Source organism: Thalassospira sp., assembly GCF_040218635.1.
Classification (GTDB): Bacteria; Pseudomonadota; Alphaproteobacteria; order Rhodospirillales; family Thalassospiraceae; genus Thalassospira.
On the sequence record NZ_JAVJRB010000009.1, the window covers coordinates 55,883 to 171,225 of the forward strand.

88 protein-coding genes and 1 riboswitch (1 of these 89 cut by a window edge) are annotated in these 115,343 nt (G+C 53.9%); of the genes, 62 read left to right on the top strand and 26 right to left on the bottom strand.

What is annotated here, in order from left to right; genetic code table 11:
• Nucleotides 1-19 precede the first annotated feature (19 nt).
• From pspB to RIC05_RS08220, 12 genes are all read left to right on the top strand, one after another.
• Complete coding sequence (gene pspB, locus RIC05_RS08165) at nucleotides 20-268, top strand: envelope stress response membrane protein PspB (RefSeq protein WP_350041374.1); 249 nt, start codon at nucleotides 20-22, stop codon at nucleotides 266-268.
• On the top strand, nucleotides 265-867 hold the full coding sequence (locus RIC05_RS08170; RefSeq protein WP_350046678.1) for a hypothetical protein: 603 nt from the start codon (nucleotides 265-267) through the stop codon (nucleotides 865-867). Before pspB ends, RIC05_RS08170 begins: the two co-directional genes overlap by 4 nt.
• A gap of 265 nt (nucleotides 868-1,132) precedes the next feature.
• Nucleotides 1,133-2,509, top strand: coding sequence for an ATP-binding protein (locus tag RIC05_RS08175; protein ID WP_350046679.1), 1,377 nt, complete (start codon nucleotides 1,133-1,135; stop codon nucleotides 2,507-2,509).
• A 124-nt stretch (nucleotides 2,510-2,633) separates the two neighbouring features.
• Entirely contained in the window at nucleotides 2,634-3,200 is a 567-nt protein-coding gene (locus RIC05_RS08180; protein ID WP_350046680.1) for an EndoU domain-containing protein, read from the top strand.
• Between the two features lie 38 nt (nucleotides 3,201-3,238).
• Entirely contained in the window at nucleotides 3,239-3,556 is a 318-nt protein-coding gene (locus tag RIC05_RS08185; protein WP_350046681.1) for a hypothetical protein, read from the top strand.
• Between the two features lie 111 nt (nucleotides 3,557-3,667).
• Nucleotides 3,668-4,762, top strand: a complete 1,095-nt coding sequence (locus RIC05_RS08190; RefSeq protein WP_350046682.1) for a serine hydrolase domain-containing protein — start codon at nucleotides 3,668-3,670, stop codon at nucleotides 4,760-4,762.
• 178 nt (nucleotides 4,763-4,940) lie between these two features.
• The gene (locus RIC05_RS08195) at nucleotides 4,941-5,819 is read left to right on the top strand and encodes an HpcH/HpaI aldolase/citrate lyase family protein (protein WP_350046683.1); all 879 of its coding nucleotides are present in this window, start codon (nucleotides 4,941-4,943) and stop codon (nucleotides 5,817-5,819) included.
• Nucleotides 5,820-5,942: 123 nt separating this feature from the next.
• Nucleotides 5,943-6,992 (top strand): MaoC family dehydratase, encoded by a 1,050-nt coding sequence (locus tag RIC05_RS08200; RefSeq protein WP_350046684.1) that lies wholly within the window; start codon nucleotides 5,943-5,945, stop codon nucleotides 6,990-6,992.
• A 437-nt stretch (nucleotides 6,993-7,429) separates the two neighbouring features.
• Complete coding sequence (gene sdhC / locus RIC05_RS08205) at nucleotides 7,430-7,810, top strand: succinate dehydrogenase, cytochrome b556 subunit (RefSeq protein WP_350046685.1); 381 nt, start codon at nucleotides 7,430-7,432, stop codon at nucleotides 7,808-7,810.
• 27 nt (nucleotides 7,811-7,837) lie between these two features.
• On the top strand, nucleotides 7,838-8,221 hold the full coding sequence (sdhD, locus tag RIC05_RS08210) for a succinate dehydrogenase, hydrophobic membrane anchor protein (protein ID WP_350046686.1): 384 nt from the start codon (nucleotides 7,838-7,840) through the stop codon (nucleotides 8,219-8,221).
• Between the two features lie 4 nt (nucleotides 8,222-8,225).
• Nucleotides 8,226-10,022 carry a succinate dehydrogenase flavoprotein subunit gene (sdhA, locus tag RIC05_RS08215; protein ID WP_350042837.1) on the top strand — a complete coding sequence of 599 codons (1,797 nt, stop codon included), beginning with the start codon at nucleotides 8,226-8,228 and terminating at the stop codon, nucleotides 10,020-10,022.
• Nucleotides 10,023-10,047: 25 nt separating this feature from the next.
• Nucleotides 10,048-10,830: a succinate dehydrogenase iron-sulfur subunit gene (locus RIC05_RS08220; RefSeq protein WP_350042836.1), complete on the top strand. Its 783-nt coding sequence runs from the start codon at nucleotides 10,048-10,050 to the stop codon at nucleotides 10,828-10,830.
• A 111-nt stretch (nucleotides 10,831-10,941) separates the two neighbouring features.
• Here RIC05_RS08220 and RIC05_RS08225 read toward each other — a convergent pair whose 3' ends face one another.
• Complete coding sequence (locus RIC05_RS08225) at nucleotides 10,942-11,286, bottom strand: type II toxin-antitoxin system RelE/ParE family toxin (protein ID WP_350046687.1); 345 nt, start codon at nucleotides 11,284-11,286, stop codon at nucleotides 10,942-10,944.
• Nucleotides 11,276-11,545 carry a ribbon-helix-helix domain-containing protein gene (locus tag RIC05_RS08230; protein WP_350042834.1) on the bottom strand — a complete coding sequence of 90 codons (270 nt, stop codon included), beginning with the start codon at nucleotides 11,543-11,545 and terminating at the stop codon, nucleotides 11,276-11,278. The genes RIC05_RS08225 and RIC05_RS08230 overlap by 11 nt, the downstream gene beginning before the upstream one ends.
• 140 nt (nucleotides 11,546-11,685) lie before the next feature.
• On the opposite strand from RIC05_RS08230, the gene RIC05_RS08235 reads away from it, so the two are divergent.
• Genes RIC05_RS08235 through RIC05_RS08245 form a run of 3 tightly spaced genes read left to right on the top strand, consistent with a single transcriptional unit; the run spans nucleotide 11,686 to nucleotide 14,090 of the window.
• Nucleotides 11,686-12,501 (top strand): tetratricopeptide repeat protein, encoded by an 816-nt coding sequence (locus RIC05_RS08235; RefSeq protein WP_502989544.1) that lies wholly within the window; start codon nucleotides 11,686-11,688, stop codon nucleotides 12,499-12,501.
• A complete protein-coding gene (locus RIC05_RS08240; protein WP_350046689.1) occupies nucleotides 12,498-13,181 on the top strand; it encodes an HAD family hydrolase in 684 nt (227 codons plus the stop codon). The genes RIC05_RS08235 and RIC05_RS08240 overlap by 4 nt, the downstream gene beginning before the upstream one ends.
• 57 nt (nucleotides 13,182-13,238) lie before the next feature.
• Nucleotides 13,239-14,090, top strand: a complete 852-nt coding sequence (locus RIC05_RS08245) for a delta-class carbonic anhydrase (protein ID WP_350046690.1) — start codon at nucleotides 13,239-13,241, stop codon at nucleotides 14,088-14,090.
• A gap of 85 nt (nucleotides 14,091-14,175) precedes the next feature.
• Here RIC05_RS08245 and RIC05_RS08250 read toward each other — a convergent pair whose 3' ends face one another.
• The 4 genes from RIC05_RS08250 to puuE form a co-directional block, all read right to left on the bottom strand.
• Nucleotides 14,176-14,682 (bottom strand): ureidoglycolate lyase, encoded by a 507-nt coding sequence (locus tag RIC05_RS08250; RefSeq protein WP_350046691.1) that lies wholly within the window; start codon nucleotides 14,680-14,682, stop codon nucleotides 14,176-14,178.
• A gap of 14 nt (nucleotides 14,683-14,696) precedes the next feature.
• The gene (alc, locus tag RIC05_RS08255) at nucleotides 14,697-15,716 is read right to left on the bottom strand and encodes an allantoicase (RefSeq protein ID WP_350046692.1); all 1,020 of its coding nucleotides are present in this window, start codon (nucleotides 15,714-15,716) and stop codon (nucleotides 14,697-14,699) included.
• Nucleotides 15,717-15,781: 65 nt separating this feature from the next.
• Nucleotides 15,782-16,309, bottom strand: coding sequence for a 2-oxo-4-hydroxy-4-carboxy-5-ureidoimidazoline decarboxylase (gene uraD, locus RIC05_RS08260; RefSeq protein WP_350046693.1), 528 nt, complete (start codon nucleotides 16,307-16,309; stop codon nucleotides 15,782-15,784).
• A gap of 27 nt (nucleotides 16,310-16,336) precedes the next feature.
• A complete protein-coding gene (gene puuE / locus RIC05_RS08265) occupies nucleotides 16,337-17,251 on the bottom strand; it encodes an allantoinase PuuE (RefSeq protein ID WP_350046694.1) in 915 nt (304 codons plus the stop codon).
• A gap of 498 nt (nucleotides 17,252-17,749) precedes the next feature.
• Between puuE and uraH the strand changes: the two genes are divergently transcribed.
• From uraH to RIC05_RS08310, 9 genes are all read left to right on the top strand, one after another.
• On the top strand, nucleotides 17,750-18,103 hold the full coding sequence (gene uraH / locus RIC05_RS08270; protein WP_350042826.1) for a hydroxyisourate hydrolase: 354 nt from the start codon (nucleotides 17,750-17,752) through the stop codon (nucleotides 18,101-18,103).
• 7 nt (nucleotides 18,104-18,110) lie between these two features.
• Entirely contained in the window at nucleotides 18,111-19,604 is a 1,494-nt protein-coding gene (xdhA, locus tag RIC05_RS08275) for a xanthine dehydrogenase small subunit (protein ID WP_350046695.1), read from the top strand.
• On the top strand, nucleotides 19,597-21,993 hold the full coding sequence (gene xdhB / locus RIC05_RS08280; RefSeq protein ID WP_350042824.1) for a xanthine dehydrogenase molybdopterin binding subunit: 2,397 nt from the start codon (nucleotides 19,597-19,599) through the stop codon (nucleotides 21,991-21,993). The genes xdhA and xdhB overlap by 8 nt, the downstream gene beginning before the upstream one ends.
• Nucleotides 21,994-21,997: 4 nt before the next feature.
• On the top strand, nucleotides 21,998-23,062 hold the full coding sequence (xdhC, locus tag RIC05_RS08285; protein ID WP_350046696.1) for a xanthine dehydrogenase accessory protein XdhC: 1,065 nt from the start codon (nucleotides 21,998-22,000) through the stop codon (nucleotides 23,060-23,062).
• A 108-nt stretch (nucleotides 23,063-23,170) separates the two neighbouring features.
• Complete coding sequence (locus tag RIC05_RS08290; protein WP_350042822.1) at nucleotides 23,171-23,644, top strand: nucleoside deaminase; 474 nt, start codon at nucleotides 23,171-23,173, stop codon at nucleotides 23,642-23,644.
• Nucleotides 23,645-23,732: 88 nt separating this feature from the next.
• Nucleotides 23,733-25,340, top strand: a complete 1,608-nt coding sequence (locus RIC05_RS08295) for an ABC transporter ATP-binding protein (RefSeq protein ID WP_350047031.1) — start codon at nucleotides 23,733-23,735, stop codon at nucleotides 25,338-25,340.
• Nucleotides 25,327-26,406: an ABC transporter permease gene (locus tag RIC05_RS08300; RefSeq protein ID WP_350046697.1), complete on the top strand. Its 1,080-nt coding sequence runs from the start codon at nucleotides 25,327-25,329 to the stop codon at nucleotides 26,404-26,406. Before RIC05_RS08295 ends, RIC05_RS08300 begins: the two co-directional genes overlap by 14 nt.
• Complete coding sequence (locus tag RIC05_RS08305) at nucleotides 26,406-27,326, top strand: ABC transporter permease (RefSeq protein ID WP_350042820.1); 921 nt, start codon at nucleotides 26,406-26,408, stop codon at nucleotides 27,324-27,326. The genes RIC05_RS08300 and RIC05_RS08305 overlap by 1 nt, the downstream gene beginning before the upstream one ends.
• A gap of 223 nt (nucleotides 27,327-27,549) precedes the next feature.
• Entirely contained in the window at nucleotides 27,550-28,617 is a 1,068-nt protein-coding gene (locus RIC05_RS08310) for a BMP family ABC transporter substrate-binding protein (RefSeq protein ID WP_350042841.1), read from the top strand.
• 75 nt (nucleotides 28,618-28,692) lie between these two features.
• Here RIC05_RS08310 and RIC05_RS08315 read toward each other — a convergent pair whose 3' ends face one another.
• Complete coding sequence (locus tag RIC05_RS08315) at nucleotides 28,693-29,055, bottom strand: hypothetical protein (RefSeq protein WP_350046698.1); 363 nt, start codon at nucleotides 29,053-29,055, stop codon at nucleotides 28,693-28,695.
• 134 nt (nucleotides 29,056-29,189) lie between these two features.
• On the opposite strand from RIC05_RS08315, the gene RIC05_RS08320 reads away from it, so the two are divergent.
• The gene (locus RIC05_RS08320) at nucleotides 29,190-30,386 is read left to right on the top strand and encodes a helix-turn-helix transcriptional regulator (RefSeq protein ID WP_350046699.1); all 1,197 of its coding nucleotides are present in this window, start codon (nucleotides 29,190-29,192) and stop codon (nucleotides 30,384-30,386) included.
• Between the two features lie 107 nt (nucleotides 30,387-30,493).
• Here RIC05_RS08320 and RIC05_RS08325 read toward each other — a convergent pair whose 3' ends face one another.
• Nucleotides 30,494-31,105, bottom strand: coding sequence for a YajG family lipoprotein (locus RIC05_RS08325; protein WP_350046700.1), 612 nt, complete (start codon nucleotides 31,103-31,105; stop codon nucleotides 30,494-30,496).
• A 357-nt stretch (nucleotides 31,106-31,462) separates the two neighbouring features.
• Here RIC05_RS08325 and RIC05_RS08330 point away from each other — a divergent pair, with 357 nt between their 5' ends.
• From RIC05_RS08330 to RIC05_RS08340, 3 genes are all read left to right on the top strand, one after another.
• Nucleotides 31,463-31,996: a PAS domain-containing protein gene (locus RIC05_RS08330; protein WP_350046701.1), complete on the top strand. Its 534-nt coding sequence runs from the start codon at nucleotides 31,463-31,465 to the stop codon at nucleotides 31,994-31,996.
• Between the two features lie 37 nt (nucleotides 31,997-32,033).
• Entirely contained in the window at nucleotides 32,034-33,203 is a 1,170-nt protein-coding gene (locus RIC05_RS08335; protein WP_350046702.1) for a methyl-accepting chemotaxis protein, read from the top strand.
• Nucleotides 33,204-33,280: 77 nt separating this feature from the next.
• The gene (locus RIC05_RS08340; RefSeq protein ID WP_350046703.1) at nucleotides 33,281-34,318 is read left to right on the top strand and encodes a histone deacetylase family protein; all 1,038 of its coding nucleotides are present in this window, start codon (nucleotides 33,281-33,283) and stop codon (nucleotides 34,316-34,318) included.
• An 86-nt stretch (nucleotides 34,319-34,404) separates the two neighbouring features.
• On the opposite strand, the gene RIC05_RS08345 is transcribed toward RIC05_RS08340, so the two are convergent.
• Nucleotides 34,405-35,316 (bottom strand): LysR family transcriptional regulator, encoded by a 912-nt coding sequence (locus RIC05_RS08345; RefSeq protein ID WP_350042810.1) that lies wholly within the window; start codon nucleotides 35,314-35,316, stop codon nucleotides 34,405-34,407.
• Between the two features lie 282 nt (nucleotides 35,317-35,598).
• Between RIC05_RS08345 and RIC05_RS08350 the strand changes: the two genes are divergently transcribed.
• Nucleotides 35,599-36,795 carry a urate hydroxylase PuuD gene (locus RIC05_RS08350; RefSeq protein ID WP_350046704.1) on the top strand — a complete coding sequence of 399 codons (1,197 nt, stop codon included), beginning with the start codon at nucleotides 35,599-35,601 and terminating at the stop codon, nucleotides 36,793-36,795.
• A 108-nt stretch (nucleotides 36,796-36,903) separates the two neighbouring features.
• On the opposite strand, the gene RIC05_RS08355 is transcribed toward RIC05_RS08350, so the two are convergent.
• Nucleotides 36,904-37,887 carry an MBL fold metallo-hydrolase gene (locus tag RIC05_RS08355; RefSeq protein WP_350046705.1) on the bottom strand — a complete coding sequence of 328 codons (984 nt, stop codon included), beginning with the start codon at nucleotides 37,885-37,887 and terminating at the stop codon, nucleotides 36,904-36,906.
• 146 nt (nucleotides 37,888-38,033) lie between these two features.
• Here RIC05_RS08355 and RIC05_RS08360 point away from each other — a divergent pair, with 146 nt between their 5' ends.
• The 15 genes from RIC05_RS08360 to RIC05_RS08430 all read left to right on the top strand — a co-directional run bounded on the left by RIC05_RS08360 (nucleotide 38,034) and on the right by RIC05_RS08430 (nucleotide 51,443).
• A complete protein-coding gene (locus tag RIC05_RS08360; protein ID WP_350047032.1) occupies nucleotides 38,034-38,939 on the top strand; it encodes a LysR family transcriptional regulator in 906 nt (301 codons plus the stop codon).
• 353 nt (nucleotides 38,940-39,292) lie between these two features.
• Nucleotides 39,293-40,567: an urea ABC transporter substrate-binding protein gene (gene urtA / locus RIC05_RS08365; RefSeq protein ID WP_502989545.1), complete on the top strand. Its 1,275-nt coding sequence runs from the start codon at nucleotides 39,293-39,295 to the stop codon at nucleotides 40,565-40,567.
• Nucleotides 40,568-40,693: 126 nt separating this feature from the next.
• Entirely contained in the window at nucleotides 40,694-42,397 is a 1,704-nt protein-coding gene (gene urtB / locus RIC05_RS08370) for an urea ABC transporter permease subunit UrtB (RefSeq protein ID WP_350046706.1), read from the top strand.
• Between the two features lie 3 nt (nucleotides 42,398-42,400).
• Nucleotides 42,401-43,588 (top strand): urea ABC transporter permease subunit UrtC, encoded by a 1,188-nt coding sequence (urtC, locus tag RIC05_RS08375; RefSeq protein WP_350046707.1) that lies wholly within the window; start codon nucleotides 42,401-42,403, stop codon nucleotides 43,586-43,588.
• Entirely contained in the window at nucleotides 43,585-44,385 is an 801-nt protein-coding gene (gene urtD / locus RIC05_RS08380) for an urea ABC transporter ATP-binding protein UrtD (RefSeq protein ID WP_350042804.1), read from the top strand. Before urtC ends, urtD begins: the two co-directional genes overlap by 4 nt.
• A gap of 14 nt (nucleotides 44,386-44,399) precedes the next feature.
• Nucleotides 44,400-45,095, top strand: a complete 696-nt coding sequence (urtE, locus tag RIC05_RS08385) for an urea ABC transporter ATP-binding subunit UrtE (protein ID WP_350046708.1) — start codon at nucleotides 44,400-44,402, stop codon at nucleotides 45,093-45,095.
• A gap of 75 nt (nucleotides 45,096-45,170) precedes the next feature.
• Nucleotides 45,171-46,175 carry an urease accessory protein UreD gene (locus RIC05_RS08390; RefSeq protein WP_350046709.1) on the top strand — a complete coding sequence of 335 codons (1,005 nt, stop codon included), beginning with the start codon at nucleotides 45,171-45,173 and terminating at the stop codon, nucleotides 46,173-46,175.
• A gap of 27 nt (nucleotides 46,176-46,202) precedes the next feature.
• Nucleotides 46,203-46,505: an urease subunit gamma gene (locus tag RIC05_RS08395; RefSeq protein ID WP_350046710.1), complete on the top strand. Its 303-nt coding sequence runs from the start codon at nucleotides 46,203-46,205 to the stop codon at nucleotides 46,503-46,505.
• Nucleotides 46,506-46,518: 13 nt separating this feature from the next.
• Entirely contained in the window at nucleotides 46,519-46,824 is a 306-nt protein-coding gene (locus RIC05_RS08400) for an urease subunit beta (protein ID WP_350042800.1), read from the top strand.
• Between the two features lie 16 nt (nucleotides 46,825-46,840).
• Nucleotides 46,841-48,553: an urease subunit alpha gene (gene ureC, locus RIC05_RS08405; RefSeq protein WP_350046711.1), complete on the top strand. Its 1,713-nt coding sequence runs from the start codon at nucleotides 46,841-46,843 to the stop codon at nucleotides 48,551-48,553.
• A gap of 18 nt (nucleotides 48,554-48,571) precedes the next feature.
• Nucleotides 48,572-49,150 (top strand): urease accessory protein UreE, encoded by a 579-nt coding sequence (locus RIC05_RS08410; protein ID WP_350046712.1) that lies wholly within the window; start codon nucleotides 48,572-48,574, stop codon nucleotides 49,148-49,150.
• Nucleotides 49,140-49,856 carry an urease accessory protein UreF gene (locus RIC05_RS08415; protein ID WP_350046713.1) on the top strand — a complete coding sequence of 239 codons (717 nt, stop codon included), beginning with the start codon at nucleotides 49,140-49,142 and terminating at the stop codon, nucleotides 49,854-49,856. Before RIC05_RS08410 ends, RIC05_RS08415 begins: the two co-directional genes overlap by 11 nt.
• Nucleotides 49,853-50,473, top strand: a complete 621-nt coding sequence (gene ureG / locus RIC05_RS08420; protein WP_350046714.1) for an urease accessory protein UreG — start codon at nucleotides 49,853-49,855, stop codon at nucleotides 50,471-50,473. The genes RIC05_RS08415 and ureG overlap by 4 nt, the downstream gene beginning before the upstream one ends.
• A 165-nt stretch (nucleotides 50,474-50,638) precedes the next feature.
• Entirely contained in the window at nucleotides 50,639-51,085 is a 447-nt protein-coding gene (locus RIC05_RS08425; protein ID WP_350046715.1) for an SRPBCC family protein, read from the top strand.
• On the top strand, nucleotides 51,072-51,443 hold the full coding sequence (locus RIC05_RS08430) for an ArsR/SmtB family transcription factor (RefSeq protein ID WP_350046716.1): 372 nt from the start codon (nucleotides 51,072-51,074) through the stop codon (nucleotides 51,441-51,443). The genes RIC05_RS08425 and RIC05_RS08430 overlap by 14 nt, the downstream gene beginning before the upstream one ends.
• Here RIC05_RS08430 and RIC05_RS08435 read toward each other — a convergent pair.
• Complete coding sequence (locus RIC05_RS08435; RefSeq protein ID WP_350046717.1) at nucleotides 51,435-52,718, bottom strand: ImmA/IrrE family metallo-endopeptidase; 1,284 nt, start codon at nucleotides 52,716-52,718, stop codon at nucleotides 51,435-51,437. The genes RIC05_RS08430 and RIC05_RS08435 overlap by 9 nt on opposite strands.
• A gap of 335 nt (nucleotides 52,719-53,053) precedes the next feature.
• Between RIC05_RS08435 and RIC05_RS08440 the strand changes: the two genes are divergently transcribed.
• From RIC05_RS08440 to RIC05_RS08450, 3 genes are all read left to right on the top strand, one after another.
• Complete coding sequence (locus tag RIC05_RS08440) at nucleotides 53,054-53,602, top strand: biotin transporter BioY (RefSeq protein WP_350042794.1); 549 nt, start codon at nucleotides 53,054-53,056, stop codon at nucleotides 53,600-53,602.
• Between the two features lie 117 nt (nucleotides 53,603-53,719).
• The gene (locus RIC05_RS08445) at nucleotides 53,720-54,394 is read left to right on the top strand and encodes an energy-coupling factor ABC transporter ATP-binding protein (RefSeq protein WP_350046718.1); all 675 of its coding nucleotides are present in this window, start codon (nucleotides 53,720-53,722) and stop codon (nucleotides 54,392-54,394) included.
• Nucleotides 54,391-54,987 (top strand): energy-coupling factor transporter transmembrane component T family protein, encoded by a 597-nt coding sequence (locus RIC05_RS08450; RefSeq protein ID WP_350046719.1) that lies wholly within the window; start codon nucleotides 54,391-54,393, stop codon nucleotides 54,985-54,987. The genes RIC05_RS08445 and RIC05_RS08450 overlap by 4 nt, the downstream gene beginning before the upstream one ends.
• Before the next feature lie 83 nt (nucleotides 54,988-55,070).
• On the opposite strand, the gene fghA is transcribed toward RIC05_RS08450, so the two are convergent.
• Nucleotides 55,071-55,925 (bottom strand): S-formylglutathione hydrolase, encoded by an 855-nt coding sequence (gene fghA / locus RIC05_RS08455; RefSeq protein ID WP_350046720.1) that lies wholly within the window; start codon nucleotides 55,923-55,925, stop codon nucleotides 55,071-55,073.
• A 98-nt stretch (nucleotides 55,926-56,023) separates the two neighbouring features.
• Nucleotides 56,024-57,148 carry an S-(hydroxymethyl)glutathione dehydrogenase/class III alcohol dehydrogenase gene (locus tag RIC05_RS08460; RefSeq protein WP_350046721.1) on the bottom strand — a complete coding sequence of 375 codons (1,125 nt, stop codon included), beginning with the start codon at nucleotides 57,146-57,148 and terminating at the stop codon, nucleotides 56,024-56,026.
• Between the two features lie 120 nt (nucleotides 57,149-57,268).
• Here RIC05_RS08460 and RIC05_RS08465 point away from each other — a divergent pair, with 120 nt between their 5' ends.
• Together RIC05_RS08465 and RIC05_RS08470 are read left to right on the top strand one after the other, a co-directional pair.
• Complete coding sequence (locus tag RIC05_RS08465; protein WP_350046722.1) at nucleotides 57,269-58,144, top strand: LysR substrate-binding domain-containing protein; 876 nt, start codon at nucleotides 57,269-57,271, stop codon at nucleotides 58,142-58,144.
• An 81-nt stretch (nucleotides 58,145-58,225) separates the two neighbouring features.
• The gene (locus tag RIC05_RS08470; RefSeq protein WP_350046723.1) at nucleotides 58,226-58,408 is read left to right on the top strand and encodes a YegP family protein; all 183 of its coding nucleotides are present in this window, start codon (nucleotides 58,226-58,228) and stop codon (nucleotides 58,406-58,408) included.
• 77 nt (nucleotides 58,409-58,485) lie between these two features.
• Here the strand turns inward: RIC05_RS08470 and RIC05_RS08475 are convergent, their stop codons facing one another.
• On the bottom strand, nucleotides 58,486-59,268 hold the full coding sequence (locus tag RIC05_RS08475) for a 3-hydroxybutyrate dehydrogenase (protein ID WP_350046724.1): 783 nt from the start codon (nucleotides 59,266-59,268) through the stop codon (nucleotides 58,486-58,488).
• 125 nt (nucleotides 59,269-59,393) lie between these two features.
• Nucleotides 59,394-61,013 carry a sigma 54-interacting transcriptional regulator gene (locus RIC05_RS08480; RefSeq protein WP_350046725.1) on the bottom strand — a complete coding sequence of 540 codons (1,620 nt, stop codon included), beginning with the start codon at nucleotides 61,011-61,013 and terminating at the stop codon, nucleotides 59,394-59,396.
• Nucleotides 61,014-61,239: 226 nt separating this feature from the next.
• Between RIC05_RS08480 and RIC05_RS08485 the strand changes: the two genes are divergently transcribed.
• The 4 genes from RIC05_RS08485 (at nucleotide 61,240) to RIC05_RS08500 (ending at nucleotide 67,778) form a co-directional block, all read left to right on the top strand.
• Entirely contained in the window at nucleotides 61,240-62,478 is a 1,239-nt protein-coding gene (locus tag RIC05_RS08485) for a methionine gamma-lyase (RefSeq protein ID WP_350046726.1), read from the top strand.
• Nucleotides 62,479-62,946: 468 nt separating this feature from the next.
• Entirely contained in the window at nucleotides 62,947-65,331 is a 2,385-nt protein-coding gene (locus RIC05_RS08490; protein WP_350046727.1) for a thiamine pyrophosphate-binding protein, read from the top strand.
• A 189-nt stretch (nucleotides 65,332-65,520) separates the two neighbouring features.
• Nucleotides 65,521-66,687 carry an HPP family protein gene (locus RIC05_RS08495; RefSeq protein WP_350046728.1) on the top strand — a complete coding sequence of 389 codons (1,167 nt, stop codon included), beginning with the start codon at nucleotides 65,521-65,523 and terminating at the stop codon, nucleotides 66,685-66,687.
• A 71-nt stretch (nucleotides 66,688-66,758) separates the two neighbouring features.
• Nucleotides 66,759-67,778 (top strand): Ldh family oxidoreductase, encoded by a 1,020-nt coding sequence (locus tag RIC05_RS08500; protein ID WP_350046729.1) that lies wholly within the window; start codon nucleotides 66,759-66,761, stop codon nucleotides 67,776-67,778.
• A 48-nt stretch (nucleotides 67,779-67,826) separates the two neighbouring features.
• Here RIC05_RS08500 and RIC05_RS08505 read toward each other — a convergent pair whose 3' ends face one another.
• The gene (locus tag RIC05_RS08505) at nucleotides 67,827-68,546 is read right to left on the bottom strand and encodes a MarC family protein (RefSeq protein ID WP_350046730.1); all 720 of its coding nucleotides are present in this window, start codon (nucleotides 68,544-68,546) and stop codon (nucleotides 67,827-67,829) included.
• A 421-nt stretch (nucleotides 68,547-68,967) separates the two neighbouring features.
• Here RIC05_RS08505 and RIC05_RS08510 point away from each other — a divergent pair, with 421 nt between their 5' ends.
• The 3 genes from RIC05_RS08510 (at nucleotide 68,968) to RIC05_RS08520 (ending at nucleotide 98,502) form a co-directional block, all read left to right on the top strand.
• Nucleotides 68,968-71,502, top strand: a complete 2,535-nt coding sequence (locus RIC05_RS08510) for a type I secretion system permease/ATPase (RefSeq protein WP_350046731.1) — start codon at nucleotides 68,968-68,970, stop codon at nucleotides 71,500-71,502.
• Entirely contained in the window at nucleotides 71,502-72,806 is a 1,305-nt protein-coding gene (locus tag RIC05_RS08515) for an HlyD family type I secretion periplasmic adaptor subunit (RefSeq protein ID WP_350046732.1), read from the top strand. Before RIC05_RS08510 ends, RIC05_RS08515 begins: the two co-directional genes overlap by 1 nt.
• 244 nt (nucleotides 72,807-73,050) lie before the next feature.
• Nucleotides 73,051-98,502 (top strand): hypothetical protein, encoded by a 25,452-nt coding sequence (locus RIC05_RS08520; protein WP_350046733.1) that lies wholly within the window; start codon nucleotides 73,051-73,053, stop codon nucleotides 98,500-98,502.
• Nucleotides 98,503-98,592: 90 nt separating this feature from the next.
• Here RIC05_RS08520 and RIC05_RS08525 read toward each other — a convergent pair whose 3' ends face one another.
• Nucleotides 98,593-99,591 carry a tRNA dihydrouridine synthase gene (locus RIC05_RS08525; protein WP_350046734.1) on the bottom strand — a complete coding sequence of 333 codons (999 nt, stop codon included), beginning with the start codon at nucleotides 99,589-99,591 and terminating at the stop codon, nucleotides 98,593-98,595.
• A gap of 231 nt (nucleotides 99,592-99,822) precedes the next feature.
• Between RIC05_RS08525 and RIC05_RS08530 the strand changes: the two genes are divergently transcribed.
• Both RIC05_RS08530 and RIC05_RS08535 read left to right on the top strand, forming a co-directional pair.
• On the top strand, nucleotides 99,823-99,972 hold the full coding sequence (locus RIC05_RS08530) for a hypothetical protein (protein WP_350041731.1): 150 nt from the start codon (nucleotides 99,823-99,825) through the stop codon (nucleotides 99,970-99,972).
• 177 nt (nucleotides 99,973-100,149) lie between these two features.
• Complete coding sequence (locus RIC05_RS08535; RefSeq protein WP_350046735.1) at nucleotides 100,150-100,305, top strand: hypothetical protein; 156 nt, start codon at nucleotides 100,150-100,152, stop codon at nucleotides 100,303-100,305.
• A gap of 51 nt (nucleotides 100,306-100,356) precedes the next feature.
• Here the strand turns inward: RIC05_RS08535 and meaB are convergent, their stop codons facing one another.
• The 4 genes from meaB to RIC05_RS08555 are packed head-to-tail and all read right to left on the bottom strand — an operon-like array spanning nucleotide 100,357 to nucleotide 106,243.
• Nucleotides 100,357-101,424, bottom strand: a complete 1,068-nt coding sequence (gene meaB / locus RIC05_RS08540) for a methylmalonyl Co-A mutase-associated GTPase MeaB (RefSeq protein WP_350046736.1) — start codon at nucleotides 101,422-101,424, stop codon at nucleotides 100,357-100,359.
• A 30-nt stretch (nucleotides 101,425-101,454) separates the two neighbouring features.
• The gene (locus RIC05_RS08545) at nucleotides 101,455-101,994 is read right to left on the bottom strand and encodes a hypothetical protein (RefSeq protein ID WP_350046737.1); all 540 of its coding nucleotides are present in this window, start codon (nucleotides 101,992-101,994) and stop codon (nucleotides 101,455-101,457) included.
• A 44-nt stretch (nucleotides 101,995-102,038) separates the two neighbouring features.
• Nucleotides 102,039-104,192, bottom strand: coding sequence for a methylmalonyl-CoA mutase (scpA, locus tag RIC05_RS08550; protein WP_350046738.1), 2,154 nt, complete (start codon nucleotides 104,190-104,192; stop codon nucleotides 102,039-102,041).
• A gap of 2 nt (nucleotides 104,193-104,194) precedes the next feature.
• Nucleotides 104,195-106,243: a methylmalonyl-CoA mutase family protein gene (locus RIC05_RS08555; protein ID WP_350046739.1), complete on the bottom strand. Its 2,049-nt coding sequence runs from the start codon at nucleotides 106,241-106,243 to the stop codon at nucleotides 104,195-104,197.
• A gap of 139 nt (nucleotides 106,244-106,382) precedes the next feature.
• A riboswitch (cobalamin riboswitch) is annotated at nucleotides 106,383-106,534 on the bottom strand.
• Between the two features lie 295 nt (nucleotides 106,535-106,829).
• Between RIC05_RS08555 and RIC05_RS08560 the strand changes: the two genes are divergently transcribed.
• Entirely contained in the window at nucleotides 106,830-107,252 is a 423-nt protein-coding gene (locus RIC05_RS08560) for a response regulator (protein ID WP_350041738.1), read from the top strand.
• Between the two features lie 42 nt (nucleotides 107,253-107,294).
• Here the strand turns inward: RIC05_RS08560 and phhA are convergent, their stop codons facing one another.
• A complete protein-coding gene (phhA, locus tag RIC05_RS08565) occupies nucleotides 107,295-108,200 on the bottom strand; it encodes a phenylalanine 4-monooxygenase (RefSeq protein WP_350046740.1) in 906 nt (301 codons plus the stop codon).
• Nucleotides 108,201-108,340: 140 nt separating this feature from the next.
• Here phhA and RIC05_RS08570 point away from each other — a divergent pair, with 140 nt between their 5' ends.
• From RIC05_RS08570 to RIC05_RS08580, 3 genes are all read left to right on the top strand, one after another.
• Nucleotides 108,341-108,820 carry an Lrp/AsnC family transcriptional regulator gene (locus RIC05_RS08570; protein ID WP_350046741.1) on the top strand — a complete coding sequence of 160 codons (480 nt, stop codon included), beginning with the start codon at nucleotides 108,341-108,343 and terminating at the stop codon, nucleotides 108,818-108,820.
• A gap of 141 nt (nucleotides 108,821-108,961) precedes the next feature.
• The gene (locus RIC05_RS08575; protein ID WP_350046742.1) at nucleotides 108,962-109,972 is read left to right on the top strand and encodes an asparaginase; all 1,011 of its coding nucleotides are present in this window, start codon (nucleotides 108,962-108,964) and stop codon (nucleotides 109,970-109,972) included.
• Between the two features lie 30 nt (nucleotides 109,973-110,002).
• Nucleotides 110,003-110,323 (top strand): YnfA family protein, encoded by a 321-nt coding sequence (locus RIC05_RS08580; RefSeq protein WP_350046743.1) that lies wholly within the window; start codon nucleotides 110,003-110,005, stop codon nucleotides 110,321-110,323.
• Between the two features lie 18 nt (nucleotides 110,324-110,341).
• On the opposite strand, the gene RIC05_RS08585 is transcribed toward RIC05_RS08580, so the two are convergent.
• From RIC05_RS08585 to RIC05_RS08600, 4 genes are all read right to left on the bottom strand, one after another.
• Nucleotides 110,342-111,757: a two-component system sensor histidine kinase NtrB gene (locus RIC05_RS08585; RefSeq protein ID WP_350046744.1), complete on the bottom strand. Its 1,416-nt coding sequence runs from the start codon at nucleotides 111,755-111,757 to the stop codon at nucleotides 110,342-110,344.
• Between the two features lie 37 nt (nucleotides 111,758-111,794).
• Nucleotides 111,795-112,976, bottom strand: a complete 1,182-nt coding sequence (locus tag RIC05_RS08590) for an HD domain-containing phosphohydrolase (RefSeq protein ID WP_350046745.1) — start codon at nucleotides 112,974-112,976, stop codon at nucleotides 111,795-111,797.
• A 15-nt stretch (nucleotides 112,977-112,991) separates the two neighbouring features.
• Nucleotides 112,992-114,215, bottom strand: a complete 1,224-nt coding sequence (locus RIC05_RS08595; RefSeq protein WP_350046746.1) for a response regulator — start codon at nucleotides 114,213-114,215, stop codon at nucleotides 112,992-112,994.
• 175 nt (nucleotides 114,216-114,390) lie between these two features.
• A protein-coding gene (locus RIC05_RS08600; protein ID WP_350046747.1) for an HDOD domain-containing protein crosses the window boundary here: on the bottom strand, nucleotides 114,391-115,343 show its 3' portion. It continues 271 nt past the right edge of the window; the window shows 953 of its 1,224 coding nt (coding positions 272-1,224); its start codon lies off the right edge, out of view; it ends in the stop codon at nucleotides 114,391-114,393.

Below are 115,343 nucleotides of genomic sequence, written 5' to 3' on the forward strand. Positions count from 1 at the left end.
AGGGAAGAAGTTGTCAGCCATGTGGGCGATTGCCATACCGCTTATTGTGTTTGTTGCCGTTGTCGGTCCGGTCTGGGTGGTGTTTTATTACATCACCGTCTGGAAACGGATGAAGGCAGAAGAACGCGCACAAAACCCCGCGCAGGCTGCCCGCGAACAAGAAGCGGTGGCCGGTTTGAAAAAACGGGCCGCGCGACTTGAATCCCGTGTTGAAACACTTGAACGCCTGTTAGATGCCGAGGTTGCCGAATGGAGGAACAGGATATGACTGCTCAGCAAGCAGCTGCCGGAGACGGTTTTGGCCGCAGTCACAAGAAACGCGCCCGTGGCGGATGCGGATTTTCAAAACGCGACCGTGACGGACAGAAATGTGATGGCGTGATCAGGCGCACCACGCAGGGAATCTCAGATGCATTTGGTATCCCGCGCAAAGGTGTTCTGGTTGCCTTCATTCTGATCCTGATCTTCAGCTTCCCGGTCGGGGTTATGCTGTTCGGGTTGGCATGGGCCTATGTCCATCATCCGCACTGGTTTGATGGGCTGCGCGGTAAAATCCGTGGTGGTTCGGCCCGACGGTCAGCACCAAACAGCGCATCTGGCAGCAAAACCAAATCCGATGCGAATGATGAACGCCCGACAGTGGGTGTTGATTACGAAGAATCCTGGATGGAAGACCTGCGCGATCAGTTCGACGATCTTGAACGCCGGACCGGTTCGATGGAGGGGTTTGTTGCCTCTGGCGATTACGGCGTCGCATCTGAATTGGCCAAGATGAAACAGGATGATGTTTCTGATGCCAAGAACGCAAAAGACGCCAAAAACGATCCCGATCAGACCGGCAACAACCCGGATGGTCCAAAGGCGTAACAGCCCGGTTTTAAAGATGTTTCAAAGATTGACGGTGGTTTTTGCTTTCCCCAATCCCCCCTCGCGTTAGCAACGTAAAGCCGCCGTCATGTTCATAGCCGACGAAAAGCCGGATCGCATTTGTGGTCCGGTTTTTCTTTTGTTTGCAGTTCACTGCAGAAAAATTCCCAAATAGCGTTTATCAGTATACCTAATTTAAAGGTTTTCTCGGCAAAGTCGGGAGAAATGCCCATCTATATGGGCGGGGCGTTTGGGGAAGACATCTATGGCTGCCATGATCGAACATCCGGGTGAAAGGGATTTTCTGCATCGATTGATGCTTGATAATCCATGGTGGGACGGGATCACGGATGATGTGGTGCAAGGATTGCCGCAGCGCGCGTTTTTCAAGCGTTTCTGGAGTGCCCTTGAAAAGCATGACGGGCAGAAGGCGGTTGTTCTGACCGGGCCGCGCGGGGTTGGTAAAACCGTGATGATGCGCCAAGCCGTGGCGGAACTGTTGAACGCCGACACGCCGCGCCGCCATGTTTGCTATATCTCGCTTGAACATCCGCTGTTTCTGGAAATTGATCTGCCGCGATTGCCAAAATTGCTGCGCTCCATGCGCGGTATTTCGGCGGACCATCCGTTATGGCTGTTTATTGACGAAGTTTCCTATCAGCGCGACTGGGAAGATCATTTGGCAAGATTGCTGGTGGCCGATCCGATGTTGCGTGTGGTGGCGGTCAGTGCGTTGGCACCAAGTGCGGATAGTGCGGGCCATATCCAAAGCCTGTTTTTACCGCCGTTTAGCTTTGCCGAATATCTTGAGCAAAAAGGCATTGCACCCACGGATGTCTTGCCGGAAACCCCCAATGTCGGGCGCTATACCGCCGAGGTGCCAGATGGCTTGATCGAGTTGAATGATCTGTTTGAAGATTACATCAATGAAGGTGGTTTTCACGACCGTAACGGCGAAGCCGGGGCCATTCACCGATCGCTTCATTCGGACCTGCCGGGATTACATGGCATATCGAGCCCGTCTGACCTGCATCGTTTGTTCGCGCTTCTTGCCTATAATACCGGGTCGGAATTTTCGATCGAGACATTAGCGCGTGAGCTTGATATCGCCAAAAACACCCTGCGTCGGTATCTGGAATATCTTGAAAGTGCTTGGCTGGTCCGTCGGCTTGAACGGGTCGATCAGGATGCCAAACCGTTTCAGCGCGCGGTTGCCTTCAAGGTCCATTTGATCCATCCCGGTCTTCGCACCGGGCTGATTGGCGGGCGGGCATCGGACAGTGCCACCATCACACGATTGGCCGAAACCGCCATCCAGACACAGTTTCTGACATCAAGTGTCGGGATGGAAAGCCTGTATTATGCGCGGTGGGGGCATTATGAGGTGCCATTTGTCTTCCTCGATCGCCGGTCGGGAACGCCTTTGTTTGCCTATCACTGTCTGTGGCGCGATGAAGCCATTCGCAAGCCCAAGGAAATTCGCGCATTGGTCAATTTCCGTGGCAGTCATGCGCTGCCATTGGGGGCGTTCGTTCTGACCAAGGCGCAATGGCATGGCGGGAAAGTTGGCGGGGTGCCGACACGGTTTGAACCGGCAAGTGTGCTTGCCCTGCGCATTGGGCTTGAATTTTCGCAGCTTTGACTGCCGTTGAATTCAGGGCGGATTGCCTTCACATGAATTGCAACGCTGCGTCTGATCTTGGCAGTATGATCGCACCGCCCGGTGCGGTCAGGAACTGTATCGGACAAAGCATAGGAGGTCGTTTATGACGACACTTTCAAAGCTTTCTCAAATGTTTGCCGCTGCGGCGCTGATGATGGGGGCAGTATTTTTGCTGTCGCTTAATCCGGCATCTGCACAGGTGGCATGTCCTGTTGGCGCCATCGTGAATGCTGGTTTGCCGACCATCAATGGTGACCACATTTTCTGTGGTGAAATTGATGGTAACGTCAAAGGGTTCCATTCCCGGCCAGGTGGGGTGAATCCTGCCAATGCGGGCATTGCGAATGTTGTAATCACTGCGGCCGCGAATGCCATGGGGGTTTACAACATCTCTTTTGACAAGAACGGCCAGCACAAGACGATTTCGACGATGTTCCCCGATAGCTGCTCGCGGCAAGAAGTGGTGAATTCCATCCTATATGCAGAAACGAATCACGACGCTTGTCCTGCGGGAGCGCAACATTGGGCGACATGTGGTTGGAATCGACCCGATCCGGTCTTGGCGACACAAGGCCCATACTGCGAAGGGGACGATCCGGACAATCGTTTCCACGTTCAGTTCGGTCTTTTGGGTAACGGTACGATCAACACCGCGTTCCCAGTTCGCTAACGACCAGACATGAGACTTTAAGAAAGGCAGGCGGTACTATGTTGAAACCTGATTGGCCAAGCAGGATAGCAGGCGACGAAGGTCATGAGCGTATCGCCGCCTGCCTTGTTTCCGACATTCAAAGCGTTCCTGAGGCGGCGAAGATGGTCTTGGGACATATTGATGAGGTGAGCGCGGGGCTTGCCAGTCATCAGAAACTGGTAATGAATGCATATGTTCTTACGATTCAGTCATCGGTTTGCGAGATTGCACCGCTTTATAAAGAGCAAGGCGAGAAGGTTGTGAATGTGCCAACAGCCGAATTTCGGGCTGCGCTTGTGGCGTGGATCAGTCAGATTAACCGTGCATCTGATTAACCAGACGGCAAACTCTTTGCCGGACTATCGTGTGCGTAAGGTGTGAAAACGGGGATAGCCTTGGTTTTGGGTATAAAGCGTCTTTCGGTACTGGCAGTGATAGTGGTTGCGATGAGCGTCGCATTCATTGCTGTACCTGTGTCTGCGCAGCAAAGCACGGCACAGAAAAAAGCGCCGTCTGATCCGCTTGAAACCTTTTTGCATCAATATGTCCAGCATGCGGGGTTGCCCGGTGGGGTGGTCGGGATTGGCTATGGTTCGGGGGATGTCCGGTTCGCGGCCAGTGGCTATGCCAGTGTAAGACCCGATACCGGCATGAGTGTTGATCGGCAGTTTTATATCGGGTCGCTTAGCAAGATGATGACGGCGGTTGTGACCTTGCAGCTGGCATCGGAAAAGCGGATTGATCTTTCCGATCCGATTGGAAAATGGCTGCCCAAGGAATTTCAGGGCCGCATTGCCAATGCCGATAAGGCAACCATTCGCGATCTTTTGCGCAACAGTTCCGGCATCCCCGATTACCTTGATGGCGAGTTCTTTTTCCAGCTGGTCGGGCGTGATCCGCAACATGGGTGGCGCAATGTTGAATTGCTGCCGCTGATTGCCGATCGGGATGCCTATTTCGAACCAGGGACAAGTTACGCCGCCTCGAACAGTAATTTCATTTTGCTTGGCATCATGATCGAGGCGGTGGAAGGCGACCATATCGAAGCGGTATTTAACCGCCGGATTTTTGAACCTGCGGAAATGGCCGATACATCCTTTGGCCGCTATCCCCGTCCGGATCTTTTGGCGCGGGGATTTGATGATGCCAATGGCGATGGGCAGCTTGAAGATGTCACCGATTATGACGTTGGCGATCAGCTTGCCGATGGTGGCATCATTTCAACCGCGCAGGACATGGTGAAATTCGCCCGCGCCCTGTTTGTGAATGGTGTGTTACTCGGGCCAAACGCCCTAAAACGCGCAACGACCGATACCGCCTTTACTGGCGAAGGATCGTATGGCTACGGGCTTATGATCGGCACAAGCGATTGGGGCCCGGTCTGGGGCCATGACGGGATTTACTTTGGCTATTCCGCCGAATTTTCGTGGTTCCCCGATCAGGATGCCGTGGTGGTGTTTTTGTCAAACGGGCGGGCATTGAATGAGGTGCCCAGTGTGACCAGCATGCTGATGACCGGATTGTTTGGCACGCCGGAATAAGCTTCATCGGTCCAACCTGCCAAAAACAAACATCAAATCGGATCAGAAGATAGAATGCCGGGGCGCATTTTTGATGCCGCAGTGCAAAAAGTGGCTTGCAGTGCATGGCAAGTTTGGGTAATTTTCGTAAAAATTAAAGATAAATATTGTACGAATATTATCAAACGGGAGAATCCTGATGGCTGCTGCCCCGCGTCCGCGCCGTTCTGTTTTGTATATGCCGGGATCGAACGCCCGTGCGCTGGAAAAGGGCAGGAGCCTTCCGGCGGATGGACTTATTCTTGATCTGGAAGATGCTGTTGCACCCGATGCCAAGGATAGTGCGCGGGGGCAGATTGTCAGTGCCCTTGCCGAAGGTGGGTATGGCAAACGCGAAATTCAGATCAGAACCAATGGGCTGAATACGCCGTGGGGATATGCCGACATTGTGGCTGCGGCCAAAACGTCTGCCGATGCCATCTTGCTGCCCAAGGTCGAAAGTGCCGATACCGTCCGCCAAGTGGCCGCGATCATGGAGGCCGAAGGGGCCCATGATGGCATGACCATCTGGTGCATGATGGAAACCCCTCTTGCGATGTTGAATGCCAAGGAAATTGCCGGTGCCCATCCGCGATTGGGCGGGTTCGTCATGGGGACGTCTGATCTGGCCAAGGATTTGAATTGCGCCCATACGCCGGACCGTTTGCCCATGATCACCAGTCTTGGTTTGTGCCTGTTGGCGGCACGGGCGTATGGCTTGGCGATCCTTGACGGGGTTCATCTTGATCTGTCGGACGATGCCGGGTTTGACGCATCCTGCAAACAGGGGCGTGAATTGGGATTTGATGGCAAGACGCTTATTCATCCCAAAACCATTGCCGCAGCCAATGCGGCCTTTGCCCCGGCCCAAGCCGAGATCGACTGGGCGCGTAAAATCACTGCCGCCCACGCTGACGCTTCTGCAGAGGGCAAAGGCGTTGTCGTGGTCGATGGCAAATTGATTGAAAATCTGCATGTGGTTTCGGCCAAAAAGCTGGTCGCGATGGCCGATCTGATTACGGAAATGGACGCTGCCTGACAGGCCTGCCTGCACTCAGATAAAACGGTTCGCGCCGGGTCATAAATGGCTGCATTCAAGACAGCCAGAACGGCGCGCATCGGCATTACATAGAAATTCCGGCCTTTCAGGGGAGGCAATCGAATGTCAAAGACCAATCCGGGCAATTATTTTGAAGATTTCCAGATCGGACAGGAAATCCGCCACGCCACACCGCGGACAATCACAAGCGGCGATGTAGCGCTTTACACCGGGCTTTATGGTCCGCGCTTTGCCGTGCAGTCATCTGACGAGTTTGCCCAGTCAATCGGTTTTCGGTCTGCGCCGGTAGATGATCTTTTGGCGTTCCACATGGTGTTTGGCAAAACCGTTCCCGATGTGTCGCTAAACGCGGTGGCCAATCTTGGCTATGCTGGTGGCGTGTTTGGTGTTCCGGTCTATCCCGGTGATACGGTCAGTTCGGTTTCAACCGTGACCGGGATCAAGGAAAATTCCAACGGCAAGACCGGGGTTGTTTACGTTAATTCCGTCGGGCGCAATCAGCGCGGCGAGATGGTGCTCGATTACAATCGCTGGGTCATGGTGCGCAAACGCGATGAAAGTGCCCCGGCCCCGGAACCCGTTTTGCCCGAATTGCCCGGTGTTGTCGCACCCGAAGCATTTCAAATTCCCGTCGGGCTGGATGTGTCGGCCTATGATACCGAATTGTCCGGATCGCCACATCGCTGGGATGACTATTTTGTTGGCGAGAAAATCGATCATATCGATGGCATGACGCTGGAAGAATCCGAACATCAGATTGCCACGCGACTCTATCAAAACACCGCCAAGGTCCACTTCGATCAGATCGCGGCCAATGGTGGGCGGTTTGGCAAACGCCTGATTTATGGCGGCCATATCATTTCACTGGTCCGGGCATTGTCGTTTAACGGGCTTGGCAATGCATTCCGGATTGCCGCAATCAATGCCGGAACCCACGTCAATCCGGCCTTTGCCGGGGATACGATTTTTGCCTGGTCGGAAATTCTCGGGAAGTTTGACGTGCCGGGGCGGCGTGATCTTGGCGCGCTGCGTCTGCGGCTTGTTGCAGTGCGTGATCGTCAGGCCAGCGATTTTCCGCTGCGGACCGAGGATGGAAAATACCATTCTGATGTATTGCTTGATTTTGATTATACGGTTTTGATTCCACGCTAATTGAAGGGGAAACCGCGAAATACCGGGATATTAAGTGCCTTGCGTTTAACGGTTCCTTTGGATGCTTGGCGCTAATTTCACGCAGCATGGCCTGATGATCTTGATCAGTTGGTCGTGCATCCATATGTGTTTGCAATAAAATAGACCTGATCAATGGGCAGTTTTCTTGCGTATGAAGGTCTAATTGTGCAATTGCTAAATCCACGTTACGTCGTATGCGCATTCAAAGAACGCTCGCATGTGTCTTTGAATAAGCCCTTCCCGCAGGGTGTTTACGGTGTCTGAGAGGTCAACCTACGTAGTTAAACGGAGGCAAAAACGGAGTTTTGTCACTGATTTCTTTGGTTTTCAAAGGGGTTCAGATTGACTCAAACCCGCTGCATGGGTAAATAAACCCTGCTTTCCCGCCAGCTACTTTGAGAAGAGGCAATTCCGCTATGAGCAAAGCCAATCGGCCGCTGTCTCCGCACTTGCAGGTGTACCGGCTTCCGATGACGGCAATGATGTCCATCACTTTCCGCGCGATGGGTGTCGGCCTTGCCATTGGTTTCGTATTTCTGGCGTCCTGGCTTATTGGAGCCGGCGCTGGTCGTGAAGCCTTTAATGGTTATCACGCATTTTTCACCTCGTGGTTTGGTCTGTTGTTGCTGTTCGGTTGGACAGCGGCATTTTATTACCACGCTTGCAACGGTATCCGGCACCTTGTCTGGGATACTGGTCGCGGCCTGTCGAATGAGGGTGCTGCCAAAGGCAACCCAATCGTCCTTGGCGCGGCAGTTGTGCTGACCATCATCACCTGGATCATCGGTCTGGCTTAAGGCCGGGCAAGAGGGGACAAACTTGTCATGAAGATGCAATCCGATCTGGGCCGTGTCCGTGGCCTCGGTTCTGCCAAAAGTGGCTCGTCGCACTGGTGGACCCAGCGCGTTACCGCGATGGCCAACCTTCCGCTCGGCATCTGGTTCATAATTTCGATTCTTGCTGGGCATACGGCTGATTATGACGCCGTGCAGGCCTGGTTGAGCTCGTACTTCCATTCGACCATGATGATCCTGATGATCGTCAGCGTTGCCGTGCATGTCACGCATGGTCTGCAAGTCGTGATCGAAGATTATGTGCATAACCGTAAAGCAGAAGTGATCTCGCTGATGCTGATCAAGGCCGTTGCGGCATTCCTGTCCGTAGCAGCCATCGTATCAGTCCTGCGTATCGTTTTTGCCGGAGCCTGAGCCAATGAGTGAATCATATAAAATTATCGACCATAACTACGACGTTGTTGTTATGGGTGCAGGTGGTGCCGGTCTTCGCGCGACACTTGGGACGGTTGAAGCCGGCCTGAAAACAGCCTGTATCACCAAGGTCTTCCCGACCCGTTCGCACACCGTTGCTGCCCAGGGCGGTATCGGTGCATCGCTTGGCAATATGTCCGAGGATCACTGGCAGTGGCATATGTATGACACCGTCAAAGGGTCTGACTGGCTTGGCGATCAGGACGCGATTGAATATATGTGCCGTAACGCCGTTCCGGCGGTTCATGAACTTGAACATTACGGCATGCCGTTCTCGCGCACCGAAGATGGCAAAATCTATCAGCGTCCGTTCGGTGGTCACACCCGTGATCACGGTAAAGCACCGGTAGAACGTGCCTGTGCCGCGGCTGACCGTACCGGTCACGCAATGCTGCACACCCTGTATCAGCAGTGCCTGAAGCACAAAGCGGAATTCTTTGTCGAATATATCGCCCTTGATCTGATCATGGACGAAGACGGTTCGTGCAAAGGTCTGGTTGCCTGGGATCTTGATACCGGCGAGCTGCACCGTTTCAATGCGAAGATGGTCATTCTGGCATCTGGCGGTTATGGCCGTGCATTCTTTAGCTGCACCTCGGCTCATACCTGTACCGGTGACGGTCATGGCATGGTTGCCCGTGCGGGTCTTGGTCTGCAGGATATGGAATTTGTGCAGTTCCACCCGACCGGCATTTACGGTTCAGGTTGCCTGATCACCGAGGGAGCACGCGGTGAAGGTGGCTATCTGACCAACTCCGAAGGCGAACGTTTCATGGAACGTTACGCACCGACTGTTAAGGACCTTGCATCGCGTGACGTTGTGTCGCGTGGTATGGCACAGGAAATCCGTGACGGTCGTGGTGTTGGCGAACACGGCGAATATATCCATTTGCATCTTGAACATCTTGGTTCGGAAGTGTTGTGGGAACGTCTGCCGGGTATTACCGAAACCGCAAAAATCTTTGCCGGTGTTGATGCGACCAAAGAACCGATCCCGGTTCTGCCAACGGTCCATTACAACATGGGCGGCATTCCGACCAACTATAAGGGCGAAGTTCTGCGCCCGACCGCCAAAGACCCGAACGCAATTGTTAAGGGCCTGATGGCGGCTGGTGAAGCAGCCTGTGTGTCGGTCCATGGTGCAAACCGCCTTGGCACCAACTCGTTGCTTGATCTGGTTGTGTTTGGTCGTGCATGTGGCATGCATGCAGCCGAAGTGGTTGATCCGAAATCATCCTTTAAGGAACTCAAAGGCACGGATGGCGAAGAAGCGATTGCACGCTTTGATCGTCTGCGCTGGGCCAAGGGTTCGCGTCCGACGGCCGATATCCGTCTGGAAATGCAGCGCGTTATGCAGGGTAACTGCGGCGTGTTCCGTACCGCGGAGATCCTTAAAGAAGGCAAAGACAAGCTTTCCGAAACCGCCAAGACCCTTCCGGACGTCGGTGTTTCGGATCGCTCGCTGATCTGGAACTCGGATCTGGTCGAGACTCTCGAACTTGAGAACCTTATGACCTGTGCCGCAGCGACGATGAATTCGGCAGAAGCGCGTCAGGAATCCCGTGGTGCACATGCCCACGAAGATTACCCGAAACGTGATGACGAAGTCTGGATGAAGCACACCATTGCCAAAGTGGATGACACCAAGGGTTATGCTGTTGATCTGACATACCGTCCGGTTAACAACTTCACCCTTACCGATGAAGTGTCATACATCGAGCCGAAAGAGCGCGTCTATTAAGGCGCGGCAAGAGAGGATTTGAGAGATGGTAGAATTCAATCTTCCCGCCAATTCGGTCGTAAAAGAGGGCAAGTCGTTCTCTGCTCCGGCTGACGCGAAGAACACACGTAGCTTCAAGATCTATCGTTTTGATCCTGATAGCGGTGATAACCCGCGTACCGACACTTATGATATCGATCTAGATAAGTGTGGTCCGATGGTGCTTGACGCGCTGATCAAGATTAAAAACGAGATCGATGCGACTTTGACGTTCCGCCGTTCATGCCGTGAAGGCATTTGCGGGTCGTGCGCGATGAATATTGATGGCCGTAACACGCTTGCGTGTCTTAAGCCGATTGATGACATCAAGGGCGAGGTCAAAATCTATCCGCTGCCGCATATGCCGGTGGTCAAGGATCTGGTGCCGGACCTGTCGCAACCTTATGCCCAGCTTGCTTCGATCGAGCCATGGCTTAAAGCCGATAGCCCGGCTCCGCCCGATAGCGAACGTCTGCAGTCGCGTGAAGAACGTGCGCAGCTTGACGGTTTGTGGGAATGCATTTTGTGCTTCTCCTGCTCGACCGCGTGCCCGTCTTATTGGTGGAACTCGGACCGTTATCTTGGCCCGGCTGTTTTGCTGCAGGCTTATCGTTGGTTGGCGGATTCGCGTGACGAATATACCGGTGAACGTCTTGACGCACTTGAAGATCCGTTCCGTCTGTATCGTTGCCACACGATCATGAACTGCACCAACACCTGCCCGAAAGGCCTGAACCCGGCCTTGGCGATTACTGAAATCAAAAAGATGATTGCAGAACGCCGCGCGTAAAGTGCGGGCTGTGTTGCCCTGATATTGGCGTTTTGCGCCAGCATGTTAAAGCCGTCGGTGATCATTTGATCCCGGCGGCTTTTTCGTTCTTGGGTCGGGAGTTTTTGGAGATTAGGACAAAAGCCGTGTCAGCATGTGCCGGAAATGGTCCTGCCCACCGAAGAAGACAGCAAGTATTCTGACATTTTTCGGCTCCTCGATCACGTCGAACCAAATGATCGCCTGACCCAGGGTGACATGGCGCAAGTTTGGCAAAATGTCGTTATGCAGCGTCCCGCAATACGGGGTATTGCCAAGCTTTTCGATGTCTTTCTGGATGGAGAAAAGGCGTTCTTGGGCGTGGGATATGGCGCTGTCAATATCTTCGCCAAACCCGATATAGCTTTCAACGAGAAAATCGAAAATCAGGTTAAAGTCACGCTCTGCATCTGCTGCATAGGTAATCTCATAGGCCATGGGTGCGGCGCTTTTTTTCTGCGATGGCAGAAATGCGGTCTTTCATTGCCGACCCTGTAATGAATTGACCATTGCGGCGGGCTGTTATGATGTCGCGCAAAGCTTCGGTTTCAAGATTTTCGAGTTCGGACTTGTGGCGAAGCAATTCCAAACCCTGCTGCAGGACGGCACTGACGCTGGGGTACTTTCCCTGTTCCACCAGTTCGCGGGCAAAGGCGTTCTGGTTGTCAGTTAAAGAGATGGATGACTTGACGGTCATGATCGTTCTCCTTTCCTGTCTAAAGTGCTACTCAGTAGCACTGCTGTCAAGGCATGGGTGTGCGATTGTGGTTGTTTGTTAATGTCTGTCTTACCGTAAGCGGTTAAGATGGTTGTCGGTTCTCTTCACCAAAATCGGGAATGATCGCCTTGTCGTCACCTCGCTCTTTTTCGACCTCTTCCTTACGCTTATTGCTGGGCTTGGGCCTGATCCTTGGTCTTAACGCCTGTGGCGACACCAGTTCGAACTGGGAACCACAAGATATGTTTGCCGCCCCGACCGAGGCGAAACTTGATGATCGCTATCGGGCGATGATTGATTTCAAGGCACTTGCCCGTGATGATGCCGGCAAGGAATATGCCGCCGGGCCATCGGCAACCGTTCTTGGCGCGGTGGAAGAAGCCGTTACCATGTGCCAGCAAAGCAATGCCCAAGGCTGTAAAGCCGTTCGGGTTGGTCTGACATGGGTGGACGGGTTGGATCAGGCGGCGATTGAAGCGGTCATTTCATCGTACCGCGATACCCTAACGGCAGAGGCCTATCAGGCGGCCGGGCAGGGGAATATGGGGGCGGCCAATTGGCTGGCCTATCATTATGCGGTGCGCGGTGAAAATCTGGGAGAAGCCGAACGTTTGTCCAAGCAAGCCCTTCAAGTGGCCCCGGATGACGGTGGTGCGCTTGATACCTATGGCTTGATACTGTACCGACAAGGCCGATATCAGGAAGCAGAAGACGTGTTTGTCCGCGCCAACAAGGTGATGCCAACGGCCGAGCATATCGCGCATTTTGCCGATAATGCCTTGGCAATGGGCAAAACCGATATGGCGCGCGCGGCCTATCAACGTGCCCTTCAGGCGGGGGCCGGTCCGGTGCTTTCCCAGACCATTCAGAAACGGCTTCTGGCCCTTGATCTGAATGCCGGGGCGGGGACGGGACAACAAGCCCCTGCGCAATGATCTCAAACATCATATTTGACTGCGACGGCGTTCTGATCGACAGCGAAATTCTGTCCTTTGCAGTTGATGAGAAGATGTTGCCAGAGAATGGCGTGACGATAACGGCAGGTGATCTTGCGCGGGAATTTGGTGGTGTCACCTATGGCGAGATGGTGGCGGCCCTGAATGAACGGTTTGGGACAGAGATTGATCCAAAACGCTATCAGGAACGGTGCGAAGCGGAACTGAGCAGAACCTTTGAAACCGAACTGCGCGCCATTCCGGGAATGCGTGATCTTCTAACGCGGCTGACCGTTCCGATTGCTTTGGCATCGGGAAGTGATCTTGCCCGGCTTGATCAATGTCTTGCCCTGACGGGGTTGGCGGATTTCTTTGACGGGCGGATCTTTTCGGCGGAACAGGTTGCACGTGGCAAACCGGCACCGGATGTTTTCCTGTTTGCGGCGGCGCAATCAGGTTGGCAAGCAGCGCAATGCCTTGTGATCGAAGATAGCCCATCGGGGATCATTGCAGCCCGGGCCGCGGGCATGCGATCCGTCGGGTTTTTGGGTGGGGCGCATCGAAGTTTAGAGGATTATGGTATCCTGCGGGATGCTGGTGCAGAATATGTCGCGGGTAACAGCGATGATTTGCATAATTGCCTACGTGATTTCGGGTTGGTTGGTCCATCAAGACACTAGGCCGCTCAAGCCAGACTGAAGACCTTGCCTGTTTCCGTTATTTTCTGGAGAAAGAAGATGCTTAAGACGTTCTTGTGGGCAAGCGTTACGGTTGCGCTTGTTTCTTCTGCTGCTTTTGCCGCATCTGAGACCCATGCGGTTTCCGACGAGATCATTGCCCAGCAGCGCGCGGCCTTAGCGGTTGCCACGGATGGCATGGGGTATGGTCCGCAGTCGCCGCGTGACATCAATGCGCTTGGTGGTGCCAACCATCGTTCGTTTAGTATGGCGCCAGCCGCAAGCAACATGGCGCTTTGTGACATTCATTTTCATGAGAATGCCGAACATAAAGGCGGTCAGTTCACAACCTTTGCCGGGAACGGTGATGGTCACGGATATGGCACCGGTTTTAAGTATGATGGTGAACTGACGGACGCTGAACGTGCGCCGGTTGGCATGGCGATTGGCGCGGGCGAACATGGCGATCTTGAGCCGGGCGATACCATCGAAATTCATTTCGTGCATTCAAGCGCGCAAGCGACCCTTGGCAATGGTCTTGGGACGTGCCTTAGCGATGCGACCGGCAATCCGCAGCTTCGCGTTGAAGCGGTTGTCGCGGTGCTTGTATCTGAGGGCGGGGCTGATTTCACCGACATGGCAGAAATCAAACAGATCAATGGCCTTAATCAGGTTCCCAACCTGCCAGCCAATCTGGGCGATCCGGTGATGTATGCCGGCTCGACCACGGGACCGGGATATAACGAAAAAGGATCGCCGTTTCAGGTGACCTGGAGCGTGCGGCCGGAGGTCGTTAAGCTCAACATCCTGTCGGTCGATGCATGGCTAAAAGACAATCCGTTCGACGAAGATCATGCCCACGGGGTGCGAAACCTTGTGACGAACCCCGATCTGCTGTCGCAAATCAACTGATCGCCTGTACGAAAAAAGAGCGGGCATTTTGCCCGCTCCTTTTGCTTTTCAAGGACGTGTCGCCGTCGAAAGACGGTGATCCGGCTCAGGCCCAATCAAGGGTGATGACTTCACCATCGACCAGTGGCAGGTCGATTTCATTGAGATTCTCACCGGGGCCGGATCGATCCACGATCAGAAAATCGCTGTCTTCTTCCAAAACCAGAAGCGGATGGTGCCAGACGTTTTTGGCATAGGTCACACCTTGGGTGCCATCAGACAGAAAGGCGCGGAGGTCTTCGGGTTTGGGCGTATCGGTGCCCGCAGCGACCACGATCAGGAACCTTTGGGCCGAGAGCGGCATAAACGCCTGTGATCCCAAGGGATGGCGTTCCATCATTTTGATTTCAATCGGCTTTGGCCGGGGTGTGCCGCGAAAGATGCTGATGATCGGCGCACCATCACCATCGGCAACATCGACACGTGAAATGTCGTGGAACCGGGTGGTGGTGCCCAGATTGATCGGATAGCTGTCACGCGCCGTGGCAATCGAAATCACTTCGCCAAACGGGGCGAAGGCATCCGGGGTCAGGTGTTCGACCGAAAGCTTCATACCAGTCCGTTCCTTTATTTGGTGGCTGGTTTGCCAAGAATGCGCAGACGGCTGATGCCGCCATCCGGGATCGAATTCAGACGCAGATGCGTGACCGGACCATTAATGGAAAGGGAAGCGGCATCAAATTCATGGATGTGATCTGCCTGCATTTTGCTTTCGGGCAAGATGGTTGACCAGAACATCGACCGTGCGGTCAGGGACTTGTCCTTTTCGCCGTCAACATAGGCCCCCTGAATGGAAACGCGGTCGGGATAGTTGCCCTTGAAATGGCAGGTATCAACGATGATTTTTTCGATCTCGCCCGGATTGCCAAGTTCAATGATCAGCCATTCATTACCCGGTTCACGACGGCGCCGCGTTTCCCAGCCATCGCCCATATTAACCCCGCGACCCGGTGCCAGAATGGCATTCGGGTTGCCGTAATGGGAATCAGACCAGCCGACAACAACCCCGCCATTCATCATCGATGCCAGATCAACCTGTTCGCCGCGGGTGGCCATGTCGGTCCAGTCGCGGTTCGGACGACCATAGACACGCAACCGTGCAACGCCGCCATCGGGATAGATGTGCAGGCGGACATGGGTATAAATGGCATCCGAGGTGACATCGGCATAATGATGTGCGCTTGCGCCCAGACCCATCGGGGCGACGATTTCATCCCATTTGGCATTATCAAGCGGATCACCATCCGGGCAATAGCAGCCTTCGAGCGACCCTGCAGGCGGGAAATTGCCGGTAAAGTGGCTGGTGTCGATATCAACGCCAAAAATGCGGCACGATGTCGCAAGGCGGACAACACAGTAGTCATGGCCTTCAACACGTTTGCGTCGGCTTTCCCAGCCATCCATCCATTTGCCGTTATCGTCATAGCGATCAGGATAAAACACCGCATCTGCTGTCTGGAGCATGCGTTGTTTATCGGCAAAGAAATCATCGGTCGCAAAAATGGCTACTGCGCCCAGACGTTCGTCGGCCAGATTGACAAAACGCCGTGTAAATTCCGGCGCGTCGTGATTTTCCTGATGGCTCATGGTCATGTAATCCTGAAATGATCGTTTTTTATTCGGTTATAAGGCGTGGTTTGCGCAATCGCGTGTTAAAGGGCCTCAAGCCGCAATTTGGCGATGCGGTGAACCTGATGGATGGCTTCGTTAAATTCGGCTTCGGGATCGTTTTTTACCCGACGCTCGAACGCTTCGAGAATATCAGCCCGATTAAACCCTTTGACGGCAAAGATAAACGGAAAGCCGAATTTCTGTTTATAGAGGTCATTAAGCTCGGTAAAGCGGGCGAGTTCTTCCGGGCTGCATTGGTCAAGACCTGCACCCTTTTGTTCGTCCTGCGAAGATGCCGTCAGATCGGCAAGGGCAAGCTTGCCCGCCAGATCCGGGTGCGCGCGGAGCAGAGAGAGTTTGTCATCATCCACTGCGCCATTGACCACGGCGGCCATGGCATCGGCAAGGGCAGCCGGGCTGTGCAGTGATTTGGTGATGCCGCGCGCGTAAAGCTTATGGGCGACCCACGGCGAATGCTCATACACCCAGCCATAAAGCGAGACAAAGGCGCTTTCGGCCAAGGTGTTTGGCGGGCGGGTGATAAAAAGGGATTCTGTGGTTTCTGTCATGGTTACCTTGGTTTCTGGTGTCGGTTCTCAACCGCCAAAGGGATGATGTTCGCGCCAGTGGCGTGCGATATCGATCCGGCGGGCGAACCAGACATTGTCGTGGCTTTGTACATAATCGACAAAGCGTTTAAGGGCGGCGAAACGGCCCGGACGGCCAACCAGTCGGCAATGAAGCCCCAAAGACATCATGCGCGGAGTTTGGGCACCTTCTTCGTACAATGTGTCGAAGCTGTCTTTGAGATACTGGAAATACTGTTCGCCGGAATTGAAGCCCTGAATGGCGGCAAAGCGCATGTCATTGGCATCAAGGGTATAAGGCACGATCAGGTGCGGTTTTTCGGTCTGGGTGCTCCAGAACGGTAATTCGTCGCTGTAATCATCGGCATCATACAAGAACCCGCCTTCTTCGGCGACAAGGCGCCTTGTGTTGGGGCTTGTCCGGCCGGTGTACCAGCCCAGCGGGCGTTCACCGGTGACATTTTTGATGATGTCGATGGCCTTGTGAAGATGTTCGCGTTCCTGATCTTCGGGCATGTATTGATAGTCGATCCAGCGATATCCGTGCGAACAAATTTCGTGACCGTCCTTCATCGCGACTTCGCCAACTTTGGGATGGCGGGCCAGCGCCATGGCAACGGCAAAAATCGTGATCGGGATCTGGCGTTCGCGGAACAGGTTCAGGATACGCCACACGCCAACGCGCGAGCCATATTCGTAAATCGACTCCATGCTCATATGGCGGACACCTTCGCGCATATCCGCACCGACGATTTCCGAGAGAAATGCTTCGGATGCCTTATCCCCGTGCAGAACGCAGTTTTCACCGCCTTCCTCGTAATTCAGGACGAACTGAACCGCCACGCGGGCCTTGTTGGGCCAGTTGGCCTGTGGCGGCGTATCGCCATAGCCGATCAAATCACGCGCATAAGTCTGGTCGTTCATCAGTGCCTTCTCCTGAATTCTTTAGGGTCAGAACCCGTTCCATTTAAAATAATGAGTTCTGATCGTCATGCCCGGCTTTGTCGTCCGGAACGTTTGGTGTAGCATCCTATCAGGTTACAATTAACCATAGGTCACAGCGCAGCAAGGACGAAACCAAGCATGCTGGACCCGATAAGTGCCGCACTATCAAGACTGTTTTGATAATGTTCCTGGACGGAAATTGATTTGGGCCACGTTTTACGCGGTCTTTCAAGGCTTTTTGCCACTGTTCGCGATTATAGTGCCTGAAACGAAGCTGTTCGTTTTTCAAAGAATTATTGATATAGTTTCACTTTATCCCCTCTTTCCCGAGGGTGGGTCCTAATGCGACCCTTCGAGACGCTATAAGTTCGACACAAAACCAACGGGTCCGCCCAAATAAGAATGTCGAACACGGGAGAAGCGACCGACCACCGAATTATAAGGGTTCAAACCCTGTATCGAGAGAGGAGACCCGGCATGGGCCGACTAACTACCCATGTATTGGATACGGCAAAAGGCTGTCCGGCTGCTGGCATCCGTATCGAACTGCATCGGTTTGGCAATGGTCATGATGATCTGGTCGCCGAAGCCGTAACCAATGCCGATGGTCGAACCGAAACGCCGATGCTTGACGGGGCATCCTTCAAGCCAGGCGAATACCAGCTTGTGTTTCATGCAGGGGCCTATTTCGATGCGATCGGGGAAAAACTTCCCGAGCCAAAATTCCTTGATCAGGTGGTGATCCGCTTCGGGATTTCCGATGGTCAGGCGCATTATCATGTGCCGCTTTTGCTGTCGCCATTTGGCTATTCCACCTATCGCGGAAGCTGAGGGCATCATGGCGAACGCAACAGGTTCTTTCCGCAATGACATCCGTTTCCTTCTGGGTGACGAAGAACGCAGCCTGCGGGATGTTGATCCGCAGATGACGGTGCTTGATTACCTGCGTCTTGAAGAACGCAAATCGGGCACCAAGGAAGGCTGCGCCGAAGGCGATTGCGGGGCCTGTACGGTTGTGTTGGGCGAACCTAACGACACTGGCGGGATGGGTTATCGCACGGTCAATGCCTGCATTCAGTTTGTCCCGACCCTTGATGGCAAACAGCTTTTGACCGTCGAACATCTTAAATCCAGAGACGGCAGCTTGCACCCGGTGCAGCAGGCGATGGTTGAAACCCATGGGTCGCAATGCGGGTTCTGTACACCGGGGTTCGTCATGAGCCTGTATCAGCTTTGGCTTGATGGTGGGGAAGATGACCGGGGTGCGATCAATGATGCGCTGGCGGGGAATCTTTGCCGCTGTACCGGCTATGGCCCGATCATTGAAGCAGCGCGCAAAGCAGGCGGGGTTGCGGCCAATGACGCGATTGAACAAAAACGCCGTTCTGATGTTGCCGCCCGTTTGACCGCGATGGTTGACGGGGCCAAGCCATTGGCGATTGAACATGCTGCTGGCCGCTATTATGCGCCGCGCACTTCTGATGAATTGGCCGCCCTTTTTGTTGCCCATCCGGATGCGACGGTGCTGGCCGGTGGCACCGATGTCGGGCTTTGGGTGACCAAGATGCTCAAACGTCTGGATCCGATCATTTATATTGGTGATGTAGCGGATTTGAAATCGGTTACGGAAACCGATGATGCCCTGATTATCGGGGCCGGTGTGACCTATAGCCGCGCGCATGATGCACTGGGCCGCGTTGCAGCGGATGTTGGTGAACTGGTTCGCCGCATCGGATCGCGCCAAATCCGCAATGCCGGAACCGTGGGCGGTAATATTGCCAATGGATCGCCGATTGGTGACACACCACCGGCCTTGATTGCGCTGGGGGCAAAGATTGTCCTGCGCATGGGCGATATCCGGCGCGAAGTGCCGCTGGAAGATTTCTTTATCACTTATGGCAAACAGGACCGCCATAAGGGCGAGTTTGTTGAAAGTGTCATTGTGCCCAAACCGGCCAAGGGATTGGCGTTTAAGGCATACAAGATTTCCAAACGGTTTGATCAGGATATCACCGCCGTTCTTGGTGCCTTTGCCCTTCAGGTTGAAAATGGCAAGGTCACGGAATTCCGGGCGGCGTTTGGCGGCATGGCCGGAACGCCGATGCGGGCGAAAAAATGCGAGACGGCCGTGATCGGACAGGACTGGAATGAAACCACATTGGGGGCAGCCCAGCGCGCCCTTGCGCAGGATTTCGCCCCGATGAGTGACATGCGGGCATCGAAAGAATACCGCATGCTGGTTGCCCAGAACCTTTTGACCAAACTGTTTATCGAAACAACCGCGCCGGAAGTTGCCACCCGTCTGGTGGGCAAGGAGGCGGCTTATGTCTGATCAGACTGTAAAAGCAGCGTTTGATGATGAAATTGCTCCGACAAAGGGTTTGTCGGGCGGTGTCCGGTCGTCCTCGAAACATGACAGTGGTCCGAAACATGTTTCGGGCGAAGCGATCTATATCGATGACATTATGGAGCCGTTTGGCACATTGCATCTGGCACCGGGTGCGGCCACCATCGCGCATGGCAAGATCAAGAAAATGGACCTGTCGAAGGTCCGTTCCGCACCGGGTGTTGTCTGCGTTCTGACAGCCGATGATATTCCCGGTGTGAATGATGTATCCCCGGCCCATACCCATGACGAGCCGGTTTTGCCCGATGGGCTGGTGCAGTTTTATGGTCAGCCGGTCTTTTGTGTCGCGGCGGAAACCCGCGCACAGGCAAGGGCCGCTGCCAAGCTGGCCGACATTGAATATGAAGAATTGCCAGCGATCCTGTCGACCCAGGAAGCACTTGAAAAACAGCAATTTGTCGCCCCGCCACATGTGATGAAGCAGGGCGATGCCAAGTCTGCCTTGGCCCGCGCCAAGCACCGCCATTCGGGACGGATGGATATTGGCGGGCAGGATCACTTTTACCTTGAAGGGCAGATCAGCTTTGCCATTCCGGGCGAGGACGGTGATGTTTTCCTGCATTGTTCGACCCAGCATCCATCCGAAGTTCAGCACAATATCGCCAATGTCCTTGGCCGCCCGGCCAATGCGGTGACGGTCGAAGTACGGCGCATGGGTGGGGGGTTTGGTGGCAAGGAAACGCAGGCGATGCAGTGGGCGGCCCTGGCGGCCATCGTTGCGGTCAATACCGGACGTCCGGCGAAATTCCGTCTGGACCGTGATGACGATATGGTCATGACCGGCAAACGCCATGATTTCATTGTCGATTATGATGTTGGCTTTGACGATGACGGGAGGATTTGCGGGCTTGATATCCAATATGCCGCCAATTGCGGATTTTCAGCCGATTTGTCAGCCGCGATCTGTGATCGGGCGATGTTTCATACCGACAATGCCTATTACCTTGGCGATGTCGAAATCAGATCGTATCGCTGTAAAACCAACCTTGTGTCCAACACCGCGTTTCGCGGCTTTGGCGGGCCACAGGGCATGGTGGCGATTGAACGGATCATTGATGAAATCGCAATAACTGTCGGGCGCGATCCGATGGATGTGCGCATTGCCAATTATTACGGTACGACGGATCGTAATTCGACGCCGTACCATATGGTTGTCGAAGATAACGTTTTGGGTGAGCTGACCGACGATATCCTGAAATCAAGCGATTATCGCGCACGGCGTTCCGCGATTGAGGCCTTTAATGCCCAAAGCCCGGTTTTGAAAAAGGGCATGTCGCTAACCCCGGTCAAGTTCGGCATTTCTTTTACCACCACCTTCCTTAATCAGGCCGGTGCGTTGATCCATGTCTATCAGGATGGGTCGGTGCATCTGAACCATGGCGGGACGGAAATGGGGCAGGGCCTGTTCATCAAGGTTGCCCAGGTTGTGGCCGAAGAATTCCAGATCGATCTTGATCAGATCAAAATCACCGCGACCAATACCGGCAAGGTGCCAAATACATCGGCCACGGCCGCATCCAGTGGTGCGGATATGAACGGCATGGCCGCCCGCGATGCGGCGATGACGATCAAGAACCGTTTGATCGAATTTGCCGCTGAAAAATACGGTGTGGCCGAGGCGTCCGTTTGCTTTACGCCGGGAAAGATCATTGTCGGGGATAAGGCAGAGGTCGGCTTTGCCGATCTGATCAAGCAGGCCTATCTTGCACGGGTGTCCTTGTCGGCAACCGGCTATTACGCCACGCCAAAAATTCATTATGACCGCGAAGCGGCATCTGGCCGGCCATTTTATTACTTTGCCTATGGCATGGCCTGTTCGGAAGTTCTGATTGATACCCTGACCGGCGAATATAAGGTGACCCGTGTCGACATCATTCATGATGTTGGCAGGTCGTTGAACCCGGCGATTGACCTTGGGCAGATCGAAGGTGGCTTTATTCAGGGCATGGGCTGGCTGACATCCGAAGAATTGTGGTGGGATGATAAGGGCAACCTGCGCACCCATGCACCGTCGACCTATAAAATCCCGGCTTGTTCGGATCGACCGGAAGATTTCCGGCTTGATCTTTGGTCTTCGGGACGAAACGTTGAAAAAACCATTCATCGGTCCAAGGCCGTTGGTGAACCCCCCTTGATGCTGGCAATTTCCGTGCATCGGGCGATTGCCGATGCGGTGGCCTCGGTCGCCGATCACGAAATTATCCCGACCCTTGAAACCCCGGCAACGCCAGAGGCCGTGCTTTATGCGGTTGCCGATATCGCCAAACGCATGATCGCACAGCCCGATCAGCCGGTTTCTGTGGCAGGGGAATAGCGTCATGACCTTGTCGCTGCGCCATCATATTGATCTTCTGACTTCGCCGGATCCGGTGATGATGGTCAGTGTTGCGGCGGTCAAAGGATCAACCCCGCGCGAAGTCGGCGCTTTCATGCTTATTACCCATGATGCGACGGCAGGCACCATTGGCGGCGGCAATCTTGAACATCAAGTCACACGTCGGGTGGTCGACGCTTTTGCCAAACAGATGGATGGTAAGAGCGACGCGGCGATGCTGCCCAATGCGGAAATTGTGCGCTTTCCGTTGGGGCCGGGGCTTGGTCAATGTTGCGGCGGGTCGGTCGAGGTCGGGTTTCATCTGTTAGATGCGACCCAGAAAACTGATCTGCGTGATGTTTTGTCCGAGATCGCATGCCAACCGGTTTCGCAATCAGGACGCTGGGTGATGTTGCCTGTCGCAGGCGATGCCGGGGGATTGCATATCGCTGCATCTGATAGCCTGCAGGCAGGCATGTTGGCATCGGGATTTGGCACGGAACGCGGTGGTATTGTTACGATCAATGGTGCGGAAACGCTGTGTCTGCGCCTTGAAGAGGCATTAACACCGATGTGGATTTTCGGGGCCGGGCATGTTGGTCAGGCGCTGGTCGCAGCATTGGAACCATTGCCGTTTGATGTGCATCTGATCGATTCGCGTGATGACTATTTGGATGGGGTTAAGGGTGAAAACCTTCATATTCATCAAAGTGATAAGCCACAAGACGAGGTTGCCGATATCCCGGCAGGGGCGCATGTTTTGATCCTGACGCATAACCATGCGCTTGATTTTGATATCTGCCGGGCAGCATTGATGCGCGGTGATCTTGGTTTTGTTGGCATGATTGGCAGCCAAACCAAACGCGCACGGTTCGTCAGAAGGCTTTCTGATCGGGGGTTGGGGGCGGCCGAGATCGGTCGTTTGACATGCCCGATTGGAATTCAAGGCATTACCGGAAAACAGCCGGTGGTGATTGCAGCGTCGGTTGCTGCACAAGTGTTGTCGGTGCGTGAAGCACAGATGGCACAAAATCAAACGACCAAAGCCGCATCAGACGGCGTCGGATGAGCTTAATGCCTTCTTTAAAGGCAAAATTAATGATAAATGGCCGCGAAATGACGGCCAATCAGGTGATCTGGCAATCAGATCAGGGGTTTCGTAAAGGAGAATTTGGCAGTGTGTGACGCCAAAGGCCATATGCGCCGTGCCGTGGATTTATCGCGGCAAAAAATGGATGAAGGATGCGGTGGACCGTTCGGGGCAATCATTGTTCGCAATGGCGAGGTGATTGCCGAAGGATGGAACAATGTGACATCCAACAACGATCCGACGGCCCATGCCGAAGTCAGCGCCATTCGGGCTGCCTGCGAAAAGCTGGGCACGTTCGAGCTGTCAGGGTGTGAAATCTATACCAGTTGCGAACCCTGCCCGATGTGCCTTTCGGCCATCTATTGGGCCCGTCTTGACAAGATCTATTACGCCAATGGCCGCGAGGATGCTGCTGCCATCGGTTTCGATGATCAGTTCCTGTATGATGAAGTGGCAAAGCCGATGAATGATCGTTCATTGCCAATTGTTCATGTCGATTTGCCCGAAGCCCGCGACGTATTTGCGGCATGGGATGCCAAAACCGACAAGATCGCATATTGAGACCGTTTGATTGCAAACCGTTCTGCGGTAGAACCGCAAAAGGGGTTGCAAATTATAATGCTAAATAGGGGTGGCAACAGTGACGTCAATGACCGGTGATGCCGGGGCAGACGCGATGAAGGGGGCGGCACCTGCGCAATTGGAAGTGCGCGGTGTGACCAAGGCCTTTCCGGGCTGTCTGGCCAATGACGATATCAGTTTCCGGATCGAGCCGGGTGAAATCCATGCGTTGCTCGGGGAAAATGGTGCGGGCAAAAGTACGCTTGTGAAAATCATTTATGGTGTGTTGCAGGCCGATCAGGGTGACCTGATCTGGCAGGGCGCGCCGGTAACGATCCACAGTCCGCATGATGCGCGTGAAATGGGTATCGGTCTGGTGTTCCAGCATTTCTCGCTGTTTGAAACCATGACCGTTCTTGAAAACATCGCGCTTGCGATGAACGACGTGCGCGATATGGATGTGCTGCGGCAAAAGGTGCTTGAGGTCGAAAAGACCTATGGGCTGCCGCTTGATCCGGATCGCCATGTTTACACCCTGTCGGTCGGCGAACGTCAGCGCATCGAGATTGTCCGCTGTTTGTTGCAGAACCCGAAATTGCTTATTTTAGATGAGCCGACATCCGTTCTGACGCCGCAGGAAGTTGAAAAGCTGTTTGAAACCCTGCGTCGTCTGGCCGATGAAGGCTGTGCGATCTTGTATATCAGCCACAAGCTGCATGAAGTGAAGGCGCTGTGCCAAAAGGCAACCGTGCTGCGCGGTGGCAAGGTGGTTGGGGGCTGTGACCCGCGTGAAGAAACGGCAAAATCGATGGCCGAAATGATGATCGGTCAGAAATTGACCGCCCCTGATCGTGGTGCGGATCGCGATTTTGGCGATGTGAGACTGACGGTTTCCAACCTTTCATTGTTGAGTGACGAGCAGTTCGGAACCCACCTTAAGGACATCAATCTTGATGTGCGTGGAGGGGAAATCATGGGGGTTGCCGGTGTTGCCGGGAACGGTCAGAACGAACTGTTCCGCGCCCTTGCCGGTGAAACCGAACAGGAAGCCGCCCCGGATACCATCAAGATTGATGGCACATCGGTGGCCCATTTCGGCCCGCGCCGGCGCCGCCGTCTTGGTGCTGCGTTCGTGCCAGAAGAACGCAATGGCCATGGTGCTGTGCCCGATATGAGCCTGTCGGAAAACGGGTTCCTGACCGCGTTCCGCCGCATGGCCCTTGCCGCGCGGGGATTGATCCGCGAAGTGCCGACCAGAAGTTTTGCCGATAACATCATCAAGACATTTGATGTGCGCACGACCGGTTCGGGTGCCGAGGCCGGGTCGCTTTCGGGTGGCAACCTTCAGAAATTCATCGTCGGTCGTGAAATCCTGCAAGATCCCGGTGTTTTGGTGATTTCCCAGCCGACCTGGGGGGTGGATGCCGGTGCAGCCAGCGCCATTCATCAGGCCTTGCTTGATCTGGCGGCCAAGGGTACGGCGGTTTTGGTGATTTCCCAGGACCTTGACGAGATTTTTGCCATCTGTGATTCGGTTGTCGTGATGTCGGAAGGCAAAATGTCCAGACCGCGCCCGATGGCCGAGGTCAGTATCGAAGAAATTGGTCTGTTGATGGGGGGCCTTCATGATCTTGAAGGCGACGCGACCCCGGCGCACGAAACCCAAATCCAAGGAGGTCGCGTTGGTCAGGCTTGAACCCCGTCGCCAGCATTCCCAAGCGATGGTTTATCTGTCGCCGGTTCTGGCAATCTTCATGACGCTTTTCGTTGGCGGGATCATTTTTGCCTTTATGGGCAAGAACCCGTTTGATGCGCTTTATACCTTCTTTATCCTGCCGATCAGCAACAGCTATGGCATTTCCGAGCTGTTTGTGAAGGCAACGCCGCTTGTGATTATTGCCGTGGGTCTTGCCATGGGATTCCGCGCCAATGTGTGGAATATCGGGGCCGAAGGCCAGTTGACCATGGGCGCGATTTTTGGCGGTGGTCTTGCGCTGTATTTCTATGACAGCGAAAGCATGTTTTTAATGCCGGCCATGTTCGTCATGGGCGCACTGGGTGGTGCGTTTTGGGGGGCAATCCCGGCATTGCTGCGCACGCGCTTTAACGCCAATGAAATTCTGACCAGCCTGATGCTGACCTATGTCGCGACCCTGTTCCTAAGCTTCCTGGTGCATGGTCCATGGCGGAACCCTGAAGGGTTCAACTTCCCGGAATCGCGCCCGTTCCCGGATGCCGGATTGCTGCCGATCATTTATGACGGTACGCGTGTGCATCTTGGCACTGCCGTTGCCGTGTTCGTCGTGATTGCCGGGTGGTTGTTGTTATCGAAATCCGTGATCGGGTTCCAGTTGCGCGTTGTCGGCAAAGCTCCGCAGGCCGCCCGCCATGTCGGGTTCCGTCAGAAACGCATGGTGTGGTTCACGCTGTTACTTGGTGGTGGTCTTGCCGGTTTGGCAGGCTTGTTTGAGGTGGCCGGGCCAATTGGCCAGTTGCAGCCATCGATTTCACCGGGTTATGGCTTTACCGCGATCATTGTTGCCTTTTTGGGGCGCTTGCATCCGGTGGGAATTTTGTTTGGTGGTTTGATCATGGCGCTGACCTATCTGGGGGGTGAATTGGCCCAGATTACCTTGGGGTTGCCCAATGCGGTGACCGGGCTTTTCCAGGGGATTTTGCTCTTCTTCCTGCTGGCCTGTGACGTTCTGACCAAATATCGCATTCGTTTCGGTTCAACCGCGGCCAAAGGGAGAACCGCATAATGGAATGGATTGTTCCTTTCTTTCTGACGGTGATTACCGCATCGACCCCGCTTTTGCTTGCGGCGTCGGGTGAATTGATTACCGAGAAATCCGGTGTTTTGAACCTTGGCGTTGAAGGCATGATGCTGGTTGGGGCGATTGCCGGTTTTGCTGTAACAGCCTCAAGCGGTTCGGCCATTCTGGGTGTTGCAGCCGCGGTGGTTGCCGGCACGTTGATGTCGCTGATCTTTGCGTTTTTGACCCTGACCCTGATGGCAAATCAGGTGGCAACCGGGTTGGCCCTGACGATCTTTGGTGTCGGGTTCTCCGCCCTTGTCGGGTCCGGCTTTGTCGGGTTTGCGATTGATCCGCTGCCATCGCTTTCGATCCCGGGCATCAGTGCCATTCCCGTCATCGGGCCGATCCTGTTTGGGCAGGATTTCCTGGTGTATCTGTCGATTGCGGTTGTGGTCGGCATTGGCTGGTTCCTGACCAGGTCGCGGGCCGGGCTTGTGCTTAAGGCGGTTGGGGATTCCCATCATTCGGCGCATGCGATTGGCTATTCCGTGATTAAAATCCGCTATCTTGCCACCATGTTCGGCGGGGCAATGGCGGGTCTTGGCGGGGCGTATCTTTCGCTGTCCTATACGCCGATGTGGGCGGAAAACATGACCGCGGGGCGTGGCTGGATCGCGCTTGCACTTGTGGTGTTTGCAACATGGCGTCCGGGCCGTTTACTGGCCGGGGCATATATGTTTGGCTTGATTTCGGTGATGCAGCTTCATGCACAGAGTGCGGGCATTCATGTGCCAAGCCAGTTCATGTCGATGTTGCCGTATCTGGCCACCGTGATTGTGCTGGTGATTATTTCCAGTGACCGTGCGAAGATCAGACTGAATGCGCCTGCCTGTATTGGACAGGCGTTCAGACCGGCCCAATAAGGGACGGTCCATTGCGGGATCGGAACACGTCAAATGATGTTCCGACCCAACGGGAGGAAGGCTCATGCCGAACCAAAACTCACACAAGCCGATTGATCGCAACTGTGATCGGTTTGACTGAGTCTTGGTTCAGGTGTGAACACGTCATTGATTGCGTAGTGGATTGAGTTTAAATCCAGATCTGCTGATTAACAGGGAGACCTAACGAATGAATACAAGTTTCATGAAGCGTACGATTGCTGCTGTCGCAGCCGTTGGTGCGCTTGCAACCGGAATGGGTGCTGCCCAGGCCGAAGACGCAAAAGTCGGTTTTGTCTATGTTGGCCCGATTGGCGATCATGGCTGGTCTTATCGCCATGACATTGGCCGTCAGGCAATCGAAGCAGAACTCGGCGATGCCGCTTCGACCAGCTTTGTCGAAAGTGTGCCTGAAGGTGCCGATGCTGAACGTGTGATCCGTCAGCTGGCCCAGACCGGCCACAACCTGATCTTCACCACGTCGTTCGGTTATATGAACCCGACCGAAAAAGTGGCCAAGCAGTTCCCGAACGTCAAGTTCGAACATGCAACCGGCTACAAGCGTGCCGACAACCTGTCGACCTATGCGGCACGTTTCTATGAAGGCCGTTATGTTGCTGGCGTGATTGCCGGTAAAATGACCAAGTCGAACATTGTCGGTTATGTTGGTTCCTTCCCGATCCCGGAAGTGGTGCGTGGCATCAACTCCTTTATGATGGGTGCATGGTCGGTTAACCCGGACGTTAAAGTTAAAATCGTCTGGGCGAACACCTGGTATGATCCGGGCAAAGAAGGCGATGCTGCCAAGGCCCTGATCGATCAGGGTGCTGACATCATGGTTCAGCATACCGATAGCCCGGCTCCGCTTCAGGTTGCTGAAAACCGTGGCGTTCTTGGTTTCGGTCAGGCTTCTGACATGATCAAATTCGCACCGAAAGCACAGCTGACGGCGATTGTTGATAACTGGGACAAATACTATGTCGAGCGTGCCAAAGCTGTCGTTGATGGCACCTGGGAGTCGCAAGACGTCTGGGGTGGTATTGATAGCGGCATGGTTGAAATGGCACCTTACACCAACATGCCTGACGACGTAAAAGCATTGGCAGAAGAAACTGCTGCCAAAATTTCTTCTGGTGCATTCCACCCGTTCACCGGCCCGATCTATGATCAGGCAGGCGAATTGCGCATCAAAGAAGGCGAAATTGCTGATGACGGTATGCTTCTGGGCATGGACTGGTACATCCAGGGCATCGACGCAGAACTGCCGAAATAAGTCAGATTTTCGATCCATCCGGATCGGCTAAATGACGAAGCCCCGTGCATTAGGTTGCGCGGGGCTTTTCTTTGATCAGGGTTTTGATTTTGTTGTTTTGGGCGACACATCCGGCGACTTTTCATAGGCCACCATTTCAACTTTTGGATGCCTGATCGCATAAAGGGCTGCCCGCCAGCCATGAAGCTTGACCTTATGTTCGCGGGCTTTTCCGGCCCAGCGTTCGCGAAACAGGTCCATGTCATCGCGTTTGGCGAAATAGATCACCATGTCGACAAACGGGGCGGACTGCCCTGATCGGGGCAGTTCGATATTGCGAATGCCCATGGTCCACATATCACTTCGGACATTCTGATCGAGCCAATCCAGCACGACCTGAGCGGAATGCTTTTCGTGAATGACCACGCGAAATGGAAAATTCTGAAGATCTTTTTGCATGCGTCCCCCAAGGCAAACCTTGCCGATACTTGAAATGATACATCAGCAAATCTCAAAAGATGCATAAATCCTTTGCCATTGAATTTTATGGGTTTATCAGTTTGTGGGTCAACTGAAGGTAGGGGAAGTCGGGCGTGACGATCAGCGAGAAAGAATTTGGCGCTCTGAACCAAATGATCCCTTCCTTATATGAAGCGGCGATTTCACCAGAATTGTGGGGCGAACGACTTGATTGGCTGACCGGGGTATTGCGAAGTACGAATGTTGTTCTGGTGCGGATCGAGAATATCCGACCTGAAATTTCTAATTATTCGTTTCACGCCAACACGTGGATTACACCAGAAATGGTTGGCGATTATCTTCGCCTTGGTCTGAACGACAATGATGGTTCGGCCTATTTCCATCAGCTTGATTTGTATGAATTTTCAATTGGCGATGAAATGCGACACTGTAATGGGGATATGTCGCCGTCGCGGTTTTATCCGTGGCTTAAACAAACGCTTAATTGTGATCAGGCGGCGGGATTGTGTCTGTCCAAGGATCCTTCTGGATATGACATTTTGACCACCCATTACCGGGAAGATGGGCGATTTGTGCCACATGAAGCTGCCGATATGCTTCGCCTCGTTGGACCGCATCTGACAAAGGTTCTGGAAATGAACCGGCCGGTCAATCTTTTGCGCCATCGATATGGTGCGTTTCTTGATGTGCTTGATCGGTTGCGGATCGGGGTGGGGATTTTGACGGCGGGCTCTGAACTTATTCTTGGTAATGATGAATTCAATCGCATCGTTTCAACTGGCGACTGCCTGACCTTGGGGGCCGGGGCGAGCCTTTCGGCGCATGATGATCATGATGCACGCGTGTTGCGTGATGCTGTTTTAAAGATGAGCCGCCGCGAAGGTTTGAGCAAGACGTCAGAAAGTCTGCGCCTTGATAGCCGTATTAATGAAAACAGTGCTTATTTGCTTGATCTGTCACCGTTACACGAAAGTCGTGGGGCCTTTGGCGGGCAGTTTTCCGGTGTACTGGTCACGGTTGTTGATCCGTTCTGGTATACGGATTTGAATGTTGGCTTGATGCGCCAACATTATAATTTGACCGCAACCGAGGCGGATGTTTTCGATGCGGTCCTGCGCGGATTAAGCAATAACGACATTGCCGATCATTTGGGCAAGGGCCGCGAAACGGTTAAATCTCAACTTGCCAGCATTTTCCGCAAAACAGGTGCGCCGGATAGACTTGGGCTTGTGCGCCTTGCCGTACAGCTTTTAATCCCGCTTAAGGATGATGTGGGCGATAAGAAACCGTCTGTGGATAAAGCTCTGTAATGTCTGATCAAGGTCCGGTTGAGGGTTCACAACCGGACCTTTGAAGCATCCCCTGTAAACAGGTTGGCCATCAGACGATCATTGACGGGTGATATCGGGTATTGGGTTTAACTGGCACCCTGACCAAGATCGATCTCGAAGTTTTCCGTCAGGCCGCGCTTTTTATGGACCTTGGTGAATTTGATCGGCCATTTGTTGTCGGGTGAATAGAACCATGTGCGTGTGTTCGAGGCATCCTTGCAAACCACCTCGTAGGTCGGAACGGTTTTGGTGCCAAGTGTCACCATCGCGATGCCATCAACCACGCAATTACGTGTCGCAGACCAGGTTCCTTTGTCATCCGCGCCAGTAATGTCATAGGTCATTGTGTTGCCGACCTTAAGCGGCCAGATATCGCCTGTTTTGGTGATGGTCTGTGTGCCATTTGACCCGCCGCAATTGGTCCATTTTGTTTCCGGGTTTATATCGCCGGCACCTTCTGTGACACATCCAATGTCATCACCCTCGGTAACCGTAAACACAAAGCCATCCGCATTTTCTGCGGTGATGGTCTGCGTTTCCTTGTCTCCGTTACGGTAATAGGTATAGCTGTCCCCGACAGAAAGCGAAGGTTTGGCAAGCGACAGCAAATTAACATTGGTATCGCGGACGACATTGTTTGTGGTCTGGCATGCAGCCAATCCAAGGACGGCTGCAAAAGGAATGATCAGTTTTTTCATGGAATTCTCCGAGGCGTGAAAACCCGGCCTGTGGTTCCCCGTCAGACCAGACCAAGTTGGTGTCCGTCATTGAACGTGAATTCAGTCATGTACACATCCCCCGCGCGGGGGATCTGGAATGCATTTACGTGCTGTGGGAGGGGAAAGGTGGTTAAATCGTCTTTGTCATTGAAGACAGGAGCCGATTTGGCGCGTTTTTTTGAAGTATTCTGGACTATGCCGGGCGGAAAATGGTGTGAAGCATATGGAAAATTTACATTTTTTCTTCGTAGGTTCCTTGCTACATGATAAACGAAAGAGCAAACTTACCAACACGTCAGGACAACCAAGCACGTCCAGAATAAACGGGGTATCAAGGTGAGCGAGAAGCCTTTAAGCGTTCAGCCATCGGGCAAGGAACGTCATTTCAAGCCAGAAGAACTGATTGTCAGCAAGACCGACCTTAAGGGCCGGATTACCTATGCCAATGACGTGTTCTTGCGTCTGTCTGATTTTACGGAAAAAGAAGTGCTGGGTCAGCCGCACTCCATGATCCGCCATCCCGATATGCCGCGTTGCATTTTCAAGCTTCTGTGGGATGAGATTTCCGCTGGAAAAGAGATTTTTGCCTATGTCCTGAACATGGGTAAAAAAGGCGATCATTATTGGGTCTATGCCCATGTAACCCCGACCTTTGATGCCCGGCATCAGGTCATGGGATATCATTCCAACCGCCGCGTGGCCGATCCCAAAATCCTGCGCGAGAAGATCCTTCCTCTCTATGCGGAGTTGCGCAAGATCGAGGAAGGCACGAATAACCGCAAGGACGGGATGAATGCGGCATCCAAAGCTCTTGCCCAAAAGCTTGCCGATGCCGGGATGGCATACGACAAATTCATTCAAAGTCTTTAGGGGGCTTAGCTCCTAATTCGAAGGTTCGAGGTTCTAGATGTCACTATTTGGTGGTTCCAAGTCAGGGATCAAAAAGGCACTCGATGTGGTTGAGGCCGCAGCCGACGGTAACTACGAAGCGCGTATTACCAATGTCGACAGTCATCCCGCCATGCGTGATCTGTTTGTCGCGATCAACCGCCTGATTGACCGCAATGATGCGTTTTTGCGCGAAAGTGCCGCATCAATGGGCGCTGTTTCGGAAAACCGGTACTATCGCCGGATCGTTGAAACCGGACTGGTTGGTGAATATCTGTCATCGGCCAAGCGTATCAATGCCGCGACCGCATCGATTGAACAGAAACTTTCAGGGTTTTCTGACATTCTTGATGAATTCAAAAGTGGCTCGTTCGCAGCCGTGGACGATATCGCCAGTGCCGCAGCGGCCTTGGCCGAAGCATCGGGTGAAGCCAACACGATTGCCCATGAAACCAGTTCACGGTCAACCAATGTTGCCGCCGCCGCACGTCAGACCGCAAGCAACGTGACCGAGGTATCGACGGCCTCCGAAGAACTCAGCCAGTCGATCCGAGAAGTTGCGGATCAGGCACATGAGTCGGTTGAAATTGCCAATCGCGCCAATGGTCTGGCACAGGAAACCGATGGCCGCATTGGTGAACTTGAAGCGGCTGCCGGTGAAATCGTCGAAGTCGTCAGCTTTATTCGTGATATCGCCGCCCAGACCAACCTTCTGGCCCTGAACGCAACGATCGAGGCCGCACGTGCGGGCGAAGCAGGCAAAGGGTTTGCGGTTGTCGCCAATGAAGTCAAAGGCCTTGCCAATCAGACCAGTAAGGCAACTGAAAGCATCGAAGAAAAAGTTCAGGATATCCAGACTGCGATTGAACAATCGGTTGCGGCAATCCGCGAAATTGCCGGTGTGATTGATGATCTGGCTGCGCGGTCCAATACCATTTCGGGCAATGTTGAAACGCAAGCCAACCTGTCATCGAACATCACGCGCAATGTCGAACAGGCCTCAAACGGCGCACAGAACGTAACCGACAACATTACCGTGGTTTCCGATATGGCCAGCCGTACCGGGGATGCCGCCGATACCACGCGCGATATGGCCGGGCGTCTGGCAGATCAGTCGGAAAATCTGCGCAAACATCTTGGCGGGTTCCTCGATACCATCGAAAAACTGCTTTATACCGCCAAGAAATAGCCGTTTTCTTCGGACAATCAAGAGACAGGGCGTTATTGTAATGCCCTGTCCTTTATCCAAAACAGGGGAACGATGCTATGCGCGTCTTCTTTAATGCCCGTCACGATGCCCATGATGGCGCTGGCGAAATGCATCACGGGCGCATGGTGCCCTGTTTTGAAAATGCCCGACGCATTCCGATCATCCGCGATGCGGTGGCCCATGCGGTTCAGGCCCAACTGGTTGATCCGGCCGATCACGGCATGGATCCGATCCGCGCCATTCATGATCCCGACTATCTCGACTTTATCGAAAACGCGTGGGATGAGTGGACCAAGATTGGCAATACCGGCGATGCGTTTCCCTATGTTTGGCCCACGGCCGGATTTTCCGGCGGCAATCCCAAACATATCAGCGCACGCCTCGGCCAGTTCGCCATTTCATCGGACACACCGATCACGCAAGGCACGTGGAAAGCAGCCTATTGGGGTGCGCAGACGGTGAGTTCCGCAGCCGATGCGACATGGAATGACGGTGAAGCATCCTTTGCCCTGACCCGCCCGCCGGGACATCATGCCCATGCCAACCGTTATGGCGGTTATTGCTTCTTGAATAATTCTGCCATTGCCGCCCAGCAGATGATTGCCAAGGGGGCGAAGAAGGTCGCAATTCTGGATATCGATTATCATCACGGCAACGGCACGCAGGATATTTTCTATGAGCGCGGCGATGTTTTGACCATTTCAATTCATGCTGACCCGACCCAGCAATTCCCGTTCTTCATGGGCTATGCCAACGAAACCGGCCGCAATGACGGGCAGGGTGCCAACCTTAACCTTCCGCTTCCGGGCGGCAGTGATTTTGGCGCATGGGGTTTGGCCTATGCCAAGGCGATGCAAAAACTTGTGACCTGGCAGCCTGATGCATTGGTGATTGCGCTGGGCGTTGATGCGCACGAGGCTGAACCGATCTGTGATTTCAAACTTCAGACCGATGATTTTAAACGCATTGGTCAAATGATCGGTCGTTTGGCGCTTAAGACCGTTTTTGTCATGGAAGGCGGCTATGCCCATGACGTGATCGGTCATAACGTGGCGGCAGTTCTGAGCGGCTATCTGGCTGAATCCAAACGCTGATTACAGTTTATGCGGTTGCGGACAAAACAAACGCCCGTGCTGTATGCAGGGGCGTTTTTGATTGATTGGGCAAGTGCTCTAGCGTTCTAGCGTTCCCAAGGCGGGGTGCCGCCAAATTCGCCAACCAGAAAATCAACAAAGGCCCGAACACGGGTCGGCAGATAGCGGTTTTCCGGGTACAGCGTATAAACCGCATGCGATGGTGGCTGATAATCGGGCAGAACGATTTTAAGCTTGCCGTCGCGGATATGTTCGCCAACTTCCCAGTTTGATTTAAGCGCAATGCCATGACCATCAAGGCACCAGCGTGTGAGAACTTCGCCGTTATCAGAATCCATTGATCCGGAAACGGCAAGGGTTGCAGCCCCTTCATCACCGGGGCCGGTCAGCGTCCATTGATATTGCCGTGATCCGGGAAAGCGCAGAAGCAGGCAATTATGGTGCAAAAGGTCGCCGGGTACCGTCGGGGTGCCATGCTTTGCCAGATAGTCCGGGCTTGCGACCAGCATGCGTTTGTTTGATGCCAGTTTGCGGACAATCAGCGAGCTTTCTTTAAGCTCGGCAATACGGATGGCAAGATCGACCTTGTCTTGTAAAAGATCAAGCAAGCGGTCGGAAAGATGCAGGCGGATTTGCACATCGGGGTTTTTTTCAACGAATTTCGGAATGATCGGCGCGACATATTTGTTGCCAAACGCAATCGGGCAGGTCAGCGTTACGGGACCGCGGGTGGTGTTTTTCTGATTGGCGATGGCGTTTTCGGCTTCTTGCATTTCCGATAAAATGCGCAGGCAATGGCGATAATAAACGTCGCCTTCTGTCGTCAGATTAACCCGACGTGTCGTGCGGTTGAGCAAGCGCACACCAAGGCGTTCTTCAAGCCGCGCAATCCGGTTTGAGACGACGGCGGCCGAATGGCGCAACTCGCGCCCGGCAGCAGAAAGGTTGCCAAGTTCGGCAACGCGGACAAAAATCTGGATGTCCTCAAAGTCGGACATGGTGCGGGATGCTCCTGATATCGCTTGGTTTTTTGGCGTTTATGATTGTTATATATTCAATTTAACGGCGCACACTGTGCCATTTTAAAGAATAACTTGAAAGTCATTTCGATTATGTCCGGCTCCTTAATAATAGAGGCGGCCGGATGGCTATGTTAGGACAGGGTAAGAGATTGATCGGAAGGGGGCTGAGCGCGAACCGCACCGCTTGGACCCTGATCAAGAGAGGGGAAGCCCGACGGCAGTGATCTGTTCCGGGGCGAGACGGAGGTTTCTAACACCGTGGATATTCTGTTTCAGGACTGGATCAACCTGATCCTGCGCTGGGCGCATGTGATTACAGGCATCGCCTGGATCGGGTCGTCATTCTATTTTGTCTGGCTTGATCTTTCTTTGCGCAAGCGTCCGGGCATGGACGACGGTGTGTATGGCGAAGCATGGATGGTCCATGGCGGCGGGTTCTATCACGTCAATAAATGGATGGTTGCGCCGACCTCGATGCCATCAGAACTCCATTGGTTCAAATACGAGGCCTATTTCACATGGATTACCGGCTTCGCGCTTATGGTGACGATGTATTACTGGAGTGCGGAAAGCTATCTGATTGATCCAAGTGTTCTTGCCCTGACCAAGATGGATGCGATCCTGATTGGTCTTGGCAGCCTGTTTGCCGGTTGGGTCATTTATGACGTGATTTGCAAAAGCCCGATTGGTGAAAGTACGGCGAAACTTGCCATTGCCTTGTTCATCCTGATCATGGCCGGTGCGTATCTGTTTACCCATGTCTTTAGCGGGCGGGGGGCATTCATCCATGTCGGGGCGATGATCGGCACGATCATGGCGGCCAATGTGTTTCGCATCATTATCCCCAATCAGAAAAAGGTCGTCGCCAGTCTGATGGCCGGTGAGAAACCAGATCCTGCTTTGGGGCTTCAGGCCAAGCAGCGTTCAACCCACAACAATTACCTGACACTGCCCGTGCTGCTGATGATGATCAGCAACCATTATTCGATGCTGTTTTCCCATGATCAGTCATGGCTGATTGTCGGGCTTATACTGATCATTGGCGGTTTGGTGCGGCATTTCTTCAATACGCACAATGCCGGTGGATCCGGCAAGGCCATTGCCTGGCAGCTTCCGGCCGCCGGTGTTGGTATGGCGGTTCTGGCGATGTTTGCGTCCTATGATCCCAATAGGATTAAACTGGCAGATGAAGACATCATCACCGCCGATCATGCCTTGGCGATTGTCCAGACCCGCTGTGCGAGTTGTCATTCTGCCAATCCGCGCGACGAAGGGTTTGATGAAGCCCCGTCAGGGGTGATGTTTGACGACATTGCCCAGATCGAAGCCAATGCGCAGCGTGTTTTGGCGCAGGCCGTGATCGGCCGTGCCATGCCGCTTGGTAATATGACAGAGATGACCGACGAAGAACGCGCCCAGCTTGGCCTGTGGATCCGGGCAGGCATGCCCGAATAACTTTGCGGTCAACCGGTTCAACAGAATGAAGGGCGGTCGCGTGATGCGGCCGCCCTTTTGCGTTGACCTGTTGGTTTAAACCAAAGGGGAGGGGGAAGTGGTTTAACCCTATAGGCCAGCGTTATAGTTCATCGGCACCCAGTCATACATGGTGGCGTCTTCGCGGACATGACCGATGCCGGGGAATGCGATGTGGCAGCCGGCAACCAGATATTTTTCCGATACGGCCTCGGCAAAGGCGGCTTCGCGGGATGCGATGGCCTGTTTGCTGTCATTGTCAAAGGCAATGGCAACACCGGGTTCGTCAAATTGCACGACGTCGCCATGGGTGATGTCGCCCCAATAGACAAATTTCTCGCCCTTGCTTTCAATCCACAGCGCGCTGTGGCCCGGTGTATGGCCGGGACGGAAGGTGGTGTTGACCTTGCCCGGAATGGCAGCGGCATCGGGGGCGTATTTTTCCAAAGTGTCGCTATCGATGTAAGGGGTCAGTGCTTCGACCGCCTGATCAAAGAATGCCTTTGCATCTTCGGGCGCTGCGGCCTTGTTTTCGGAACTTAACCAGAATTGCGCATCCGCCTCGGGCACATGGACCTTGGCATTGGCAAAGACCTTTTTACCGCCCAGTGTCAGGCCGCCGGTGTGATCGGGATGAATATGGGTAATGACCACATCATCGATCTGATCGGGGTGATAGCCCGATGCGATGATATTGGCGGGCAGTTTCCCAAGTGATGGTCCCATCAGATCGCTGGTCCCGGCATCAAGTAGAACCAGACGATCCCCGAAATTCAGCAAATAGGCGTTAACTGATAAATGCGTCGGGGTGCCCTGAAACGCATTGGCAAGCGCAAGGCGGGCCTGTTCAGGTGTTGTATTGATGTAAAGATCGGCAATCGGGAACAGACCCGTGCCATCGGAAAGGGCGGTGACTTCAACATCCCCGACCATCAGGCGGTAATAGCCCGGGGCTTGTGTGCCAGCGAGTGGCGCCTTGGCCTTGGCAGCAAGGGGAACAAACACCGTGCTGCCAATTGCGCCGATCGCACCGGCGGCAAGGGTGCCTTTCAACATATCGCGACGTGATAACATTTTCTTTTCCCTCAAAATCGTCCGGGTGAACCGGCGGGTTGTAAGCTGATGGAGAAAATGTATAGTGCGACCAGTCAGTAATCAAATCGATGCGAATCATGGATAACATTGATCATTTCAATTTACGGTCTTTCGATCTCAACCTCATGGTTGCGTTTGACGCAATGATGCAAGAGATGAGTGTTACCAAATCTGCGGAAAAACTGCGTATTGGTCAGTCCGCGATGAGCCACAATTTATCAACGCTGCGCATGCTTCTGGATGATGAATTGTTCGTGCGGGTCGGACAAAAAATGCAACCAACCGCCAAGGCGCGCGCCTTGGCCGGGCCGGTGCGCACGGCATTATCGCAAGCACAAAGTGCTATTCAGGCAACGGACAGTTTCGATCCGGCAACGGCGGAACGTGTTTTTCGTCTTGGTGTGACCGGTGAAATGGAAATGATCCTGCTTCCGGCATTGCTGCGTCATTTGCAGATACATTCGCCCGAAACCAAACTTTTAAGCCGCACAATCACCGCCGACAGCGTTGATCTAATGATCAATAATGGCGAAATTGATTTGGCAATCGGATGTAAAAGCCCGGTGCAAGCAGGTTATCTCGGAGAAGTTCTTTTTAACTCCGAAGTCGCGTGTTGCTTTAACCCCGATCTTCTTGATCTGAGAACTCCCTTGTCGCGGGAGGATTATCTGGCATCCCGTCATGCCGTGTTGTCGCAAACAGGCAATGTCGCGGGATGTGTCGGCGATGCGTTGCAAGGGTTGGGGATTGATTTGAATGTTGTCATGGCAGCGCCCGATTTCATGCCGCTTTTGGCCGCAGCACGTAATACGCCGGTGATTGCAACGGTTCCTTGCCGTATCGCCACCCAGTATGCCCCGTTATTTGGTCTGGCCATTCGTCCGATGCCGATTGATGTTGCCTTTCCACCGGTGACGATGAACTGGGCGGTCTGGACCGATAAGGATGTGGGCCTGGTATGGTTGCGCGATCAGATCCGGTCCGTGATTGCATCCATCGCACCAGCGGAGCACGTGCAGGCAGCGGAATAACGTTCGCTGAAAATGAAAACGCCCCGCCGGGCGAACCGACGGGGCGGGAAGCTGCCATCAGGGAGGCAGATTGTGGTGCAATAACCGCAATGAAGGCGAAACTTCCACCCTTGAAATAAGAGCTGAAAACTATGGCGTCAATGTGATTAAAAAATGGTCATTATTTAATCTATGATTGAAAAATGCTCATGAAAAACGCAGGTCGCGCAAATATTCTCCTAAAAAGGCATGTGAAATAGTCGCATATTGCGTGGGAATCCCTCGATTCTTGATTTTATTCTACGGCGTTCGGAATCTGGCACGGTTTTAGCAAGTATCACTGCGGTGCAATAAACTCGCAGTGGAGGCTATAAATGAATAAGAAGCTTCAAGCGCTCGTAGGCGCTGGGGCCTTGGCATTGTCTGTAATGACCATGTCAGCCGCACAGGCAGCAGATACCATTAAAGTTGGTGTGCTGCATTCTCTCTCAGGGACGATGGCGATTTCGGAAACCACGCTCAAGGACACCGTCCTGATGCTGGTCGACGATCTGAATAAAAACGGTGGTCTGCTTGGGAAGCAGGTCGAGGCTGTGGTCGTTGACCCGGCATCCGATTGGCCGCTTTTCGCCGAGAAGGCCCGTGAGCTGATCGAAAAAGATCAGGTTGATGTTGTCTTTGGGTGCTGGACCTCGGTTTCGCGTAAATCGGTTCTGCCGGTTTTCGAAGAACTTAACAGCATGCTGTTCTATCCGGTTCAGTACGAAGGCGAAGAAAGCTCGCGCAACGTATTCTATACCGGTGCTGCTCCGAATCAGCAGGCCATTCCGGCTGTTGATTACCTGATGAGCGAAGATGGTGGTTCTGCTGAACGTATCGTTCTGCTTGGTACCGATTATGTTTATCCGCGTACCACCAACAAAATCCTGCGTTCTTATCTGAACGGCAAAGGTATCTCCGATGAAGACATCATGGAGAACTACACCCCGTTTGGTCATTCTGACTGGCAGTCGATCGTTGCTGACGTAAAAGCATTCGCATCGGCCGGTAAGAAAACCGCAGTGGTTTCGACCATTAACGGTGACGCGAACGTTCCGTTCTACAAAGAACTCGCCAACCAGGGCATCAAAGCCGAAGACATTCCGGTTGTTGCATTCTCTGTTGGTGAAGAAGAGCTGGCTGGTATCGATACCGCCCCGCTTGTTGGTCACCTTGCTGCCTGGAACTATTTCCAGTCGGTCGAAGCTGACGCCAACGCAGCCTTCATTGAAAAATGGCATGGCTTTATTGGTGATGAAGCACGCGTAACCAACGATCCGATGGAAGCAACCTATATCGGCTTTAACATGTGGAAACAGGCTGTTGAGCAGGCTGGCACCACCGATGTTGATGCGGTTCGCCAGGCCATGTATGGCCAGGAAGTTGCAAACCTGACCGGTGGCATGGCTGTCATGAACACCAACCACCACCTGTCCAAGCCGGTTCTGATCGGCGAAGTACAGGACGATGGTCAGTTTGACATCGTTTGGGAAACCGAAGGTACGGTTGTTGGCGATGCCTGGTCTGACTTCCTTCCGGAAAGCGCAAAGCTGACCGCCGACTGGACCTATCCTTGGGTTTGCGGCAACTGTGAAAAACCGATGTACTAATTGGTTTCGGGCGGGCCGGTCGTGGAAACGCGACCGGCCCGTTCACTTTAAGGATCCTGGCTCCCGCCCGGATATCCGATCTTTCTTTATTCCATTTTCCATATCGAATTCAAAGGTTTGGTGATCATGCGCAATGATATTTTTTCAGTGCTGCGCCGTTCTCCGTTTTCCATGAAAGTGGCAGCCCGCTACGTCGCGCGTTTTGGTTCGGTGGTGGCCTGCCTTATGGTGTTTGCGGTGGTTTCACCCAATGTCGCACAGGCCTTTAGCGACGAAGAACTGCGCAATATTGCCGAACAGCTGAATGACGGCAGCGCGACCAAGAAGGTCGCCGTCATTGAAAAAATGGCCGCCGATGGTGACCCGCGTGTCGCGCCGATCTTAAAGGCGATGCTCGATGGCGATCTTTATGTTCGCGACAGTGACGAGCATGTCGTCATTGCCACGAAAAAGGGCAAAGTTTTCACCCATATCGACATCGTAAGCGGCGAAGAAGCCGGTGAAAGTTCGTCCAAGGAACTTTCCAAGCTTAAGGTGAATAACCGTTTGCGCGGTGCGCTGCGCGATGCCTTGGCGACGCTGAACCTGTTTAGCCCGGACTTAACAATCCGCACAGCCGCGGTCGAACAGATCATGGATGCCCGTGATCCGGCGATGTTGCCATTATTGTTGCGCGCGATTGAACGCGAAGAAGACGAGACGCTTTTGGCGCGGATGGAACTGGCACAGGCGACCATGGCGTTGGCGGCGGGTGAAACCACCGAAGAACGCCTGAAGGCGATTGAAATTCTTGCCAGTGAAACCACCCCGCAAATTCGCGCAGTCCTGTCGCAATTCGTTGCCAGTGCCGAGGCAGAAGGGTTTGAACCCGAAGTGGTTTCTGCCGCCAAGGATGCGCTGGATTCTGTCGAAGGACGTCTTTCGACATGGCAGACCATTGGTGATGTTTATCGTGGCATCAGTTTGGGATCTGTCTTGCTGTTGGCTGCTGTTGGACTTGCCATCACGTTTGGTGTGATGGGGGTTATCAATATGGCCCACGGCGAAATGATCATGATCGGGGCCTATACCACCTTTATGGTGCAGCAGGCTTTGGCGCCATTTTTGCCATCGGGTTCGGCATGGTCGCTGATCATTTCAGTTCCGGTGGCTTTCCTTGTTGCCGGGATGGTCGGGGTTGTGATCGAACGGTGCGTGATCCGGTTCCTGTATGGTCGCCCGCTTGAAACGCTTTTGGCGACGTGGGGGGTGAGCCTTGTTTTACAACAAGCCATTCGGTCCATCTTTGGCGCGACCAACCAACAGGTTACCGCACCTGATTTCATGAGTGGCGCTGTTGAATTTTCAACCGGTCTTGTCCTGACCTATAACCGGCTCTGGATCATCTTGTTTAGTGTGATCGTGGTGGCGGGGATTGCCGCAGTTTTGCGCTATACGGCCTTCGGGTTGCAGATGCGCGCCGTCACACAAAACCGCCGCATGGCCGGGTCGGTCGGCATTCGAACCGGGTATGTTGATGCCCTGACCTTTGGTTTGGGATCGGGCATTGCAGGGATTGCCGGTGTTGCCCTTAGTCAGATTTCAAATGTCAGCCCGAACCTTGGTCAGACCTACATCATTGATAGTTTCATGGTGGTTGTGTTTGGCGGGGTGGGGAACCTTTGGGGCACGGTGCTTGGCGCGTTCAGCCTTGGCATTGTGAACAAATTCCTTGAACCGGTTGCCGGGGCTGTGCTTGCAAAGATCTTTGTTCTGATTGCGCTGATCCTGTTTATCCAGAAACGACCAAAGGGCCTGTTTGCCCTTAAGGGTCGCGCGGTGGAGGCGTAACCCATGACTGATTATCGTCAAAAATATCAAATGACACCGGTTGTTGGTTGGCTTCTTCAGGACCGTGGCGGGATGATCTTGCTTGCCATTTTGATGGCAGCCGCCGTTCTGATCCCGATTGGAAACCTTCTGGTTCCGGAAACCTCGGCGTTTCATGTGCCGACCTGGATGCTCAGCCTTTTGGGCAAATATCTGTGCTATGCGCTTCTTGCGCTTAGTGTTGATTTGATCTGGGGGTTCTGCGGCATTCTATCGCTTGGCCATGGGGCGTTTTTTGCGCTGGGTGGCTATTCGATGGGCATGTATCTGATGCGTCAGATCGGCGATCGTGGCGTTTATGGCAATCCTGAACTTCCGGATTTCATGGTGTTCCTGAACTGGACTGAATTGCCATGGTACTGGTATGGCTTTGATATGTTCTGGTTTGCCATTGTCATGGCGATGTTTGTGCCCGGACTTCTGGCCTTTGTCTTTGGGTTCCTGGCCTTTAGGTCCCGTGTCACGGGGGTTTATCTTTCGATCATTACACAGGCCATGACCTATGCGTTGCTGTTGGCGTTCTTCCGCAACGATATGGGATTTGGCGGCAATAACGGTCTGACCGATTTCAAGGATATTCTGGGATATTCGCTGCAATCGGATGGCACGCGTTCCGGGCTGTTTGTTGCATCCTGTGTGTTTCTTGGCATTTGTTACATCGTGGCACGCGGCATCACCCAGTCCCGGTTGGGCAAGGTTTTGATCGCCATCCGTGATGCCGAAAGCCGGGTGCGTTTTACCGGATACCGGGTTGAATATTACAAGCTGTTTGTCTTTACCGTATCGGCCGTCATGGCGGGTATTGCCGGTGCGCTTTATGTGCCGCAAGTCGGGATTATTAATCCGGGCGAATTTGCCCCGGCCCTTTCGATTGAAATCGTGATCTGGGTTGCGGTTGGCGGGCGCGGCACGCTGTATGGTGCGGTATTGGGGGCCTTTATTGTCAACTATGCCAAAACCTTCTTTACCGGTGTGATGCCGGATTTCTGGTTGTTCTTCCTGGGCGGGCTGTTCATCGCGGTTACCCTGTTCCTGCCAAAAGGCGTGATCGGGGCGGTTCCGGCATTTGGATCGCCTGATCGGCAATCGATCCTGACCACCATACGCAAACGGATCGCGGATCGACGCGCGAATGAGGGAGGCAAGCTATGAGTGACGCAGTTGCCGTTGAAATAAACGCCTCGGACACGCCACAGGTTAAATCGGCACGGGCCGAGACCATTTTGTATGTCGACGGGGTTTCGGTCACCTTTGACGGGTTCCGTGCCCTTAACAATCTGTCCTTTTATATCGAGCCGGGCGAACTTCGCGCGATTATCGGCCCGAACGGGGCCGGTAAAACCACGATGATGGATATCATCACCGGGAAAACCCGACCCGATACCGGCGATGTGCTGTTTAAAAGCGAGATTGACCTGACCAAAATGGACGAGGCCGAAATTGCCAATCTTGGCATCGGGCGCAAGTTCCAGAAACCGACCGTTTTTGAAAGTCACACGGTTTTTGACAATCTGCTTCTTGCCTGTTCGGGCGGGCGCGGTGTGTTTAGCGCGCTGTTCCATCGACTGTCTGAGCGTGAAAAGACCAAGATCGAAAAGACCCTGATCACGATCATGCTGGAAGCCAAGCGCGACGAGTTGGCGGCCAATCTTTCGCATGGGCAAAAGCAGTGGCTGGAAATCGGCATGCTGTTGATGCAGGAACCCGAACTTCTTCTGGTTGATGAACCGGTTGCCGGAATGACGGATTCCGAAACCGAAGAAACCGCCAAGCTTTTGCGCACCATCGCCAAGGAATACTCGGTTGTGGTGGTCGAGCATGACATGGAGTTCGTGCGTGACCTTGATTGCAAGGTGACCGTGCTGCACGAAGGATCGGTTCTGGCCGAAGGGCGGCTTGATCATGTGCAGAAAGACCCGCGGGTCATTGAAGTTTATCTGGGCCGATAGGGAGGTATTGTAACATGCTCGATGTCAGCAAAATTGATCTGTTTTACGGTGCGTCTCATGCCCTGCGCAAAGTGTCGCTGAATGCCGAAACGGGTAAGGTGACCGCGGTTCTGGGCCGCAACGGGGTGGGGAAAACATCGCTTATGCGTGCGGTTGTCGGGCAACACCCGATTGCCGATGGCAACATCAAATGGGAAGGCAAAGACATCTCGCGCGATCCGGCATGGCGCCGGTCGGCCAATGGCATTGCGATTGTGCCACAAGGCCGTGAGATTTTCCCGCTTTTGACCGTCAAAGAAAACCTTGAAACCGGCTTTGCCGCCTTGCCACGACCCTTGCGCCATATCCCCGACGAGATTTTTGATCTGTTCCCGGTTCTGCGCGACATGCTGAGCCGTCGCGGTGGTGACCTGTCGGGCGGGCAGCAACAGCAGCTTGCGATTGGTCGTGCACTTGTGACCCGCCCGCGTTTGCTGGTGCTTGACGAGCCGACCGAAGGCATTCAGCCATCGATCATTAAAGACATTCAGCGCGTGATCAAACAGCTTGCCGGTCGTGGTGATATGGCGATTTTGCTGGTCGAGCAATATTTTGAATTTGCCCATGAACTGGCCGATGAAATTGTTGTTCTGGAACGTGGTGAAGTTGTTTTGTCGGGCACAAAGGACTCTCTGGATCGGGAAAAAGTGCGGGCATATCTGACTGTTTGATCAGCATTTGCCGAAATTTTGCGCAAACTTGATCTAAATGATCAGACTATTGGCGACAGGAATCCGTGCATTGGGATGGATTTCGTTGTTGGCCCGCATCTTGCTGTTAAGCCCCTTGGAATTGAACCGCATCAATCAGGTGGCTTAGTGCAACTTCGCAAACTCGAAACCCCGGTATCTGCGCTGAGCACTGCAGATACAGCAACGACCGGAACACCGGCGCGCATCGTTACCGATGGCCGTGCTGAGGTGACCTATCGCACCGGCACGGGGCCGACCCATCAGGGCGGGCATGCGGCACTTGATCATCTTTATTACCGCGATCCGATGAAAATCCTGTTCCCGCGCCCGATGGCGGGGGATCTGACGACGGCTGTTCTGGTGACAACATCGGGTGGCATGGTCGGTGGGGACAAGCTTGCCTTTGCCGGTAAGGTCGAAGCAGGGGCATCGGCCCTTTTTACAGCCCAGGCGGCGGAAAAGATTTACCGGTCCGTTGGTCCCGATTGTGAAATGTCGGTTGATCTGGGCGTTGAAGACGGCGGGTGGCTTGAATGGTTGCCCCATGAAACCATCCTGTTTGATCAGGCCCGTTTGCGCCGCAAGACAACCGTGGCTGCAACCGGTTCGGGCATGGTTCTTGCCGGGGAAATGATGGTGTTTGGCCGTCTGGCGCGCGGGGAAGTTTTTAAAACCGGATTGGCCCGCGATGCATGGGATGTGTCGATTGACGGTCGCCCGATCTGGCGCGATGCCTTGCATCTCGAAGGCGATGTTTTACGCATGCTTGATCATGGTGCGGCCTTTGATGGCGCGCGTGCCAATGCAACGGCGATCTTGGTCGGGCAGGGGGCGGAAGATCGTCTTTCGGATGCACGTGAGTGTCTTGAAGCGGCCTGTGACGGGTTGGCATCAGGTGACGTTTTGTGCGCAGCGACTGCAATGAAGGGAATTGTGATTGCGCGCTTTATGGCGCGTGATCCGATGAATTTACGCCGGGTGTACGGCGCATGGTGGAAGAAGTTCCGTCATAGAACAAGGGAGCTTCCCGAACGCTTGCCGCGTTTGTGGGAGATTTAAAACGGTGGATCCAAGGAGTAGGCAGGCATGAATCTGACGCCACGCGAAAAGGACAAGCTGCTGGTTTCGGTTGCTGCAATGGTCGCACGCAATCGCCTTGCACGCGGTGTAAAGCTGAACCATCCCGAAGCAATCGCAATCATCACAGATTACGTTGTTGAAGGTGCACGGGATGGCAAATCGGTTGCCGATCTGATGCGCGACGGGGCAACCGTTATTTCGCGCGCACAGGTGATGGATGGCATCGCCGAAATGATCCACGATATTCAGGTCGAAGCAACGTTCCCCGATGGGACCAAGCTTGTGACCGTTCACGAACCAATTCGTTGAGGGGGCGCGTTTCATGATTCCAGGTGAAATCATTACCAAAGAAGGCAGCCTCATCCTCAATGAGGGGCGTGAAACCAAGGTGATTAAAGTTGCCAATACCGGTGACCGTCCGGTGCAGGTTGGTTCGCACTATCATTTCTATGAAACCAATCCGGGGCTTGATTTTGATCGCGAAGCCGCAAAGGGCTTTCGCCTTGATATTCCGGCAGGAACGGCCGTCCGGTTTGAGCCGGGCCAGTCACGCGAAGTCAATCTGGTCAAATATGCCGGAACCGGCACGGTTTACGGATTTAACGCCAAAATCAACGGCAAGCTTTAAGCGGGGGATACGATAAATGGCATATGAAATTGATCGTCCATCCTACGCTGCCATGTTTGGCCCGACTGTGGGTGACAAGGTCCGTCTGGCCGATACCGACCTGATCATTGAAGTTGAAAAAGACTTCACGACACTGGGCGAAGAAGTCAAATTTGGCGGTGGCAAAGTCATCCGTGATGGCATGGGTCAGTCACAGGCAACCCGGGCCGAAGGTTCGGTTGATACCGTCATCACCAATGCGCTGATCTTGGATTATACCGGCATCGTCAAAGCCGATATCGGTATCCGCGATGGCCGAATTGCTGCCGTTGGTAAGGCCGGGAACCCGGATATTCAGCCCGGTGTTGATATCATCATTGGTCCGGGGACCGAAGTCATTGCCGGTGAAGGCAACATCATCACCGCAGGCGGTATTGATGCCCATATTCACTGGATTTGCCCGCAACAGGTTGAAGACGCGCTTTATTCCGGTGTGACCAGCATGTTGGGCGGCGGAACCGGCCCGGCGGCCGGAACCAATGCGACCACCTGTACGCCCGGTCCGTGGCATATCGCCCGGATGCTTCAGGCGGCTGATGGCATTCCGATGAATATCGGTTTCTTTGGCAAGGGCAATGCGACCCTGCCGGGATCATTGATTGAACAGGTCAAAGCCGGTGCCTGTGGCCTGAAACTGCATGAAGACTGGGGCACGACGCCTGCGGCAATTGATACATGCTTATCCGTTGCCGATGATCTTGATGTGCAAGTCATGATCCATACTGATACATTGAATGAAAGCGGATTTGTCGAACATACCCGCGCAGCGTTCAAGGGCCGCACCATTCATACCTTCCACACCGAAGGGGCCGGTGGTGGCCACGCGCCAGACATTATCAAGCTGTGTGGTGAAGCCAACGTTATTCCAAGTTCGACCAATCCGACCCGGCCTTTCACGGTCAATACGATTGACGAACATCTTGATATGTTGATGGTCTGCCATCACCTTGATCCGAAAATCCCCGAAGACGTCGCCTTTGCCGAAAGCCGTATTCGCCGTGAAACGATTGCGGCTGAAGACATCCTGCATGACCTTGGTGCGTTTTCGATCATTTCATCAGACAGTCAGGCGATGGGCCGCGTTGGCGAAGTCATCACCCGGACCTGGCAGACAGCAGACAAGATGAAAAAGCAGCGCGGTGCGTTGCCCGAAGATGCCGGTGCGGGCAATGATAACTTCCGTGCCAAACGTTATATCGCGAAATACACCATCAACCCGGCGATTGCCCAAGGGATCGGGTCGCATGTTGGATCGATCGAGGTTGGCAAAATCGCCGATCTTGTGGTGTGGAAACCGATGTTCTTTGGCACCAAACCCGACATGGTGATCAAGGCAGGCATGATTGTGGCGGCTGCCATGGGGGATCCGAATGCATCGATCCCGACCCCGCAGCCGGTGCATTATCGCCCGATGTTTGGTTCTTACGGTGGGGCGCTTGCCAAAACCAGTTTCTCGTTCGTGTCCCAGGCGGGCATTGATGCCGGGATTGCCGCAGAATTTGGTCTGGCCAAGGAACTCCTTGCCGTTTCCAACACGCGCAACATCGGCAAAAAGGATATGAAGCTTAATGATGCTTTACCGAAAATGGAAGTCGACCCGGAAACCTATCAGGTGACGGCAGACGGCGAACTTCTGACCTGTCAGCCGGTTGATACTGTGCCGATGGCACAGCGTTATTTCCTGTTCTGATCGGATTTGGACACCATTATGCGTCATGCCATTGAACATATCCCGGTTGATCGTACCGATACGTCTGAAGTCCGCGGCACGGTGACCTTGGTGTTTTCTGATCGCCATCGTCGGCGCATTCGTCTGCATGATGATGCGGGCGATGCCTTTTTGCTCGACCTGCCGCATGCGGTGCGACTGGCCGATGGGGATCGTTTGCGATTGATTGATGGCGGGGTGATTGTGGTGCGGGCCGCGGAAGAACCGGTATTGACCATCACGGCCGCCGGGCCGATTGCGACGGCCAAACTGGCATGGCATATCGGCAACCGTCATACCCCGGTTCAGGTTCTTGATGACGGGCGTTTGCGGATCATTGATGATCACGTGATGCGCGACATGATTTTGGGCCTTGGTGGTGTGGTGGAAAGCGAAATCGCGCCGTTTGATCCGCTAAACGGGGCTTATCACGGTCTTGGCGGGGCCCATGGTCACAGCCATGGCAATGATCATTTCGACCATGATGATCATGATCACGGGCATGATCATTCCCATGACATTTCGCATGATCCTGCGCACGCACATGCTCATGCGGTGGGAAAACCTCATGACCATTAATGCCGACGATCTGATCCTTAATCCGGCCGGCCTGATGCGGTTGATGACCTGGCTTAGCCCGTCCTTCCCGGTCGGGGCGTATTCGTACTCCCATGGTGTGGAATATGCGGTTGAAGATGGTCGGGTTGGGTCGGCCGAAACCCTGATCAACTGGGTTGAAGGCGTTTTGGAATTTGGTGCGGGCCGGATTGATGCGGTGCTGTTTTGTGCGGCTTGGCGGGCGGCACTTTCTGGTGATGAAGATGCGCTGTTTAACATCGGGATTGAAGCCGATTGTTGGCGCGGCACGTCTGAAATGGCGCTTGAAGCAACCGCACAGGGGCGCGCATTTGTCTCGACGACGCAAAAGGTCTGGGGTCATGGCATTATCACGCGCTGGGCAGACAGAATGCGCCTTGATGATCGTCTGCCATCCTATCCGGTGGCGGTTGGCATTGCCGCGGCCGAGGCCAAAGTACCGTTGCGCGATGCGTTGACCGCTTATTTGCATGCCATGGCGGCAAATCTTGTGTCCAGTGCTGTGCGTTTGGTGCCACTTGGTCAGACCGATGGTGTGCGATCACTGTCGTCACTTGATAAGGCCGTTTCAATTGCGGTTGATCATGCGATGGCGACCGATCTTTGCGATCTTGGGGCGGCGGCCCCGATGGTCGATTGGACATCTATGAAACACGAAACCCAATATACGAGGTTATTTAGATCATGAGTTCACCCCTTCGTATCGGTATTGGTGGCCCGGTCGGGTCCGGTAAAACCGCCCTTTTGGAACGTCTGTGCAAGGCCATGCGTGACGAGTTCAATATCGCTGCCATCACCAACGATATTTACACCCGCGAAGACGCCGAATTCATGACCCGTTCGGGCGCATTGGATGCTGATCGCATTGCAGGTGTTGAAACCGGCGGTTGTCCGCATACCGCCATTCGCGAAGATGCGTCGATCAATCTTGCCGCGGTCGAAGATATGGCGTCCAAGCACGCCGGGCTTGAGGCGATCTTTATTGAATCGGGTGGCGATAATCTGTCGGCCACCTTCTCGCCGGAACTTGCCGACATCACCATTTACGTCATTGACGTTTCCGCCGGCGATAAAATCCCGCGCAAGGGTGGTCCGGGCATTACCCGGTCTGATTTGCTGGTGATTAATAAAACCGATCTTGCACCGCTGGTTGGTGCCGATCTGGGGGTGATGGACCGCGATGCCAAGAAAATGCGCGGCACCCGTCCGTTCCTGTTTACCAATCTTAAGGCCATGGATGGCCTTGAAGACGTTAAGAATTTCATCATCGAGACAGGGGGGCTCCGCCAATCCGCAGCGTCCTGATATGGGGATAGATGGACGCATCAATTTAGCGGATGACGGGAGCACACAACGCCCGGCCAGTAATGGTCGGGCGTTCGTGTTTTGCGCGAAAAACAATTTATGCAACTTTTTGGTTGCGTAATAAAAGGTCTTCTGGCACGTTAAAGGCAACCAGGAGGTTGCGTTATGTCAAATACCATTGAGACGTCGATTGAAATCAAAGCATCGCGGGCACGTGTCTGGCAGGCCCTGACAGATCATCGTCAGTTTGGCGCATGGTTCGGGGTTGATATTGAAGCCCCGTTCACGGTTGGTGAAGTTTCCAACGGCAAGATTACCATTGAAGGCTTTACCCATGTACCGTGGAATTCCACGATCAAGGCGATGGAGGAACCGGCCTATTTCGCCTATACATGGCATCCCTATGCGGTTGACCCAAAAGTCGATTACACCGATGAGCCCGAAACACTTGTCGAGTTCTGGCTCGAAGAAACTGCGGGTCAAACATCTGTTCGGGTGCGGGAAACCGGATTTGATAATCTACCGCCACATCGGGTTGCTGAAGCTTTGCGGGCCAATACGAATGGCTGGGGATTCCAGTTGGAAAACATCAAAAAACATGCCGAAAACTGAAAATAATCTGGGTAATGGCAAGCATGACAGGGATTTTTCCGTCATGTTTGCCGCATTGGGCGATCCTACACGGTTGGCGATCTTTGATCGGTTGGCCGATGGCAGGCCGCGTTCGATCTCGACCTTGTCTGATGATGCCGACATGACCCGGCAGGCCGTGACCAAACATCTTCGGGTGCTCGAAGGGGCCGGGCTGGTGCAGAACCACAAGGTCGGGCGCGAAAGCCACTATGCCTTTTGCCCCGAACAACTCGCACAGGCCCGTGAATATCTTGATCAGGTTGCGGGGCGTTGGGAATCTGCACTGATGCGGCTTAAAACCTTTGTCGAAGAAGATAATACTCTCGGTTCACCGTAACCAGCTTGGGGTGAACGCAGAGACAAAGTTTGAGTGTTTGCCTCTTTCATCTACGATCAGGTCGAGGCCTTTAAGGCGAATTTGCACAGCTGTGCTCGAAACGTCAAAAAAGTCTGAAAGGGCATAAATCAGTTTAAAGTAGTCAACTTGATTGTGCGGTTGGTCATCGACAAAAATATAGCCGTGTCCTTTATCGCGAATTCCGAATTCTGTTTTTAGTTCTTTGATTTTTAGTAGTAGTACGACCTTGGGCAGCAGCAGATGTGACGCAAAAAGGTTTGCTTGGTACTCCATCCGATCAATTGGGTTTCCCTTGCTACCAGGGTTTGAAATCATCAGGTCTTGTTTGATAGTCGTTTCTGAGCTCAAGAATTTGGCGTGCTGCAATTGGAAATGCCCAATTTCGTGGGCTAGTGTAAACCTCTCTCGTTGCAGGTTGCCGCTATCGTAAATCGAAATGGCGTTGTTAGCGAAGTCAGCCTTCCCCAGAATTTCGTAGCCATCCACATTGGGGGCGCTGTCGCCTTTATCGGTTAGAGCCAGTCCTAAGTATTGGCAGACCTCATATAGATCTACCGGGCCGTCGAAGTAGCCTATGGATTGAAGTAGTGTGTTCGCAAACGCTTCGATTTGGTCGTTGCTTATGTAGGTGATTCGGGAGCTTGGAGGCTTTTCTGTTTCTGGATCTTCGGTGGAAATACCAACTAGTTCCCTTAGAAAGGCTCTTGGGTTATCGTAGTATCTTCCCATAAAAGTAGCGGCGAACTTGAGTTTCTTCGTTTGGTAATTTTTTTCGAACAAAGAAGTTCTTGTGAACTTGGTGTTGAAATTCTCTCTCAAGCGCCTTTCAGCGATGAATTCTAAGCCGTGTTCATCGAATTTGACGATGCCAATTTTTCTGCTTTTTGCTAGTTTTTCAGCTCCACGTTGCAAGGCAGAGGAAACGACTATAAAGCCTTTTGTGTTGTGCCTTCCTATACGACTCAATTTGTCGGAGAAGTCAGTTATTTCGGTCTCTGGAACGCTCCCACTATAGTTCTTGCACTCCAATACTATAATTTCTTGAGGCTCAAGTTCTGGTTTGCGCCGAATTTCAATAGAGACATCAAATTCGACGTAGTCTTGGCGTTCTTTGCAGTAGTATTTGGGCTTCCAGTGAACCGAGCATACCTGTGGAGCTTGAGTGTCCAACAGAAGTTGCCCTCGTTCTTGCTGTTCAATCAAAAATTCATAGATTGCTTGTTCCAGCTCATTCCCAATACGAACAGTATCCAAATCTGTTCACTCCAATATCGCGATATGTCTACGTGGATTAGGGTTGTTTACACGCTATCATGAATTGCTGCGCCTTCTCTACCATTCGCTATCTGGTTGATTTTTGTGGGGCTAAGCATGTTGCGATGGAGTTTCTCTAAGTAATTAGAAATTTTGGAAGTTTTGGGAATACACGAATTTTCGGACGGATGGTCGGCGTCATTTTGCTTGGCGTCGGTCGGATTTGCGGTTATCCCATATCGCGTTGAGCCGGTCGGGCGGACCGGCTAAACCAAGATCGTCTTGCGCAAGGGGTTGATGCAAGAGGATCTTATAACGGGAATGGGAACCGTTACATGAAGACCAAAGATATTGTCTATATCGCCCTGTTTGCAGCACTTACCGCTGTTCTTGGGCTGTTTCCGCCAATCACACTTCCGGTTACCGGCGTTCCGGTAACAGCACAATCACTTGGCCCGATGTTGGCTGGTGCCATTCTTGGTGCCCGTCGCGGTGGTTTGTCGATTGTGCTGTTCCTTGTGCTGGTGGCGGTTGGCTTGCCGCTGCTTTCCGGTGGGCGTGCCGGTTTTGGCGTGATGATTGGTGTGACCGGCGGGTTCATTTTTGGCTGGGCTGTTGCGGCCTTTGTCATCGGCCTTCTGATCGAAAAATTCTGGGACAAGCTGAACGTTGTTAATGCGGCACTGTCTATCGCCTTTGGCGGGATTGTTGTGCTGTATGCCATTGGCAATGCATGGGTCGCGGTTGTGGCCGATATCAGCTATTGGCAGGCAACTGTCGGGGCGGCACCGTTCCTGATCGGTGATGCGATCAAGGTTGCGATTGCGGTTGCCGCATGCCTTGCGGTGAAGCGCTCCTACCCCTTGATTTCCAAGGCAGCCTAACGTCTTATGGCCGCAGGCATCGATCTTGTTTGAAGCCTGCGGACGTCCTTTGCCGGGTGAATGCCCGTGCAATGCCCAGTTCATGCTCCCCGAACATAATTTCGGACACACACCCCCATGATCCGTTTTGAAAATGTCTCTGTGCAATTTGATCAGCGATGTGCGCTGAAGGACATCGACCTTACCCTGACCGAAAAGCGGATCGGGATTGTTGGTGCCAACGGATCAGGGAAAAGCACGTTTGTCCGGCTTTTAAACGGGCTGCAAGCCGCCACAAGCGGCCGGGTTCTGGTCGATGATTTCGATGCCGCAAAGGATGGCCGGAAAGTCCGCCGTCATGTTGGCTTTGTCTTTCAAAACCCTGACAATCAGATTGTCTATCCGGTGGTCGAAGAAGACCTTGCCTTTGGTTTGAAAGCATTGAAGCTGCCCAAGGATGAGGTCAATCGCCGGATTGATGACATCCTTGCGCGATATGATCTTTCGGATTTCAAAACCCATCCAAGCCACCTGTTATCTGGTGGCCAGAAACAGCTTTTGGCGATATCGGGCGTTTTGGTGATGGCACCGCGCTATGTCGTTTTTGATGAACCGACCACGCTTTTGGATCTGCGCAACCGCAACCGGGTTGAACGCGCCATTCGCGATCTTGATCAGACGGTGATTACGGTGTCGCATGATCTGGATCTGATTGCCGATTATGACCGGGTTCTGGTGTTTGATCAGGGCACGATCGCCATTGACGACACGCCCGCCAAGGCATTGCCAAAATACCGCGAGATGATGGCATGATCGCCGGGCTTTACATTGACGGAACATCGCCCCTGCATCGGGCCACGGCCGGGATCAAGATTCTGGCGATGATCGCGCTTGGCACAGGTGTGTTTTTGATCCCTGATTGGCCGGTGGTGACGATCATTCTTGCCACGGTCATTTTGCTTTACCCGCTAAGCGGCTTTGGTTTGGCTCTGGTGTGGCATCAAATCAAACCGATCCTCTGGCTTTTGGCGATTTTCTTTGCCGTGCAGCTTTGGCTTCATGACTGGCAGGCGGGATTGTTGGTCATTACGCGGATTGCCGCGATTGTGATGTTTGCATCACTCGTGACACTGACCACCAAAACATCGGATATGCTGGCGTCCCTTGAACGGGCAATGATCCCGTTAAAGCCGATTGGCGTGAATCCGGAAAAGGTCAGTCTGGCGATTTCGATGGTGCTGCGCTTTATCCCCGTGATCGCAACCGTCGCATCTGAAATCCGCGATGCCCAACGTGCGCGCGGGCTTGATAAATCCATCCTTGCGATGATTGTGCCGCTGATCATCCGGACCCTTAAAATGGCCGATGACGTCGCCGATGCGATTGACGCGCGAAGCTTTGACTAACCGATAAAAGAAACCCCGACACGTCTTGGGGGGATTGGGTACGTGTGACGTGCCGGGGTAAATCGAAGATCGGGTGCAATCAACTACAGGCCAAGATGCTTGGCATGGAAGCGGATGTGATCTTCGATAAAGCTTGAGATGAAGTAATAGCTATGGTCATAGCCATCCTGCATCCGAACGGTCAGCGGATAGCTTGATGCCTTGGCTGCTGCTTCCAAGGTTTCCGGTTTAAGCTGTTCAGCCAAAAATCCATCTGCATCGCCCTGATCAACAAGGGCCGGGGTTTGAACATCAGATGATGTTGCGGCCTTCATCAGGATGGAGCTGTCCCAGTCTTTCCAGGCTGATTTGTCATCACCCAGATAATTGCCCAATGCCTTTTGGCCCCAGGGGCAATTGACCGGGTTGCAGATGGGCGAAAAGGCGGTCGCGGATTTGAACATGCCCGGATTACGAAGGGCAATCATAAGTGCGCCATGCCCGCCCATCGAATGACCGGAAATCACCGCATCGTCAGAAACCGGGAAGTGATCCTTGATCAGGCTTGGCAGTTCCTTGGTGACATAGTCGTACATGCGGTAATTGCGCGCCCATGGTTCCTGCGTCGCATTGACGTAGAAACCCGCACCTTTGCCAAAATCATAGGCCTCTTCTTCATCATCGGGCACATGATCGCCACGTGGGCTTGTGTCTGGTGCGACAATCGCAATGCCAAGTTCGCTCGCAATGCGAAACGCACCGGCCTTTTGCATGAAGTTTTCATCCGTACAGGTCAGGCCCGATAGCCAATACATCACCGGCACCTTGGCGCCGTTGCTGGCCTGTGGTGGCAGAAAGATGGCAAAGCGCATGTCGCAACCCAGAACGGTTGATGGGTGCGTGTATTGCTTTTGCCAGCCGCCAAACACCTTGTTGCTTGAAGCGTTTTCAATACCCATTGGGGGTTCCTCTGATCTGCCAATGCCGGAAAGGGCGGGGAACTAGCTACCGGAACATTTCCGGCATTGGCGTTATTATTCAAACTATTTTTGTTTGATCAGTAATGAATGACGGAACGAATGCTTTCACCTTCATGCATCAGATGAAATGCCTCGTTGATGTCTTCAAGCTTCATGGTATGGGTAATGAAATCAGATAGTTTGAACTCACCGGCAAGGTAGCGTTCAACATAGTCCGGCAATTGCGAGCGGCCTTTAACACCGCCAAATGCCGTACCACGCCAGACGCGACCGGTGACCAGTTGGAACGGACGGGTCGAGATTTCCTGACCCGCACCGGCAACACCGATAATAACCGATTCACCCCAACCTTTGTGGCAGCATTCAAGAGCAGACCGCATGACATTGACATTGCCAATGCACTCAAAACTCCAATCAACGCCGCCATCGGTCATTTCAACAATGACTTCCTGAATCGGCTTATCGAAATTCTTTGGGTTGATGCAGTCGGTCGCGCCAAGCTGTTTGGCAAGATCGAATTTTGTCTCGTTGATATCAATCGCAACAATGCGACCGGCACCGGCCATCTGCGCGCCAATCACGGCGGACAAACCAATACCGCCAAGGCCAAAGACGGCGACCGAGTCACCCTTTTGCACTTTGGCTGCGTTCACGGTCGCGCCCATGCCGGTGGTGACACCGCAACCAAGAAGGCAGACTTCTTCAAGCGGGGCGGTTTTGTTGATCTTCGCCAGCGAGATTTCCGGAAGTACCGTATATTCCGAGAAGGTCGAGCAGCCCATATAATGGAAGATCGGCTTGCCATTCTGGGAGAAACGCGTGGTGCCATCGGGCATCAGGCCCTTGCCCTGTGTGACGCGGATTTTCTGGCACAGGTTGGTTTTGCCCGATTTGCAGAATTTGCACTCGCCACATTCCGGGGTGTAAAGCGGGATCACGTGATCGCCAACGGCAACACTGGTGACACCTTCGCCAATCGATTCAACAATTCCGCCGCCTTCATGGCCCAGGATCGCCGGGAAGATGCCTTCGGGATCGTCGCCCGACAGGGTAAAGGCATCGGTATGGCAAACGCCGGTCGCAACGATCTTGACGCGCACTTCACCGGCCTTTGGCGGGGCAACCTGAACTTCTTCAATCGACAAGGGTTTACCAGCTTCCCAGGCAATGGCGGCTTTACAAGTAATGGTCTCAAGGCTCATGGCGCTTCTCCGGCAAATGAATTTGGAATGGGACCAGTCTATTTATTTCCCTGAAGATGATAATCCGCTATTTTGGTAAATCACTTTTACCAATGTGAAATAATAAGGCGGGATCGAGCGATGAATGCGTGGGACGGGATCAGTGAATTTATCGCGGTGTCCGAACGCCAAAGCTTTACCCATGCTGCCAAGCAGCTTGGCATTTCCGTCGCACAGGTCAGCCGACAGGTCACCGCACTTGAAGAAAAGCTTGGTGTGCAGTTGTTTTACCGAACGACGCGTAAAGTAAGCGCGACCGAAGCCGGGCAGATTTATTATCAGCATTGCCGACAGTTGCTCGACGGGTTGGGCGATGCGGAGCGCGCGATTGGTAACTTAACAGAAATGCCGCGCGGCAAGCTTAAACTGACCGCACCAACGACCTACGGCGAAACCGTGATAGCACCCTTGGTCAACGATTTCGTCACCCGCTATCCCGATCTGGAAGTGCAGTGTCGCTTTACCAATCAGAAGCTTGATCTTGTGCTTGAAGGATATGACATGGCGATCCGTCTGGGCCGGCTTGATAGCACGACCGGAAGCCTGATGACCCAGCAGCTTTCAACCCGCCGCCTTTATGCCTGTGCCGCGCCAAAATACATCGCCAAACGCGGGGAGCCACATTCATTGTCCGAACTTCACCGCCATAATTGCCTTGTCGGGACGCTTGATTATTGGCGGTTTGAAGAAGATGGCCGCGAACGCACGGTACGCATTCATGGATCGATTCATGCCAATAGCGGGCAGGCGTTGCTTGATGCCGCCCTTAAGGGCATCGGCCTTGTGCAGTTGCCCGACTATTACGTCGATCCGTGGATCGCCAGCGGCGATTTGATCCCGGTCCTGACCAAATACCAGCCATCTGATGAAGGCATCTGGGCGATTTACCCGACCAACCGGCATCTTTCCCCGAAAATCCGTATGCTGGTGGAGCATTTGGGGCGGTATTTGGGGTGATGGGCGCTGATTGCTTTCACAAATCCTGGGGGGCTCCGTCAGATACCCGGTAACAGTTGCGGGTATTTCAGGAGATGACAGATGGCGAATTGCAAAGATTCCCTTGGCGACCTTTGGGAAGTTTACGAGGCCAAGGATGGCTGGCGGTGGCGGCGGACGGCCAAGAATGGCGAGATTGTCGGGGCTTCGACGCAAGGCTACTCGAAGAAGTCCGATTGTATCGCCAATGCCAAACGCCCGGCATGTGATTGCGATCTGAGCTAGGTTCAGATCATTCGACGCATAGAAAAAGCCCCGCGGCGCTTGCCAGCGGGGCTTTGTTATTTTGCAGCGGGTTTGCCTTACTGCGCCGTCCAGCCACCATCGACCGACATATGGGTTCCGGTCATTTGTGATGCCGCGTCCGAGCACAGGAACAGGGTGGTCTGGCCGATTTGTTCAGGGGTGACGAACTGTTTGGACGGGTGTTTGTCCGAGACAAGGTTGGTTGCCGCTTCTTCAATCGAAATACCGCCTTCCTTCGCACGGGCTTCGATCTGGCGTTCGACCAGCTCGGTGCGCACCCAGCCCGGACAGATGGCATTCGCGGTGATGCCGGTTTCGGCGGTTTCAAGTGCAGTCACCTTGGTCAGGCCGATTACGCCATGTTTGGCGGCAACATAAGCGGCCTTTTGCACCGATGCGACAAGGCCGTGGGCGGAGGCGGTATTGATAATCCGGCCCCAGTTTTGTTTGCGCATATAGGGCACGGCAAGGCGGGTGGTGTGGAAAACCGATGACAGGTTGATCGCAAGCACCGCATCCCATTTTTCAACCGGGAAGTCTTCGACATTGGCGGTGTATTGGATGCCGGCATTGTTGATCAGGATATCGACGCCGCCAAATTTGCCTTCGGCGTCTTCCATCATGGCTTCGATCTGATCAGGTTTGGACAGGTCGGCGCCATTGTAATGCGCGGTGATACCGTAATCGGTTTCAAGGGCGCTTCGGGTGGCCTCGATCGCATCAGCATCGCCAAAACCATTGAGCATCACATCAGCCCCGGCCCCGGCAAGCGCACGGGCCATGGCAAGGCCGATCCCGCTGGTTGAGCCGGTTACAAGTGCGCGTTTTCCTGTCAGCATCTATCTTCTCCCTGTTGGAGGCGGTTTACGCCTTATGATTTAGGCTGATCTTGCCGCAGTGCAATGTAAAGCGCAACCAAACTGGCAAACGGGGTGCGGACAATTACCGGAATGGGGCGGTTTCCCTATTGCCCGATGCCGTGTTTGCGCAGCTTGTTGGCAATCGATGTGTGCGAAACGCCGAGCCGGTCGGCCAGTTTGCGCGAGCTTGGATAATCGGGATAGAGGCGCATCAGCATTTCGCGTTCCAGCAAGTCCAGCCCGGCATTGAAATCCGGTTGTGACAGGGCATCGGCAATCAAATCGCTGCTGTGGGGGGCTTGGTGTTCTGCGTCGGAATGGGCAGGTGCATTGTCGATTTTTTCAATTCTGGCGGCAGTTCCGGTCGCAGCGTCATTAAGGTCATGGGCGCTTAAAACATCCCCGTCCAGCAGGGCGACGGCGCGAAACAGGGTGTTTTCAAGCTCACGCACATTGCCGGGCCAGTCATGGTTTTGCAGCCAGGCCAATCCGTCACGGGCAAGGATGGGCGAAGCGCGTTCGGTTTGCTGGGCCGTGCGGGCAATGAAAAATTGCGCAAGATCGTTGATGTCTTCGATCCGGTCGCGAAGCGCAGGCAAAGTGATGCCAAGCACGTTGATGCGGAAATAAAGATCTTCGCGGAAAGTACCGTCATGGGACATCGCTTCCAGATCGCGGTTGGTTGCGCTGATGATGCGGACATCAACCGCAATCTCGTCCGTGCCACCCACCCGACGGAACCGGCCATCTTGCAAAACGCGCAGAAGTTTGGCCTGAAGATACGGGGTCAGTTCGCCAATCTCGTCTAAAAACAGCGTCCCGCCATCGGCCAGCTCAAGCAGGCCCGGTTTGCCACCACGGCGCGCACTGGTAAAAGCACCCGCGGCATAGCCAAACAGCTCGCTTTCGGCCAAGCCTTCGGGCATGGCGGCACAGTTCAGGGCCAGAAACGGTTGATCAACCCGGGTACTTGCGCGGTGGCAGGCGCGGGCAAACAGTTCTTTGCCCGTACCGGTTTCACCCAGAATCAAAAGTGGCGCGTCAATGCCGGCAAGGCGTTTGGCCTGTGACTTGACCCGGGTCATCGCCCGGCTGTCGCCGATAATGTCATCAAACCCGGTATGGCTTCTGTCCTGAAGGGCGGTGATAACCCGGCCCAGCCGTGCGGCACGGTGAAACACCATTACCCCGCCCCAGGGTGCGTCATCGACGATGTCCGACCCATCATCGACATGGCCAATCGGTTCGACCTGAAGCATATAGGTTTGCCCGCCGAGTGTGACTTCATGTTCGGGCATGTGAAATCCGCTTTGGCGTAAATCTTCAATAGATGGTTCGTTTAATATGCTGATGAGGGTCCTATCACGCAGTGGCTTGTCAGGGGTGCCCGCGATGGTCTGTGCGGCGGGGTTGGCTTGAGCAATTTGACCATTGGCATCAACCGCAATCACCGGATCGCCAAGGGCGGCCAATGTGGCATGAAGTTGCGCGCGGCGCCGTTCGGTCGGTAGGCGGTCAATTTCGCGGATATCGGAAATGCCGGGAATTTGTTTAAGCGCGTGGGCCAAAAGCGGAAATTTCTCCGGGCGCACGGCCGGGATATCGGCATAGATGTGATGGGGGGTGACCTCAAAACTTCGGATATCAAGCTTATGATCACTCAGCACATTGACCACGTCACGGGTAATGCCAAGCCTGTTCTCGCCGCGGATTTCAAATCGCATGACTGTACCGAAAAGTTTACACTGTAAATAATAGTGTACGGTGGTTTCTGCCCGGAATCCATATAATTTGCGGAATTCTGTGGCTGTTCAGGAATAACGTGTAAAGAAAAGTTTACAGTCGCTGAGGGCGGATTTGGGTTTAAATGGCGGGAAACCGCAGCTTCGGGGATTTGGCACGGGTCTTGCGACGATGTGGGCAAATAACCGCCTTATCAGGAGCCCCACCATGTCTGCACATAACACCAACAACACCCGCACCAACAGCAGCAAAACCGGATTTGCCACCCGTGCCATTCATCATGGTTATGATCCGCAAAGCCATAATGGCGCGCTGAACCAGCCGGTCTATATGTCTTCGACCTTTGCCTTTGAAACGGCCGAGCAGGGTGGGCAGTTCTTTGCCGGTGATGAGCAGGGCTTTATCTATTCCCGGATTGCCAACCCGACCCTTGATCTGTTGGAAAAACGCCTTGCGGTTCTTGAGGGTGGCGAGGCTGCTGTTGCGACCGCATCGGGCATGGGGGCGATTACATCCGTTTTCTGGACCTTCATTGCGCCGGGTGACGAGATCATTGTTGATCGAACCCTTTATGGCTGCACATTTGCCTATTTCCGGCATGGTCTGGAAAAGTTCGGCATCAAACACACCCATGTTGATCTGACCGATCCTGCGGAACTTGAAAAGGCGATTTCGGATAAAACCAAGATTGTCTATTTCGAAACCCCTGCCAACCCGAATATGCGTCTGGTCGATATCGAAGCCATTTCCGACATTGCCCATAAGCATGGCGCAAAGGTCGTGGTTGATAACACCTATTGCACGCCGTATCTGCAGCGCCCGATTGAGTTGGGGGCCGATATCGTAGTGCATTCGGCGACCAAATATCTTGGCGGGCACGGCGATCTGATGGCGGGGGCCGTGATTGGATCGGCCGAGGACATGACGCAGGTACGTCTAGTTGGTCTAAAGGATATGACCGGTGCGGTTTTATCGGCACAGGATGCCAATCTTGTCATGCGCGGGCTTAAAACGCTTGAACTGAGGATGGAGCGTCATTGCGACAATGCCGAGAAAATTGCCGATTTCCTTGCCAACCATCCAAAAGTCGACAAGGTGTTCTATCCGGGGCTGAAAGACTTTGCCCAGCATGATCTGGCCAAAAAGCAGATGGATCGTTTTGGCGGCATGATCGCGTTCGAGCTTAAAGGCGGGATCGAAGAAGGTCGTAAATTGATGAACGGTCTTAACATGATCACGCGGGCGGTCAGCCTTGGCGATGCCGAAACCCTGATCCAGCATCCGGCATCCATGACCCATTCGACCTATACGCCCGAAGAACGCGCAGAATACCAGATCACCGATGGTCTGATCCGCCTGTCGGCCGGTCTTGAAAGCATCGATGATATTCTTGCCGATCTTTCAAATGCACTGGATGGCGATCAAATGGCGATTGCTGCGGAATAGAACCCGGGCCAGCAATCGCTGTTCTCATGGTTTGGTGGTGGGGATTTCAGATATGAAGTCCCCGCCACTCTCTTTGTCGGGCTTTGCCGTTTTCATCGCAATTGAAAAGTCAGTTGGCTAACTCAATTAAAATGGAATGACGTGTGACTACGGTTGGGACTTTCTGGGTGGCATACCCGCAGAAAACCATCCTGATGCGCAAAAGAGCCGAATCGTTGTGGTTTTGCTGTCATCTTGAGGCCGCGAAATAATGTTTCAGACGGGAAATTCGAACGTTTGGGCCGGTTCGGTGCAGCAGATTCCAAGGCTTGGCTGAAATCGACGAATCTTGTGTGAAACTTGCCTGCCCAGCCTTGCTTTTTCAGGGGCCTGTTTGAAAATCGGTAAATCAATACCGAAATGTTACGGGCGCGCGGTCACCGCCCGAAAAAGACCCGCATGATCGGGCTTACACAAAGGCGATAAAAAATGTCAGCACAGGATGCCGCCCCGGAAATCGGCGAAATTATCGAAGCAAGCTCGACCGGTCAGGTAAAGGCCGAAGATCTTGAGATGCTCGGTCAGATCGAAAAGAAAGTCCGCTGGCTATCAAGCTGGACGATCCACAATGCCAATCATTTGCGCCCGAAACGCGATGGCATCAAGGTCGGTGGCCATCAGGCCAGCTGTGCATCCATGACCACCCTTATGACCGCGCTTTATTTCAATGTATTGCGTCCGCAGGACCGGGTCGCGGTCAAGCCGCATGCAAGCCCGGTTTTCCACGCGATCAACTATATGATGGGCCGCCAGACCAGAGAAAAGCTGGAAAATTTCCGATCTTTTGGCGGTGCGCAATCCTATCCGTCGCGGACCAAGGATGGCGATCAGGTTGATTTTTCAACCGGGTCGGTCGGGCTGGGTGCTGCGGTGACGAACTTTGCCGCCTTAACCCAGGATTACCTTCGCTATAAGGACATGCTGCCCAAGGATGAGGTGCCCGGTCGCATGGTTGCCCTTGTCGGGGATGCCGAGCTTGATGAAGGCAATATCTATGAGGCGCTTCTTGATACGTGGAAGCATGACATTCGCAATGTCTGGTGGGTGATCGATTACAATCGTCAAAGCCTTGATGGCATGATTGATGCCCATCTGTTCCGCGTTATTGGCCGGTTCTTCCGGGCTGTTGGCTGGAACGTGATTACCATCAAATATGGCCGCAAACTTCATGATGCCTTTGCCAAGCCGGGTGGCAAGTCATTGAAGAAATGGCTTAATGACGTGCCAAACGACATTTATTCCGCGCTGACGTTTCAGGGCGGTGCGGCATGGCGGGCGCAAATTATATCCGACATGGCCGGGGATAATGCACTCGCGAACTTGTTGGGGGATTATGACGACGATGCCTTGCATGAGTTAATGACCAATCTTGGCGGTCATTGCATGGAAGCAGTCTTAAGCGCGTTTGACGCGGTCCCGAATGATAAGCCGACCATCTTTATTGCCTATACGGTTAAGGGGTATGGCACCCCGCTTCAGGGGCACAAAGATAACCATGCGGGCCTTATGAATGTTCCGCAGATGGATGCATTTAAAAAGCAGAACCGTATTGAAGATGGTGATGAGTGGGAACTGGCGGCGGGGCTTGATGTTAGCGCTAACAAGGTTCGTAATTACATCAAAAATGCACCGTTTAATGACAGCGCCCCGCGCCATAAAATGTCTGAAGTCATCGCCATCCCGGATATGCCATATGCGCGGGTGGACACATCAAGCACGCAGGAAGTGTTTGGTAAAATCCTTAATGAACTGGCGAAGCTGAAAGACAGCGATCTTGCGGATCGTATTGTCACCACATCGCCCGATGTGACGGTGTCAACCAATCTTGGCGGGTTTGTTAATCAGCGCGGATTGTTTGGCCGCGAAGACCTTGTCGATGAATTCCGCGAACGCAAAGTGCCATCTGCACAGAAATGGATCAGATCGCCAAGTGGTCAGCATGTTGAGCTTGGCATAGCTGAAAACAACCTGTTCCTTAATCTGGCTGCTCTTGGCCTGTCGCACAGCCTGTTCGGGCAGCGCCTGTTCCCGATTGGAACACTTTATGATCCGTTCATTGCGCGTGGTCTGGATGCGTTGAATTATGCCTGCTATCAGGATGCGCGTTTCATGGTGGTGGCAACCCCAAGCGGCATTACGCTTGCACCTGAAGGGGGCGCGCATCAGTCGATCTCAACCCCGATGATCGGTATGGGTCAGCCCGGCCTGACCAGCTTTGAGCCAAGCTTTGGCGATGAATTGGCAACCATCATGGGATGGTCGTTTGATCATATGCAGGCTACTGATGGCGGGTCGATTTATCTGCGTTTGTCGACTAAGCCGGTTGCCCAGCCCGAACGGGATCTTTCCGATGTGAGCAAGGCCGAAATCGTTTCAGGCGGCTATTGGCTGCGCGAGCCGGGCGAAGATTGCAAAATGGCGATTGCCTATTGCGGGGCGATGGCGCCCGAAGCAATTGCGGCTTGGGAAAAGCTTTCTGAAACCCATCCGGGCCTGGGTCTGCTTGCGGTGACATCGACCGACCGGCTCTATAATGAATGGCAGGATCTGGAACGGCTGCGACTTGCCGGCAAGGCCGAAGGTCAGATGTCGCATGTTGAAAATCTGATGGCGCCATTGGCAGCGGATGCGCGCCTTGTCACCGTGATTGATGGTCATCCGGCAGCGTTAGCGTGGCTGGGGTCGGTGCGTGGTCATGCGGTCGCACCGCTTGGCGTGAATGGTTTTGGTCAGTGCGGCGACAGCATCGCCCTTTATGATCACTATCAGATCGGAACCGATGCGATCCTGCGCGCGGCCAAGCGCTGGGATTGATCGGGCCTTCTGATTGGGCTTTGGATATTCGAGATCGAAAAGGGAGGGCGATTTGCCTTCCCTTTTCGTTTGCGCGGGGGCGACAGATATTGACGGGATGCCTGTTTCAAAGTACGAAAATTGCTCGCAATTTATAAAAATAAACAACTGGTCCATGTTCAATTTTGAACGGGATCGTGAAACGTTCCTATGAAATTCAATCATCTTCGCGGTTTTTTGCCTGCGATGCCGTTTGGCACGCCGCGCGAGTCTTTACGTGCCGGGATTGGCGCCTTAATCGGGTTGGGCGTGGCGGGTTTTCTGCTGTCGTTTTTTGATCTGCAGGATGCCGGTTTGTACCTGATCGCGCCATTTGGTGCGTCATCTGTTCTGTTGTTTGCCATTCCAAACAGCCCGCTAGCGCAGCCATGGTCGGCGATTATTGGCAACAGTGTTGCGGCCCTTGCGGGTGTTGCCATTTGCTATGTCATTGATGATCCGGTTTTGCGTGTGGCACTTGCGGTTGGTCTTGCCATTTCGGCAATGATCTTGGTGCGGGCGGTTCATCCGCCTGGTGGTGCTGTGGCAATGGTGGTGGCAATGAACCCCGATATTGTGACCGATATCGGATTTCGGTTTGCGTTGACGCCGGTTGCGGTGGTGACTGCCGTCCTTGTTCTGGTTGCCATTGCGTATGCACGTGTGACAGGGCGGACCTATCCATTTCGCCATTTTGACGATAAAGGATCGCATCAGACGGCGGACCGTCCGACACTTGAGCGACTTGGTCTTGACGAAGGCGAGCTTAATGCGATCCTTGCACAATATAGCCAGTCGCTAAACCTTGGTGTTGAAGACCTTGCCCGCCTGATCGGTGCGGCAGAATTACAGGTTGCATCGCATTTCACCGGACCAATTACGGCAGGACATATCATGTCCCGTGATCTGGTGGTGGTGGATGCCGATACACCATTGGGCGAGGTCGCCGATCTTTTTCGCCGTCATGGTTTTACGTCACTGCCTGTTGTGCAGAAAGGCGAATGGTATATTGGTGTGATTTTCCAGATACATCTGATCCGGCGCGCACGGGAAGATGCGTTGCGTCTTGACCGCGGGTTGCTTTCTGCCATGTCGCGCCTGATTGACCGTGATCGAAATGCGCCGGTTCGGGCGATTGAAATCATGTCGGTTACCGAACCACGTGCAACGACAAACACGCCCATCGCCGCATTGCTTCCGCTTATGGCGGATGGGGCATGTGATGCGGTGCCTGTGGTTGAGGACGGCAAGATCATGGGCATCGTAACGCGAACGGATTTGATTGCGGCACTGGCCCATGCCGGTTTGGGGCGGGCTTCACAAAATGGCGCGGGTTGATCGGTCTTTGGCTGATCGCCAGTTTAAAATAATCGTTTAGTTAAAATTGCTTACATGAAATGGGATTAACCATGAGTGATACCGTCACCCTGTCGATCGAACAGGCCGAAAAACTAAGCCTTGCCGTGCTTGAGGGCAACGGGTTTAGCCACGATCATGCTGCTGCGATTACGCGCAGTGTTGTGGCAGCGCAATCTGATGAATGCCATTCCCATGGGCTTTATCGATTGATTGGCTGTGTTCAGACAGCACGTAATGGCGGGCTTGATACCCATGCGGAGCCAGAAATCATTGATCAGGCACCGGCAATTACCCGGGTCAATGCGCTTAAAGGCTGTTCGCTTCTGTCCTTTGAAAAGGGTTTGCCCTTTTTGATCGAAAAATCCCGCGCTTGTGGCATTTCGGTGCTGGCGATTAATAACAGTTTTCATTTTTCAGCACTTTGGCCCGAAGTCGAGGCCATTTCATCACAAGGTCTGGTCGGTCTTGCTATGACCCCGACCCATGCCTTTGTCGCCCCGACAGGCGGTACGAAGCCGCTTTTGGGCACCAATCCGATTGCCTTTTCATGGCCGCGTCCGGGTAGAACACCTTATACGTTTGATTTTGCCACCAGCATGATTGCCCGCGGCGAGATCGAACTGCATCGCCGGGCGGGTAAATCGATCCCGGATGATTGGGCAATTGATGAAAATGGTGCGCCAACAACGGATGCGGCCAAGGCGCTTGAAGGGGCCATGCTGACCTTTGGCGGGCATAAGGGATCGGCCCTTTCGACAATGATCGGTTTGCTGGCGGGACCTTTGATCGGGGATGTTTTGGGCCATGAAACTCATGCGGCATCCGAAGATGCGCCGGGCAAACCGCATCACGGTGAAATCATCATCGCCTTTTGCCCGGAAACCTTCCTTGGGTCGGATGCGCAAAAGCATCTTGAACATGCCGAAGACCTGTTTGAAGGCATTATTGAACAAGGCGCACGCCTGCCGTCCCAGCGTCGGTTCGAGGCACGCGAACGCAGCCGTGAGAACGGGGTGACAATCCCCAAGGCATTGCATGATGAATTAGTTTCGCTTGTCGTGAAACGTTAAGTTGAAGAAGTTCAGGGACGGATGACAAACGTTCGTTCCTGAGTTGCTCTAGAAAAACGCCTGTTTGATGCCGTCAATGATGAACTGAACTGCAAGGGCGGCAAGGATCATGCCGAGCAGTCGGGAAAACACAGTCGCGACCGTGGGGCTCAGGCGTTTTGCAACCACGTTTGACAGCAGGAAGAAGACAAAGGCGATGCTCATCACCACGGCGACCACGCCAATGACGCTGGCCTGCATGGCAATATTGTCTTCGAATTTGCCCATCAAAAGCATTACCGATGCAATCGCGCCCGGACCTGACAGGAACGGGATCGACATTGGAAAGATTGAAATGTCGTCGGCCTGATCATCGGGGATGGTGTGATCGGTGTTTGGTTTTGCTTTGGCGGCTTTGGATTTGGGTTTGTCGGTCTTGTTTTCGTCTTCCATTTCCTGATGAAGCTGTTCGGCGCGCTCGTTGCGTTTTTGGCTGCGTTTTTCAAACAGCATTTCAAGTGCGATCAGGAAGAGCAACGTCCCTCCGGCAATGCGGAAGGCGGGCATGTGAATGCCAAAGATGCCCAGCAATCCTTCGCCGATCAGGGCAAAGGCCGCGAGAATAAAGAAGCTGGTCAAACAGGCCCGGATTGCCATGCGGCGACGGTGTGCGGCACTTGTGCCCTGCGTCAGAACAATGAAAACCGGGACCAGACCCAACGGATCAATGATCACGAACAGTGTGACAAAGACCGGGATCAGTTCATTGAGCATGTCAAAGCTTGGCATCGGTTTTCCCTGATTACGACTGTGTCTGGGTTGGTTAGGGCGCTGCCCGAATGCGAGAGGCATATATGTTCGTCATTCTGGCAGGTAAATGATTATATTGGCAGTTCTTTTGCCAAATAGGGTTCCAGAGGATTGTTGCGCGCCAAGTTGGTGAATTTGATCATGTCGGTATAGGGGGCGGGGTCGGAATTTTGCCCGGATTGCGTGTTTCAATGTGATGATAAGGCAATGAAATAAAGGGCTTTGCGGCGAAATTTTAACACATCCTTATATATTCCACTAGAATAGTGACAGTATGCCATTGGCTAGGTTGCCCGTCGTAGCACTGTTGCGCGGGGCGATTGCCATGCGTGATAGGAAGCCCGATATAAGGTGTTGGGCCATGCTTGAACGGTTGTTGTGCTTGAAGCGGAAGGATTGAATGGGCCTGTTGGATAAAATCCGGCCAACCCGCAGATCGGATGCGGGACGTGAGGGGGATCGTACCCCGCTGGAACGGTTGTTCTGGCGGTCGATTGCGCTCGTGGGCGGATTCTCGATGGTGATCAACCTGCTGAATATGGTGATCCCGATTTATTCCATGCAGGTTTTCGACCGTGTCCTTTCAAGCCGAAGCGTTGATACGCTTGCGCTTTTAACCCTTGGTATCGGCCTTGTTCTTGTTTTCATTGCCTCGATGGAACAGCTGAGATCGCGGGTCTTGATCCGGGTTGGAACCGCACTTGATCTGCGACTTGGCGGGGATTTGTTTGCCCATGTCGTGCAGCAATCCGCCCGCGGTACCCAGATGCGCCAGCGGCCTTTGCGCGATCTTTATGGACTGCGTGGCTTTTTGACCGGAAGCGGCCCCTTTGCCCTGATCGATTTCATGTGGGCGCCGGTCTATATCGGGGTTGTGTTTATCTTTGATACCCGCCTTGGTCTTGTCGCCTGTGGCGGGGCGGTGTTGCTGATCATTATTGCGATTGTCAATGAGGCCGCATCCAAGATTTCAGTCGACCGGTCGGAAGAAAGCCAGAATCGCGGCATCGCGCAGGAAGAAACCTATGTCCGCAATGCCGAGGCGATGGAGGCCATGGGCATGACCCAGTCGGCCCGCCAGCGCTGGCAGGCCGATCAATCCGATTCGCTCTATTGGGAAGGACAAGCCAGTCGCCGGGTCGGCACATCGACCACGCTTTCGCATTTCATCCGGCTTGCCATGCAGGTTTGCTTTATCGGTGTTGGGGCCTATCTGGTTTTGTCCGAAAGCATCACAATCGGCATCATGGTCGCATCCATGATCCTTGGTATGCGCGGCTTGGCACCCTTTGACGGGGCGGTTAATGCATGGCGCAGCTGGAATTCAGCACGCAGTTCATTTGAACGTTTGAACAAGATTTTGCTCGATAAACGCCAATCGGTTCCCGCTCCCTTGCCGCGTGGGCGTGGCATGGCGGTGACGGTGGATCGGTTGGTGTTTGCACCACCGAACAGCCGCAATGTTTTGTTCAAGGGTTTCTCGTTTAAGGCCGGGCCGGGGCAGATTATCTCGATTGCCGGGTTTAACGGGGTGGGGAAGACTGCCCTTTTGAAACTGATCATGGGGATCTGGGTGCCCGGTTCCGGGTCGGTCAAACTTGATGATGTCGAAGCATCAAAGGTCGACCGCGCTGATATCGGGACACAAATCGGCTATCTGGCACAGAATCCGTTTCTGTTCCCCGGCACGATTGCGGAAAATATTGCGCGTCTGGGTGCTGCCGATATGCGCGATATTATTCAGGCTGCCGAACTTGCCGGTGCGCATCAATTCATTCTTGATTTGGCGGATGGCTACGATACGCGGGTGGATCGCGGTGGCCGTAACCTTTCGGGTGGGCAGCGCCAACTGATTGCCTTGGCAGCGGCGCTGTTTTCACGGCCAAGATTGTTGCTGCTAGATGAGCCGACAACCGCCCTTGATGACACGGGTGTTGGTCATATTGGTGAATTGATTGAAATTCTGCGGCGGAACGGCATTACGACCTTTATCGTTAGTCATGAACGCTCCATCCTTGCGCGGGCAGATGCGGTTCTTGCCCTTGCCGATGGCCAAATTCAGGTGGTTCCCGTTAAGGGCGGCAACCGGGCGCCGGGGAAACCGGTTATCCAGACCGAAGACATTTCGCGTGGACTTCCACCACAAGCCCGTCCGGCTGAACCATCAAGCCATGCCGCGGTGAAACCGGTAGAACCAGAAGATGGTCAGATGCGGATCACGCCCAAACGGATTGCCGTGCCCAATCCCGATGCGCCGCGCCCGATTGTTGAAAAGAACAGTGCAACCTCCCGGCATCCAGCGGCAGCCAAACCGGCAGCAGACGCGCCTGCGCCGAAAATGCCGGAAATTGCCGATTTCGGTATTGAAGATAACGCAGGATCAGGACGTGCACAGGCGGCCAAGCAGGCGGCGGGTATTGCAAAATCCGAAATGAAACCGCAGCTGACCCCGGGGGGCACAATGATGACCATGCGCCCGGTCACGCCAAAAACCGCACCAAATCGTGATGCGGTAAAAGACGAACGTCCGGCGACACAGCCGAAAGCCAAGGTCGCAGCCAAGCCCGCAGCGGCGACGAAACCAGCATCAGCGACAGCTGTGCCGCGTCGTCCGGCAGAAACCAAACTCGCCGAACAACGCCAGCCGTTAAGTGATCGCAAGACGGTGCGGGAACAGGTGCGCGCAGCGCCGCCTGAATCGCGCAAAATCAGTGACGGCGAAGCCATCATACGGGCCCGCGAAGAAGCCGCGATGAGGATGCGCAAAGTCCGTGAAGATGCCGAACGGGCAGCCGCCGAACGCGCAGCACAGCGTCGCGCGCGGGGCGAGACGGATCGTCCGGCAGCGGCGCGCCCGGACGATGAACCGCGCCGTGGGCGCCCGCAATTACGCGTTGTTGAAGGATCGGCCAAACGTCGACAGGGTGGGGCTTGATGGCAGGCGTTGAGCTTCCAACGGCACGTGAACTCAGCACGGATGTCAAGCCGCTGGTGCGGATCGGACTTGTGATCCTGATCCTTGGTTTTGGCTCGGTTCTCTTGTGGGCCGGTACGGCAGAAGTGAATTCAGCGGCAACCGCAAGCGGTGTTGTCGCACCGTTTTCCGGGCGACAAAGTGTCCAGCATCTTGAAGGCGGTATCATCCGCGATATTCTGGTGCGCAACGGTGCGCGGGTGAAGGCGGGCGATGTGTTGGTGCGCCTTGATGATACGCGGTCCCGGGCAAGCTTTGATCTGTTAAACAACCGGTATCTTAATGCCTTGGCGACACAGACGCGGTTGATTGCCGAACGGGCACAGCAAGACCATTTAAGATTCCCGTCCGTCCTTGAAGACCCGCGGTATTTTTCGATCACGGATTCACAGCGCACCTTGTTTGAAAGCCGACGCAACGCCTTTGTTGGCGAAGTTCAGCTTTATGACGAACGGATCAAGGAACAACGCCGCGAGATCATTGGAACCCGCGAACAGAAAACCGCCGCCGAACAACAGGTCGGGATCGTCAAAGAAGAACTCGCCATGGTCAAGCCGATGGTCGATCTTGGCTATGCAAGGCGGACCCGGTTGTTACAGCTTGAAAGCCGGTTGGTCGAAGCTCTTGGCAATATTGGTCGATTTTCGGCGGATATCGCACGGATTGAACAGCAAATTCAGCAGGTTAAGGCAAGCCAGTCGCAATTGATGCGCGATCATTTGCAATCGATCAATACCGAACTACGCGATGTCCAAAGCGAGATTTCAGACCTGAATGAACGGATGCGGTCGGCAGAAGATATTCTGGTGCGATCCGACATCAAGGCACCGCGCAACGGGACCGTGACCAATATGCAGTTCACCACGGTCGGCGGCGTTATACCGCCCGGCGCACAGGTGCTTGAGATCGTGCCGATTGATGACCGTCTGGTGATCGAAGCGCGTGTATCGCCAAACGATATTGATGTGGTTGCCACCGGACTTCCGGTGAATATCCGCGTGACGGCGTTCAGTCAGCGTTGGTTCGCCCCGGTCAAGGGGACGGTGACCGATGTGTCGCCGGACCGGTTGACCGATTCGGAAGGGCGGTCGTATTTTCAGGCGATGGTCGAGATTGATAGCGAAAGTCTGGCCGAGCATGAAGGCATGATCCTGTCGCCGGGCATGCCAGCCCAGATGGAGATCGTGACGGGCTCACGAACCGTTCTTGCCTATCTGTTTTCCCCGATTACCACCAGTTTTGATCGCGCATTCCGCGAACAATAACCTGCAACTGGTTGCTTCCAGAGTATGTCAGATAACCTATACAACCTGACAGAATCTGACAGTTTTCAGTTTTGCCTTCCAAAGCGCGAAAAAACATGAAAAAAAACTAAACTAACGCTGTAATCGGCCTATCTGTGGTTGATGGCAGGGATAGAGTAATCTATACTACTGTATAAATCGACTCTGTGCCGGTTGTAGCGACACAGTTCAGGTAATCATAATTCCCAAGTAGGGAGTACGTGCCGTGGCTTCGCCCGCCAATCAAGACGATGGTGTTGGTATTACCGACACCGATATAGATCAGGTTTTAGATAGCCGCGCAGAAGGTGATTCTGCTGCGGCTAATTCTGATTCTGGAGCTGGTTCACAGAATGATGGCAATTCCCCATCGTCGGCAAACCAGATTTTCACCAATGTTCAGAACGTCATCGGCTCTGCCTATGACGATATTCTGGTTGGTGATGGCTCCAACAATACTCTGATCGGTGGCGAAGGCGACGATATCCTCGAGTCGGGCGAAGGCGAGGATGTTGTTACCGGTGGCGAAGGGCGCGATACCTTTGTGCTTGAAAGTGGTTTTGGAAAAACCACGATTACTGATTTCAACGTTGAAGAAGACAAACTGGCACTCAGCGATCTTGGTGTTGAGAGCGCCGAAGACCTGATGACGCTGGCATCTGATGATGGTGCGGGCAATGTCATTGTGACATTTGCCACGGGCGATGTTCTGGTTTTCCAGGGTGTGAGCAAGGCCGATCTGGCCAATGTGACAATCGTTGATGCCCCGCAGCTTACCGAAGTTGCCGTCTCCACAGATGGCGGCAGCAATGCCGGCGGTGACGCAGCAGCCTCGGGCGAAGAGGCCAATGTCATTGACGGTACGGAAGGTGATGACACGATTGCCGGCTCGAACGGCGATGATGTTATTTCCTCTGGCGGCGGCGTTGACAGTGTTGATGGTGGCGACGGCGAAGATACTCTGTCGCTTGACGGTGCAGCCAATGGCATGCGTGCCGATATTGGTCAGGGTTCGGCGAGTGATGCGCTTGGCGCCAACCGTGTTTCGTTTAGCGGCATTGAAAACATTCAGGGCACATCAGGTAATGATGTGCTGCGCGGCGATGCGGGCAACAACACCCTTTCGGGTGGTGCCGGCGATGACACGTTTGAATCAAGTACAGGTTCGGACGTCATTGATGGCGGTTCGGGCGAAAATACCCTTGATTACAATGATGCAGAACAGGGTGTTCATGTCGATCTTGATAGCGGTGCTGGTAAAGCAATCGCTGACGACGATGATAGCGCATCCCAAAGTGATGCTGGCGATGGCGAAACGGGTTCTACCGGTGGCGATTCCGGTGACGATGCGACCAATGGCTCCAGCGGCGATGATGTAACGGATTCCGGTGAAACAGACTCCGGTGAGACGGATTCTGGTGAAACCGACAGCGGCGAGTCCGGTGGTGACGATACCGCCACGGATGGCGAAACCGGCGAGACTGCGCCAGGCGATTCTGAATCAGGTGAAACCGATAGCGGTGAAACGGATTCCGGTGAAACCGGAACCGAAGATACCGGTTCAGGCGAAGGCGATACATCTGACGGCTCCGACGAGACAGATACGACCGATAGTTCAGGTGACAGTTCAGAAGGTGATGACGCCGAAACCGGTTCATCAGACGGTTCCGAGACACAGGATGAGACTTCCTCGGACGAGGGCGAGTCCGATAGCGAAACCGGATCTGGTTCGGATACCGAAACAGAGACCGAAGGCAGCACGGATTCCGGCGCCGAAACAGATAATGATTCCGAAACCCCAGCCGAAACCGGTGATGGATCGGGCAGCGATGCCGGCGATTCTTCCGATACGGATGGCGCGGACGGAACGGATAGTGGCTCAGAAGAAACGTCTTCAGGGGATGAAGAAGCCACGGGTGATAGCGGTTCTGACGATGCTTCGGGTTCTGGCGGTGACGACACGCTTGGCACGGACGAAACATCTGAAAGCGGTGATGAAGCTGAGGCCGGCGGCGGATCGGATGGCGAAACGGATAGCGGTGAGTCTGATGGCGGTGATACCGCAACAGACGGCGAAACCGGCGAGACTGAGTCAGGCGATTCCGAAACGGGTGAAGCCGAGACTGAAGAAACCGGTTCGAACGAAGAAACCGGTGGTGATGCCGGTTCCGACGCCACCGATGGATCGGACGGCGAAGATACCCTTGGTTCAGATGAAACCGATACGGAAACCGACGGCGAAGCCGACCCGGTAGACGAAGCAGGCGACGATGAAACCACCGGTGAAGGCGCAACGGATGACGAAACGTCCGGTGCTGAATCTGGTGATGAAACCAGCGATGGTGACGCCGGAACAGCCGAAGGTGACGACGAGGAAGAAACGTCTTCAGGCGAAGAATCAGAAAGCTCGGAAGATACTGGCACAGACAACACCACGGCCGGTGCTCAGGCCGGAGCCGAAACCGAAACCGGTTCTGATGAAACAGATGGATCGGATGGCGACGATACGCTTGGTTCAGATGAAACCGACACGGAAACCGAAGGTGAGGCCGATGGCGACGAGACCACCGGTGAAGAAGGTTCTGAAAGCGACGGCGAAACCGAAACATCAGAACTTGGCGCAGGTGAAACTGGCGACGAGGAAACTGCTGGTGATGAAGCTGGTGACGACGAAACCGGCGGCGAAGATGCCACTGGTGAAGACGCGAGCGGTGATGAAGCTTCTGGTGATGAAACCACAGGCGAAACCGAAACGGATGTAACCGACCCCGAAGACGGCACCACTGCGGACTATGACAACACCCCGACCGGCGGAGCTGATTTGGTTCAGGGGACCGAAGACGCTGATTTCCTTGGTGGCGGTTCTGGTAACGACACGCTGCAGGGCAATGGTGGCGACGATACGCTTGAAGGCAATGCTGGTAATGACCTTCTGCAAGGTGCTGCGGGCGATGATGTTCTGCGCGGCGAAGCAGGCAATGACATTCTGCAAGGTGGCGACGGCAATGACAGCCTAGATGGCGGTGATGGCGACGACATGATCCAGGGTGGTCAGGGCGATGACGTTCTGGTTGGTGGTGCAGGCAATGACGTCATGGCCGGTGGTTCGGGCAATGATTTCATGCGCGGCGGTGCCGGCGACGATCACATGCAGGGCGGCAGCGGCGTTGATACCGTCAGCTATAGCGATGCGACCAGTGCTGTTACGGTGGATCTTGGTAATGAAACGGCGACCGGTGGTGCGGGCAATGATGTGCTCCAGATGGTCGAAAACGTTGTTGGTACCGACTACGACGATCATATCACGGGCGATGACGGCAATAACGTTCTTGAAGGTGGCGCTGGTGTTGACACCCTGACCGGTGGTGCGGGTGATGACACGCTTACCGGTGGCGCAGGAAAAGATGACTTTGAACTGACCGAGAATTTCGGCAGCGACACCATTACCGATTTCAGCGGATCGGACGATATTATCGATCTGGCGAAAGTCGGTATTGCCGATTTCGCAACACTTCAATCGATGATGTCAGACGATGGGAACGGCAATACCGTTATCGATTTTGGCGAGCAGGGTGTTCTTACCCTTGAAGGGGTCAGCAGCGACAGCTTGGTCGCGGATGACTTCCGTGGTTTTGGTCGTATCTTTGAAACCGAAGATGACGACGTTCAGGGCGGCACGGGCGGAGACGATGCCATCTATGGCTATGGCGGGAACGATTCCCTTGGCGGCGGCGACGGCGATGACGTTGTTTCGGGTGGCTATGGCGACGATACGGTTTCTGGCGGTGCGGGCAATGATACCCTTCGCGGTCAGGAGGGTGTTGATACCGTTGATTATTCGGCGGCTCCGGGCAGTGTTCAGGTTGACCTTGAAGCAGGGACTGCGATCGGTGCAGACGGCAATGATGTTCTTGATCGCTTCGAGAACGTTATTGGTTCGAACTATGACGATGAGATTTCTGGCGATGGTGGCGTAAACGTCCTTAAGGGCGGTGCCGGGAATGACACCATTGTTGGACGGGGTGGAGACGATACGCTTGACGGCGGTGCTGGCGACGACCTGTTCATTGGTGAAGACGGCAACGACGTCATCATCGGTGGCGAAGGCAATGATACGCTTGATCTGAGTGCGCGTGAAGGTGCGCAGGATGTACGGCTTTCGGGAGGTTCGGCGCGCGACACCGTTACAGGTGAGAATGACAGCATTTCGGGTATCGAAAATGTCATCACCGGCTCTGGAAATGACACGGTTTATGGCAGCTCAGGCGATAACATCATCTCGACCGGTGAGGGTGACGATATTGTCCTTGGTGGCGGCGGAAACGACACGATTGACGGTGGCGAAGGCAGCGACACGATTGGTTTTGGCAACGAAACTGGGCTGAACGTTAATCTTGCAACTGGAACAGCGACGACCGATTCTGGAACCACTCAGATTTCGAACTTTGAGAACGTCGCGGGCACTGGCAATGACGATGTCATCACAGGCGATGATGGCAATAACGTCCTTTCCGGTTTGGCGGGTGACGATACGCTTTCCGGTGGTGGTGGCGATGACATCCTTATTGGTGGCGATGGTAGTGATACGGTCGATTATTCAGGCGTAGATAGTGGAGTTAGCGTTGACCTTGTCGGGGGGAGTGCTTCTGGCGAAGGCAATGACACGCTTTCCGGCATTGAGAACGTTGTCTCCGGCAGTGGCGATGATGTTGTTTATGGCAGCAGTGCGGATAACATCATTGATACCGGTGCGGGCGATGACACTGTTTATGGTAGCAGTGGCAGTGACACTCTGATTGGCGGTGATGGGAATGACACGCTTAGCTACAGTGCTGGATCGAATAGCACACTTGCATCTGGTGTGTCTGTCGACCTTGAGGCAGGTACGGTTACGGGAAGCGGCTTTGTAGACCAGATTTCCGGATTTGAAGAGATCGAAGGATCGGCTGCTGCGGATACTCTGTTGGGCAGCAGCGGAGATGACGTCTTTGACGGTGGTGCCGGCAATGACACGATCGACGGTCGTGGCGGTGACGACACCCTGACCGGTGGTGCGGGTTCAGATACCTTTGTTGTCGCAGCCGATAGCGGCAATGACATCATTACCGATTTCGATCCGACAAAAGATATTCTTGATATTCAAGGCATTGACGGGCTTGAGCTGTTTTCTGACGTTGTTGATTTCATTGGTGAAGATGCTGCTGGCAATGCGACGATTGTTGTCGGCGATGCCGTGATCACCCTTGAAGGGGTCGATCCCAACAGCCTGACTTATGCAAACTTTGCGGGCATCCGGTCCCTTGATGGTACCGAACAAAAAGACACTTTGGTTGGAACCAACCGCAGTGATGTTATTAACGCCAAAGGCGGAGATGACACTGTTACCGGTGGCGACGGCAATGACACAATTGATGGTGGATCTGGAAATGATGTTCTTTCCGGTGATGCTGGTGCGGACACAATTACCGGCGGCACTGGTAATGACACGATCAATGGTGGTGCTGGCAACGACAATCTTGATGGTGGCGATGGCAATGATACGCTGAGCTATCAAGGCAATGCGACTGGCATTGATGTTGACCTTACAACAGGGCAAGCAACATCAGGCGAAGACACCGACACAATTTCAAACTTTGAGAATGTAACCGGATCTGCCCATGCCGATGGCATCACCGGTGACGATGCCGCGAACACCATTCGTGGTGGTGGTGGCAATGATGTTCTTGACGGTGGTGCGGGCGATGACCTTCTTGACGGTGGTGCCGGGAATGACACCCTTGTTGGCGGAATAGGCGACGACACCATCCAGGGCGGTGCTGGCACGGATACCGTAAGCTACGCCGATGCATCAGGCGGCGTGTCTGTCAATTTGGGCAGCGGAACGGCTTCTGGTGCAGATGGTAATGATAGCATCACTGGTATCGAGAATCTCGTTGGTTCGGACCATGATGATGAGCTTGTCGGGTCCAGCGAAGACAACACGATTGACGGCGGTGCGGGCGACGACACGATTTATTCTGGCGCCGGTAATGATGTTATAACTGGTGGTGAAGGTGCCGACACCTTTGTCATGACCAATGTCTCGGACAACGTCCAGGTTACGGACTTTGACGTCGCCGAAGATAAGGTTGATGTCAGCAGCTTTGGGGTTCCGAATTGGGAAGCACTGAAGAAGTTGATTGCAACTGATGATGATGGCAATGCGGTCATCACGACAAATACCGGTTCAATGACTCTGGTCGGGGTGTCACCTGACGAATTGAGTGCATCGAACTTCGTCGATATTGACAGTTTGGGCGCAACCGAAGGCGATGATGTTCTTCAGGGAACTTCGTTTGAAGAAATCATTGATGGTCTTGGCGGGAACGATACCATTAATGGTGGTGCGGGCGCTGATACAATTTATGGCAATAGCGGCGACGACACCATTAATGGTGGAACAGGCCAAGACTTGATTGACGGTGGTGAGGGCCAAGACACTGTTGATTACAGCACAGGCAGCAGCGTTGAGGTCAACCTTGAAGCGGGCTTTGGCGGTGCAAATCGTGAAGACACCCTTGTTGATATCGAAAACGTAAACGGTTCCAGCCAGAAAGACATCATTGCGGGCGATGATGGCGCCAATACTCTGCGCGGGAATGGCGGAAACGATACGATTTCTGGTGGCGCTGGCGATGATGCCATTCTTGGCGGTACTGGCGACGATACCCTTTCTGGTGGTGAAGGTGATGATGCGCTGGTTGGTGGCGATGGTGCTGATACGGCTGATTATAGTGACGCCGATGGCGGGGTTGCAGTTGATCTTGGTGCAGGTAGCGCAACAGGCGGAGCAGGCAACGATACGCTTGAAACCATTGAAAATGTTACTGGTTCGGATTTCGACGATAGCTTGATTGGCGACAGTTCAAATAACACGCTGACCGGTGGTTTGGGGGACGACATTCTTGATGGTGGCGCTGGCGATGACTTGCTGGTCGGCGGTGCTGGCAATGACACCATTGAAGGTGGCGAAGGTAGCGATACCGTTAGCTATGAGAATTCCGGCGCGACGACGATTGATCTGTCTGAAGGTACGGCCACAAATGAAGGCGGAACCGACAGTATCAGTGGTGTTGAAAATGTTATTGGTTCGAATCAGGCTGATACCATTACCGGTGATGATGGCGATAACATCATTAAGGCAGGCGGCGGTGACGATATCATTGTCGGCGGGGCTGGTGACGACACTCTGAGCGGTGGTACCGGTGCGGATGTTTACATTATCGGTCCTGATGATGGAACCGACACGGTAACCGACTTTGATACAGAATTTGATCAAATCGACATTACCGGTTTGTCCGTTGATACCTATGGCGCACTCTATGAACTGATGTCTGAAAACGAAAGCGGTGATCTGGTCATCGATTTTGGCGAAGGCACGTCAATGGTGCTTGAGGGTGTCAGTATTGAGGACATCACGGCAGATAACTTTATCGGCATTCGCGACATTGTTGGCACCGCCGGCGATGATACGATTTACGGCACCGATGGTCAGGATGTGATTTCTGGTCTGGACGGCAATGACACGATCTATGGTCTGGACGACGATGACAGCATCTTGGGCGGCGACGGTGATGATACGCTTATCGGTGGGGAAGGCGATGACGACCTTGACGGTGGGGACGGCGTTGATACCGCAGATTACAGCGACGAGACCGATGATGTTGACGTCAACCTGAATGAAGGTACGTCTACGTCTAATAACGGCAATGACATCCTACGCAATATTGAAAATATCGTTGCCGGCGCAGGAAATGATCGACTGACCGGATCGGATGAGAACAACCTGCTTGATGGCGGCGATGGCGATGACGTGCTTGAAGGTCTGGATGGCGATGACACCCTTGCAGGCGGTGCAGGCAGCGATACCGCGAGCTATGCCAACGCTACGGGTGGCGTGACGGTTAATCTTGAAGATCAGACTGCAAGTGGTGCTGCGGGCGATGATACGCTTTCAAGCGTTGAAAACATTTTTGGGTCGACCCATGCTGACACCCTTGAAGGTGATAGCGGTGATAACACCATAAATGGCGGAGCAGGCAATGACCGCCTGATCGCAACTGATGGCGACGACGTGTTGTTGGGCGGAAGTGGCTCTGACACTGTCGATTATAGTAATGCTACAGGCAGCATCACCGCAGACCTTCAAGCAGGAACCGTAACTGGCCTTGGCACGGACCAACTTGAAAATATTGAAAACCTGACCGGTTCCGATCATGACGACGTTATCGATGGTAATACGACCAATAATGTTCTTTCCGGCGAAGATGGCGACGATACTCTTTCGGGGAATGGTGGTGACGATACCCTTCTTGGTGGTGCAGGAAATGATACGCTTGATGGTGGTACTGGCAGAGATCTAATTGACGGTGGCGACGGTATTGACACCGTGAGCTATACGAATGCACAACGCGGCGTTGAAATTGATCTGGCTACCGGACAAACCGATTCGACAACCGGTGATACGGTTCTGAATGTCGAGAATGTCGTTGGCTCTGCCCATGATGACGTGATTACTGGTTCGGATGCTGATAATACCATTCTCAGTGGGGATGGCGATGACACTATAAATGTCAGTGCAGGCGACGATGTCATTGATGGTGGTGCTGGCAAAGACGTTTTGGATTACAGCGACAGTGACACTGGTGTTGATATCGATCTTGAAGCCGGTAGTGCCGAAAAAGCCGATGGGACGGATCTGATCAGTAACATCGAAGATGTTGTCGGATCTGACGCCAATGACAGTATTTCAGGTTCAGCAGATTCAAACACCCTAAGTGGTGGCGCGGGCGACGACATCATCGATGGTCGTGCAGGCGATGACCTGATCTTCGGTGGTGTTGGCAATGACACACTTTCGGGCGGCGATGGTACAGACACCCTTGATTATTCCAATGCCGCCGGTGGCCAGACCGTTGATCTTGAAGCCGGAACCGCAACCGGTGCTGATGGCAATGATACTATCTCGGGCTTTGAAAATGTAACTGGTACCGATTTTGCCGATACGATCATTGGCAACGATGCTGACAACAGCATTGAAGGTGGTGCCGGGAATGACATTCTGTCCGGTGGTGCTGGTGATGACATTCTCAATGCTGGCGAGGGCGATGATATCGTCAGCGGTGGCACTGGTAATGACACAATTCGGGCCGGTGCCGGGGATGACAGCATCAACTCTGGAGACGGTGACGATTTTGTCGATGCCGGTGAAGGTGATGACACTATTGATACCGGTGAAGGTGCTGACACGATATTCGCTGGCAATGGCATAGATGTTATTTCGTCAGGCAGTGGAGATGATCTGATTGATGGTGGTGCAGGCGATGACACCATCCTGTCGGGAATCGGGAATGACACGGTCAATGGTGGTGTTGGCAATGACACCATTGTTTCGGGCGAGGGCGACGATGTTGTTGATGGCGGTGCTGGCAACGACACCATCAATACAGGTGATGGTAATGATGTCGTAGACGGTGGTTCGGGCAACGATACCATTGATACTGGTGAAGGTGATGACACCGTACTTGGCGGTGGCGGTAATGACGTGATTTCGTCCGGCAATGGCAATGATCTGATTGACGGCGGTTCAGGTAACGACGTCATTTTCTCAGGTGCTGGCGACGATACGGTTGACGGTGGTGCGGGTAACGACACGATCCTGTCAAGTCAGGGCGATGACCTTATAAGCGGTGGCGATGGGAACGATACCGTCAGCTATGCTGACGAGGAATCTGGCATTACGGTTGATACCAGCAATGGCACGGTCATTGGTGCAGGAAGTGGCACTGACACCCTTGACGAGGTAGAGGTAATCGAAGGGACAAACTTCGACGATACCTTCACCGGTGGCGTTCAGAACGATACATTCGTCGGTGGCGCAGGCGACGATACGTTTAATGCAGGTGCAGGCGACGATACGCTTACACTTGGCAGCGGTGCCGACTTGGTTACCTTTAAACCGGGTGATGGCAATGACACGATTACCGACTTTGATGTTGCGACGGATGTCCTTGACCTGACAGCATTCCCTATTGCGGGCTACGGTGCGCTTGAAGACATGTTCGGAACCGATGCCAACGGTGATATGACCATCACGTTTGAAAGCGGCGAGACGATCACGCTTCAGGGTGTATCCCCATCCGACGTAAGCACAGAAAACTTTGCAGGATTTGATTATAGGGCAGGTACCGAAGGCAATGATGAAATCGTTGGTGGCAGCAATGATGAAATCATCGATGGCCTTGGTGGCGATGATACGATTTCGGGTGGCGACGGCGATGATCATCTGATCGGTGGTGCTGGCGATGATACGCTTTCGGGCGATGCTGGCGACGACACACTGGTCGGGGGTGCCGGGTCGGACATTCTGTCTGGCGGGGATGGCATCGATACTGCGGATTATTCATCCGAAAGTGCCGGTATTACCGCAGATCTTGAGAACGGTACTGTCACCGGTGGCGACGGCGATGACATTATCGATGGCGTTGAAAACCTTATCGGTACGATTCATGACGATACGCTGATTGGCAATGATCAAGACAACACGCTGTTTGGCCTTGACGGGGATGACACCCTTGTCGGCGGAACAGGTAATGATGTTCTGGATGGTGGTGAAGGTTCGGATACTGTTGATTACAGTACCGCGACCGAGCGCGTTGACGTTGATCTTGCGGCAGGAACAGCAACCGGTCAGGGTTCCGATACGTTCACCAGCATCGAAAATGTGGTCGGTTCTGATTACAACGACGAAATCCAAGGTGACGCCAATGCGAACACCATTTCATCGGGTGCCGGTGGAGATGCGATTGATGGTGGTGCAGGCAATGACGTAATTGATGCCGGTGCCGGTGTTGATGAAATCAGTGGTGGCGCTGGTGATGACATCATTGATGGTGGTGGTGATAGCGATATCATTCTGGGTGAAGCTGGCAATGACACTATAACCGGTGGCGATGGCGATGATATCGTCGATGCAGGCACGGGTAATGACTGGGTTTACGGCGATGCTGGCGATGACATTCTTGATGGCGGCGAAGACGACGACGATCAGGATGTCGATACCGTCGACTATTCCAATGCCGATGGCGGTGTAACGGTTGATCTTGTTAAAGAGTATGCCACTGGTGCAGCAGGCGATGACATTGTTCGTAACTTTGAACGTGTGATCGGTTCGGACTATGCCGATACCTTGGTTGGCAGTGACGGGGTCAACACCCTTGATGGCGGATCGGGCAACGACACCTTGTTTGGCGGTGCCGGTGATGACGTAATCATCACGGGTGACGGCGAAGACATGATTGTCCTTAAGCCGGGCGGCGGTCATGACACTGCGACCGATTTTGATGTCACAGAAGACACGATTGACCTGTCGGCCTATGGCATAGAAGATTATGCCACCTTGCGCGATCAGATGGCCGATGACGAAAACGGCAATGCGGTCATTACGCTTGCCGACGGCGAAAGCATCACGCTTGAAGGTGTTTCGGTTGATGATCTTGGTCCGGAAAACTTCTATGGCTATGAAGTGATCCTTGGCACCGAATTCGAAGACAACATCACCGGCAGCCAGATCAGCGATGAAATTCACGCCCTTGAAAGCGATGATATCATCGATGGCCAGGCCGGAAATGACGACATTTACGGCGATGAAGGCAATGACACGCTGATCGGTGGCGCAGGCGACGATACGTTGCGCGGCGGCGACGGCAGCGATACAGCTGATTACGATGATACGACCGAAGGCGTCACTGTTGATCTTGGTGCTGGTACGGCAACCGGTGAAGCCGGAAATGACACCCTTGAAAGCATTGAAAACGTTACCGGTGGTTCCGGTGACGATGTTCTGATCGGGGATGAAAACGCCAACATTCTTGATGGTGGTGTTGGCAATGATACGGTCTTTGGTAATGGCGGCGACGACACCCTGATCGGTGGCGAAGGCGACGACGTTCTGTCTTATGAGGACGCCGAAGAAGGCGTGAATGTCGATCTTGGTGCCGGTACGGCAACCGGTGGTGCGGGTAACGATACGATTGACGGTTTTGAAACTGTTATCGGCTCAGACCATGACGACACGATTGCCGGTGACGATGCAAACAACGTCATTGATGGCGGTGCCGGCGATGACACGCTTTCGGGCGGTGCCGGTGACGACACCCTGACCGGTGGTGCCGGGAACGACATTGTTGATTATTCCGAGCAAACCGACGGTGTGGTCGTTGATCTTCAAAACGGCACAGGCGTTGCAACCGATGGCACCGATACCCTGAACGGGATCGAAGGTGCGACCGGTGGTTCTGGTAATGACACCCTGATCGGTTCGACCGGGGATAACGTTCTTGCCGGCGGTGCTGGTGACGATACGCTTGTCGGCGGTGAAGGTAACGACACCCTGGCGGGTGGCGAAGGTGCCGACCTTGTTGATGGCGGTGCCGGTGATGACGTTCTCTCCTTTGAAAGTGATCGCGTTGGCGCCGACGGCGAAACAACGGATCACGTAGGCAGCCCGACCACCAATGGTACGGGCGACGTTGCCGATATTTCCGGCAAGAACCTGTCTGATGACAGCTTTGTTGGCGGTGACGGCAATGACACATTGGTTGCCGGTGACGGCGATGACGCCATCATTCTTGACCGTGATCACGAAAACGGTTCGGCCAACCCGGCCATCGTGGATATCGAAAACATCGATGCCGGTGACGGCAATGACGTCGTCGATCTGACCAGCAACGTTCATTCCTATGGCGATGTCACCATTGATGGCGGTGCCGGTGATGACACGATCTGGTCGAATGACGGCAATGACGTTATTTCGGGTGGCGAAGGTTCTGACAACATCAATGGCGGGGCGGGTGCCGATGTCATTGATGGTGGTGCGGATGACGACATCATTGATGGCGGCGAAGGTTCCGATACCATTGATGGCGGCTCTGGCAATGACACGATCATGGCCGGTGCTGGCGACGATATCCTGATCGGTGGTGACGGCGACGATACCCTTGATCTGTCGGGTGCTGATGGCGCGACCATTGATCTTGCCGCAGGCACGGCCAGCAGCGATGCAACCGGTTCTGACAGCATCAACGGGTTCGAGAATGTAATTGCAACCGATGGTGATGATGACATCACCGGATCGGATGGCGATAACACCATTGATGCCGGTGCAGGCAATGACACCGTTACCCTTGATGGCGGCAATGACGATCTTGATGGCGGCGAGGGTGTTGATACCCTTGATCTGTCTGACACCACTGGCGGTGTAACTGTCGATCTGGCAGCAGGTACGGCAAGTGGTACCAATACCGGCACAGACACGATCGCCAGTTTTGAAAATGTGACCGGCTCGGATGATGCCGATGTCATCACCGGTTCGGATGACGCCAACATTATTGATGGCGGTGCCGGCGACGATACCCTTGATGGCGGTGCGGGTGATGACATTCTGTCAGGTGGCGAAGGTGATGACACCATCGCGGCCGGTGATGGCAATGACACGCTTTCGGGTGGCGCAGGTTCCGATACCTTTGTCTTTGAGGACGGTACGGATGCCGATCTGGTCAGCGACTTTGATCTGAATTCGGATGTTATTTCCTTGCCGGATCTGGGCATTTCGGCCTGGACCGATTTGCAGCCGCTTCTGTCTGATGGACCGGACGGTGCGGTTATTACACTGCCGTCTGGCGGGACAGTCACCCTTGCCGGTGTGGCCGTTGATGATCTGACGCCAAGCAATTTCGACGGCATCGAAAATGTTGGAACCCCGGGCGAAGATACGCTTGATGGTGGTGACGGCGATGACTCGGTCGATGGCGGTGATGGCGATGATACCGTTGACGGTGGTGGCGGTGACGACAGCCTTGATGGTGGCAGCGGCAACGATACGGTCGATGGCGGCGAAGGCAATGATTCGATCGATGGTGGCGACGGTGACGATAGTGTTGGCGGCGGTGATGGTGATGATACGGTCGATGGTGGTGACGGCAACGACACGCTAAGCGGCGGTTCGGGTACTGATACCCTGTCGGGTGGTGCCGGTGATGACGTGCTTCAGTTCGAAGCCGATCGTACCGGTCAGGCTGGCGATGAAACCGACCATGCCGGTAGCCCGGGTGTTGATGGCACGGGCGATGTTGCCGATCTTGAAGGTCTTGGTCTGAGCGACGATCAGTTCGATGGCGGCGAAGGAATTGATACCCTTCTGGGCACGTCGGGCAGTGACGCGATCATTCTTGATAACGACCATGAAGATGGCACAAACGCACCGTCGATCAGCGATATTGAAGTAATCGATACCGGTGATGGCGACGACGTTGTCGATCTGACCAGTGCAACCGACAGCTATGGCGATGTGACGGTTGATGCCGGTACCGGTAACGATACAGTCTGGACCAGTGCAGGTAATGACGAAATCAATGCCGGTGACGGCAATGATGTCATCCATGATGGCGCGGGCAATGACGTTGTAAATGCCGGTTCTGGCAATGACACCATTGAAGGCAGCCTTGGCAACGACACTCTTGATGGTGGCGATGGCACGGATCTGCTTGATCTGTCCGATGCGGATGGCGTCAATGTTGATCTTGGCGCAGGCACAGCACAGTCCGATGCCTTTGGTTCTGACATCATTTCCAACATCGAAAACGTTACCGGTTCGTCGGGGGATGACATCATCACCGGTTCGGACGCAGTCAACGAGATCGACGGTGGTGCGGGCAATGACACCCTTGACGGTGGTGCGGGCAATGACACGGTAACAGCCGGTTCCGGCGATGATACGGTTCTGGCCGGTGCAGGTGATGATACGCTTGCCGGTGGTGATGGAACCGATACCCTTGATATGGCCCGTGCTGACGGCTCGGTTGTTGATCTTGATGCCGGAACGGCAAGCTCGACTGAAACCGGAAATGACAGCATCTCCGGGTTTGAAAATGTCACGGGCAGCGATGGTGATGACACCATTTCCGGTTCTGACGGCGCGAACGAAATTTCGTCGGGTGCCGGGGATGACGTGGTCGATGGCGGTGCCGGTGACGACGTGATTGACGGCGGTGCGGGCAATGACAGTCTGCTTGGCGGTGAAGGCAACGATACGGTTGCCGGTGGTGCCGGTGATGACCAGATCAATGCCGGTCTGGGCGATGATACCCTGACGGGTGGCACGGGTGCCGATACCTTTACCTTCGATGATGGCACGGATGACGATCTGGTCACCGACTTCTCCGTTGGTGAAGATCAGATTTCCCTGCCAGATAGCGGTGTCAGCAGCTGGACCGAATTGCAGGGCATGCTGTCGGATGGTCCGGACGGTGCGGTTATTACGCTGCCATCTGGTGGCACGGTCACGCTTGCCGGTGTGTCGGTCGAAGACCTTGGCCCGGGTGATTTTACCGGTATTGAAAATGTCCCGACCGAAGGCGATGACAGCCTTGGCGGTACGGATGGCGATGACACCATTGACGGTGGTGACGGTGACGACACCATGTCAGGCGGCGACGGCAACGACACGCTGGGCGGCGGTGATGGTGATGACACGGTTCAGGGCGGCAGTGGCAACGATACCCTAAGCGGTGGCAGCGGTGCTGACACGCTTGAGGGTGGCGAGGGTGACGACGTTCTTGAATTTGGTGCCGATGGTACCGGTCAGGCCGGCGATAGCACCGATCATGCGGGAAGCCCGGGCGTTGATGGCACGGGCGACGTTGCCGATCTTGAAGGTCTTGGCACCAGCGATGACGTTTATGACGGTGGCGCAGGCATCGATACGCTGGTGGGTACCAGTGGCGGTGATGCGATCATTCTTGATGGCGATCATGAAAATGGCGCGGCCAACCCGTCGATTGTTGATGTTGAAGTCATCAATACCGGTGACGGTGATGACGTTGTCGATCTGACCAGTCAGGTTCATTCCTATGGCGATGTATCGGTTGATGCCGGTGCGGGCGATGACACGGTCTGGACCAATGAAGGCAATGACAGCATCAGCGGTGGCGATGGCAATGATCATATCAATGCAGGTGCCGGTGACGATATCGTCGATGCCGGTGCAGGAAATGATACGGTCGTCGGCGATGCCGGCAATGACACCCTAAGGGGTGGTGCCGGTACCGATACCCTTGATATGTCTGGTGCGCAGGCCGATATCGCGGTCAATCTGCAAGATGGCACAGCCAACAGCAGCGAAACCGGTTCTGACGTGGTGTCAGGCTTTGAAAACCTGATCACGGGGTCGGGCGACGATACCGTAACGGGCAGCAATGCCAATGACACGATTTCGACCGGCGACGGTGCCGACACCATCGATGGTGGCGATGGCATTGATGTTATTGACGGCGGTGCCGGCAATGACGTGATTTCCGATGGTGCCGGTAGTGACCTCGTTATGGCCGGTGCGGGCGATGATACGGTTATGGCCGCTGCCGGCAATGACAGCATGGATGGCGGTGACGGGACGGATACGCTTGATATATCAGGCGTATCGGGCGATGCAGTTGTCGATCTTGATGCCGGGACGGCAACGTCATCTGAAACCGGAAACGATCAGATTTCGAACTTTGAAAATGTCAAAACCGGTGCCGGTGATGACCAGATCAGCGGTTCGAGTGCCGATAACGTTATTAACGCCGGTGCAGGCAATGACACCATCGACGGTGGTGCCGGTGACGATACCGTTGCCGGTGGATCGGGTGCGGATACCTTTATCTTTGCCGATGGCACCGATGACGATGTTGTCAGCGACTTCACAATTGGCGAAGACAAGCTTTCGATTGATGACCTTGGTCTTGAAAGCTGGAGCGATCTTCTGCCGCTGCTGAGTGAAAACAGCAATGGCGATGCGGTCCTGAATCTGCCAGCAGGCGGCACGGTGACATTGATCGGTGTTGGCCTTGATGCGCTCAGTGCAGATGACTTCACCAACATCACCGATGGCGCAACGCCGTTCGATGATAATCTTGAAGGCACGGACGGCGATGACACCATTGATGCCCTTGCCGGTGATGACATTGTTTCCGGTGGTGCCGGTGACGATACGCTGTTGGGCAATTCGGGCAACGACACAGTCGATGGTGGTTCGGGCAATGATGATATCGACGGCGGTGCTGGTAACGATACCCTGACCGGTGGCGAAGGCGACGACGCCATCAGCGGCGGCGACGGTAGTGACAAACTGACCGGCGGTGCCGGTGCGGATACCCTTGATGGCGGCGCGGGCAACGACGTTCTGAACTTCGAAGCTGACGGCACGGCAGGAACCGGTGAAACCACCGAACATACCGGAAGCCCGGATGTTGACGGTACGGGTGATCTTGCTGATATCGGCGGGAAAAACATTTCCGACGATACGTTTGTTGGCGGCGAGGGGAATGACACCCTCAATATGACCGGCGGCAGCGACGCGCTTATTCTTGATGGGTCGAAACTTGGCGATGGCGAAGCCACCACGCCAACGATTGAAACCCGGACCCTTGGTCTGACGAATTCGGCAAGTGCCGCGGACGTTCAAGCGTCTTGGGCGGATGCCGATCTGTATGCCTATGACTTCGGAACATCGTTCGTTGATGAAAACGGCAAGCTGAACCTTGCTGCTGCCGACGATAGTGTCAGCTATGACGGCAATGGTATTGGCAATAACGGTGGTAATCCTGCCGGAAGCCAGATTAACCATGACGGCCAGACCGGTCAGAGCGAAGCCATCGTTGTCGACCTTGGTGCAGATGCCACGACCGCCACGGTTCAGGTTTCCAACCTGATGGCCGGTGAAGGCGGTGGTGAAGTCGGCTCATGGCAGGCGTTTGATGCCGAGGGCAACCTTGTTGCATCCGGCATCCTTGATGACAGCACGGTTGATTACACCAGTGGTGGTGTCGGGACCTCGACCATTGCCGTGACCGACACGGCAGGCAACCCGATTGAATTCCGCTATATCGCGTTTGAAGGCGAACCTTATGCGAACGGCACGTCGGGTTCAGACAGCAGCGACTTCTTTGTCCGTTCGATCAGCTTCGAGACGATTGTTAACGAGCCAAGTGACAATGCCCGCCTTGAGGGTGTTGAAGTTATCAATGCCGGTGATGGCGATGACGTTGTCGATCTGACCAGCGATACCATTGCTTATGGCGATGTTACCATCAATGGTGGGTCGGGTGCCGATACCCTGTGGGGCAATGAAGGCGACGACACCATCAATGGCGAACTTGGCGATGACAATATCCATGGCGGTGCCGGGGATGACTTCCTGGATGGCGGTTATGGCGACGACGTCATTGATGGCGGCGTTGGCAATGACACCCTGCTTGGCGGTACGGGCAAAGATGAACTTCGTGGCGGTGCCGGGGACGACACCATCGTTGGTGGTTCTGACACGGATACCGTTATTTATGACGATGCAACCGATGGCGTGAATGTCGATCTTGCCAATTACACCGCCACCGGTGGTGCGGGCAATGATGCGATTTATCAGGTCGAAAACGTTACCGGTTCGGATCATGACGATACGATCACGGGCGATCACAAAGCCAACATTCTTGATGGCGGTGCCGGTGATGACACGCTGGTCGGTGGTACGGGCAACGACACCCTGCGCGGTGGCGATGGTACCGATACGGCCGATTACAGCAACGCGGCTTCTGCGGTAAATGCCGATCTGGCAGCCGGTACAGCACAGTTGGCCAATGGCGAAACCGACAAACTTTCAAGCATCGAAAACCTGATCGGGTCGAGTGCAAACGATACCCTGACCGGTTCGGATGGCGATAACACCCTGACCGGTGGTCTGGGCAATGACACGCTTGTCGGCAATGACGGCAATGACGTTCTTGAAGGCGGTGCCGGGAATGACACCCTTGATGGGGGTGCCGGCGACGATACGTTAAATGCCGGTGACGGCAGCGACGTTATCGATGCAGGCGAAGGTTCCGATATCGTTGATGCGGGTGCAGGCGACGATACGGTTCTGGCCGGTGCAGGGGATGATACCCTTGCCGGTGGTGACGGAACCGATACGCTTGATCTTGGCGAAGCCACTAGTGGTGCGACGGTTGATCTGGATGCCGGTACGGCAAGCAGCACGGAAACCGGGAATGACACAATTTCCGGGTTCGAAAATGTTGCCGGTGGTGCCGGTGCAGACACGATTACCGGTTCGGATGGTGCAAACATCATTTCGGGCAATGCCGGGGATGACGTTCTTGATGGCGGTGCCGGGAATGACACGGTTGCCGGTGGTGAAGGCGACGATACGGTCATGGCGGGTGCCGGTGATGACGTCCTTTCGGGGGATGCAGGCACCGATACACTTGATCTGACGGATGCCACAAGCGGTGCAACTGTTGATCTGTCGGCTGGAACGGCAAGCAGTGCGGAAACCGGCAATGATACGATTTCGGGCTTTGAAAACCTGACCACTGGCGAAGGTGATGACACCGTTACCGGATCGGACGGTGACAACGTTATCAATACCGGTGCAGGCGATGACACCATTGCTGCTGGTGACGGTAATGACACCATCACGGGTGGTTCTGGTGCAGATACGCTGATCTTTGAAGATGGCACCGATGATGACGTCGTTTCCGACTTCAATGTTGATGAAGATGTGATTTCGCTTCCGGATCTGGGCATTGATGCCTGGACCGATCTTAAGGAGCTGATGTCAGAAGATGGCAACGGCAACACCGTGATCAACCTGCCAGCAGGCGGGACGATCATGCTGGTTGGCGTGACCCTTGATCAGCTTGGCCCGGATCAGTTCGAAGGTGTGACCAATGTTGGCACGCCGGAAGACGACACCCTAAGCGGCACAGGCGGTGATGACAGCATCGACGGTCTTGCTGGTGACGATACCATTGCCGGTGACGGCGGTGACGACACATTGATGGGCGGTTCCGGCGACGATACGGTTTCCGGTGGCGACGGCAACGATACCCTTTCAGGTGGTGACGGCGACGACACCCTTGATGGCGGTGACGGTGACGATACATTCCAGTTCGATGCCGACGATGTTGCCGACAATGACGCGCAAGCCGTTCACGAAGGCAGCCCGGGTGTTGCAGGCACAGGTGATGTTGCCGATATCAGCGATAAAAATATCAGCGACGATACCTTCGTCGGTGGCGAGGGTAGCGATACCCTTAACCTGACCGGTGGCGATGACGCACTTGTTCTTGACGGTTCGAAACTTGGCGAAACAGATGCAACGCTTGAGACCAGAACGCTTGGTCTGAATGGCAATGGTTCTGCTGCGGATGTTGAAGCTTCGTGGTCGGACGCAAATCTTTATGCCTATGATTTCGGAACGTCGCTTGTTGATGAAAACGGCAAGCTTGATCTGTCTGCTGCTGATGACACGGTTGGCTTCTTTGGCACCGGTGTTGGCAATAGCGGTGGTCAGGTTGCCGGTAACGAGATCAATCACGATGCACCGTCTGGCAACAGCGAAGCGATTGTTGTCGATCTTGGCAATGATGCCCGCAGCGCAAGTGTTCAGTTGTCGGCCTTCTATGGCAATGAACATGGCGGCGAAACCGCGTCCTGGCAGGCCTTTGACGACGAAGGCAATCTGGTTGGAAGCGGTGTGCTTGATGCAGACACGGTCACATATGATGCGAACGGTGTCGGCAGTGCCACGATTTCAATAACCGATGAAGCCGGTGCGCCGATTGATTTCCGCTATCTCTCGTTTAAGGCAGAGCCGTATGAAGATGGTTCAGTCGGAAGCGACAGTAGCGACTTCTATATTCAGTCGATTTCCTATGAAGCGGTGATCGAAAGCCCGGCTGTTGATGATGTCCGACTTGAAGATGTCGAAGTCATCAATGCCGGTGACGGTAATGACGTCGTCGATCTGACCAGCGAGACACATGCTTATGGCGACGTGACCGTTGATGGCGGTGACGGCAACGACACGCTGTGGACCAATGAAGGCGACGACACGGTTCTTGGTGGCGCGGGCAATGACGTTATCCATGACGGTGCAGGCAACGACGTTGTTGACGGCGGCACAGGTGATGACACCATCACCGCAAGTGCCGGTGACGATGCGATTGATGGCGGCGAAGGTGCAGATACCTTTGATGCCTCGACCAGCAATGGCGCGACGATTGATCTTGCTGCCGGCAGCGCATCTTCGGCCGAAACCGGAAATGACAGCCTGACCAACATCGAAAACGTAATTGGTTCTGCCGGGGGTGACACCATCACGGGCAGTGACGCGACCAACACGATTGCCGCAGGCGATGGTGCCGATACCATCAATGACGGTGCAGGCAACGATGTTGTGGATGCCGGTGCCGGAAATGACAGCCTGATTGCTGCTGCTGGCGACGATACGCTGGTTGGTGGCGAGGGTGAAGATACCCTTGATATGAGTGCCGCAGACGGTGCGACGGTTGATCTGGCGGCTGGTACAGCAAGCTCGACTGAAACCGGATCTGACACAATTAGCAGCATTGAAAATGTTATTGGATCTTCTGGTGATGACATCATCACGGGCAGTGACGCGACCAACACGATCGCCGCAGGCGATGGTGCCGATACCATAAATGATGGTGCAGGCGACGATGTTTTGGATGCCGGTGCCGGAAATGACAGCCTGATTGCTGCTGCTGGCGATGATACGCTGGCCGGTGGCGAGGGTGAAGATACCCTTGATATGAGTGCCGCAGACGGTGCAACGGTTGATCTGGCTGCTGGTACGGCAAGCTCGGCTGAAACCGGATCTGACACGATCAGTGGCATTGAAAATGTCATTGGTTCGGACGGAAATGACGTTCTGACCGGATCGGAGGGTGACAACACCATTCTGGGCGGTGCCGGTGATGACACCATTCAAGGTGGTTCCGGTGGCGACTATCTTGATGGCGGTGATGGCATTGATACGCTGAGCTATGAAGGATCGGCAGAAGGTGTCGAGATTTATCTTGGCGAAACCGACGCCCATGCCCAGACACCGGGCGAAGCAGGTCGGGCCTTTGGTGGTGATGCTGTTGGCGACATTCTTGCCAACTTCGAAAAAGTAATTGCCTCGGCGCATGACGATTACGTCTATGGCAACAGCCAGAACAACGAAGTCGATCTGGGCGATGGCAACGATACGTTCGACAATGTCGAAGCCGATGTCAGCACCGATACGGTTGATGGCGGTGAAGGCAATGACACCATCTGGACCGGTGACGGCGAAGATACGCTGCTTGGCGGCAATGGTGACGACTATCTGAATGGTGAAAAAGGCGACGACGTTCTTGATGGTGGTGCCGGTACCGATCGTCTGGTTGGCGGTGCAGGCAACGATACCCTTGATGGCGGTTCGGGTAATGACACCCTGTCGGGTGGTTCGGGTGCCGACCTTATTCAGGTCCGCAGCCTGATCGGTGACAAGGTCGTCACCGATTTCAACACCAGCGAAGATCAGATTTCGCTTGATGCACTTGATGTCAGCACATGGTCGGAACTGGCCCCGCTTCTGTCAGAAGTGAATGGCAACACGGTTATTGATCTGGGCGAAAACGGTTCGGTCACGCTGCTTGGTGTGCGTCTGAACGATGTTTCGTCTGACATGTTTGTCGGGATTGAAAATGATGGCGGTGCAACGCCGTTCGATGATGTCCTGATCGGCACCAGCGAAGACGATTACATCGACGCACTGGCCGGTAATGACGTTGTCGATGGCGGTGCCGGTAACGACACCATCAATGGCATGGAAGGTGATGATAACCTTTCGGGCGGCGACGGCGATGACACCGTAACCGGTGGCACCGGCAATGACGTTATATCGGGTGGTGACGGCGACGATAGCCTTGATGGTAACGAAGGCCACGACGTGATTTCTGGCGGTGCCGGTAATGACACCCTGATCGGTGGCAGCGGCAATGACGTCATGGATGGCGGCGGCGGTGACGATTACATCGACGCAATGGACGGCGACGATACCGTTAAGGGCGGCGATGAAACCGACACGATTTACGGTTCTGCGGGCAACGATTCACTTGATGGTGAAGGCGGCGACGACGTCATTTATGGTGGTGATGACAATGACAGCATCGCAGGCGGTGCTGGCAATGATCTGCTGTCGGGTGATGCCGGTAATGACACGCTTGATGGTGGTACGGGCAATGACACCCTTCTGGGCGGTGCCGGTGACGACACGCTGAGCGGTGGTGATGGCAATGACGTCCTGTCGGGCGGTGCTGGCAATGACCTGATGGATGGTGGTGCCGGGAACGACACCCTGACCGGAACCGATGGTGCCGATACCCTTCTGGGTGGCATGGGCAATGATACGCTTGACGGTGGTGCAGGTGATGACACCTATACCGGCGGTGCAGGCGAAGATCAGATCCTTGTTTCGAACAATTCCGGTGACAAGGTCGTCACCGACTTTAACCCGAATGAAGATCAGATCAACCTGGCGTCGCTTGACGTTGACGACTGGGCCGAACTTCAGGATCTGATGACTGAAGTAAACGGAAATACTGTCATTGACCTGAATGGTCAGGGCACACTGACGCTGGTTGGCATTTCAATGAGCCAGCTCAGCTCCGACACGTTTGTCGGTGTGCAACAGTCAACCGGTCCGACGCCGTATGACGATCTGCTTTATGGCACCAGCAACAATGACACGATTGCTGCCCTTGCCGGTGATGACACGGTTTATGGCTTGAATGGTCAAGACACCCTGTCAGGCATGGAAGGCAATGACAGTCTTTATGGCGGTGACGGCGATGACACGCTGTCTGGCGATGACGGCAATGACCTTGTTGAAGGCGGCAGCGGTCAGGACAGCATCACAGGTGGTGCCGGTGATGACACCCTTGACGGTGGTTCAGGTGATGACCGCGTTTGGGCCGGTGACGGCAATGACACGCTGATGGGCGGTCAGGGTCAGGACAAGCTGTATGGCGAAGCCGGCAATGATCGCATCGAAGGCGGTACGGGCGATGACACCCTTGAAGGTGGTGCCGGTAACGACGTCCTTGATGGCGGCGAAAATAACGACAAGCTGTATGGCGGCGATGGCAATGACACCCTTCTTGGTGGCAATGGCGACGACAAACTGTATGGCGATGCCGGAAACGACACCCTTGAAGGCGGGCTTGGCCATGACAGTCTGGTCGGTGGTGCAGGTCGCGATGCGGCAAGCTATGCCAATTCGTCTTCTGCGGTCGCAGCCAGCCTTGAAACGGGTACCGCCGTTGGTGGTGATGGCAATGATAAATTGTCCTCGATCGAAGATTTGATTGGCTCGAACTTCAATGATTACCTGTTTGGGGATGATGGTTCGAACCTGCTCTCGGGTCTTGGTGGGAATGACGTTCTTGGTGGTGACGCCGGGGATGACACCATCTGGGGTGGCGATGGCAACGACACGATTAATGGCGGTACAGGTTCTGATCTGATTGATGCGGGTGCCGGTGACGACACCATCGAATATCAGAAAGATGCGACCTGGAGCGGAAGCTACGCTGCGAAAAACGTTGGCGATCCGAATATGGATGGCACCAACGAGCAGATTAATCTTTCCGGGTATAACCGATCCGAAGACATCATTGATGGCGGGGATGGCACCGATACGCTTGCCATGACCAGCGGCAATGATGCGCTGTTCCTTGATGATACGATGACCGATCCGGGCACCAGCCCACGCATTGCAAATGTCGAAGTCATTGATGCCGGTAACGGCGATGACATTGTCGATCTGACCAGTGATACGCTGACCTATGGTGATGTCACGGTCTATGGCGGTACGGGTGATGACATCATCTGGAGCAATGCCGGTGATGACGTCCTTGACGGCGGTGAAGGCAATGACACGCTTTGGGGTGGTTCGGGTGCCGATACGCTTTCGGGCGGTAATGGTGTGGATATTCTCAATGGCGGTGCCGGTGATGACGTTCTGCAATTCAATGCCGATGATACCTGGGGCAATAGCTGGTACGCGCTGAATGACGGATCACCCAGTGAAGATGGCCATAACCACGACAATGGCTGGGGTCATCACAACCATAATGGCAATGGTTGGGGCCATGACGACGGTGGCGATGATGGCACCGGCGAGTATGTCAATCTTGGCGGCATGAACCAGTCGAACGATGTCTTTATCGGTGGTGAAGGTGTTGACACCCTGCAGATGACCAGTGGCGATGATGCCCTGTTCCTGTATGACACGGTCAGCGACGGCGACAGCAACGTCCGCATCAGCGGCATTGAAGTCATCGAGGCAGGTGCTGGCGATGACATCATCGACCTGACCAGCGACGTTGAAAGCTATGGCAATGTCACGCTTGATGGTGGTGACGGCGACGATACGCTGTGGAGCAACGCCGGTGACGACGTGCTGCTTGGTGGTGCCGGGGATGATCATCTGTATGGCAGTGCCGGTGATGACACCCTGACCGGTGGTACGGGCTGGGATGAATTCCAGATCGGCAAGGCTGATGGTCATGACATCATCACCGACTTCACGCCGGGCGAAGACATCATTGATCTGTCGGAATGGAGCTATAACAACTTCAATCAGATCCAGAACGACATGCATCTTGATACCGACGGCAATGTCGTGATCGAACTTGGCAATGATGCATCTGTCACCCTGATGGGTGTTCATGATCCTGATGATCTTGATGCCGATGATTTCGGGTTCGGCAACTGATAGCCGATTAAAAATCAGATGAAACAAAAACGGGGTGGTTCACATGACCACCCCGTTTTCTATGCAAACCCATGCTGACTTTGATGCCGCCTATTGGGCGGCAATCGGAACGTCTTGTTTCTGATTTTCCGGCAAGGTCATGTCATGGCGCAATTTCGCACGCAATTCGTCTATGGCGCGAATGCGTTTGATCTCGTCAAAACAGGTCGAACCTTGCGCGTGGCTTTTGCGGATCAATGCCATCCATTGTTTGATGCGTCCGGCCTGATGGTTTTCCGATGCGCCATCTTCTGCCATCAGATCGCAATAGGACAGCAACATGGACAGAACGTCCGCCCAGCATTCCTTGGGCAGGTGTGATCCGCTTTCAAAGGCCTTGATGCGGCTGGCAAGATCAGGGGCGGCAACCGCCCCACGGCCCAGCATGAAGCTGTCGCAGCCTGATATATCGCGGCATTTCTGATAGTCCGCCAGATCCCAGATTTCACCATTGCCGGTCATGGAAATTGAAATGGCTTCGCGAATGCGGGCCAAATATTCCCAATGTGCCGGTGGTTTGTATCCTTCGACCTTGGTGCGGGCATGAACGGTCAGATGTTGCGCGCCTGCGGCCTCAACCGCGCGGGCATTATCAAGAAACAGGTCCTTATCGGCAAAGCCAAGGCGGATTTTTGCACTGACCGGAATATCATCGGGCACCGCACGGCGAACGGCGGAGACAATCCGATACAGATTATCCGGGCATTTCAAAAGCGACGCACCGGCTTCATGTTTGTTTACGGTCTTGGACGGACAGCCGAAATTGATATCAATGCCAGGCGCGCCAAGGGTTGCGGCAAAGGCAGCATTTTCACCCATCAGATCCGGGTCATGACCCATCAACTGAACCAGAACAGGCACACCCGAAAGCGTCTTGCCACCATTGAGAAGTTCGGGGCAATAGCGATGGAACACATGGGCCGGAAACAGGTTTTGCGAGACGCGGATAAATTCGGTGACGCACAGGTCAAACCCGCCGGTCGCACTCAGCAATTGCCGAACGCGCCAGTCAACAAGTCCTTCCATCGGTGCAAGCACCAAACGTGTCATCGCAAGTTTGTCCTGATTTTATGAAATCCGTCGGCGGCTTTTAGCACAAAAGCACCAAACGTGCCGGTGAAAAATCACAAGGCAGCTTTGCCCCAATACACCGACAACCGCTGAATTAAGGCGGAAAAAGCGTATTGCTGACACGATTCCAGCGAATTTGGGGGGTAACTTCAGAACATCAAAAACAACAATGAAGCCCCCGATGATTGGCATCGGGCAGGAGTGAAAAGCATGCTGTATATTTTCGAAAGTGCCTTTGATGAAGTCGAAGCCGTTTCGCGCGAAGCCCGCCAGAAATTGACCGGCCTTGAAGCGATCCTGAAATCGACTGCCGAAAGTCTTCAGGTTCTGAAAGACCGTCTTGAGCAGACTGCTTCCTGATCAAATTTCCTGATACCGGTTTCTTCGTACCATAAACGTTTGCCGGGGTGCCATAGACGTCTTTGACCGAGCGGCCATTGGCTTTTGATATGGAACCCTCCACCCTGTGCTTGCGTTCATGGGATGAAACTTCTCAGGAAATTGACCCATATCCGGTCAAGGAAGGAGATCGCCAAAATGTTGTATATCGTTGAAAAAGCCTTGAACGAGATCGAAGCCATGCCGCGTGAAAAACGCGAAGACTTTGCCCATCTTGATCGCGAAATCAATGAAGCGGTCGAGAAGCTTAAGGTTCTCAAGGACAAGCTTAAGCTTGATACCAAGAGTAAATAGTTTAGTTGGAATACCCAACTGCCAAGGCCGCGCAAAATGATGTGCGGCCTTTTATTTTGCCGAATTTGGGGTGGTTTTGATCAGTCCCAGCAATTCTTCAACCGCTGCGGTCGGGTTGGTGGAACCCGAAAGGACATCGGTTTCAAGAGTTTGCAGACGTTCTGCAACGTCGTTTCGATGTGTAAAGGTTTCAAGCAAACGATCACGCAGCATCGTCCACATCCAGTCACGTTGCTGACGGGCACGTTTGGAAACGAACTCGCCTTCTTTTTCCATCACGGCACGGTGCTGATTGATCAAATCCCAGATGTTATCAAGCCCGTCATTGATCAGGGATGACACCATCACCGATTGCGGACGCCAATGTTTGCTGGTTGGCTGCAAGATGCGAAGGGCCGATGAATATTCGCGTTTGGCTTCGCGGGCCTTGGCCGGATCGGCATCCGATTTGTTGACCGCAATCAGATCGGCGATTTCCAGAACGCCTTTCTTGATGCCTTGAAGCTCATCCCCTGCACCGGGCAGCATCAGGACAAGGAAGAAGTCGGTCATTTGCGCGACCATGGTTTCGCTTTGACCAGCCCCGACTGTTTCGACCAGAACCACATCAAAGCCGGCCGCTTCGCACAGTAGAATGGTTTCGCGGGTCATGCGGTTGACCCCGCCCAGATAGCCGCTGCTCGGCGATGGGCGGATATAGGCGTTCGGGTCAATCGAGAGTTCATTCATCCGGGTTTTATCGCCCAGAATGGACCCGCCAGACCGCGCACTGGTCGGATCGACCGCAAGGACGGCGACTTTCTTACCAGCCTTGGTCAGGTTCTTGCCAAATGCTTCGATAAAGGTTGATTTGCCAACACCGGGCACGCCGGTAATGCCGATGCGTTGTGATCCGCCGGTTTTGGGCATCAGTTGTGCCAGAACGGCCTGCGCCTGTTCGAAATGTTTGGGGTTGCGGCTTTCGACCAGTGTGATCGCACGTGACAAAATGGTGCGGTCACCTGCCAGAACACCTTCGACCAGTTCATCAGTTGAAAGCACGCGCCGACGCACGGCCTTGCGCGGGCTAACAGTACCGCCCGAGCCTGCTGGTATGGTGCGCAGCGTTTTTTTGGTCAATGGAGCCTCATTTACGCAAAAGACTGTTGGTTATTGGTTCGATGACAATTCTTTGAATGCTGTGATGTGCTTCTTCAGGCAACGAAAGTAACTACTATAACTCCCGTCCATTACATACATGTCAAATCGGTGCAGTTTGCCGTTATGGTCCGCCATTCCAAATGAAAAACACTCACTGTTCGCGATAAATTTTTCATGGAGATCAGTTTTGCCCAAAGACGACATCTCTGCGAAGTTATCGGAGAATATCTCGAACACTGGTTGAACGGAAGAAAGGGCCAACACAAAGTCGGTTTGCTCTTCCGACACCACAATGTCTTCACCGCTGAGGACGAAACCGTTTATGAACCCAAATATAAGGCCGTCAAAGAAACTCTTTACGGAAGACGATTCCTCTACTGCGTGGAATTTATAAAATCCGGGAAACTCTGCCTTTTCGATGTAGACACTTTCCTTGTCAATATAGTGCAAGTTTGCGTCAATGTAGTATTCAAGGGCGTCAACCGGATCGGCTGCCGTAAGAAAGAGCAAGACCAGAAAAGCTGACAAGCAGTTCGAACGATAAGACATCCATCTTTCCCAGTTTTCTGCCTTGGTTCTCACACTGCGTCTGGTCAGGCCGCTTCCTCACCAGACTGATTAAGCTTTTCTAGCAGGTCACCGGCGGCTTCGGCAATGACGGTCCCGGGTGGGAAGATGGCCTCGGCACCTGCTGCGAACAGTTTATCAAAGTCCTGCGGCGGGATGACACCCCCGGCAACGATCATGATGTCTTCACGGCCAAGTTTGTCCAGTTCGGCGCGAAGTTGCGGGACAAGGGTTAAATGCCCTGCGGCAAGCGAACTTGCACCCACGATATGAACATCGTTCTCAACTGCCTGCTTGGCGGCTTCTTCCGGGGTCTGGAACAGCGGGCCGATATCGACGTCAAAGCCAAGATCGGCAAAGGCGGTGGCGATGACTTTTTGCCCGCGGTCATGACCATCCTGCCCCATTTTGGCAATAAGGATACGCGGACGACGGCCTTCGTTTTCTTCAAAGATTTTGATCAGGCGATCAACCTTGGCCAAGGCTTCGTTATCGGGGCCGACTTCGGTTTTATAAACGCCCGATATGGACCGGATAACCGCCTGATGACGGCCATAGACCTTTTCAAGTGCGCTGGAAATCTCACCAACAGTGCATTTCGCACGTGCCGCCTGAACGGCAAGTTCAAGCAAGTTGCCCGTGCCGGTATCGGCGGCATTGGTCAGGGCATTAAGCGCAGTTTCGACCACGGCGTTGTCGCGTTCAGCCCGCAGACGTTCAAGTTTGGCGATCTGCTGGCGGCGGACTTCGGCATTATCGACCTGAAGCACATCAACCGGGCGATCATCGGTCACACGGTATTTGTTCACACCCACCAATGTTTGGCGGCCGCTATCAATGCGGGCCTGCGTACGGGCGGCGGCTTCTTCGATGCGCATTTTCGGAATGCCGGCTTCGATTGCCTTTGCCATGCCGCCTTGTTCTTCGACTTCGGCAATATGGGCCCATGCCTTCTCCGCCAAATCGCGCGTCAGGCGTTCGACATAGTATGAACCACCCCACGGATCGATGACGTTGGTCGTGCCGCTTTCTTGCTGCAAGAACAGTTGGGTATTACGGGCAATCCGGGCCGAGAAATCAGTCGGCAAGGCCAAGGCTTCGTCAAGCGCATTGGTATGAAGCGACTGGGTGTGGCCCTGGGTGGATGCCATGGCCTCGACACAGGTGCGGATGACGTTGTTAAACACATCCTGGGCCGTAAGCGACCAGCCAGATGTCTGGCTGTGGGTGCGCAGAGACAATGATTTGGGGTTTTGCGGATCAAACTGTTTGATCATCTTGGCCCAGATCATGCGGGCCGCACGCATTTTGGCAATTTCCATAAAGAAATTCATGCCTGTCGCCCAGAAGAATGACAAACGCGGCGCAAATTTATCAATCGGAAGACCGGCTTCCTGGCCTGCACGGGCATATTCGATGCCATCGGCAAGGGTATAGGCCAGTTCAAGGTCTGCTGTCGCCCCGGCTTCTTGCATGTGATAGCCGGAAATCGAGATCGAGTTGAATTTCGGCATGTTTTGCGAGGTAAAGGCAAAGATATCCGAGATGATCCGCATCGATGGTTTGGGCGGATAGATATAGGTGTTGCGCACCATGAATTCTTTGAGGATGTCGTTCTGAATGGTGCCCGAAAGCTGTTCGTGCTTCACACCCTGTTCTTCAGCCGCGGCGATATAAAGCGCCATGACGGGCAAAACAGCACCATTCATCGTCATGGATACCGACATCTGATCCAGCGGGATGCCATCAAAGAGGGTTCGCATGTCATAGATGCTGTCAATCGCCACACCGGCCATACCAACATCACCGGGAACGCGTGGATGGTCGCTGTCATAGCCGCGGTGGGTGGCAAGGTCGAAGGCAATCGACAGGCCTTTTTGCCCGGCGGCAAGGTTGCGGCGATAAAACGCGTTGGATTCTTCGGCCGTTGAAAAACCGGCATATTGGCGGATTGTCCAGGGACGCTGAACATACATGGTCGGGTACGGGCCGCGCAAAAATGGCGGCATGCCCGGCATGGTGTTGAGATGATCAATGTTCTCAAGATCAGACGGGCCATAAACCGGTTTGACGTCAATGCCTTCGGGGGTTGTCCATGCGGTCGGATCAACCGGGTCTTTCGCACCGGCAGATGCACCATCAAACAGCGGAAGACCGGAGAAATCAGGAATGCGGGTCATGGTTATTTCTCCCCCTGTTTGGCAAGAACATGGTCAAGTGCGGTTGCGCAAATGCCAAGAACATCTGCCCCGACAAAGATAAATTCATCAATCCCGGCGGCTTCATAGTCTGATCGAGCATCGCCGGGGTGACCGGCAAGATAGACCAGCGTCGCACCGGCAGATTTCAGGGCCTTGGCGGTATTTACGGCGAGTTCGGCATATTGCGGGTCTGAACCGCAAATCACGGCGATTTTGGCACCGGATTCACCAAATGCCTTGGCCGCAGTATCGGCATTTTCAAAGCCGTTATTTGTGATGGCTTCGATCCCGCCGGCCTCAAAGAAGTTCCGGGCAAACATCGCACGCGCAGTGTGCTGGGATACCTTGCCAAGATTGGCAAGAAACACCTGTGGGAAGGTGCCGGTTTTGGATTTGTGCGTATCGGATCGTTTGCGAAGGGCTTCGTAGCTTTCTGATAAACGGTGCGGGGTCAGGGCGGGAATGACGGTCGCGGCACTGGTGCCATAAAGATCGGTAAAGATGTGACCGATGGTCGCACCCGACCGTGCGGCCTGCATCATTGCGGCAAGGTCCTTGCCGACGGTCTCGTCATATTTGGTCTGACGTGCTTTGGCCTCTGCCTGAATGGTGTCAAGGTCGGGGGCCTCGCAGGTGACTTTTGCTTCGGTGATGTTCGGGAATTCCGAAACACCGGTCAAAGGATCACGCCGGGTTGCCAGACGTTTTTCACGCGCTTGCCAAACCGTTTCGATCTCAGATTTTAGCGACCCGTTGGAAAGTGATTTAACAATGCCGCCAGATGCCTCGATCGACTGGAATTTCGCCCATGCGGCGGTGGCAAGTTCCTTGGTCAGGTTTTCAATAAACCATGACCCACCGGCAGGATCAATCACGCGGTGAATGTTGCTTTCTTCCTGCAAGATCAATTGGGTGTTGCGCGCAATGCGCCGGGCAAACCCATCGGGCAGGCCGATCAAATGATCATAGGGCAGGCAAACAACACTATCCGCGCCACCAAGACCCGCAGCAAAGCTTGTGACCGTGGTGCGCAGCATATTGACCCATGGATCAACCTTGGTCAGGGCCATTTCGGCAGACACAGCATTGATCGTAATCGTTGCATCCTGTGCGGAGGATGCCGAAAGAATGCGGCTCCACATCATGCGCAAGGCGCGAAGTTTGGCGATACCCGCAAAGAAGTCCGTGCCAATCGCGACATTAAACACCATCGCACCCGCAGCCTGATCAACCGCCATGCCTGCATCGGTGAGGGCACGAAGATAGGTCACACCACTTGCCAGCAAACAGGCAAGTTCCTGCCCATCGGTTGCACCGGCATTGTAATAAGGCGCACCATTGACCGAAATCGCGGTTGCCAGCGGGAAAAGATCAATCAGTTCACAGGCGATGTTGGCTGAATGGCTGATCGCATCATTTGGGCTGCACGGAAGTTTTCCCGTCGCGGCAAGGGTTCCAATCGGATCGATGTTAAAGGCAGGAGCTGCTTCGTCGGCACCCTCGGAATTGGCAATATGGGCAGCAAGAAGGGCGGCGGCGGGAACGCCTGCTGCACCGGCATCAAGGCCAACAGTTGCAAGATTGGTGTAAACATCATCAAGGGTAAGCTTAAGATCCGCCAGACAATGAATGGCAAGACCACCGACCCCGACTTCACCGGATGTAACTTCGCGCCCCTGACGGGCAGCGGCATCAAGTTTCAGGGTGATGGATGTTGCGCCATTTTCCAGATCTTCAAGAATCGCCGCATTGGTGATTTTCGGATCAGGGTGGGTATGGAGCTGGCGGATATCCCAGCCGGTAACCGTGTCACGCGGTTCGACCGATGCGGTCAGAACGTCATGGATCAACCGGGTCGCATCATCCTGATCATCGATTGTATAGATCGGCTGAACGGCAAACCCATCAAGCGCGTTTGTGACAAGCTTTTTGTCGAAGGGCGCACCCTTAAGGGCCTCTTCGGCCAATTTGCGCCAGCTTGCGTAATCGGCAGATGGAAATTCGGATGCGAGTTTAAGCGGGTCGGTCATGGTTTCTCCCGGCTTGGTTTGATCTGGCGGCGGGACCTTTTGGGGGGTTAGCACACCGGAACGTTTCCAAATTTTATTCTACGATGAATTCCCAACGCCCGGTACACCCCGCCCGACGCCGTTCAAACCTTGTTCAAACCATGAAAACATTTTCGGTATCCTGACTCGTGCAACGGGAGTCGCACTTACAGTTGCGGGGGCAGTTCCGGGTTTGACCAGCAAGGTTTCCCTGCCAACCGCACCGGATTTCCAATCATGTTTTCCGGTCACAATCGCGACATGGCGGTTTATAGCACCTGCCATTAATTCCGTAAATAGGCATGGAAATACCTATTTAGATGTATGCGAAACGCCGGGATCGATGTTTCCGTAACGGAAAGGCCAAAGAAACACCGGGTTTTCAACCGGAACGCCTTCGGCGCTGCAATAGGTATTTCGCATATGCAACTATTATACTTTGGCTGGGTAATAGGCAGAGCGGGGCCTTCTGCCTGCAGGGTGGTCATAAAAACTTCGCAGGTTTAACCAATTTGACATTTTCATCTGTCAATTTGGCCTTGTCCCAATACTCGGAGTATCGCCATCCATGAACGCGCTTAGCGCCATGCCGTCGCAGATTGGTCCTGATGGACTGGTCGCGTTTGCTGACGACAGTCCCAGTGCCAAGGCCGCACTTGAAACAGTGTTGCGCCGGGCCGGATATGACGTGGCCGGCTTTGATTGTGCAGATGATCTGATTGATCAGCTTGACGGGCTTTACCCGCGTGCAATCATTCTTGATATTGAAATGCCCGGCATGAGCGGATTTGAAGCATTCTGCGAAATTCGCCGCCGCTATCCCAACAGTGTGAATGTGCCGGTATTCTTTTTCTCGGCCCATTATGATGCAGACACCCGTGCGCAGGCAGATGCCTTGGGGGCGGCCGATTTCATCAGCAAGGATGCCAGCCCGACCGTGGTGCTTGAACAGCTTAACCGGGTTTTGGGCAAATCAATGTGTACGTGCTAAACGCTGATTTTATCCAAGAAACTCTGACTGCCACGCCCTGCATCATGCGGGGCGTTGTTGTTTCAGGCTTTGCTGTGACGGGCGTTCTTGGCCCAATGAAATGATGCGGCTGGTATCGCCATGCAGATGGTAAAGCCGATCTGTCGGCAGGGTTGTTTGCGGGTCAATCGATGGTTTCGCAATCAATCGATCATAGATCGGGGCTAATGACATGTTCATCGCGGCAAACAATTGATCGTAACTTTCCAAAACAAAATAGGTCTTCTGGAAATCATCAATTGCGTAATCGGTTGCCATCACCCGTTCGAGATCAAATGCCACCCGATTGGGCGTCGGATCAGTGACGGAATAAATGGTTTCTGTTTGCGATGACAACATGCCTGCGCCATAGGCCCGCAAGCCATGTTCGGTCATGATCAGGCCAAACTCGACCATATACCAATACATCCGTGCCAGTTGTTTAAGCCCGCCCATGGCGATGGCCTCAGGACCCTTGGCGCCATAGGCCGCCAGATAGTCGGCAAAAACCGGGTCATACAGCATCGGCACATGACCAAAGAAATCATGGAAGATGTCGGGTTCAACCAGATAATCCATTTCTTCGGGCGTGCGCAGCCAGACGGTGACCGGGAACCGCCGATTGGCCAGATGATCAAAAAACACGTCATCGGGCACAAGGCCCGGAACGGCGACCAGATGCCAGCCGGTCGCGGCATGAAGCTGCTCACTCACCCGACCGAAATGCGGGATCTGATCCGCAGCATCGAGTTTCGTCAAATTGGCAATATAATCACTGGCAGCATAGCCCGGCAGAATGCGCGATTGGCGGGCATAAAGCCTGCGCCAAAGGTCGTGCTCGGCCTCGGAATAGGATTCCCAGTCCTGATTGATCGTGTAGTCGTTATTGATGTGGCTGTAATCGCCACGCAGATTGTTTCCCTGATCCATGGGCGTCCTCGTTCGGGTTCTTGTGCCGTTTTACGAGAATTATTTTACATCAAATTCCATGTCATTTTCTGGCCAATGAGGGGCTTTATTGCGCTATGATGTGAATATTGTGACCTGATTGTTTGTCTATGAGGTGAAAAATGACCGAAGTGATGTTAAGCGCGACGGACATTCGGATTTTGCAAGCCCTGCAAAAAGATGCGTCGTTCAGCAATGTGCAACTGGCCGAAAGGGTTGGCATGTCCCCATCGCCTTGTTTGCGCCGGGTCAAACAACTGGAAGCATCCGGGGTGATCCAAAGACAGGTGGCGTTGCTGGATCGCAAAAAGCTTGGGCTTGGGGTTTTGGCAACCATTCAGGTCCGCTTGCAACGCCATACAGAAGCCGGGGCAGAAGATTTTGCGCGGGCGATGAATGATTTACCCGAAATCCTGTCCTGCTGGGCCATGACCGGACGGCAAGATTTCCTGCTGGTTGCGGTCGCACAGGATATTGAAAGCTTTGGCGATTTTGTAACTCATCAGTTGCTTTCAATGGCCAATGTGCGCGATGTGCAATCCAGTCTGGTTTTGAAAGAATATAAAAACCAGACGACCCTTCCGATGCCCAAGGCAATGTAATGACCCGTTTAGATGCCGTTTCTGATGATCGCGGTTCTTTGTCGATATGCTCAATTAAGCAATCTTGAGATCCCTTTGCTTGCCTTTGCCCCCTGGTTTCGGGCATAGCAATATCAGTCCCATCAATGCCGGAGCCTAACGATGTCCCAATCAATTGCTGCCAACCCTATCCTTGTTGAAGCCACCCGTGGCGACATGGTCGAAAGTTTCCATCGCGGACGGTATGTCGTGATGAAAGCCGATGGCACAGTGGTGGAACAGGGCGGGGATATTGATGCGCTGATGTATCCGCGATCCGCAATCAAGCCGTTGCTTGCGATCCCGTTTGTTGAAAGCGGTGCGGTCGAGGCGTTCGGGCTTGAGGACAAGCATATTGCTTTGGCCTGTTCATCGCATAACGGCGAAGAAGAACATGCCAACACCGTTAAGGCGTGGCTTGAGAAAATCGGGCTTTCGGTTGATGCGTTGGAATGCGCACCGCATTATTCGATCCATCAGCCTGCCGGGATCAAGCAGGCAGCTGATCAGATTGCGCTGACCAAGGCGCATAATAACTGTTCGGGGAAACATTCCGGGTTCCTCAGCACCGCCCAGCATCTGGGCGAAGACCCAAGTGGCTATATCAATGAACCGCACACCGTTCAGCAACGCCTGATCAAGGTGCTTGAAGACATGGGCGATTGTGATTTAACGGCGACACCACGCGGCATTGATGGCTGTGGCATTCCGGTGATTGGCATGCGCCTTCGTGATCTTGGCCTTGCCATGGCGCGGATGGCCGATCCGGCAGGACTGGATGCCAAACGTATTGATGCGATCAAACGCATCCGCAAAGGCTGTGCCACGGCACCCTTTATGGTCGCCGGGACCGGGCGTTTTTGCACCGGGATTATGGAAGAATGCGGTGAAGACGCGCTGGTCAAGGTTGGCGCCGAGGGCGTTTATTGTGCAGCCTTCCCCAAACAGGGGCTTGGCGTCGCGCTTAAGATCGATGACGGCACCCAGCGCGGGGCAGAGGTTGCGATGGGCGCAATCTTGCGCAAACATGGCGTGATTGATGATACCAAGGCAGAAGTTTTGAAAAAATACCTCACCCCGGTTCTGACCAACTGGGCGGGCAAATATGCCGGTGATATGCGCCCGGCATTCTAGGGGGCGACCCTAAATATCCAAGGGAAACTGATGCAAAGTATCGCGGCCTATGTCGTTGCAGCCATTGCTGAAATCGCCGGATGCTTTGCCTTTTGGGCGTGGCTGCGGTCGGGGAAATCCGTTTTGTGGATTATCCCGGGCATTGCGTCGCTGATCTTGTTTGCATGGATACTTACGCGCGTTGATGCGAGTTTTGCCGGGCGCGCCTATGCGGCCTATGGCGGTATTTATATTGCCGCCTCGGTCTTTTGGCTTTGGGCAGTGGAACGCGTTACGCCAGATCGCTGGGACTTAACCGGCATGGCGATTTGCCTGATCGGGGCAGCGGTTATCCTTTTCGCTCCGCGCTAATTGTAATCAATGTTGATGTTAGTTAGCTTTCTGCTTTTCTACTGTGGTGTTGCCTGTGCGGTCTTCACCCGGAAGGAGCACGTGGAAAGTCGTTCCCTTGTTGACCTGGGTTTCAAACCAGATGCGTCCACCATGGCGCACCGTCACAATATCATGGGTAATCGATAATCCTTGTCCGGTGCCCTTGCCAACTTCCTTGGTGGTGAAGAATGGATTGAACACCTTTGACCGATTTTCTTTTTCGATGCCCGTGCCATTATCGGAAATGCTGATCAGGATGCTGTCATCAAGGGAAGTGGTTTTAACGGTGATATCGCCTTCATCGGGTTTGCGGCCGGCGGTTTGAATGGATTGGGCAGCATTGACGATCAGATTAAGGAAAACCTGATTGATTTCGTTGATGTGACACGGGATGTGCGGGATTTCCGGGTCAAACTTTTCGGTAATCTGGGCGTGATGTTTCCATTCATTGCGCGAAATCACGATCACGTTTGACAGCACGCGGTTGATGTCGGTGGTTGTTTTCTCTGCGCCGCCCGGATGGGAAAACTCTTTCATCGACAAAACAATGCGGGCGACTTGATTGATGCCATCAAGCGATTGCTGGGTCGCGTGCGGGATCTCTTCAAGCATAAACTCCAGATCGGAATCGCGCATCTGTTTGGCGAAAACCTCAAATGTGTTCTGGGGTAAATGATTGCGGTTTTTCCACAGGGTTTGCAGAGCAAGACCAAGCACGCGTGACAGTGCTCCGTAGCTGTCATTCAGGAATTTCAGATTGTCGCGGATGTATTGGCTGGGCGTATTGATTTCATGGGCTATTCCGCCAGCGAGGTGACCAATTGCTTCGAGTTTGAGAGCTTCGCGCAAATCCTCTTCGAGCTTTTTCTGGGAAGTCTCGGCATTTTTGCGGCGGGTGATGTCACGGAAAATATAGAGGTAGCTCATTTCCGAGCTGAAATTGGCTGGGCTTACGATGATTTCCATTGGAAAACTGTCACCGTCAAGGCGCTGCGCCATCGTTTCGGTATAATCGTATTTCAGGACGCCGGTGCTGATATTAATACAGCGGTTCAAAAGCCTGTGGCGTAGCGTTGTCTTGCGGTCGATAAACATGACATCCACCGATGATCCGAGCAACTCATCACCCGTCGCGCGTAATATTTCGACAGCGGATTTATTGAAATCCTGAATCATGCCGGTGGCATCAACAATCATGATGCCTTCGAGGACGCTATCAAGAATGGTCTTCAGGCGTTGAGTGGTTTCCTGTTCTCGACGGCGTTGTTCACCAATAAGCGCCATAAAGCGCACCCGGATTTCTTCGGGGGCTTCTATTTCCATAGCGGCCTCTAGCAAATCTTCGCCGGATGTGGCTTCCACGCCGCCGCTCAGGATTTTTGGAGTTTCGTTGATAACCTGATCGTCGGTCATGGTTTCTCCCTTACAGTGGGGCGTAATGTACTATTAATCATGCCGGTTTAGCCCCGCCGCGTCTTACCCGAATAGGTTCATGGAATTGATGGAGTTCCTGAAAAACGCGCAAGCGTTGGAGCTGTATTTCAGAGACGTAGTTGCCGTGCGTAAGCAAAACATTTCCACCCAGCGTTTCAATATCTGTAAGCAGAAAGTCATTCATTCGCAGGTGTTTGAGATAGATGTCGAGTTCTGTGCCCTGAGGGTAAGCCACCTTGTCATAGGATGGATCATCCTCTGCGAGCTCAGCTTCGATCTTGTCGAGAAGAGCCATGTCATAGCGCTGTGGTTTCTGACGCAGTTCGTCGAAGTGGTGTTTCACCACCAGAGTGTTGTCGACGATTTTCTCAAGATCATTGAATATCCGAAGAATACGCGCGCCAAGTGGGATGTCCTCGCCCAACGGACCTTCTGCCGGGAAGCCCGATCCGTCAAAATTGCGGTTTTGCAGATAAACAATTCCGGCCACCTGTTCCAGACGTGGAATATTTGAGATCAGGCTGCGCGCGACCTCGGGTGTGCGGCGGACAACATCGCGTTCAAGTGGCTGAAGCGGTTTGTCTTGACCAAGTCGGGTGAGGATTTCCGGTGGGAGCGATACATAGCCAATCGGGGCGAGAAGGGCAGCAAGGCCGAGTTCCCATGGGTGCTTATATCCGACGGGTTTGGCAATCTTATCACACCAGGTTTTGGCCCGCATTGCTTTGCCAAAAATTGTCGGGTTTAGCTGCGCCAATATTTCGGTCAGGACTTTCACGCTGCCAGCCAGAGTTTGTTCAATCAGGGCCTTTTCCGCAGTGACCAATTGATATTGCCGTAGCCCGGCTTTCAGGCCAGCGATTAAGTCATCATCTTCGCAGGGCTTGTTGAAGAAGCGGAAGATATGTCCTTGATTGATGGCCTCAACCGCTGTGTGCTGGTCTGCATTTCCCGTCAGCATCATATTGACGGTGTCAGGGCTGATTTTGGAGATCTCGCTGAGCAGTTGGACACCATCCATTTCAGGCATTCGCATGTCGGCAACGCAGACGGCGTATTGAGTTCCGGATCGAATTTTTTCAAGTGCCTCGTTGGGGCCAAGGGCGGTATCAAAATTGAATTTACCGCGCAGTTTGCGTTTCATGCCCATTAACAGATTTTCATCGTCATCGACGAAGAGCACAAAGGGATTATCCATGATGTCGTATCTCCCTTATTGGTCCATCTCACGATATTTTTCTTCAACCAGGCGCGCCGTTTCAAGCCAAACCGGCAATCGTTCAGTTTTGCCCAGCTGTTCGAGATATTCGAGATCTATCTGGCTTTCTGGCGCTGTGCCGGTGCGGTGTTCTATGGCAACTTCGCGCGCAAGATGTTGCGCAACATAAATCGCGGTCAGCGCATTCATTTGAGAATGCGGGGTGTCCTGCGGATGATGGTGATAGGCAACCGTTTGTACTATCGCACTCGGGAATCCCCACAGACCAAGTAAATAGGCGCCAATTTCAGGATGTGCCGCGCCGAACTGATCGCGTTCGGCAATGTAGATCGGGATATGCTCCCGCTCTACGCGCTTGATAACTTCAGCCATTTCTTTGGCGCGATAGGCATAAAGGATCAGACTGCCAGTGTGGCTGAGCATCCCGATGGCAGGCATGACATTAATGACCTCTTTGGGTAACTTTTCCTGTTCGGCGATCAGGGTTGCAACCACGCCAAGTTGCTGGCTGCGCTGGCAAAGCTGCATCATGCGGGTAGCATCGGCCTTGGTGCCATCGAAACTGTGAAACAGACCGACAAACAATGCCAGTGCCTTGAGCGTATCAATCCCGACCATCCGGATGGCTTGTGACACGGAGGTGATTTTTTGACGGATGGCGAAATAGGCTGAATTGGTCAATTTAAGGATTTCTGCCGTGAGCGCGATGTCCGATGTGATGATGGACGTGAGCTCTTCGGTGTTGACCAATGGATTTTCGAGTGCCTTGACCAAGTTCGCATAGGTTGTTGGCGGTGAGGCAAGGGCGCCAATTCCGCCAACCAACGCGCGCAAATCCGGGTTGGTTAGCAAATCACGCAGATCAAGCGCATTCTCGATGGTTTCAATCAGAAGCACATCATCACAAGGTTTTGCCAGATACTGGTGAGCTGGCCCAATGGTTCGCAAAATGGCCTCTTCCTCGGCGAAGCCAGATAGGATGATACGTGCTGTATGTGGGTGTTTTTGCTGAATGGTTGTCAAAAGCGCCGCGCCATCCATGCCGGGCATGCACATGTCCGAGATAACAACGTCAGGCTCTGTCTCTTCGGCTTGCGCAAGTGCGCTTTCCGCATCATTGGCGAAACGGACTTCCCAGTGTGGCCGTGCCGAACGAAGTCTCCGTCGCAATCCATCGAGAATGTTTTTGTCATCATCTACAAAGAGGATGAAGCTCATCTTGTGCCTCTTACGCATGTTCCTTGTCTACTACATGGTGCCGAAAGAGGCTGGTTGACAGTCCACATATGGGGAGTACGTTGTGCGCCCTGCAATTTTTTCGCTAAAACCTGATGGTTTTATCAACTAAGAAGCCTGAAATTACAGGATGCACCCATGCGATGTAGGTTAATGGTTAGCTGTTGGTCAGATCGCTGTATTTTTCTGACATAAGACCGGCGATGTTGCGCCATTCTTCAAGATGCGTTTCTTTGCCGATCTTGGTCAGGTAATCCATATCAATGGCACTTTGAACGTCAAGTCCGGCGTCGCGGTCGGCAAGTTCGCGTGTCAGATGTTGTGCTACATAGATCGCGGTCAGCGCATTCATTTCCTGATGGGGTAAATCCATCGGGCGGTGATGATAGGCAACGGCCTGAATGATCGGCGCTGCAAACCCCCAAAGACCAAGCAAATAGGCTCCGATTTCAGCATGTCCTGCGCCGAACTGTTCGGTTTCGGCCTGATGAATGGAGATGTCTTCATCTTCGACCCGCTTGGTTACGGCATCCATTTCATCGGGACGGTTGGCGTACAGGATCAGGGTGCCGATATGGCTGAGCATTCCGATGGAGGGCACGGCATGGCAAATTTCACGCGGCAGCTTTTCATATTCAGCAATGAGGGCCGCGGTAACCCCGATCTGCTGGCTGCGATGGCATAGCCGTTTAAGGTTTTCTGCCTGACTGGGCGGGCCGTCAAACCCGCGATACAGGCCAATAAACAGGGCAAGTGCCTTAAGCGTTTCCATACCCAGCATGCGCACAGCATGCGACACGGACGAAACATTCTGGGTCACAGCGAAATAGGATGAATTGGTAAGTTTGAGAATTTCGGTCGTAAGCGCAATGTCGGATTCAACAATTTCCGTGATGCTTTGGAGCGAATAGTTTGGATCGGCAAATGCCGTTTCAAGACGCATATAGGTGTCTGGCGGAGAGGTAAGGCTTTTGGCGTTGGCAACAAGTGTTCGAAGTTCCGGACTTTTAAGCAACTGTCGAAGACCAAGAGCATTTTCAATGCTGCCAATCAGAGTTGCATTATCGCAGGGTTTGCTGAGAAACTGGTGGGCAGGGCCAATGGTCCGAA

Coding starts and splice junctions, on each gene's coding strand:
- RIC05_RS08495 (WP_350046728.1), top strand. CDS start 65,521: ATGAAATTCAATCATCTTCGCGGTTTTTTGCCTGCGATGCCGTTTGGC.
- RIC05_RS08345 (WP_350042810.1), bottom strand. CDS start 35,316: ATGTCCGACTTTGAGGACATCCAGATTTTTGTCCGCGTTGCCGAACTT.
- RIC05_RS08430 (WP_350046716.1), top strand. CDS start 51,072: ATGCCGAAAACTGAAAATAATCTGGGTAATGGCAAGCATGACAGGGAT.
- alc (WP_350046692.1), bottom strand. CDS start 15,716: ATGAGCCATCAGGAAAATCACGACGCGCCGGAATTTACACGGCGTTTT.
- sdhA (WP_350042837.1), top strand. CDS start 8,226: ATGAGTGAATCATATAAAATTATCGACCATAACTACGACGTTGTTGTT.
- RIC05_RS08410 (WP_350046712.1), top strand. CDS start 48,572: ATGCGTCATGCCATTGAACATATCCCGGTTGATCGTACCGATACGTCT.
- RIC05_RS08595 (WP_350046746.1), bottom strand. CDS start 114,215: ATGAGCTTCATCCTCTTTGTAGATGATGACAAAAACATTCTCGATGGA.
- phhA (WP_350046740.1), bottom strand. CDS start 108,200: ATGGATCAGGGAAACAATCTGCGTGGCGATTACAGCCACATCAATAAC.
- RIC05_RS08470 (WP_350046723.1), top strand. CDS start 58,226: ATGGCGAATTGCAAAGATTCCCTTGGCGACCTTTGGGAAGTTTACGAG.
- RIC05_RS08575 (WP_350046742.1), top strand. CDS start 108,962: ATGTCCCAATCAATTGCTGCCAACCCTATCCTTGTTGAAGCCACCCGT.
- RIC05_RS08185 (WP_350046681.1), top strand. CDS start 3,239: ATGTTGAAACCTGATTGGCCAAGCAGGATAGCAGGCGACGAAGGTCAT.
- RIC05_RS08425 (WP_350046715.1), top strand. CDS start 50,639: ATGTCAAATACCATTGAGACGTCGATTGAAATCAAAGCATCGCGGGCA.
- RIC05_RS08525 (WP_350046734.1), bottom strand. CDS start 99,591: ATGACACGTTTGGTGCTTGCACCGATGGAAGGACTTGTTGACTGGCGC.
- RIC05_RS08325 (WP_350046700.1), bottom strand. CDS start 31,105: ATGAAAAAACTGATCATTCCTTTTGCAGCCGTCCTTGGATTGGCTGCA.
- ureG (WP_350046714.1), top strand. CDS start 49,853: ATGAGTTCACCCCTTCGTATCGGTATTGGTGGCCCGGTCGGGTCCGGT.
- RIC05_RS08465 (WP_350046722.1), top strand. CDS start 57,269: ATGAATGCGTGGGACGGGATCAGTGAATTTATCGCGGTGTCCGAACGC.
- xdhC (WP_350046696.1), top strand. CDS start 21,998: ATGACCTTGTCGCTGCGCCATCATATTGATCTTCTGACTTCGCCGGAT.
- scpA (WP_350046738.1), bottom strand. CDS start 104,192: ATGACCCGCATTCCTGATTTCTCCGGTCTTCCGCTGTTTGATGGTGCA.
- RIC05_RS08400 (WP_350042800.1), top strand. CDS start 46,519: ATGATTCCAGGTGAAATCATTACCAAAGAAGGCAGCCTCATCCTCAAT.
- sdhD (WP_350046686.1), top strand. CDS start 7,838: ATGAAGATGCAATCCGATCTGGGCCGTGTCCGTGGCCTCGGTTCTGCC.
- RIC05_RS08445 (WP_350046718.1), top strand. CDS start 53,720: ATGATCCGTTTTGAAAATGTCTCTGTGCAATTTGATCAGCGATGTGCG.
- RIC05_RS08395 (WP_350046710.1), top strand. CDS start 46,203: ATGAATCTGACGCCACGCGAAAAGGACAAGCTGCTGGTTTCGGTTGCT.
- urtB (WP_350046706.1), top strand. CDS start 40,694: ATGCGCAATGATATTTTTTCAGTGCTGCGCCGTTCTCCGTTTTCCATG.
- urtC (WP_350046707.1), top strand. CDS start 42,401: ATGACTGATTATCGTCAAAAATATCAAATGACACCGGTTGTTGGTTGG.
- RIC05_RS08585 (WP_350046744.1), bottom strand. CDS start 111,757: ATGACCGACGATCAGGTTATCAACGAAACTCCAAAAATCCTGAGCGGC.
- RIC05_RS08335 (WP_350046702.1), top strand. CDS start 32,034: ATGTCACTATTTGGTGGTTCCAAGTCAGGGATCAAAAAGGCACTCGAT.
- RIC05_RS08315 (WP_350046698.1), bottom strand. CDS start 29,055: ATGCAAAAAGATCTTCAGAATTTTCCATTTCGCGTGGTCATTCACGAA.
- RIC05_RS08505 (WP_350046730.1), bottom strand. CDS start 68,546: ATGCCAAGCTTTGACATGCTCAATGAACTGATCCCGGTCTTTGTCACA.
- RIC05_RS08175 (WP_350046679.1), top strand. CDS start 1,133: ATGGCTGCCATGATCGAACATCCGGGTGAAAGGGATTTTCTGCATCGA.
- urtE (WP_350046708.1), top strand. CDS start 44,400: ATGCTCGATGTCAGCAAAATTGATCTGTTTTACGGTGCGTCTCATGCC.
- RIC05_RS08555 (WP_350046739.1), bottom strand. CDS start 106,243: ATGACCGACCCGCTTAAACTCGCATCCGAATTTCCATCTGCCGATTAC.
- RIC05_RS08230 (WP_350042834.1), bottom strand. CDS start 11,545: ATGACCGTCAAGTCATCCATCTCTTTAACTGACAACCAGAACGCCTTT.
- RIC05_RS08200 (WP_350046684.1), top strand. CDS start 5,943: ATGTCAAAGACCAATCCGGGCAATTATTTTGAAGATTTCCAGATCGGA.
- RIC05_RS08180 (WP_350046680.1), top strand. CDS start 2,634: ATGACGACACTTTCAAAGCTTTCTCAAATGTTTGCCGCTGCGGCGCTG.
- sdhC (WP_350046685.1), top strand. CDS start 7,430: ATGAGCAAAGCCAATCGGCCGCTGTCTCCGCACTTGCAGGTGTACCGG.
- RIC05_RS08305 (WP_350042820.1), top strand. CDS start 26,406: ATGGAATGGATTGTTCCTTTCTTTCTGACGGTGATTACCGCATCGACC.
- RIC05_RS08340 (WP_350046703.1), top strand. CDS start 33,281: ATGCGCGTCTTCTTTAATGCCCGTCACGATGCCCATGATGGCGCTGGC.
- RIC05_RS08530 (WP_350041731.1), top strand. CDS start 99,823: ATGCTGTATATTTTCGAAAGTGCCTTTGATGAAGTCGAAGCCGTTTCG.
- urtD (WP_350042804.1), top strand. CDS start 43,585: ATGAGTGACGCAGTTGCCGTTGAAATAAACGCCTCGGACACGCCACAG.
- RIC05_RS08245 (WP_350046690.1), top strand. CDS start 13,239: ATGCTTAAGACGTTCTTGTGGGCAAGCGTTACGGTTGCGCTTGTTTCT.
- RIC05_RS08360 (WP_350047032.1), top strand. CDS start 38,034: ATGGTTGCGTTTGACGCAATGATGCAAGAGATGAGTGTTACCAAATCT.
- fghA (WP_350046720.1), bottom strand. CDS start 55,925: ATGGGTATTGAAAACGCTTCAAGCAACAAGGTGTTTGGCGGCTGGCAA.
- RIC05_RS08580 (WP_350046743.1), top strand. CDS start 110,003: ATGCAAAGTATCGCGGCCTATGTCGTTGCAGCCATTGCTGAAATCGCC.
- RIC05_RS08440 (WP_350042794.1), top strand. CDS start 53,054: ATGAAGACCAAAGATATTGTCTATATCGCCCTGTTTGCAGCACTTACC.
- uraD (WP_350046693.1), bottom strand. CDS start 16,309: ATGACAGAAACCACAGAATCCCTTTTTATCACCCGCCCGCCAAACACC.
- RIC05_RS08450 (WP_350046719.1), top strand. CDS start 54,391: ATGATCGCCGGGCTTTACATTGACGGAACATCGCCCCTGCATCGGGCC.
- xdhA (WP_350046695.1), top strand. CDS start 18,111: ATGGCGAACGCAACAGGTTCTTTCCGCAATGACATCCGTTTCCTTCTG.
- RIC05_RS08460 (WP_350046721.1), bottom strand. CDS start 57,148: ATGAGCCTTGAGACCATTACTTGTAAAGCCGCCATTGCCTGGGAAGCT.
- RIC05_RS08535 (WP_350046735.1), top strand. CDS start 100,150: ATGTTGTATATCGTTGAAAAAGCCTTGAACGAGATCGAAGCCATGCCG.
- RIC05_RS08220 (WP_350042836.1), top strand. CDS start 10,048: ATGGTAGAATTCAATCTTCCCGCCAATTCGGTCGTAAAAGAGGGCAAG.
- uraH (WP_350042826.1), top strand. CDS start 17,750: ATGGGCCGACTAACTACCCATGTATTGGATACGGCAAAAGGCTGTCCG.
- RIC05_RS08355 (WP_350046705.1), bottom strand. CDS start 37,887: ATGTTATCACGTCGCGATATGTTGAAAGGCACCCTTGCCGCCGGTGCG.
- RIC05_RS08480 (WP_350046725.1), bottom strand. CDS start 61,013: ATGCGATTTGAAATCCGCGGCGAGAACAGGCTTGGCATTACCCGTGAC.
- RIC05_RS08195 (WP_350046683.1), top strand. CDS start 4,941: ATGGCTGCTGCCCCGCGTCCGCGCCGTTCTGTTTTGTATATGCCGGGA.
- RIC05_RS08570 (WP_350046741.1), top strand. CDS start 108,341: ATGACCGAAGTGATGTTAAGCGCGACGGACATTCGGATTTTGCAAGCC.
- RIC05_RS08515 (WP_350046732.1), top strand. CDS start 71,502: ATGGCAGGCGTTGAGCTTCCAACGGCACGTGAACTCAGCACGGATGTC.
- RIC05_RS08510 (WP_350046731.1), top strand. CDS start 68,968: ATGGGCCTGTTGGATAAAATCCGGCCAACCCGCAGATCGGATGCGGGA.
- RIC05_RS08235 (WP_502989544.1), top strand. CDS start 11,686: ATGATCGCCTTGTCGTCACCTCGCTCTTTTTCGACCTCTTCCTTACGC.
- RIC05_RS08490 (WP_350046727.1), top strand. CDS start 62,947: ATGTCAGCACAGGATGCCGCCCCGGAAATCGGCGAAATTATCGAAGCA.
- RIC05_RS08190 (WP_350046682.1), top strand. CDS start 3,668: ATGAGCGTCGCATTCATTGCTGTACCTGTGTCTGCGCAGCAAAGCACG.
- urtA (WP_502989545.1), top strand. CDS start 39,293: ATGAATAAGAAGCTTCAAGCGCTCGTAGGCGCTGGGGCCTTGGCATTG.
- RIC05_RS08560 (WP_350041738.1), top strand. CDS start 106,830: ATGAACGCGCTTAGCGCCATGCCGTCGCAGATTGGTCCTGATGGACTG.
- RIC05_RS08475 (WP_350046724.1), bottom strand. CDS start 59,268: ATGCTGACAGGAAAACGCGCACTTGTAACCGGCTCAACCAGCGGGATC.
- ureC (WP_350046711.1), top strand. CDS start 46,841: ATGGCATATGAAATTGATCGTCCATCCTACGCTGCCATGTTTGGCCCG.
- xdhB (WP_350042824.1), top strand. CDS start 19,597: ATGTCTGATCAGACTGTAAAAGCAGCGTTTGATGATGAAATTGCTCCG.
- RIC05_RS08295 (WP_350047031.1), top strand. CDS start 23,733: ATGACCGGTGATGCCGGGGCAGACGCGATGAAGGGGGCGGCACCTGCG.
- RIC05_RS08485 (WP_350046726.1), top strand. CDS start 61,240: ATGTCTGCACATAACACCAACAACACCCGCACCAACAGCAGCAAAACC.
- RIC05_RS08500 (WP_350046729.1), top strand. CDS start 66,759: ATGAGTGATACCGTCACCCTGTCGATCGAACAGGCCGAAAAACTAAGC.
- puuE (WP_350046694.1), bottom strand. CDS start 17,251: ATGAACGACCAGACTTATGCGCGTGATTTGATCGGCTATGGCGATACG.
- RIC05_RS08415 (WP_350046713.1), top strand. CDS start 49,140: ATGACCATTAATGCCGACGATCTGATCCTTAATCCGGCCGGCCTGATG.
- pspB (WP_350041374.1), top strand. CDS start 20: ATGTGGGCGATTGCCATACCGCTTATTGTGTTTGTTGCCGTTGTCGGT.
- RIC05_RS08590 (WP_350046745.1), bottom strand. CDS start 112,976: ATGGATAATCCCTTTGTGCTCTTCGTCGATGACGATGAAAATCTGTTA.
- RIC05_RS08170 (WP_350046678.1), top strand. CDS start 265: ATGACTGCTCAGCAAGCAGCTGCCGGAGACGGTTTTGGCCGCAGTCAC.
- RIC05_RS08225 (WP_350046687.1), bottom strand. CDS start 11,286: ATGGCCTATGAGATTACCTATGCAGCAGATGCAGAGCGTGACTTTAAC.
- RIC05_RS08545 (WP_350046737.1), bottom strand. CDS start 101,994: ATGTCTTATCGTTCGAACTGCTTGTCAGCTTTTCTGGTCTTGCTCTTT.
- RIC05_RS08250 (WP_350046691.1), bottom strand. CDS start 14,682: ATGAAGCTTTCGGTCGAACACCTGACCCCGGATGCCTTCGCCCCGTTT.
- RIC05_RS08390 (WP_350046709.1), top strand. CDS start 45,171: ATGGATTTCGTTGTTGGCCCGCATCTTGCTGTTAAGCCCCTTGGAATT.
- RIC05_RS08240 (WP_350046689.1), top strand. CDS start 12,498: ATGATCTCAAACATCATATTTGACTGCGACGGCGTTCTGATCGACAGC.
- RIC05_RS08310 (WP_350042841.1), top strand. CDS start 27,550: ATGAAGCGTACGATTGCTGCTGTCGCAGCCGTTGGTGCGCTTGCAACC.